The organism is Enterobacter sp. PP-008-ECC_S150 (assembly GCF_045257065.1).
GTDB lineage: Bacteria > Pseudomonadota > Gammaproteobacteria > Enterobacterales > Enterobacteriaceae > Enterobacter > Enterobacter chengduensis.
In genome coordinates this window covers 8079-120768 of sequence record NZ_JBJHHG010000013.1, presented here as the reverse complement: position 1 = coordinate 120768, position 112690 = coordinate 8079, and the positions used below count along the sequence as shown (strand labels likewise).

Below are 112690 nucleotides of genomic sequence, written 5' to 3'. Positions count from 1 at the left end.
AACGTGTTCCAGTTTCTATTTATTTGGTGAATGGTATTAAGCTGCAAGGTCAGATTGAGTCTTTCGATCAGTTCGTGATTCTGTTGAAAAACACGGTCAGCCAGATGGTCTATAAGCACGCTATTTCTACCGTTGTTCCGTCTCGTCCGGTATCTCATCACAGCAATAACGCTGGCGGCGGCACGGGTAGTAACTACCATCATGGCAGCAACGCGCAGGGTTCTTCAACGCCAGCGCAGGACAGCGACGAGACCGAATAAGGTTTCGCACTGTTATCCACACGGGGAGCCAGGGATCCTGCGTTCCCCGCTGATCTTTTTAGAGAGGTTTACGCTTGTTTGACCGTTATGATGCCGGTGAGCAGGCGGTGCTGGTACACATCTATTTTTCGCAAGACAAAGATATGGAAGACCTCCAGGAGTTTGAATCTCTGGTCTCTTCCGCCGGTGTCGAAGCAATGCAGGTGATTACCGGTAGCCGTAAAGCGCCGCACCCAAAGTATTTTGTTGGTGAAGGTAAAGCAGTCGAAATTGCGGATGCCGTAAAAGCAACCGGCGCGTCAGTCGTGTTGTTTGATCATGCGCTGTCTCCAGCCCAGGAGCGCAACCTGGAAGCCCTTTGCGAATGCCGTGTTATCGATCGCACGGGTTTGATTTTAGATATTTTTGCTCAGCGTGCCCGCACCCACGAGGGGAAACTGCAGGTTGAGCTGGCGCAGCTGCGCCATCTGGCAACGCGTCTGGTGCGTGGCTGGACACACCTTGAAAGACAAAAAGGCGGGATTGGTTTGCGCGGCCCGGGTGAAACCCAGCTCGAAACCGACCGTCGTTTGCTGCGTGGCCGAATTACCCAGATCCTCTCGCGTCTGGAACGCGTAGAGAAACAGCGTGAACAGGGGCGTCGGGCGCGTACTAAAGCCGACATCCCGACGGTGTCGCTGGTGGGCTATACCAACGCCGGTAAATCCACCCTGTTTAACCAGATAACCGAGGCCCAGGTTTATGCCGCAGACCAGCTGTTTGCGACCCTGGACCCTACGCTGCGCCGTATTGACGTTGCTGACGTCGGTGAAACGGTGCTGGCGGATACCGTAGGGTTTATTCGCCATCTGCCGCATGACCTGGTGGCGGCGTTTAAGGCCACCCTGCAGGAGACGCGTCAGGCGACGCTGCTGCTGCACGTGATAGATGCGGCAGACGTGCGCGTGCAGGAGAACATCGACGCGGTGAACGTGGTGCTCGAAGAGATTGACGCCCACGAGATCCCAACGCTGTTGGTCATGAACAAGATCGATATGCTGGACGATTTCGAACCGCGTATTGACCGAGATGAAGAAAACAAACCGATTCGGGTCTGGCTTTCTGCCCAGACCGGTATTGGTGTGCCACTGCTTTTCCAGGCTTTGACAGAACGTCTTTCCGGTGAGGTAGCTCAGCACACGCTGCGACTGCCGCCACAGGAAGGCAGGCTGCGCAGCCGGTTTTATCAGCTTCAGGCGATAGAAAAAGAGTGGATGGAGGATGACGGCAGCGTGGGGATGCAGGTGCGTATGCCGATCGTTGACTGGCGTCGCCTCTGTAAACAAGAACCTGCCCTGGTCGACTATATCGTCTGATCAGAAAGGGGATGCCTGAATAATTCGCCCTTGCATAACAAATATGGAGCATATACATGGCGTGGAATCAGCCCGGTAATAACGGACAAGACCGCGACCCGTGGGGAAGCAGCAAACCTGGCGGCAACTCTGAGGGAAATGGCAACAAAGGTGGTCGCGAGCAGGGGCCGCCGGATCTGGATGATATCTTCCGCAAGCTGAGCAAGAAGCTTGGTGGCCTTGGCGGAGGAAAAGGTTCTGGCTCGGGTGGCAATTCCACTCAGACTCCGCGCCCGCCAATGGGAGGCCGCGTTGTAGGTATCGTGGCCGCTGCGGTGGTCATCATCTGGGCAGCCAGCGGGTTCTACACCATTAAAGAAGCGGAACGCGGCGTGGTCACCCGTTTCGGCAAGTTCAGCCATCTGGTTGAGCCGGGCCTGAACTGGAAACCGACCTTCATTGACGACGTGACCGCGGTAAACGTGGAGTCCGTCCGTGAGCTGGCGGCTTCTGGCGTAATGCTGACCTCTGATGAAAACGTGGTGCGCGTCGAGATGAACGTGCAGTACCGCGTGACCGATCCTGAGCGTTATCTGTTTAGCGTGACCAGCGCCGATGACAGCCTGCGTCAGGCGACCGACAGCGCCCTGCGCGGCGTAATCGGTAAATACACCATGGACCGCATCCTGACCGAAGGGCGTACCGTTATTCGTAGCGATACCCAGCGCGAGCTGGAAGAGACTATTCGTCCGTACAACATGGGTATTACCCTGCTGGACGTTAACTTCCAGGCTGCGCGTCCGCCGGAAGAGGTGAAAGCCGCCTTTGACGATGCGATTGCCGCACGTGAAAACGAACAGCAGTACATCCGTGAAGCGGAAGCGTACACCAACGAAGTTCAGCCACGCGCTAACGGCCAGGCGCAGCGTATTCTGGAAGAAGCGCGCGCGTATAAGACGCAGACCATCCTGGAAGCGCAGGGTGAAGTGGCTCGCTTCGCGAAGATCCTGCCGGAATATAAAGCGGCACCGGAAATTACCCGTGAGCGTCTTTACATCGAGACCATGGAAAAAGTGCTGAGCCACACCCGCAAAGTGTTGGTTAACGACAACAAAGGTGGAAACCTGATGGTTCTGCCGCTGGATCAGATGCTGAAAGGCAATGCTGCACCAGCCGCGAAAGGCGACACCAGCGGCGCGAACAACCTGCTGCGTCTGCCGTCTGCCTCAACGGGCAGCGCCAGCACGAACACAACGCCTTCTTCGAACGATGGTGACATTATGGACCAACGCCGTGCTAACGCGCAGCGTAACGACTACCAGCGTCAGGGGGAATAAGGATGCGTAAGTCAGTTATTGCGATCATCGTCATCGTACTGGTCGCGCTTTATACCTCGATCTTTGTGGTGAAAGAGGGCGAGCGTGGAATTAAGTTCCAGTTCAGCAGCGTCGTGCGTGACGGCGACAAACGCCCGGTGATTTACGAGCCGGGCCTGCACTTCAAGGTGCCGTTCATTCAGTCGGTGAAAACGCTTGATGCGCGTATCCAGACCATGGATAACCAGGCCGACCGTTTCGTGACCAAAGAGAAAAAAGACCTGATCGTTGATTCCTATATCAAATGGCGCATCAGCGATTTCAGCCGTTACTTCCTGGCGACGGGCGGCGGTGACGTTTCTCAGGCAGAAGTGCTGCTGAAGCGTAAGTTCTCTGACCGTCTGCGTTCTGAGATTGGTCGTCTGGACGTGAAGGACATCGTGACCGACTCCCGCGGTCGTCTGACTCTGGAAGTGCGCGATGCCCTGAACTCCGGTACAGCGGGCACTGAAGACGAAGTTTCAACGCCGGCAGCAGATGATGCGATTGCCAAAGCGGCTGAACGCGTTCAGGCGGAGACCAACGGTAAAGTGCCGGTGATCAACCCGAACAGTATGGCTGCGCTGGGTATCGAAGTGGTTGACGTGCGTATCAAGCAGATCAACCTGCCGGTAGAAGTGTCCGAGGCGATTTACAACCGTATGCGCGCCGAGCGTGAAGCGGTAGCCCGTCGTCACCGTTCACAGGGCCAGGAAGAGGCTGAGAAGCTGCGCGCCGCAGCGGACTATGAAGTCACCAAGACGCTGGCGGAATCTGAGCGTCAGGGCCGTATCCTGCGCGGTGAAGGCGATGCCGAAGCGGCGAAGCTCTTCGCAGACGCCTTCAGCCAGGATCCTGACTTCTACGCCTTTATCCGTAGCCTGCGCGCTTACGAGAATAGCTTCCAGAGCAACCAGGATGTGATGGTGCTCAGCCCGGACAGCGATTTCTTCCGTTATATGAAGACGCCGACTAACGCTACGCGATAAACTCAGGCTCGTTTGAGTATTCAAACCACCGCTCTCAACGGAGCGGTGGTTTTCTTTTATAAGGAATAAAAATGAATTCAACGATCTGGCTCGCACTGGCCCTCGTCCTGGTGCTGGAAGGTCTCGGACCAATGCTCTATCCGCGCGCCTGGCGTCGAATGATCGCCACGATGAGCCAATTGCCGGATAATATTTTGCGTCGTTTTGGCGGCGGTCTTGTGGTTGCGGGCATCGTGATCTACTACATGTTGAGGAAAACGATTGGCTGATCAAAAAGTAGGCGCAATCGGCGTATTTTGAGGTCAAAAAGTGCTGTATATCTGAAAAAGCGATGGTAGAATCCATTTTTAAGCAAACGGTGATTTTGAAAAAAATGGGTAACAACGTCGTCGTACTGGGCACCCAATGGGGTGACGAAGGTAAAGGGAAGATTGTTGATCTTCTGACTGAACGGGCTAAATATGTTGTACGCTACCAGGGCGGTCACAACGCAGGCCATACTCTCGTAATCAACGGTGAAAAAACCGTCCTCCATCTTATTCCATCAGGCATTCTTCGTGATAACGTCACCAGCATCATCGGTAACGGCGTTGTGCTGTCTCCTGCTGCGCTGATGAAAGAGATGAAAGGTCTGGAAGACCGTGGTATCCCTGTTCGTGAGCGTCTGCTGCTCTCCGAAGCCTGCCCGCTGATCCTGGATTATCACGTGGCGCTGGACGTGGCGCGTGAAAAAGCGCGCGGTGCGAAAGCCATCGGTACCACCGGTCGTGGTATCGGCCCGGCTTACGAAGATAAAGTTGCGCGTCGCGGTCTGCGCGTGGGCGACCTCTTCGACAAAGCCACCTTCGCTGAAAAACTGAAAGAAGTGATGGAATATCACAACTTCCAGCTGGTGAACTTCTACAAAGCTGACGCTGTTGACTACCAGAAAGTGCTGGATGACGTCATGGCGATTGCAGACATTCTGACCGGTATGGTTGTTGATGTGTCCGATCTGCTGGACCAGGCGCGCAAGCGTGGCGATTTCGTCATGTTTGAAGGTGCGCAGGGTACGCTGCTGGACATCGACCACGGTACCTATCCGTACGTGACCTCCTCGAACACCACCGCAGGTGGCGTGGCGACCGGCTCTGGCCTGGGTCCGCGCTATGTGGATTATGTTCTGGGCATCATCAAAGCGTACTCCACTCGCGTGGGTGCGGGTCCATTCCCGACCGAGCTGTTTGATGAAACCGGCGAGTTCCTGTGCAAGCAGGGTAACGAGTTTGGCGCGACCACCGGTCGTCGTCGTCGTACCGGCTGGCTGGATGCGGTTGCCGTGCGTCGTGCTGTGCAGATCAACTCCCTGTCTGGCTTCTGCCTGACCAAGCTGGACGTACTGGACGGCCTGAAAGAAGTAAAAATCTGCGTCGGCTACCGTATGCCAGATGGCCGCGAAGTGACCACCACGCCGCTGGCTGCTGACGACTGGGAAGGCATTGAGCCAATCTACGAAACCATGCCGGGCTGGTCTGAGACCACTTTCGGTGTGAAAGAGCGTAGCGGCCTGCCTCAGGCGGCGCTGGATTACATCAAGCGTATTGAAGAACTGACCGAAGTGCCGATCGATATTATTTCTACCGGCCCGGATCGTACCGAAACGATGATCCTGCGCGACCCGTTCGACGCATAATGATGGTTTCGCCCGGCGGCGCTGCGCTTGCCGGGCCTACAAAACCCATCGTAGGCCGGATAAGCAACGCGCATCCGGCTTTTTTATCCTCCGTTCTCCTTTCAGTTCAAATAAATTAGCCGCTATCTATCTGGCTGGTTTATCATCATTATTGAATATCTCTGCGGTTTGTCCGCGATTTCCCTTTTTCCTGAGGTTGATGTGCAGTTAACAAGTTTCACCGATTACGGCTTACGTGCGCTGATTTACATGGCGTCGTTACCCGATGGGAAGATGACCAGCATCTCTGAAGTCACAGAGGTCTACGGCGTATCCCGTAATCATATGGTCAAAATAATCAATCAACTTAGTCGTGCCGGATACGTTGCTGCCGTCCGCGGGAAGAATGGTGGGATCCGTCTCGGTAAACCGGCGCAGAGTATTCGTGTTGGCGATGTGGTACGTGAACTGGAGCCGCTGTCTCTGGTCAACTGCAGCAGCGAGTTCTGCCACATTACGCCCGCTTGCCGCCTGAAAAAGGCGCTTTCAAAGGCCGTGCAAAGTTTTCTCATGGAGCTGGATAACTACACGCTGGCCGATTTGGTTGAAGAGAATCAACCGCTTTATAAATTATTGCTGGTGGAATGAAGAAAACGTCCACCGGAGCTGACAACGGAGGAACCGACATGTCACATGATCCTTTCCAGGAACGCGAAGCCGAAAAATACGCGAATCCTATTCCCAGCCGCGAGTTCATCATTGAACACTTAACAAAACGCGAAAAACCCGCCAATCGTGAAGAACTTGCCGTTGAATTAAACATTGAAGGTGAAGAGCAAATTGAAGCCCTTCGCCGCCGCCTGCGCGCGATGGAGCGTGACGGGCAGCTGGTCTTTACCCGCCGCCAGTGCTACGCGCTGCCAGAACGCCTCGATCTGCTGAAAGGGACCGTCATTGGTCACCGCGATGGCTTCGGCTTCCTGCGCGTGGAAGGCCGTAAAGACGATCTCTACCTCTCATCTGAACAGATGAAAATGTGCATCCACGGCGACCAGATCCTGGCGCAGCCGCTGGGCGCTGACCGTAAAGGCCGCCGCGAAGCGCGCGTGGTCCGCGTGCTGGTGCCAAAAACCAGCCAGATTGTGGGCCGCTATTTTACCGACGCGGGCGTGGGCTTCGTGGTGCCGGACGACAGCCGTCTGAGCTTCGATATCCTCATCCCGCCTGAAGAGGTAATGGGCGCGCGCATGGGCTTTGTGGTGGTGGTTGAGCTCACCCAGCGCCCAACCCGTCGTACCAAAGCGGTTGGTAAAATTGTGGAAGTCTTAGGCGATAACATGGGTACCGGCATGGCCGTGGATATGGCGCTGCGCACCCATGAGATTCCGTACATCTGGCCGAAAGCGGTAGAAGAGCAGATCGAAAGCCTGCGCGAAGAAGTCCCGGAAGAGTCTAAAGCGGGCCGCGTGGATCTGCGCTCCCTGCCGCTGGTCACGATCGACGGTGAAGACGCCCGCGACTTCGATGACGCCGTTTACTGCGAGAAAAAACGCGGCGGCGGCTGGCGTCTGTGGGTGGCGATTGCAGACGTCAGCTACTACGTTCGTCCACACACCCCGCTGGATAACGAAGCCCGCAGCCGCGGTACGTCGGTCTATTTCCCGTCGCAGGTTGTACCGATGCTGCCGGAAGTGCTGTCTAACGGCCTGTGCTCCCTGAACCCGCAGGTTGACCGCCTCTGTATGGTTTGCGAGATGACCATCTCCAACAAAGGGCGCTTAACCGGCTACAGGTTCTACGAAGCGGTGATGAGCTCGCACGCGCGTCTGACCTACACCAAGGTCTGGCATATGCTGCAGGGCGACCAGGATCTGCGCGAACAGTACGCGCCGCTGGTCAAACACATCGAAGAGCTGCATAACCTTTATAAAACGCTGGAGCAGGCGCGCGAAGAGCGCGGCGGGATCTCGTTCGAGAGCGAAGAAGCGAAGTTTATCTTCAACGCCGAGCGCCGCATCGAGCGTATCGAGCAGACCCAGCGTAACGATGCGCACAAGCTGATTGAAGAGTGTATGATTCTGGCGAATATCTCGGCGGCACGCTTCGTTGAGAAAGCCAAAGAGCCTGCGCTGTTCCGTATTCACGATAAGCCGACCACGGAAGCCATCACGTCGTTCCGCTCCGTGCTGGCCGAGCTGGGCCTTGAGCTGCCTGGCGGCAACAAGCCGGAGCCGCGCGATTACGCCGAACTGCTGGAATCCATAAGCGACCGTCCTGACGCAGAAATGCTGCAGACGATGCTGCTGCGCTCTATGAAGCAGGCGATTTACGATCCGGAAAACCGGGGGCACTTCGGCCTCGCGCTGCAGTCTTACGCCCACTTTACGTCGCCGATCCGTCGTTATCCTGACCTCTCTCTGCACCGTGCGATCAAGTATCTGCTGGCGCAGGAGCAGGGCCATAAAGGGAACACGACCGAAACCGGTGGCTACCACTATTCAATGGACGAGATGCTGCAGCTGGGTCAGCACTGCTCCATGACCGAACGCCGTGCCGATGAAGCCACGCGCGACGTGGCGGACTGGCTGAAGTGTGACTTTATGCTGGATCAGGTGGGTAACGTCTTTAAAGGCGTGATTGCCAGCGTGACCGGCTTTGGTTTCTTCGTGCGTCTGGACGAGTTGTTTATCGACGGTCTGGTGCACGTCTCCAGCCTCGATAACGACTACTACCGCTTCGACCAGGTCGGCCAGCGTCTGATTGGCGAGTCTGGCGGCCAGACCTATCGTCTGGGCGACCGTGTGGAAGTTAAGGTTGAGGCCGTGAATATGGACGACCGTAAAATCGACTTCAGCCTGATCTCCAGCGAGCGCGCGCCGCGTAACGTCGGTAAAACCGAGCGTGAACGGGCGAAAAAAACCGGTAACGGTAAGCCGGGCGGCGGTAAGCGTCGTCAGGCGGGCAAGAAGGTCAACTTCGAGCCGGATAGCGCGTTCCGCGGCGAGAAGAAGCAGAAGCCGAAGGCGGCGAAGAAAGAAGCCCGTTCCGCGAAGAAACCTTCCGCGAAGACACAGAAAATAGCGGCCGCCACCAAAGCGAAGCGCGCGGCGAAGAAAAAGCAGGCGGAGTAATTTTCCCCTCACCCTGACCCTCTCCCCAGTGGGGAGAGGGGTAATATTTATTACGAGAACCATCAATGAGTGAAATGATTTACGGCATCCACGCGGTGCAGGCCCTTCTCGAGCGCGCACCGGAGCGTTTTCAGGAAGTCTTTATTCTGAAAGGGCGTGAAGATAAGCGTCTGATGCCGCTAATCCACGCGCTGGAAGCGCAGGGCGTGGTGATCCAACTGGCAAACCGCCAGTTCCTGGATGAGAAAAGCGACGGTGCGGTGCACCAGGGCATTATTGCCCGCGTGAAGCCGGGTCGTCAGTATCAGGAAAACGATCTGCCGGATCTGATCGCTGAACTGGATAATCCGTTCTTCCTGATCCTCGATGGCGTTACCGATCCGCACAATCTCGGCGCGTGCCTGCGCAGCGCCGATGCGGCGGGCGTGCATGCGGTGATCGTGCCGAAAGATCGCTCTGCGCAGCTGAACGCCACGGCGAAGAAAGTGGCCTGCGGCGCGGCGGAAAACGTTCCGCTGATCCGCGTGACCAACCTGGCGCGCACCATGCGTCTGCTGCAGGAAGAGAACATCTGGATCGTCGGCACTGCCGGTGAAGCGGATCATACCCTGTACCAGAGCAAAATGACCGGCCGTCTGGCGCTGGTGATGGGTGCGGAAGGCGAAGGCATGCGCCGCCTGACGCGCGAGCACTGCGACGAGCTGATTAGCATCCCGATGGCGGGCAGCGTGTCGTCCCTGAACGTGTCCGTTGCAACAGGCATCTGCCTGTTTGAAGCGGTGCGTCAGCGCGGGTAGCCTGTTGTGCCGGGTGGCGGCTTCGCCTTACCCGGCCTACAAAGGCACGGTACCGTAGGCCCGGTAAGCGCAGCGCCACCGGGCATGAACCTCACTCCTCTAACGACCGCAAATGGTCATCCTTCCTCAGCGTCAACAGTGCAACAATGCTCACGACCGCCGTCGCCATCACGTAATACGCCGGAATATCCAGATTGCCCGTCTCTTTAATCAGCCCGGTAATGATCAGCCCCGCACAGCCCGAAAAAATCGCGTTCGATAACGAATAGGCCAGCCCCAGCCCGGTATAGCGCACGCGCGTCGGGAACATTTCGGATAGCATCGCCGGGCCCGGCCCCGCCAGCATGCCCACCAGACCACCCGCAATGAGCACCACAATCGCTTTGACCGCCAGCGTGCTTGACTCCGCCTGCAAAATTTTGAGCAGCGGCAGAGCGAGGATCAGCAGCAGCGCGGTGGCGATAATCATCACCGTGCGGCGCCCGATCCGGTCGCTCAGGATCCCCGAAGGAATGATGGTCAGTGCAAAACCAATATTCGAAATCACCGCAATCAGCAGGGCCTGATTAAACCCCGTGTGCAGCGCCGACTGCAGATAGGTTGGCATAATCACCAGATAGGTATACCCCGCCGCAGACCAGACCATCACGCGCCCAATCCCCATCACGATGGCCCGAAGCGTGGCGGCCGTATCCGCCTGTGCGACAGCCGGTTTATCCTGCTGCTGCACAAAGCTGGGGGTCTCCTCCATGCTGACACGAAGCCACAGCGCAACAACGCCCATCGGCAGCGCCAGGAAGAAAGGAATGCGCCAGCCCCAGTCGTGCAGGGCCTCAGGCGTGAGGAGGGCGGAGAGCAGCGCCACGATGCCTGCCCCCGCTAGCAGCCCCAGCGCCACGGTGAAGGACTGCCACGCGCCATAAAGCCCGCGTTTGCCGCGCGGAGCGAACTCCGTCATCAGCGAGACCGCGCCGCCGTATTCGCCGCCCGCGAACAGCCCCTGCAGGATGCGCAGCAGCGTGATAATGAGCGGCGCGGCAATCCCGATGCTGGCGTAGACCGGCACCATGCCGATGGCGGCCGTCGCGAGCGTCATCAGCACCAGCACGATGATGAGCGTCGGCTTACGGCCTATCCGGTCGCCGATGCGGCCAAACACCACCGCACCCAGCGTGCGGAAGAAAAAGGCGATGGCGAAGGAGGCGTAGGTGAGGATCAGGCTGGTGAGCCCGGCTTCTCCTTCAAGCTGGAAGAAGTTCTTCGCAATCACGGTCGCCAGAAAACCGTAGACCGCAAACTCATACCACTCGATAAAGTTACCAATGGAGCCTGCAATTAATGCTCGCTTGTGCGCATCCGGTTGCATAACGATCCTCACTGAAAGGGGTAAGAATAAATTATTCAACAAAAGCGAAGTCATGAAATAGTTTATTCTTATGTTCTGTGAGCTATTTCACGAATGATATCAGCGGGATCGCGAACGTGTGACTCCCCTCCCATGCAGCGTGCGCGCGGTCTGTCCATACTTATCGTCATTGCCACTGAAGGAGGGAGACAGCATGCACTGGCAGACCCATACCGTTTTCAATCAACCCGCGCCGCTTTCCAACAGCAACCTTTTCCTCTCGGACTGCGCCCTGCGTGACGCGGTTTCCCGCGAGGGGGCCGAGTGGGATGTTGAGCTGCTTGCCAGCATCGGGCAGCAGTTAGGTACCGCGGAATCGCTGGAGCTGGGCAGGCTGGCGAACGTCAATCCGCCGGAGCTGCTACGCTATGACGCCACCGGGGAGCGACTGGATGACGTCCGTTTTCACCCGGCATGGCACCTGCTGATGCAGGGGCTGTGTGCCAACCGCGTACATAACCTGGCGTGGGAAGAGGAGGCGCGTAAAGGGTCGTTTGTCGCGCGGGCTGCACGCTTTGTGCTTCATGCTCAGGTAGAGGCGGGCACGCTTTGCCCAATCACGATGACGTTTGCCGCAACGCCGCTGCTGCAGCAGGCGCTTCCCACGCTCTTTCACAACTGGCTCACGCCGCTGCTCAGCGACCGCTACGATCCTCATCTGGCCCCCGGTGCGCAAAAGCGCGGCCTGCTGATCGGCATGGGGATGACGGAAAAGCAGGGCGGCTCGGACGTGCTGAGCAACACCACCAGAGCGGAAAAATGCGGCGACGGCAGCTACCGGCTGGTGGGGCATAAATGGTTTTTCTCCGTCCCGCAAAGCGATGCGCACCTGGTGCTGGCCCAGGCGAAGGGCGGGCTGTCCTGCTTTTTTGTGCCGCGCTTTTTGCCTGACGGGCAGCGCAACGCCGTCCGGCTGGAGCGCCTGAAGGACAAGCTCGGGAACCGCTCCAACGCCAGCAGCGAGGTGGAGTTTCTTGATGCCGCCGGCTGGCTGCTGGGAGAAGAAGGCGAAGGGGTAAGGCAGATCCTCAAAATGGGCGGGCTGACGCGCTTTGACTGCGCGCTGGGCAGCCACGGGCTGATGCGGCGGGCGCTCTCGGTAGCGCTATACCATGCGCACCAGCGCCAGACCTTCGGTAAAAATCTCATCGATCAGCCGCTCATGCGCGAAGTGCTAAGCCGGATGGCGCTGGTGCTGGAAGGGCAAACGGCGCTGCTGTTCCGCCTGGCCCGGGCGTGGGATAAGCGTGCGGATCCGCATGAGGCCGCCTGGGCGCGGCTGTTTACCCCGGTCGTGAAATTTAGCGTGTGCAAAGCGGGCATTCCGTTTGTGGCAGAAGCGATGGAGGTGCTCGGCGGGGCAGGGTACTGCGAGGAGAGTGAGCTTCCTCGCCTGTATCGCGAGATGCCGGTGAACAGTATCTGGGAAGGATCCGGCAACATCATGTGCCTGGACGTGCTGCGCGTGCTGGCGAAGCAGCCCGGCATTCACGATCTGCTTGCCGACGAGTTTGCGCAGGTGAAAGGGCAGGACAGACATTTCGACCGCAGCTGGCGACAGCTTCAGCAAAAACTGCGTAAGCCGCAGGAGGCTCAGGGGCGGGAGATCGCGCAGCAGCTTTTCTTGCTCGGTACCGGAAGCCAGATGCTACGGCACGCATCGCCTCCGGTGGCGCAGGCGTGGTGCCGCATGATGCTGGACACCCGTGGCGGGACGCTGATGAGCGCGCAGGTGCAAAACGACCTGCTGCTGCGCGCCACTGGCAGAGTCGGCTAGCCTTTTAGCTGGAACAGGCTCACCAGCTGGGTCAGGTGTGAGCCCTTCTCGCGCAGCGTTTGAGCGGTTTGTTCGCTGCGCGAGACGCGATCGGCATTGATATGCGACGCTTCGCCAATATGGGTCATGGCGAGATTCACCTGGCCGATCCCGGCCGACTGCTCGCGTGAGGCATGGTTAATCTCGGTGACCAGCTGGCTGATGTTGTCAATATGAATGATGATCTCATCCATCGCCAGGCGCGTCTTTTCAGACAGCGCATGACCTTCACCCACTTTTCTGAGCGTATCGCCAATCAGCTGTTCAATCTCCTTCACAGCATTCGCGCTGCGTCCTGCCAGGGCGCGAACTTCCTGCGCCACGACCGCAAACCCTTTGCCGTGCTCGCCCGCGCGGGCCGCTTCCACCGCCGCATTCAGCGCCAGAATATTGGTCTGGAACGCGATGGACTCGATCACGCGCGTGATGTCTTCGATGCGTTTTGACGCTTCGCGAATGTCGTCCATGGTCGACACCGCGTGGGTGACCGTCTCACCGCCCTGATGAACCGCGAGCGAGGTTTCCCCCACCAGCTGCTGGGTTTGCTCCATATTGGCGGCATTTTGCTGCACGGTGGCGGCCAGCTGCTCCATGCTGGCGGAGGTCTCTTCCACGCTGCTGGCCTGCTTGTTGATCTGCTCTGAAATCTCGCCAGTGTCGGCGGCCAGCGCGTTGGTGCCCAAATGGATTTCGCCCGCGGCCTCGCGGACCTGCAGGACAATTTGCTGCAGCCCGCCGCCGATGCCGTTAATGGCATCGATCAGCTGGCCGACTTCGTCCTGGCGCGTTACCGGCAGGCTGGAACGAAGATCCCCTGCGGCATATTGCCGGGCAAGGTGGATCACGCTGCGCAGCGGTCGGGTCAGCACGCGGCGAATAATGACCACGAACAGGCCAGCAAACAGGATGGATAAGACCACGCCGGCCAGCAGGAAACGATCGCGCATGGCGGTAACGCTTGAGAGCAGCACCGATTTATCCACTTCGCCGACGATAGTCCAGTTCCAGCCTGGCAGCGGCGTATAGGCCATTTTCAGCGTGCGCCCGTCGTCGCTTATGCGTTCCAGCGTGCCGGGTTTGTCGCCCAGTAGCTGCTGCTGCGTCGCGCTGTCCCACTTCGGCAGCTTGCCCTCTTCGCTCGCATGGAAAAGGTATTGCCCGCGCGTTTTGCCGCTGCTGCGATCCAGCACGAAGAAGTGACCGCTTTCGCCCAGGCGGCGGTTGAGGATTTTCTCGCGCATGACGTTCCAGGAGTGGGTGATGTCCACCCCGACAAAGACGATCGCAATGACCTGTCCTTCGGCGTTTTTCACGGGCTGGTACTGGGTGATGTAGCGCTTGCCAAACAGCAGCGCCAGGCCGCGGTAGACTTCACCTTTGTTGACGGCGGCAAAGGCCGGGCTTGCGGCATCCAGTACGGTTCCCATGGCGCGGTCGCCGTTCTCTTTGCGCAGGGAGGTGGCGACGCGGACAAAGTCGTTACCGCTGCGAACAAACAGCGTGGAGATTGCTCCCGTACGATTCAGGAAGTCATCAGAAAAAGTCGTGTTTTCATGCAGTTCAGTGTCGCCCCCTTTCAGCAGCGGAACGGTGAGCCCGTTTATGGTCCGGGTCTGCTGAGTATCGACGCTAAACGGCTGGGGCAGAAATGTCGTAAACAGCCGGGTATAGCTTTCGACTTCCTCGCTCAGGCTGGTATTAAACATCTGCACCATGTCGACCATGCCGGTGGACTGATTATGCAGGTCTTCGACCGCGAGGGCTTCAAGCTGCTGGCTGGCTTTTTGACCGAGCAGAAAGGTGAAAAGCAGAAACAGCGTGGCGACACTGACGCCCGTCAGCAGAGACAGCTTCGCCCCCAGGCCTGCACGGCGGAAAACGTTGATCATAAATTGCTCATCATTGAAAAGGTATGGTTCTTCAACGGCAGAGCAGGGATTACGTTTACCATTTTAATGTAACAAAGTGTTATTTAATTGTTTTAGATTGGTTTTATATAGGATAAAAAATTTGCAAAAGCGAAAAGCCACTAAAAATAAGTGGCTTTTATCAGGAGGCGTATTACACGTAGAGAATAGCCTGTACCCGCCAGTGGTCGATGTGGTTATCTTCCTGCATCTGAATGATGCGATACCATGAAGCACCCTGCTCATCGGCCTTTAATGCCACGAGGCGTTCAACGTCTTGCGGGCTCCCCGAGATATTGTTCACGGAGATCTGGCCGATTTCATTCAGGCCAGTCACACAGTCAGCACTGGCGAATTCTGCTGACTGCGCGGTGGTGCTCACCAGGCCTGCTGAGAGCAACAGAGAGGTCAAAGCAAGAGTTCGTTTCATCGTCAGCTCCATTTCACATATCTCCGGTATCCGCCGGGCAATCCTTCGCGAATAAACTCCCTTCCATTGACGCGGGCATGGAGTTTATTGTGGACAGGAAAATGTCTATGGACGCAAAGCAGTGTAAATCTCGTTCAAAGGAAAACCATTATTTACGGTACAAAATGGCCTGTGAATACCACTGTCCCGTTATGATGGTTTCGTCGATCATAATGATGACGTAATAATCTGCTTTGGCGGCGACGGCTTGTGCTTTGATTGCCGCTTCTGCGTCATCCGGGGAGCCGCGAACCAGCGCGGAGACGGTGCCCATTCGTTGTAATCCTTCCGTCTGATTACGACGAATCTCCTGTGGATGATCGGCGACCGGTGGAGTGGGTTGCGGCGTTCCCTGCAGCGCGCTACAGCCACTGAGCAGAAACACCAGCACTAGAGCAGCAAACCTGCGCATAACCATATCTCGTTTCCTGATAGCCATAGTGTAGTTGTCTGTGAATTTAGTTTTGGGGGAATGTTCCCGAAGTGTTATCTGGGACGTATATTTCGAATGAAAATGATGTGAAAGCGTAACCCAGTTCTCAACATTATGAATCATACATTCGTACAGGGTCGACAATGATTGAAATTGAAATACGCCACCTCGGCGACCATGAAATTTTACACGCTATGCCAGCGGGTAAACGCGATAAACCGCTGCCTGTTGTGGTTTTTTATCATGGGTTTACCTCATCGAAGCTGGTTTACAGTTATTTTGCGGTCGCGCTGGCGCAGGCGGGTTTTCGCGTGGTGATGCCCGATGCGCCTGACCACGGCGGGCGCTTTATGGGTAATGAGCAGGCGCGCCTTGGGCAGTTCTGGCACATTTTGCACGGCAGCCTGACCGAGTTTGCCGGACTGCGCGACGCGCTTTATGAGGCTGGGCTGGTGGCCGACAATCGTCTGGCGGTTGCCGGGGCATCGATGGGCGGTATGACGGCGCTGGGGATCATGACGCATCACCCTGAAGTGACGTCGGTCGCCTGCCTGATGGGCTCGGGCTACTTTACGTCGCTGGCGCAGACGCTTTTCCCGCCGCAGGATTTAACGGAAATCACCGCGATGCTGGCAGAGTGGGACGTGTCCCGGGCATTGCCGCGCGTGGCCGATCGCCCGCTGCTGCTGTGGCACGGTGACGCGGATGACGTGGTTCCGCCGGAGGGAACCTTTCGTCTGCAGCAGGCGTTAATGAATGAAGGTCTGGACGGTAATCTGACCTGTCTGTGGGAGCCGGGCGTTCGCCACCGCATTACGCCAACGGCGCTGGACGCCACGGTGGCGTTTTTCCGCCAGCACCTTTAAACGCGAAGGACCTTCACGCCCTGATCTTCCAGCTTCTGGAGGATCTCAGGGTTGGCCCCTTTACCGGTGATCACCATGTCGATCTGTTCGGCACGGCTGAATAACATCCCTGCGCGCTCGCCCACTTTGCTGCTGTCGACCAGCACAACGAGCTTGCCCACGACGTTGAGCATGTTTTGCTCCGCCATTGCGGTCAGCATATCGGTTTTATACAGGCCGTCCGCCGTCAGGCCTTTGCCGCTGGTAAACATCCAGTGCCCGGCATAGAGACTGTTTTCGCTATCCTGCGGGCTAAGGGTGATTGACTGGCTTTTGTTGTACTGCCCACCCATGATCACGACGCTCTCGTGCTCCTGATCGATCAGATAGTTGGCCAGCGGTAAATAGTTGGTGATGATCTGCACCGGCTTGCCGCACATTTCACGGCCCAGCAGAAAGGCGGTGGAGCCGCAGTTAATGACCACGCTCTCACCGGGATTCACCAGCTGCGACGCGGCTCTGGCGATCCGCACTTTTTCATCATGATTCTGCGCCTGATGAATATTCATCGGCGTCCAGCGGGGGCGCTGCTGGCTAATCGCTTCCGCGCCGTTGCGGACCTTTTTCAGCTTGCCGCTTTCATCCAGCTTGTTGATGTCTCGCCGCGCGGTGGCGGGGGAGATCCCTAAACGTTCGATCGCTTTCTCGACGGTGATAAACCCGGTTTGCGCCAGGAGTTCGAGGAGAATTTGATGCCGTTGCGCTTCCGTCATGAGCTATTCCGATAAGAATTGATTTAAAAAGATGATATTTGAAATAGCCTGAAATTACTAAAAGAAATATGGCATCGCCAGACATGACGTCTGGCGATGTGGCTGCTCAATCAGAGGAAGGACTTGAACGGCAGGTCTGGCTCAATGGTGAAGCAATCGTCGAAACCACGTGGATAGTGATATTCCAGATTATCTTTGTCCAGTGGCCAGGTGAACTTGCCGCCGACCTGCCAGATGAACGGCTTGAAGCCATACTTCAGGCGATCTTTTTTCATCTCCCACAGCACGCGGATCTCCTGCGGATCGGCCTGGAAGTTTGACCAGATATCGTGGTGGAACGGAATCACGACCTTGGTGTTCAGCGCTTCGGCCATACGCAGCATATCGGCGCTGGTCATTTTGTCGGTTATGCCGCGCGGGTTCTCGCCATACGACCCGAGCGCCACGTCGATCTGGTGTTCGTTACCGTGCTTCGCATAGTAGTTCGAGTAGTGGGAGTCACCGCTGTGGTATAGGGAACCGCCAGGGGTTTTAAACAGGTAGTTCACCGCACGCTCGTCCATGCCGTCCGGCAGCACGCCTGCAGCCTTCCGATCGGCCGGCAGCGTAATCAGCGCGGTACGGTCAAAGGCATCCAGCGCGTGGATTTCAATGTCTTTGATTTTCACCACGTCGCCAGGCTTCATCACGATGCAGCGCTCTTTTGGCACACCCCAGCCAATCCAGAGATCCACGCAGGTCTGAGGTCCGATAAACGGCACGTCGTCCGCACAGTTTTGCATCACCGCTGCCGCCACGTTCACGTCGATGTGATCGTTGTGATCGTGAGTGGAAAGCACGGCGTCGATCTGGCGAATGGCAAACGGATCGAGCACAAACGGCGTGGTACGCAGGTTCGGCTGCAGTTTTTCCACGCCCGCCATGCGCTGCATCTGATGGCCTTTTTTCATCAGCGGGTTGCCGTGGCTCTGCTTGCCGGTACCGCACCAGAAATCGACGCAGATATTGGCACCGCCCTCAGATTTCAGCCAGATACCGGTACAGCCCAGCCACCACATTGCAAACGTGCCAGGAGCAACCTGTTCCTGCTCGATCTCTTCATTCAGCCAGCTGCCCCACTCCGGGAAGGTGCTCAGAATCCATGATTCACGGGTGATGGTGTTCACTTTACTCATCGTTTTGACTCCTGGGTTTAATCAAAAGTAATCACATGGTGATTTGTTGTGATTAACTCTGGCACCATTTGATGGGCTTTGCAATGACAAAAGTGCGTAATTTTAACTGCCTGACATCACAGATCCTTCGTTTTATTCTTGTTAGACTATCCTCTAACAATCATTAATTGCATGAATTATAAAGAGTAATTCATTTTTTATGTGCGGTATTGAAAATCATTACTAACACCATGGAAATAATTTGCGTGATGCGTCACAAATAATCAAATTCAATCTTGTGGTGATTATTTGTGATTACTAGAGTGATGGCACCAACCACACAGGGATTGCCCCTCGTGTTCTCATTTCTGGAGAGAGTTATGGAGATCCTCTACAACGTCTTTACCGTGTTCTTTAATCAGGTAATGACCAACGCCCCGCTGCTGCTGGGTATCGTGACGTGCCTGGGTTACATCCTGTTGCGTAAAAGCGTCAGCGTGATCATCAAAGGTACGATTAAGACCATTATCGGTTTTATGCTGTTGCAGGCAGGCTCAGGTATTCTGACCAGCACGTTTAAGCCGGTTGTCGCCAAAATGGCGGAAGTTTACGGCATAAATGGGGCGATTTCTGACACTTACGCCTCTATGATGGCAACGATTGACCGCATGGGTGACGCCTACAGTTGGGTGGGGTACGCGGTTCTGCTCGCCCTGGCGCTGAATATTATCTACGTGCTGCTGCGCCGCATTACCGGCATTCGCACCATCATGCTCACCGGGCACATCATGTTCCAGCAGGCGGGGCTGATCGCGGTTTCTCTCTATATCTTCGGCTACCCCATGTGGACCACGGTTATTTGCACCGCGGTGCTGGTCTCGCTCTACTGGGGCATTACCTCCAACATGATGTACAAGCCAACCCAGGAAGTGACCGACGGCTGTGGCTTCTCCATCGGCCACCAGCAGCAGTTTGCTTCCTGGATTGCCTATAAAGTTGCGCCGTACCTGGGCAAAAAAGAGGAGAGCGTTGAAGACCTTAAGATGCCCGGCTGGCTGAATATCTTCCATGACAACATCGTCTCAACCGCCATTGTCATGACTATCTTCTTCGGCGCTATTCTGCTCTCCTTCGGCATTGACGTTGTTCAGGCGATGGCAGGCAAAACGCACTGGACGGTGTATATCCTGCAGACCGGCTTCTCCTTTGCAGTAGCTATTTTCATCATCACTCAGGGCGTGCGCATGTTCGTCGCCGAACTCTCTGAAGCCTTCAACGGTATCTCCCAACGCCTGATCCCCGGTGCCGTGCTGGCGATTGACTGTGCCGCTATCTACAGCTTTGCGCCAAACGCCGTCGTCTGGGGCTTTATGTGGGGCACCATCGGTCAGCTGATTGCGGTGGGCATCCTGGTCGGCTGCGGCTCCTCCATCCTGATTATTCCTGGCTTTATCCCGATGTTCTTCTCCAACGCCACCATCGGCGTCTTTGCTAACCACTTCGGCGGCTGGCGCGCAGCGCTCAAGATCTGCCTGGTGATGGGCATGGTGGAAATCTTCGGTTGCGTGTGGGCGGTCAAGCTCACCGGCATGAGCGCCTGGATGGGCATGGCGGACTGGTCAATTCTGGCACCGCCGATGATGCAGGGCTTTGCCTCCGTCGGGCTGGTCTTTATGGCCGTCATCATCCTGATTGCTCTGGCTTATATGTTCTTCGCTGGCCGTTCGCTGCGAGCTGAAGAAGATGCGGAAAAACAAACAGCAGAAGTGTCTGCTCATTAAGGAGTTTCGATTATGACCGTACGTATCCTGGCTGTGTGTGGCAATGGGCAAGGCAGCTCCATGATCATGAAGATGAAAGTGGACCAGTTTTTAACCCAGTCCAACATCGACCACACGGTAAACAGCTGCGCAGTGGGTGAATACAAAAGTGAACTGAACGGCGCGGATATCATCATCGCCTCTACCCATATCGCCGGTGAAATCAGCGTGTCGGGCAATAAATATGTGGTAGGCGTGCGCAACATGCTGTCGCCTGCGGATTTCGGGCCAAAACTGCTGGAAGTGATCAAAGAGCACTTCCCACAAGACGTGAAGTAAGGACGCCACATGAAACTACGTGATTCGCTGGCAGAAAATAACTCCATCCTTTTACAGGCTGAGGCCAGCACCTGGCAGGAAGCGGTGAAGCTGAGCGTGGATCTGCTGGTTAAGGCTGACGTTGTCGAGCCGCGTTACTACCAGGCCATTCTGGATGGTGTGGCGCAGCACGGCCCTTACTTTGTGATTGCCCCGGGGCTGGCTATGCCGCACGGGCGTCCTGAAGAGGGGGTGAAGAAAACCGGCTTTGCGCTGGTGACGCTGAAAACGCCGCTGGTGTTTAACCACGAAGATAACGATCCGGTCGATATTCTGATCACCATGGCCGCCGTGGATGCGAACACCCACCAGGAGGTGGGCATCATGCAGATCGTCAATCTGTTTGATGATGAAGCCAATTTCGACCGTTTACGCGCCTGCCGTACCGAGCAGGACGTGCTGGATTTAATCGATCACGCCACTGCGGCGGCTGTTTAAGAGGGAATTGAAATGTCATTACCAATGTTGCAGGTCGCGCTGGATAACCAAACGTTGTCCCACGCTTACGAAACCACCCGCCTGATCGCGGAAGAAGTCGATATCATTGAAGTGGGCACCATTCTGTGCGTTGGCGAGGGCGTGCGTGCCGTTCGCGACCTGAAGGCGCTCTATCCGCACAAAATCGTGCTGGCAGATGCCAAAATCGCCGACGCGGGCAAAATCCTCTCCCGCATGTGCTTCGAAGCCAACGCCGACTGGGTCACCGTGATCTGCTGTGCGGATATCAACACCGCCAAAGGCGCGCTGGACGTGGCAAAAGAGTTTAACGGCGACGTGCAGATTGAGCTGACCGGTTTCTGGACCTGGGAGCAGGCTCAGGAGTGGCGCGATGCGGGCATTCAGCAGGTGGTGTATCACCGCAGCCGCGACGCGCAGGCCGCAGGCGTGGCGTGGGGCGAGGCGGATATCAGCGCGATCAAGCGTCTGGCCGATATGGGCTTCAAAGTCACCGTGACCGGTGGCCTGGCGCTGGAAGATCTGCCGCTGTTCCAGGGTATTCCCATTCACGTCTTTATCGCCGGTCGCAGCATTCGTGATGCCGCGTCTCCGGTGGAAGCGGCGCGTCAGTTCAAACGTTCAATCGCTCAGCTTTGGGGCTAAGGAGCGGGTATGTTGTCAAAACAGGTCCCGCTTGGCATCTATGAAAAGGCACTCCCTGCGGGGGAGTGCTGGCTGGAGCGGTTACGGCTGGCAAAACAGCTGGGTTTCGATTTTGTCGAAATGTCCGTGGATGAGACGGACGAGCGTCTCTCTCGCCTCGACTGGAGCCGCGAGCAGCGCCTGGCGCTGGTGAGCGCCATTGCCGAAACGGGCGTGCGCGTGCCGTCCATGTGCCTCAGCGCCCACCGCCGTTTTCCGCTCGGCAGCGAAGACGATGCCGTGCGTGCGCAGGGGCTGGAGATCATGCGTAAAGCCATCTGCTTTGCGCAGGATGTCGGTATCCGCGTGATTCAGCTGGCGGGGTATGACGTTTACTATCAGGACGCCAACGATGAAACGCGCCGTCGTTTCCGTGACGGTCTGAAAGAGAGCGTCGAGATGGCAAGCCGCGCGCAGGTCACGCTGGCGATGGAGATCATGGACTACCCGTTGATGAACTCCATCAGCAAGGCGCTGGGCTACGCGCACTATCTGAACAACCCGTGGTTCCAGCTTTATCCCGATATCGGCAACCTGTCGGCATGGGATAACGACGTGCAGATGGAGCTGCAGGCGGGCGTGGGGCATATCGTGGCGGTGCACGTCAAAGATACCCGTCCTGGCGTGTTTAAAAACGTACCGTTCGGCACCGGGGTGGTGGATTTCGAACGGTGCTTCGAGACGCTCAGGCAGACTGGCTATTGCGGGCCGTACCTGATTGAGATGTGGAGCGAGACGTCGGACGACCCGGCTGCGGAAGTGGCCAGGGCGCGGGACTGGGTGCGCGAGCGTATGGCGCGGGCAGGTTTGCTGGAGGCTGAACATGCTTAAGCTTAAACAGCAGGTCTTTGAAGCCAACATGGATCTGCCGCGCTATGGGCTGGTGACCTTCACCTGGGGTAACGTCAGCGCGATTGACCGTGAACGCGGCGTCATCGTCATCAAGCCCAGCGGGGTGGCGTATGAGACCATGAAGGTCGACGATATGGTTGTCGTGGACCTCGAAGGAAACGTTGTAGAGGGGCAGTGGCGTCCTTCTTCGGATACCGCCACCCATCTGGCGCTTTACCGACGCTATCCGTCCCTTGGCGGCGTGGTGCATACCCACTCAACCCATGCCACCGCCTGGGCGCAGGCGGGCCTGTCCATCCCCGCGCTGGGCACGACCCACGCGGACTACTTCTTTGGCGATATCCCCTGCACGCGCGCATTAACGCAGGAGGAAGTAGAAGGCGAGTACGAGCTCAACACCGGAAAGGTGATTATCGAGACGCTGGGAGAATGTGAACCGCTGCACACGCCGGGTATTGTGGTCTATCAGCACGGTCCGTTCTCCTGGGGAAAAGATGCTCACGATGCCGTCCATAATGCGGTCGTCATGGAGGAAGTGGCCCGCATGGCGTGGATTGCCCGCGGCATCAACCCACAGATTCAGGGTATTGATAACTACCTGATGAACAAGCATTTCATGCGCAAGCACGGCCCGAATGCCTACTACGGGCAGAAGTGAATAAGTGCTCTGGAATACCGAAAACAGTTGTAACCGGTGGTATTCCGGAGCCATTCACAAAAAAAAGCCCCCGGGCAGGGGGCAACGTCAACTATGGCTATGTTCTCGTTGTTGGCTTTCCTGGTGCTAGCGTTATCGGTAAATATCTGCACTGGCGTGCATATTGCCGTTGCTGCCGGGCTCACGGATTAACATCACGTGATAATAGGTTGCGCCCTGTGCATCGGTTTCTTTGTTTAGTGCCTGATCTGCTTCACTTTCCGTGGCGAAATTATGATTGATGTAAATGACGCCCAAGCTTTGCACATCATCCATGTTTCTGGCCTGTCGGCCGTCTATCTTGATGGCTGCCATCGCGTTTGCACTGAGCAAAAGCGCCGCCATTATGGCTAATGCGATTTTTTTCATGATATGCGCTCCACGACTGCGTGCGGTGTGAGGGGGGATGCTCCTCCTTTTATTCAGGTGATCTCTGATTAAAGTGTAATCACTCATCCGGTGGGGATGCGTGACCATTTCTGATGCAGTTGTTCAAAAAAACAACGCTTCCAGATGTGACCAATTTTAAATCACCCACTTAGACCCGCTTCGCGGTTTGTGCGAATTATTTGTGCAATCAGCTTGAGTTTCCAGGGGCGCGCAAGTATTATGACGCGTCAATTTTTCAGCCGACCTTTAACACGTTCCTTGCCTCCCCGGGCCTCGGCTGACCCAGACAGGAGGCTGAATAATCCGTAAGGAGCAATTCGATGCGTCATTACGAAATCGTTTTTATGGTCCATCCTGACCAGAGCGAACAGGTTCCGGGTATGATCGAGCGTTACTCTGCTGCCATCACTGGTGCAGAAGGTACGATCCACCGTCTGGAAGACTGGGGCCGCCGTCAGCTGGCTTACCCGATCAACAAACTGCACAAAGCACACTACGTTCTGATGAACGTTGAAGCGCCGCAGGAAGTGATCGATGAGCTGGAAACTACCTTCCGCTTCAACGATGCCGTTATCCGCAGCATGGTTATGCGTACCAAAAACGCAGTTACCGAAGCATCTCCGATGGTTAAAGCGAAAGACGAGCGCCGTGAGCGTCGCGATGATTTCGCAAACGAAACCGCAGATGATTCTGATGCTGGGGATTCTGAAGAGTAATTTCTGATGACCAACCGTCTGGCGTTGTCCGGCATCGTATGCAGGGCTCCCCTTCGAAAGGTCAGTCCATCAGGAATTCCGCATTGCCAGTTCGTGCTTGAGCATCGTTCTGTGCAAGAGGAAGCCGGGTTTCACCGGCAGGCGTGGTGCCAAATGCCCGTTATTATTAGCGGTCACGAAAACCAGGCCATTACTCACAGTTTAACGGTCGGTAGCGCAGTAATCGTTCAGGGGTTCATCTCTTGCCACAAGGCAAAGAACGGCCTGAGCAAAATGGTTCTGCATGCCGAGCAGATTGATTTGATAGATTCTGGAGACTAGCCATATGGCACGTTATTTCCGTCGTCGCAAGTTCTGCCGTTTCACCGCGGAAGGCGTTCAAGAGATCGACTATAAAGATATCGCAACGCTGAAAAACTACATCACCGAAAGCGGTAAGATTGTCCCAAGCCGTATCACCGGTACTCGTGCAAAATACCAGCGTCAGCTGGCTCGCGCTATCAAACGCGCTCGCTACCTGTCCCTGCTGCCGTACACTGATCGTCATCAGTAATCGGGCACGGTCCATTAATACGACTTTAAGAGGATAAGGTAATGCAAGTTATTCTGCTTGATAAAGTAGCAAACCTGGGCAGCCTGGGTGATCAGGTTAACGTTAAAGCGGGTTACGCACGTAACTTCCTGGTTCCACAGGGTAAAGCTGTTCCAGCTACCAAGAAAAACGTAGAGTTTTTCGAAGCACGTCGCGCTGAACTGGAAGCCAAACTGGCTGACGTTCTGGCGGCTGCTAACGCTCGCGCTGAAGCAATCAACGCACTGGGCACCGTTACCATCGCGTCCAAATCTGGCGACGAAGGTAAACTGTTCGGTTCCATCGGTACCCGCGATATCGCTGATGCAGTAACTGCTGCAGGCGTTAAAGTGGCTAAGAGCGAAGTTCGTCTGCCGAACGGCGTTCTGCGTACCACTGGTGAGCACGAAGTTGACTTCCAGGTTCACAGCGAAGTGTTCGCTAAACTGGTTGTTAACGTTGTAGCTGAGTAATTTTTTACTCTGCTCACGTTGAAACGCCGGCCTTGTGCCGGCGTTTTGCTTTTTATCGATCCGGAAGCTTAACGCGCCCTGATGAAACTGCCGTCCGGCTGACGGGTAAACAGCACCTGCTGTCCATTCCCGGTATCAATCGTTAACCCCGTCACCACACCGCTGGCATTCTGGCGAATCTGTACCATCTGACCATTTTGCAGGTTACTGAGCGGCTTACCCGCACCTTCCACTTTCGCCATGGCATACACGTCGGTGGGCGGCAGGTTGTGATCGCGGAACAGCTGTGCCAGGGTTTTGCCCGGCTCTACGCGATAGGAACGCCACTGTTGCTCAATGCCGGTGGGCTGTTGCGCCTGAGGCTGAGAGGGGGCAGCGGCCTGATCCTGCGGCTGCTCATCCTGAATGGGTTCTGGCTCAACCGGCGCCACCTGACCCGGATCGTTAGACGGGGTGACAAGCTGCGTCTGCATCGGCTGGGCGTCAGGCTGCGGCCGCGTCTGCGACTGAATGTCCAGTTGGGCATTGCGGGAGACGGGGGCGGTATCGACATCGTCGCCCCCGGAAGGAAGCAGGAAGCCCACGATCACCATCAGCGCGCCAATGATGATCCCTCTGCGATGCAGAGGAGGCAGCGGGTCCATGATGCGAAAATTGTCCGGCGCCTGCCAGATTTTCGCCAGGGTAGGTTTCAGTTCAAATCGCCCGGGCATGGCACTCCTCCTGCTCCGCGTATTTTTTATCCTGTGCCCCGAAGTATAGTTTGCTAACTGCCTGAACGGCGTAGTAAACCCGACATCCGTGACATCAGTTCGGGATTAATCCTGGTTATCTCTATTGTTTCTGTTTCGTCGCGGTTTGTCACCTTAACTTCAGACAAAGTTTTACCCATAAGGGCATGGCTGATATGCTGCCCGCTACTTTAAATGTGATGGAAGGAAAACCCATGACCACCCCGACTTTTGACACTATCGAAGCGCAGGCAAGTTACGGTATCGGCTTGCAGGTAGGACAGCAGCTGAGCGAATCCGGCCTGGAAGGTCTGTTACCCGAAGCGCTGGTGGCGGGTATCGCTGACGCGCTGGAAGGCAAACAGCCTGCCGTGCCGGTTGACGTCGTGCACCGCGCGCTGCGTGAAATCCACGAACGTGCTGACGCCGTGCGTCGTGCGCGCTTTGAAGAGATGGCCGCCGAAGGTGTGAAATATCTGGAAGAGAACCGTGAGCGTGAAGGCGTGAACAGCACCGAATCCGGCCTGCAGTTCCGCGTGATCAATCAGGGCGACGGCGCTATCCCGGCGCGTACCGACCACGTTCGCGTACACTATACCGGTAAGCTGATCGACGGCACCGTGTTCGACAGCTCCGTAGCGCGCGGCGAACCGGCTGAATTCCCGGTCAACGGCGTTATCGCAGGCTGGATCGAAGCGCTGACCCTGATGCCGGTGGGTTCCAAATGGGAACTGACTATCCCACACAACCTGGCCTACGGCGAGCGCGGCGCTGGCGCGTCCATCCCGCCATTCAGCACCCTGGTCTTTGAAGTCGAGCTGCTGGAAATTCTGTAATCGATTTTTCTTATTTCCTCTCCCCGTTTCGGGAGAGGAAAATAGCGTTAAAACCTATAGTTACGGTGCTATCAACATTTTATCTTGCAAACGAAACTGTTGCGTGTATTTTTGTGAGCTGTTTCGCGCTGTATGAGTGATATGACACTCACTTTCAACATATTATTAACATAATATCTAAATCATAGTATTCATCCCGCCGATTCTTACCTAATATCGATTAGCCCTTACAGGGGAACGTCATCTTTTGACGTATTTAAAGGCCAGAAGAGCCTTAACAACACAGACAGGCATAAACAGGAAAATATCACATGGTAGATCAGGTCAAAGTCGTCGCCGACGAAGAGGCGTCGTCTGAACAGTCGCTACGGCGCAATCTCACAAACCGTCATATTCAGCTTATTGCGATTGGGGGTGCCATCGGTACCGGGCTGTTTATGGGGTCAGGCAAAACCATCAGTCTCGCCGGGCCGTCAATCATATTCGTTTATATGATTATCGGTTTTATGCTGTTCTTCGTGATGCGTGCAATGGGCGAACTGCTGCTCTCGAACCTCGAATACAAATCCTTCAGCGACTTCGCGTCTGACCTGCTCGGGCCGTGGGCGGGCTATTTCACCGGCTGGACCTACTGGTTCTGCTGGGTCGTGACCGGCATGGCGGACGTCGTGGCGATTACCGCCTACGCGCAGTTCTGGTTCCCGGGGCTCTCGGACTGGGTTGCCTCGCTGGCGGTCATTGTTCTGCTGCTGAGCCTTAACCTCGCCACCGTTAAAATGTTCGGCGAGATGGAGTTCTGGTTCGCGATGATCAAAATCGTGGCCATTGTCGGTCTCATCGTTGTGGGCCTGGTGATGGTACTGACGCACTTCCAGTCACCAACCGGCGTTCAGGCGTCGTTTACCCATCTGTGGAATGACGGCGGCTGGTTCCCGAAAGGCATCAGCGGCTTCTTTGCCGGCTTCCAGATTGCGGTGTTCGCGTTTGTGGGGATTGAGCTTGTCGGCACGACCGCTGCGGAAACCAAAGATCCGGAGAAGTCCCTGCCGCGCGCCATCAACTCCATTCCGGTGCGTATCATCATGTTCTACGTCTTCGCGCTGATCATCATCATGTCCGTGACGCCGTGGAGCTCGGTGGTGCCAAGCAAGAGCCCGTTCGTTGAGCTGTTCGTACTGGTAGGCCTGCCTGCCGCCGCGAGCCTGATTAACTTCGTGGTGCTGACCTCTGCTGCCTCGTCCGCCAACAGCGGCGTGTTCTCAACGAGCCGCATGCTGTTTGGTCTGGCGCAGGAAGGCGTGGCGCCTAGCGCGTTCGCCAAGCTCTCTAAGCGTGCGGTACCGGCGAAAGGATTGACCTTCTCCTGCATGTGCCTGCTGGGCGGCGTGGTGATGCTCTACGTGAACCCAAGCGTGATTGGCGCCTTCACCATGATTACCACGGTCTCTGCGATCCTGTTTATGTTCGTCTGGACCATCATCCTCTGTTCATACCTGGTGTACCGCAAGCAGCGTCCACACCTGCATGAGAAGTCGATCTACAAGATGCCGCTGGGCAAGCTGATGTGCTGGGTTTGCATGGCGTTCTTCGTCTTCGTGCTGGTTCTGCTGACGCTGGAAGATGATACCCGTCAGGCGCTGACCGTCACGCCGCTGTGGTTTATTGCGCTGGGGCTGGGCTGGATGTTTATCGGTAAGAAACGCATGGCTGGCATGCGTTAAGCATGATGCCGGGTGGCGCTGACGCTTACCCGGCCTACGTTCGAGGACGTTGCAGGCCCGGTGAGCGCTAGCGCCACCGGGCTTTTTTATTCCCCCGCTAATGCCCGCGGGAACAGAACGTTATTCTCCAGACTGATGTGCTCCATCAGATCGTCAATCATCTCGTTAATGCCGTTGTACATCGCTTTCCACGTTGTGCAGGCCTCTGGCGGCGGCGTGACGTTGTGGGTGGTGTGTTTGATTACCTCCAGCAGTTCGCCCGCGTCATCGTGCTCGCGTTCCATCACGCTAATCGGCCCCATCGCCTGGCTGCCCATTCCCTGTTTAATCATCGGGAAGAGGATCTGCTCTTCCTTCATCATGTGGCTCGAAAGCTCTTCGTGCAGCAGGGTCAGGTACTTCGCCAGACCGCGCGGTACGGAAGGTTTGTCGGCATGGACGCGCTCGACCTTGGTTGCCTGCAGGATCAGTTCCGGGAGCTGTTCACGGTGGCGGTCATGGTACCGCACGATGATATGGTCGATGATTTCCGCGAGCGCAGCGGTTCGCCAGTCTTTGTCGACAGGCTGCCCGACAAGCTGCGCCAGCTCGGCTTCAATTACCTCAACGTCCAGTTCTTTGCGTGAGGCCGCACGCGCCAGGGTTTGCTTACCGCCGCAACAGTAATCCATATCGTACTTACGGAACAGCGCAGAAGCGCGAGGAATGGAGAGCGCCAGCTCGCCAAGGGGTTGGTCGCGAAAGGCCATAGCAGTTACCTCGTCATCAAGAATATAAGGTGTATATTAAATACATCTTTATGGCGGCGCTATAACCCTTTAGAGGGAAGGGAAAAATGTGAGGCAGATCACGTAAAAATTATTCTGTTTAACGCTCTGAATGGCCTCAGGAAAGTGGTTTAGAAACTTTTTAAAGGTGGAGAAACAGTAAACAACCCGCTGCGCCTGCCGATATATCCAGGTCAGACAAACCTGCATAAAACAAAGGCAACGCATGTTTAAACGTATAAAAGTCATTACCCTTCTGATTTCGGTGCTGCTTGCGCTTGGCATCATGCAAGCGATTTCCGCCGGTATCTTTATCAACGCGCTGAATAACGATAAAAACAACTTCACCGTGTCACAGGTCTCCAGCCAGAACGTGGCGGAGTTTACCGATGCGTGGATCAGCCTGAACCAGGCGCGCGTCACCCTGAACCGCGGCATGCTGCGCCTGCAAAGCAGCATGGCCTCGCAAATTAACGGCGGTCAGCTGAACGAGCTGGTGACCACGGCGAAAAACCTGCTGGCTGAAGCCCAGGTCCATTACGATAAATACTATGCCTTACCGGACACGCCGGGGTTGGATGAGAACCTGACGAATCAGCTTGAAGAGCAGTACCGCATTTACTCTGCAACGCTGACGCAAATGAACGTTCTGCTGAGCCAGGGCAATCTGGAAGATATGTTCAAGCAGAATGCCGAACAAAAGCAAAACGCGATGCAGAAGGTTTATCGTGAATGGCGTGAAGCGCAGGCCGCGCTCACCGATAAAGGCATTCGGGATAACGAAAGTGATTACAAGCACATCCTGTGGATCCTCTCTGCGGTCATGCTGCTGGTGATTGTGGTGATTATCTCCAGCTGGGTCGCCATGCGCCGCGTGCTGCTGCTGCCGCTGGAAGAGGTGATTAACCATATTCGCGCCATTGCGGCAGGGGATTTAACCCAGCCGATTCAGGCAGAAGGTAAAAATGAAATGGCTGTCCTGGCGCGTAACGTGCAGGAGATGCAAACCTCGCTGGCGAACACCGTGGGCGTGGTGCGTGAAGGGGCAGATACCATTTACACCGGCGCAGGAGAAATCTCCGCGGGCAGCAACGATCTCTCTTCCCGTACCGAGCAGCAGGCCGCCTCTCTGGAAGAGACGGCAGCCAGCATGGAGCAGCTGACGGCCACCGTGAAGCAAAACGCCGATAACGCGCGTCAGGCTTCGCGTCTGGCGCTGGACGCCTCCTCAACGGCGAAGAAGGGCGGTAACGTGGTGGAAGGCGTGGTGCGTACAATGGACGAAATCGCCACCAGCTCCAGTAAAATCGCGCAAATTACTAACGTGATCGACGGCATTGCCTTCCAGACTAACATTCTGGCGCTGAACGCGGCGGTAGAAGCGGCGCGCGCGGGCGAGCAGGGGCGTGGCTTTGCGGTGGTGGCAGGGGAAGTGCGTACCCTCGCCCAGCGCAGCGCCCAGGCGGCGAAAGAGATCAAAGCGCTGATCGACGATTCCGGCGAACGCGTGAACGCGGGCTCGCAGCTGGTTAACGAAGCCGGGGCGACGATGGCAGAGATCGTCAATGCGGTCACGCGCGTCACCGACATCATGGGCGAAATTGCCTCGGCCTCTGACGAGCAGAGCCGCGGTATCGACCAGGTGGGCCAGGCGGTAGCCGAGATGGATCGCGTGACCCAGCAGAACGCCTCGCTGGTGGAGGAGTCTGCCGCGGCGGCGGCGGCGCTGGAAGATCAGGCTGCACGCCTGAACGACGCGGTGGCGGTGTTCAAAATTACCCGCAATCAGGCGGTTAAAGCCGCGCCGGTGAAAACCTATGTGCCAAAAGCGCAGCCCGCAGCGGCGCCGTCTGAAGGGAACTGGGAGACGTTTTAAGGGCTTGCCCGGTGGCGGCTACGCCTTACCGGGCCTACGGTTTTGTAGGCCGGGCAAGCGCAGCGCCACCCGGCAAAAATCACCTCTCCGATGCCGGAACAACCCTCGGTTTTTCCGGCTTCGCTCTCACCGCCATCGCCACCCCCACGACCAGCAGCGCGATCCCGCAGGCCGTAAAGAGCGGCGGCACGCTCTGGCGCATCAGGAAGGTATACAGCAGCCCGGCCAGGGTTTCGAAGACAATCAGCGGCCCTAAAATCACCGTCGGCAACTTCTGGCTGGCCACGTTCCAGCACAGCGCGCCCACCCATGAACACAGCACCGCAATCGCCACCATCAGGCCAATAAACACCCACGGTCTCGGCCCAAAGGGCTGGGCGAAGTCCGGCTGCTGATGGCCAAGCCAGAGGCATGCACCGAGATAGCCCACGATGGAAACGGGCAGCGTGACCAGCGCCTGCGCCGTTGCCCACATCATTGGATGCTTGTCCGGGTTCTCCCGCAGCCAGCGGGCATTACGCAGGGCATACCATGCCCAGCACGCCACGGAAATGAACGCCAGCAGAATGCCGGAACCGTAACGCCACAGGTCAACGTCCGCCTGCCCATGACGCAGTTCGTCAATATTGACGCATACCAGCCCCACGGCGGTGCAGATCAGCGCTGGGGCCATTTTTGACCACGCCAGTTTGCCATCCCGGTGGCTGTAGAGCAGATTAGCAAAGACGGGGATGATGACCGGCAGCGTGCCGATAATCATGGTAGAGACCGGCGCGCCGGTACGCTGAATGGCACTCGCGAGGCAAACGTAGTAAATAAGATTGCCCATCATGGTCAGCGCCAGCGCGGTCACCCAGTCCTGACGGCTGAGCTGACGCAGGCGCGCGCGCCCCAGCCATGCCAGAGGCAGGGCAATCAGCCCCAGCGCCAGATAACGTCCGGTCGACTGCAGTATTGCAGGATACTCGGGTACGATCAGCGGGCCGACAAAAATCAGCCCCCACATCATCCCGGCCAGCAGGGCATACAACACACCACTAATCATTTTTCCACCTACAGATATTTATGCTGTATGCAGTGTAGGAGGGGGAATTGCGCGCGTATTGTATGAGGTTGCGCATCAGCGCCGGATGACCTGCTTCTGGTAGCGCACGGGGGTAATGCCGTAGCGGCGGGTAAACGCGCGGGTTAAATGGGACTGGTCGGTCAGCCCGGTCGCGGCAGCCACTTCGGCAGCGGGCATGCCGTGGGTGAGGAACGCTTTGGCGCGCCACAGGCGAATGGCCATCAGCATCTGGTGCGGCGTCACGTGAAAATGGGCTTTGAACTGGCGCTGGAAATGGTACGGGCTGAGCGAAACGACGCGGGCCAGCTCGTCCAGCGTCAGGGCGTGCATATAGTTGTCGTGCAGATACTCACGTGCCCGCTCGAAGCGGTGCGCGCCTTCCAGAACCACCGGCGCGTGATGGGCAAACGGCCGGAAGGTCTCGATCAGATCCAGCAGTAATCCCTTTTGCGCAAGCGGATCGTCCGTGTGCCACAGGCCGTAAATGAGCCTGCCGATTTGCTGCGAGCGCAGCGGGTCATGACGGGTTACCTCGCTGAACCACCAGTCCCGGAGGCCGGTCACCTCTTCCAGCAGATCGGGTTCGATATAGACCATCCGGTAGCGCCAGCCGCCTTCGGTGGCGGATTCGCCGGTATGGATCTCGTCCGGGTTCATGGTGACGACGGATTTTTCTGCCGCAAGATGCTGGGTACCGCGATAGCGAAAGCGTTCTGCACCGGTTTCAATCGTGCCGATCCCGAAGGCTTCATGGGTATGGGGCTCAAAGGCGTAGTCAGAAATATGCGCGTGATAAAGCTCCAGGCCCGGCAGCTGCGCCAGATGGCGAAAGCGCGCGCTATCTCTCTCATCAATAAACTGTTCCGGTACGCCTTGCACGGTGAGCCTCCTTACGGGTCATCGCTTCATTATCAGAGATGACCCGCAGGGACGCCACAAAAAATAACCAATCCGTAACAATTACAGGATGGCGTTGACGCTCTCCGCCAGCGGGGTGGTCGGACGGCCAATCAGCCTGCTCAGGGTACGACTGTCGTCAAAGAGTCCTCCTTTGGACGCCCCGACGTCGGAGTTCGCCAGCATATCTGCCAGCCCGGCAGGCAAGCCGACGCTTTTCAGCGCGGCGGCAAAATCCGCTTCGCTGAGATTCTGGTAGCTCACCGGCTTCCCGCTCTGTTTGCTGAGTTCAGCCGCCAGTTCGCTCAGCGTCCAGCCGCGATCGCCCGCCAGTTCATACACCTTGCCCGCATGGCCCTCTTCAGCAATCACCTTAGCTGCCGCTGCGGCATAGTCTGCACGGGTTGCAGAGGCAATTTTGCCTTCGCCTGCCGCACCTATGAACACGCCGTGCTCAATCGCCGGTGGCGCGCTCGCCAGGTAGTTTTCGGTATACCAGCCGTTGCGCAGCAGGGCATACGGAATGCCGGACGCCGCCAGCGCTTTTTCAGTGGCTACGTGTTCAACGTGCAGACCAAGCGGTGAGGTATCCGCATGCAGCAGGCTGGTGTAGGCGATAAATTTCACGCCTGCCGCTTTGGCGGCGTTAATCACGTTCTGGTGCTGGGTTGCACGCTGGCCGACTTCGCTGGAGGAGATCAGCAGCAGCTTATCCACACCGCTCAGCGCGGCGGTGAAGGCGGCTTCATCCGTGTAGTCCGCCTGACGAACCACAAGCCCCTGCTGGCTCAGGGCCTGCGCTTTCGCCGGGTTACGAACGATGGCCACAATCTGGCTGGCCGGAACGGTTTTTAACAGCTGTTCAATAACAAGATGGCCAAGCTGGCCGGTAGCGCCGGTAATCGCGATCATGATGAATCTCCTTCGTGTTTGTCTGGTGTTGTGGCACACTAGCACCATAGCTAACTTTTAGTAAGTACGTACAAAAAGGTAAGTATGAAAACAACGATACCGACGCTCAGCGAGCAAATGCGCGATGGCAATCTTTTTGCGGAGCAGTGCCCTTCACGCGAGGTGCTCAAGCACGTTACCAGCCGCTGGGGCGTCCTGATTCTGCTGGCCCTGCGTCAGGGAACGCATCGCTTTAGCGATCTGCGCCGTAAAATGGGCGGGGTGAGCGAAAAGATGCTTTCCCAGTCGCTTCAGGCGCTGGAGCAGGACGGGTTTGTCGATCGCGTGTCGTACCCGGTGGTGCCGCCGCACGTAGAGTATAGCCTGACGCCGATGGACATGGAGGTCAGCGAGAAGGTCGCCGCGCTGGCGGACTGGATTGAGGTGAATACGCCAAAAGTGATGGCGAATCGGGACGATCGCGCGGCGTAAAAGCCGGGTGGCGGCTTCGCCTTACCCGGCCTACCAAACGCGTAGGTCGGGTAAGCGAAGCGCCACCCGACATAATCACCGCTACCTGCTCAGGTCTACCTGATAAATCGCGAAGCCAATATCATCCGTCGCGACCTGCTTCATCGGATACTGCGCCTTCTCCTTGATAAACGCCGCGGCCTTATCGGACGGTGACGTTTCGAAACGGATATCCAGCGGCGTATCGCTGTGGATCGGCGCCAGACGCCAGTTGTTGTCCACTGCCGGACGTATTTCGCCCGCCTTCTTCGACTCCGCGCTGATCCACGCCGCCAGCACCGAGCGGTTCTCGTCCGGCGAGGCAAAGGCGATGTGGCCATCACCCGTGCCGGCAAACTTACCGCCGTAGGCGCGATAGTTGTTGGTCGCCACCAGGAAGGTCGCATTCGGATCGATCGCCTTGCCGTTGAAGGTCAGGTTCTTGATGCGCTCCGCCTGCGGGTTGATCGTCTGACACTCGCCGTCATATTTCGCCGGCTGGGTGACGTCAATCTGGTAGTTGACGCCGTCGATCACGTCGAAGTTATAGGTGCGGAAGCCGTCCCAGTTAATCAGCGGCTGCGGCTTGCTGCTGTGCGGGTCAATCTGGTTAAACTGCCCGGCAGAGCACTCCAGCCACTCCTTCACCTCTTTACCCGTCGCTTTTACCACTACCAGCGTGTTCGGGTAGAGGTAGAGATCGGCGGCATTACGGAAGGTAAGCTGACCCTTTTCGACTTCGACATAGCTAGCCGGATCGTTCTTACGCCCGCCTACCTTGAATGGCGCTGCGGCGGAGAGCACCGGCAGCTTGGCCAGATCCGGATCGCCCTGCACAAAGTGCTCGGCATAGGCCTTCTGCGCCATGTTGACCACCTGAACGGTCGGGTCGTCCTGCACCAGCGCCAGGAAGCTATACATATTATCGGCAGATTTGCCGATCGGCTTGCTGACGAATTCGCGGGTGGCGTCGTGATCGTGCTTCAGCACGTCGACCAGCTTTTTATCTTCCGCCGCCAGCGATGTTTTCGCCGCAGCGTCGTAAATCGGTCGCGCTTCGGCTTTTGACTGGGTGACCTTCCAGTTGCCGCCGTCGTTATTGAGTACCAGATCCACCACCCCAAGGTGGTCGCCCCACATGCCCGGCATGACCGACGGTATGCCGTTGAGCGTCCCTTTCTCAATGTCCGCCCCTTTAATGCTGGCAAAATCTTTGCCCGGGAAGACCGCGTGGGCGTGGCCGAAGAGGATCGCGTCAACGCCGGGAACGTCACTCAGATAGTAAACGGAGTTTTCTGCCATGGCCTGGTACGGATCGGCGGAGAGCCCCGAGTGGGCGACAACGACCACCAGATCGGCGCCTTTTTCGCGCATTTCCGGCACGTACTTGCGCGCGGTTTCGGTGATGTCGTTAACGGTCACCTTACCGTCGAGGTTGGCCTTATCCCACGTCATGATCTGCGGCGGGACAAAACCGATATAGCCGATTTTCAGCGTCTGCTTTTTACCGTCCCGATCGACGACCTCGGTCTCTTTAATCAGATAAGGGGTAAAGAGCGGCTTTTGGGTCTTAACGTCGATGATATTGGCGTTAACATACGGGAATTTTGCACCGGCCAGGGCGTCATGCAGATATTTCAGGCCGTAGTTGAATTCGTGGTTGCCGAGGTTGCCGACGGTATAGTCCAGGGTGTTCATCGCTTTATACACCGGATGGATCTCGCCTTTTTTCAGGCCCCGGGTTGCCATGTAATCCCCAAGCGGACTGCCCTGAATGAGATCGCCATTGTCGACCAGCACGCTGTTTTTTGCTTCGCCACGCGCCGCGTTGATCAAACTTGCCGTACGTACCAGTCCGAATTTTTCCGTTGGGGTATCTTTGTAGTAATCGAAGTCCATCATGTTGCTGTGCAGATCGGTCGTTTCCAGAATACGCAGATCTACCGTCGCCGCCTGCACGCTCGCTGCAATCAGCGTCGCCAGAAGCGTTGCACTAAACTTAATCATCAGAGGAGTCCTTTTTCGATGAAGACCACAAAAGAGTATGTATCTATAGCGTGTTGCTTACAGAAACGTGAATCCTGACAGAAAAAAGGAACCTGAAACCGGAATTGCTTCACAGATAGCGGAATTGTTCACATTACGATATAACTAAAACAAAGAGTTAACCTCACTGCGTTAACAAAGAGGTGGAAAATGCTAGATAAAATTTGTCAGCTCGCACGGGATGCGGGGGATGCCATCATGCAGGTCTATGACGGTATAAAGCCTATGGAGGTTGTCAGCAAAGCGGACGACTCTCCGGTCACGGCGGCGGATATTGCGGCGCATAAGGTGATTCTGAAAGGGCTTCAGGACTTAACGCCGGACATCCCTGTTCTGTCAGAAGAAGCGCCGCAAAGTTGGGACGAGCGCCAGCACTGGCAGCGCTACTGGCTGGTCGATCCGCTGGACGGCACAAAAGAGTTCATCAAGCGCAACGGTGAATTTACCGTTAATATCGCCCTGATTGAGAAGGGCAAAGCGGTGCTGGGCGTGGTTTACGCCCCGGTCATGAAGGTGATGTATAGCGCCGCAGAAGGGAAGGCGTGGAAGGAAGAGTGCGGCGTGCGCAAGCAGATCCAGGTGCGTGATGCCCGTCCGCCGCTGGTGGTGATTAGCCGCTCGCACAGCGACAGCGAGCTACAGGAGTACCTGCAACAGCTGGGCGAACACCAGACTACCTCGATTGGCTCATCGCTGAAATTCTGCCTGGTGGCGGAAGGCCATGCGCAGCTTTACCCTCGCTTTGGGCCAACCAACGTCTGGGATACCGCGGCAGGTCATGCCGTTGCCGCGGCCGCCGGGGCGCATGTTCATGACTGGCAGGGCAAGCCGCTCGACTATACCCCGCGCGAATCCTTCCTCAACCCCGGCTTCCGCGTCTCCATTTACTGAGCCAGCAGCTTATGCAGCAGGTCGACAACCTGCTGCACCTCTTCCTGAGTTAACGCGCCGTCTTTTGCCCACTGTACGCGACCGTCCTTATCCAGCACGATAATCGCGGAGCTCTCTTCCTCCAGCTGCCAGGCCTTACGGGTCACGCCGTTACTGTCGACGATAAACTGCGACCACGGGTAGAGCTTTTTATTGCTCTCAAGGCTTGAGCGCACGAACATTCCGGAGCCCGGAATGGCGTCATCGGTATTAACGATCGTGGTGGTCTGATAGCGGTCGTGAGGGAGTTTTGCGGCCTTGATCGCTTCCACCAGGCTGGCATTTTTCTCTTTTGCAGATGTACGACCGGCAATATGTTGTACAACTCTCACTTTGCCCGCAAGCTGCGCGCTATTCCAGGGTTTATAGCTAAACTTATCATTGTCGAGAATCAATTCTCCCCGGTCCGCAATGCCGACTGGCGGTACACGTTGTCCTTTTTCAATGTTGTGAGCGGAAGCCCACAGGGGCAGCAGCAGGCAGGCTGCTGCAAGGATATTACGTAGGGTCATGGCGTTTCCTTATTGTTTGCAGGTGATCCGACCACTTGGTCTTGCGCTTTTAATCATAAGTGCGATCAATGTGGTTTTCCCGCAATCCCGATGCCAGTTTGCGGGCGAACGCACATATCCATGAAAAAACGACGGCTTATACTGCGCCCAGTCACGCTTTGCAAAGATTATTCTGAATAATTGTAATCAAACGGTAAATAAACTTATGCACACTGGGTAACACCGTAGTTCTGGTCTATAGTCATTGGGCATCAAAATTTGCGCTCAGAACAGTCGGGCCGATTGTGGCACCGCAAGAGCGTATGATTCGCAGGAGATACAAGAATGAAAATTTTCCAACGCTACAACCCGCTTCAGGTGGCGAAGTACGTGAAGATCCTGTTCCGTGGACGGTTGTACATCAAGGATGTTGGCGCTTTTGAGTTTGATAAGGGCAAAATCCTTGTCCCAAAAGTGAAGGACAAACAGCACCTGTCTGTGATGTCCGAAGTCAACCGTCAGGTTATGCGTCTGCAAACTGAGATGGCTTAACCAACGTGCTATGCAGTAGTAGTAGATAAAAAGACGGCTCCCGATGGGAGCCGTTGATGTTTGTGGGGGCAGAAACCTTACGCTGAGACCTTCTCTTCCGCATCCGGCAGCTTAGGTACCAGCACGGTCGGTTTATTGTCGATGCGCGTCACCAGCAGCTGGTCGATGCGGTAGTTATCAATATCCACCACCTCAAACTTATAGCCGGAGAACTTCACCGAGTCGGTACGTTTCGGGATCTTACGCAGCATAAACATCATGAAGCCGCCGATGGTCTCGTAGTTCCCCGACTGCGGGAACTCGTCGATATCCAGCACGCGCATCACGTCTTCAATCGGCGTGCCGCCGTCAATCAGCCATGAGTTATCGTCACGCTGAACAATCTGCTCTTCCAGCCCCTGGCCCACCAGGTCGCCCATCAGCGTGGTCATCACGTCGTTGAGGGTGATAATACCGACCACCAGCGCGTATTCGTTCATGATCACCGCGAAGTCTTCCCCGGCGGTTTTGAAACTTTCCAGCGCTTCGGAGAGCGTCAGGGTGTCCGGCACTATCAGGGTATTGCGGATCTGCACGCCGCTGTTCAGCGCCAGGCTCTGGTTTGCCAGCACGCGGTTCAGCAGGTCTTTTGAGTCGACGTAACCGATGATGTGGTCGATATCTTCATTACAGACCAGGAACTTAGAGTGCGGATGCTGCGCCACTTTGTTCTTCAGGCTCTGCTCATCTTCATGTAAATCGAACCAGATAATGCTTTCACGGCCCGTCATGGAAGACGGCACGGTACGGGATTCCAGTTCGAATACGTTCTCAATCAGCTCGTGTTCCTGCTTACGCAGCACCCCGGCCAGCGCACCGGCTTCCACCACCGCATAGATGTCGTCAGAGGTGATGTCGTCTTTACGCACCATAGGCAATTTAAAGATGCGGAAAATGACGTTTGCCAGACCGTTGAAGAACCACACCAGCGGACGGAATACGTACAGACAGAAGCGCATCGGGTTGATGATACGCAAAGCCACAGCTTCTGGCGCAATCATACCGATGCGTTTCGGGGTCAGGTCTGCAAAGAGGATAAACAGGCCAGTCACCAGCGAGAAGGAGAGGATAAAGCTCAGCTGTTCGGCCAGTTCAACGGACATGTACTTCACAAACAGGCTATAAAACGCCGGGGAAAACGCCGCATCACCCACGATACCGCCAAGAATGGCGACCGCGTTGAGGCCAATCTGCACTACGGTAAAGAACATGCCCGGGTTTTCCTGCATTTTCAGGATGCGGGTGGCATTGATGTTGCCCTCGTCGGCAAGCAGCTTCAGTTTGATTTTACGGGACGCGGCCAGCGAGATCTCAGATATCGAGAAAAATGCACTGACGGCAATCAGACAAAGTATTACTAAAATACTGTTTAACATAGTTTATCCGGCTTCTCGCCAGATCCTCAGAAGGGGAATTGATACCATTTGTGTGGAAACACATTGAACGTCAGCTCGTAGCGTTGAGCCGATTATTTCAGCGGGTAGTATAGCGTAAAGAGATGTAAATCTGCCAGAGGTCACATTTTGGCGAAGATGCCCGGAGGAGGCGCTAGCGGGGGGCTTTATGTGAAGAGAGAACCATGAGCGCCACGCGGCACGCGCGGCGCTGGATCGGTAATCAGGCCAGCTGTGGCGGCAGGCAGACGCCGATGCCCCCGATACCGCAGTAGCCGTACGGGTTTTTATGCAGGTACTGCTGATGATCGTCCTCGGCGTAGTAGAACGGTTTTGCCGTCGCGATTTCCGTGGTCACCTCGCGCGTGTCGCCCGCTTCACGCATGGCCTGCTGGAAGCGCTCAAGGCTGGCGCGCGCGGCGGCATCCTGCTCGGGCGTGAGCGGATAAATGGCCGAGCGGTACTGCGTGCCGTGGTCGTTGCCCTGACGCATGCCCTGCGCCGGGTCGTGATTCTCCCAGAAAACCTGCAGGAGCTGCTCGTAGCGGATTACTGTTGGGTCATACACCACGCGTACCGCTTCCGCATGCCCGGTTTCGCCGGAGCAGACTTCGCGGTAGGTTGGGTTCGGCGTGTAGCCGCCGGTGTAACCCGCCGCCGTGCTGTAAACGCCGGGCAGCTGCCAGAAGAGGCGCTCAACGCCCCAGAAGCAGCCCATGGCGAACAGGGCGATTTCCATGCCATCCGGCACGTTGGTCATAGAGTGGCCATTAACGGCGTGTAAGGTTGCCACAGGCATAGGGGTGTTGCGTCCCGGTAATGCATCTGCTTGTGAAACCAGATGCTTTTTGTCGAATAAACTCACGATGGGGCCTCCCGGGGTGCGATGTTTCAGTTAAGGTTGTCACGACGCGTTTAATTGAACACAATAAATGCGCTGAATCAGTCTAGATTTAATCATAAGAAATATTTGGGTGTTACACCCATTTTCAACCCGCGATTCGGGTTTTTGGCCATCAGGCCGTATTTTGCCGCGGAGCGGCACTGCATTTGCTTCCAGGGTGGAAACAGGGATATTCAGGAGAAAACGTGACAAAAATCCGCCAGTTATGTTTAGTCAGTGTATTGCTGACAAGCGGGATTGCCAGCGCGGCGAATGTCCGTTTGCAGGTTGAGGGGTTATCCGGGGCGCTGGAAAAAAACGTGCGTGCGCAGCTATCTACCATCCAGAGTGATGAGGTAACGCCGGACCGGCGTTTTCGCGCGCGCGTCGACGATGCGATCCGGGAAGGGCTAAAAGCGCTGGGTTATTACGAACCCACCATTGATTTCGATCTCCGCCCGCCGCCAAAGAAGGGGCGTCAGGTGCTTATTGCCCGCGTTTCGCCGGGTGAGCCGGTACTGATTGGCGGCACGAACGTCATCCTGCGCGGCGGGGCGCGTACCGACCGGGATTACCTGGACCTGCTCAGCACGCGTCCGAAAATCGGTACCGTGCTGAACCACGGCGACTACGACCATTTCAAAAAAGAGCTGACGAGCGTCTCCCTGCGCAAGGGCTACTTTGACAGCCAGTTCGATAAAAGCCAGCTGGGTATTGCGCTGGATCGGCGTCAGGCCTTCTGGGATATCGACTACGACAGCGGGGAACGCTACCGCTTTGGCGATGTGACCTTTGAAGGTTCACAAATCCGTGAAGAGTACCTGCAAAACCTCGTGCCGTTCAAAAAAGGCGATTACTACCAGTCGAAGGACCTGGCGGAACTGAACCGCCGTCTTTCCGCGACCGGCTGGTTTAACTCCGTGATTGTCGCACCGGAATTTGATAAGTCTCGCAAAACCAAGGTGTTGCCGCTGCATGGCGTTGTTTCGCCGCGCACCGAGAACACCATTGAGACCGGTGTTGGCTATTCGACGGACGTCGGCCCGCGCGTGAAGGCCACCTGGAAAAAACCGTGGATGAACTCCTACGGCCACAGCCTGACCACCAGCGCCAGTATCTCCGCCCCGGAACAGCAGCTTGATTTCAGCTATAAAATGCCGCTGCTGAAAAATCCGCTTGAGCAGTATTACCTGGTTCAGGGGGGCTTTAAGCGCACCGATCTTAACGATACCGAGTCCGACTCCACCACCCTTGCCGTATCGCGTTACTGGGATCTCTCCAGCGGCTGGCAGCGCGCCATCAACCTGCGCTGGAGCCTGGACCACTTTACCCAGGCCAACGTCACCAACACCACCATGCTGCTCTATCCTGGGGTGATGATCAGCCGGACCCGCTCGCGCGGTGGCCTGATGCCGACCTGGGGCGATTCCCAGCGTTACTCCATCGATTACTCCAACACCCTGTGGGGTTCCGACGTGGACTTCTCGGTCATTCAGGCGCAAAACGTCTGGATCCGGACGCTGTATGACAAGCACCGCTTTGTAATGCGCGGCAACCTCGGCTGGATTGAAACCGGCGACTTCGACAAAGTGCCGCCTGACCTGCGCTTCTTTGCCGGGGGCGATCGCAGCATCCGCGGCTACAAATACAAATCTATCGCGCCTAAAGACGATGACGGCAAGCTGATCGGGGCCTCCAAGCTGGCGACCGGCTCGCTGGAGTATCAGTACAACGTCAGCGGAAAATGGTGGGGCGCCATGTTTGTCGACGGCGGCGAGGCGGTGAGCGACATCCGCAAGAGCGATTTCAAAACCGGCGCGGGCGTGGGCGTGCGCTGGCAGTCGCCCGTCGGGCCCATCAAGCTCGATTTCGCCGTACCGGTCGGCGATAAAGAAGAACACGGATTACAGTTTTACATCGGTCTGGGGCCTGAATTATGAGTTTATGGAAGAAGATAAGCCTCGGGGTGCTGATTTTTATCGTGCTGCTGCTCGGTACGGTGGCGTTTCTGGTGGGAACGACGACCGGGCTGCATCTGCTGTTTAACGCCGCGAACCGCTGGGTGCCGGGGCTGGAGATTGGTCAGGTGACGGGCGGCTGGCGCGACCTGCGCCTGAAGAACATCCGCTATACGCAGCCGGGCGTGGCGGTGAACGCCGGGGAGTTTCACCTGGCGGTGAAGCTGGGCTGCCTGCGGGACAGCAAACTCTGCGTCAACGATCTGTCGCTAAAAGACGTCAACGTAGCGATCGATTCGAAGAAAATGCCGAAGTCCGCGCCGGTCGAGGAAGAGGACAGCGGCCCGCTCAATCTCTCCACGCCGTACCCGATCGCGCTTTATCGGGTGGCGCTCAATAACGTTAATATTAACATCGACGACACCACCGTATCGGTGATGGATTTCACCTCCGGCCTGCGCTGGCAGGAGAAAAACCTCACCCTCACGCCAACCTCGCTGCAGGGCCTGCTTATCGCGCTGCCGAAAGTGGCCGACGTGGCGCAGGAAGAGATCGTCGAGCCGAAGATCCAGAACCCGCAGCCGGAAGAAAAGCCGCTGGGTGAAACGCTGAAGGATCTTTTCTCGAAGCCTGTCCTGCCGGAAATGACCGACGTCCATCTGCCGCTGAACCTCAATATTGAGGAGTTCAAAGGCGAGCAGCTGCGCCTGACCGGCGATACCGACCTGACCGTCTACACCATGCTGCTGAAGGTCAGCAGCATCGACGGCAATATGAAGCTCGACGCGCTGGATATAGACACCAATCAGGGCTCGGTTAACGCGTCAGGGAACGCCCTGCTGCGCGACAGCTGGCCGGTGGATATTACGCTGAACAGCGCGCTCAACATCGACCCGCTCAAAGGCGAAAAGGTGAAGGTTAAAGTGGGCGGGGCGCTGCGCGATAGGCTGGATGTAGGCGTGAATCTCTCCGGTCCGGTGGACATGGTTCTGCGCGCGCAAACCCAGCTGGCGGAAGCCGGGCTGCCGCTCAATGTTGAGGTCGTCAGCAAGCAGCTTTCCTGGCCGTTCACCGGCGAAAAGCAGTTCCAGGCCGATGATCTGAAGCTGAAGCTGAGCGGCAAGATGACCGACTATACGCTCTCGTTCCGCACCGCGGTGAAGGGGCAGGGCGTACCGCCCGCAAACATCACGCTGGATGCGAAGGGCAACGAGCGGCAGGTCAACCTCGACAAGCTGACCGTCGCGGCGCTGGAAGGCAAAACCGAGCTGACCGCACTGCTCGACTGGCAGCAGGCGATCAGCTGGCGCGGCGAGCTGAAGCTGACGGACATTAACACCGCCAAAGAGGTGCCGGACTGGCCGTCGAAGCTGGATGGCCTGATCAAAACGCGCGGCAGCCTGTACGGCGGCACGTGGCAGATGGACGTGCCGGAAATCAAGCTCTCCGGGAACGTGAAGCAGAATAAGGTTAACGTTGAAGGCTCGGTGAAAGGCAACAGCTACCTGCAGTGGGTGATCCCGGGCCTGCACGTGGCGCTGGGCCGCAACACGGCGGACATCAAAGGCGAGCTGGGGGTGAAAGATCTCAATCTGGACGCCACCATCGACGCGCCGAATCTCGACAACGCCCTGCCGGGTCTGGGCGGGACGGCGAAAGGACTCGTGAAGGTGCGCGGCACGGTAGACGCGCCGCAGCTGCTGGCGGATATCACCGCCAATAACCTGCGCTGGCAAGAACTGAGCGTTGCTCGCGTCCGGGTGGAAGGGGATGTGAAATCCACTGACCAGATCGGCGGTAACCTGAACCTGCGCGTGGAGCGCATTTCGCAGCCGGACGTGAACATCAGCCTGGTCACCCTGGACGCGAAAGGGAGCGAGAAGCAGCACGACCTCCAGCTGCGGGTGCAGGGCGAGCCGGTCTCCGGCCAGCTTCACCTGACCGGCAGCTTCGACCGCAAGGAAGAGCGCTGGAAAGGGACGCTGGACAACACGCGATTCAATACCCCGGTCGGGCCGCTGGCGCTGTCGCGATCCATCGCGCTGGACTACCGCAACGCCGAGCAGAAGATCAGCATTGGGCCGCACTGCTGGACTAACCCGAATGCGGAACTGTGCGTTCCGCAGACCATCGATGCGGGCGCGGAAGGGCGCGCGCAGATCAACCTTAACCGCTTCGATTTGGCGATGCTGAAGCCGTTTATGCCGGACACTACCCAGGCCAGCGGCGTCTTCAGCGGGAAAGCCGACGTGGCCTGGGACACCACCAAAGAGGGGCTACCGCAGGGCAGCGTCACGCTGTCCGGGCGTAACGTGAAGGTGACGCAGGAGGTCAACGACGCGCCGCTGCCGGTGGCGTTCGATACGCTCAACCTGAGCGCGGACCTGCATAACAACCGTGCGGAGCTGGGGTGGCTGATCCGCCTCACCAACAACGGACAGCTTGACGGTCAGGTCCAGATTACCGACCCGCAGGGACGGCGTAATCTGGGCGGCAACGTCAATATCCGCAACTTCAACCTGGCGATGGTGAACCCGATTTTCGCCCGCGGGGAAAAGGCCGAGGGCATGCTGAACGCTAACCTGCGCCTGGGCGGCAACGCGCAAAGCCCGCAGCTGTTCGGTCAGATGCGGCTCAGCGGCGTGGACATCGACGGCAACTTTATGCCGTTTGACATGCAGCCCAGCCAGATTGCGATGAACTTCAACGGCATGAGCTCGACGCTGAGCGGATCGGTGCTGACGCAACAAGGTCAAATCAACCTGAGCGGCGACGCAGACTGGAGCCAGCTCGACAACTGGCGCGCCCGTATTGCCGCGAAGGGCAGCAAGGTGCGTATCACCGTGCCGCCAATGGTGCGCCTGGACGTCTCGCCTGATGTGGTCTTTGAGGCCACGCCAAGCCTCTTCACGCTTGACGGTCGCGTCGACGTGCCGTGGGCGCGCATCGTGGTTCACGACGTGCCGGAAAGCGCGGTCGGCGTCTCAAGTGATGAAGTTATGCTCAATGAAAATCTGAAACCTGTCGAACAGAAGAGCGCTGGCATACCGATTAATAGTAACCTTATCGTGCACGTGGGGAATAACGTGCGGTTGGATGCGTTTGGGCTGAAGGCGAGGCTTACGGGCGACCTGAAGGTGGCGCAGGATAAACAAGGGCTTGGCCTCAACGGGCAGATCAATATTCCTGAAGGGCGCTTCCACGCCTATGGTCAGGATCTGATTGTCCGTAAAGGCGAGCTGCTGTTCTCTGGTCCACCGGATCAGCCCCTGTTGAATATCGAAGCGATTCGTAACCCGGAAGCGACGGAAAACGACGTCATTGCCGGCGTACGCGTCACCGGTTCCGCCGACGAACCGAAGGCGGAGATCTTCTCTGACCCGACAATGTCCCAGCAGGAAGCGCTCTCTTACCTGCTGCGCGGACAGGGTCTCGACAGCGGTCAGAGCGACAGCGCGGCAATGACCTCGATGCTCGTGGGGCTGGGGGTTGCACAAAGTGGGCAGGTTGTGGGTAAAATCGGCGAGACGTTCGGCGTAAGTAATCTGGCGCTGGACACCCAGGGCGTGGGTGACTCCTCGCAGGTGGTGGTCAGCGGCTATGTACTGCCGGGTCTGCAGGTAAAATATGGTGTGGGGATCTTTGACTCACTGGCAACACTCACGTTACGCTATCGCCTGATGCCTAAGCTATATCTGGAAGCAGTGTCCGGCGTAGACCAGGCACTTGATCTGCTCTATCAGTTTGAGTTTTAGCAATGCGAATATTTGTCTACGGCAGTTTACGAACCAAGCAAGGCAACAGTCACTGGATGACCAATGCCCTGCTGCTGGGGAATTACAATATCGAGAACTACCAGTTGTACAGCCTGGGCCACTATCCAGGCGCGGTTCCGGGCGAAGGAACAGTACAGGGTGAAGTGTATCGTATTGATAACGCGACGCTTGCCGAACTTGATGCCTTGCGCACCAGGGGCGGTGAATACGCGCGCCAGTTGATCCAGACGCCGTACGGAAGCGCGTGGATGTACGTCTACCAGCGTCCGGTCGAAGGGTTAACGCGGATCGTAAGCGGTAACTGGTTAGACAGAGACCAGTACTGAAAAACGACAACGCCACCGTAAGGTGGCGTTGTTTTTTTGCAACGTTCTTCACGCTCTGCTGCGCCTTTTTCTCATCAATTTCTTTTTTTCGTCGAGCAGGTTTCTGCTTTCTTCATCACTGCGCTTTTTTTGCTGGTCTCCACACTTTTGAGGGTGTAAAACCTTGTCGTCGCCAAAAGAGTTATACTCTGTATAACTTCGGAGGTGCAGATGCGTATAACCATTAAGAAATGGGGAAATAGCGCAGGTATGGTCATTCCTGGCGTGGTGATGAAAGCGCTCGGCTTGAAGCCGGGCCAGAGTATGGAGGCTCGTGTGACGAATAATCAGTTAGTGCTCACTCCGGTAACAAAGCAGTATTCACTGGAAGAGTTGCTCGCTCAGTGCGATATGTCCGCGCCTGAAATAAGCGAGCAGGAGGTGTGGGGGAACGCCAAGCCGGCGGGTGATGAGGTATGGTAAAGCGGCCCTGTTTTGAACGAGGCGACATCGTTCTTGTTGGGTTCGATCCTGCCAGCGGCCACGAGCAGCAGGGATCAGGACGGCCCGCTTTGGTGCTTTCCGTGAGCGCGTTCAATCAGCTGGGCATGACGCTGGTGGCGCCCGTCACTCAGGGCGGCAATTTTGCCCGCTACGCGGGGTTCAGCCTGGCGCTTTCTTGCGAAGACGGTGACATTCAGGGCGTGATTCTCGTCAACCAGATCCGCATGATGGATTTAGGCGCGCGGCAGGCCAAACGCATTGGCGTTGCGTCCGATGAAACGGTAGAAGATGCTCTTTTGCGGCTGCAGGCGATAGTGAGCTAACTGCCGGAAACCGCCCACAAAAAAGCCCCGACTCGCGGGGCTTCATTAACAGCAGTAAGAATTACTTCTTAGCAGCGCGTTCGAAGGAGGCGATGATTTCTGCTTTCGCCGCTTCCGCGTTGTCCCAGCCGTCAACTTTAACCCACTTGCCTTTTTCGAGGTCTTTGTAGTGCTCGAAGAAGTGAGTGATCTGCGCTTTCAGCAGCTCTGGCAGGTCGTTCACATCTTTGATGTGATCGTATTCTTTGCTCAGCTTGGTGTGCGGTACCGCAACGAGCTTGGCATCTTCACCGGATTCGTCGGTCATTTTCAGCACGCCAACTGGACGGCAGCGAATGACGGAGCCTGGCTCCAGCGGGTATGGCGTTGGGACCAGCACGTCAACCGGGTCACCGTCCAGAGACAGGGTGTGGTTGATGTAGCCGTAGTTGCACGGATAGAACATCGCGGTAGACATGAAACGGTCTACGAACAGGGCGCCGCTCTCTTTGTCCACTTCGTATTTGATCGGATCTGCGTTAGCCGGGATTTCGATAACAACGTAGATGTCTTCTGGCAGTTCTTTACCCGCTGGGACGTTGAGTAAGCTCATGTCGGTGTCCTTTAAAATGGATGGTAAATTCGTGGCAGGTATTATAGCCAACTCGCGCTGAATGTCTCCGCCTGTTTTCGCTTTCTCTCCCCGCTTTCTCCACTTTTCAGACCGATTCCATGACAGGAAAATCCATAAACATAGCCGCATTTTTCATGATGAAATGAAAGCGATTACAAACTTGTGATTAACGTTTTATTCACTTTTCTGAAGTGTGATGTAACGCAATTCGTTACCTATTTCATGGGCTATAGTCATTCCGCAGAACATCTTTTAACCAACAATAACTCACCCTACGAGGACGTTCATATGTGGAAGCGCTTACTCCTGGTCACAGCCGTTTCGGCAGCCATGTCGTCTATGGCGATGGCCGCTCCCTTAACCGTAGGTTTTTCGCAGGTCGGCTCTGAATCTGGCTGGCGAGCGGCAGAAACCAACGTGGCGAAAAGCGAAGCTCAGAAACGCGGCATCACCCTGAAAATCGCCGATGGTCAGCAAAAACAAGAGAATCAGATCAAAGCCGTGCGCTCCTTTATCGCCCAGGGCGTGGATGCCATCTTTATTGCCCCCGTCGTGGCGACCGGCTGGGAACCCGTCCTGAAGGAAGCGAAAGACGCTGAGATCCCGGTCTTCCTGCTCGACCGTTCCATCGACGTCAAAGACAAATCCCTCTATATGACCACCGTCACCGCCAACAACGTGCTTGAAGGGCAATTGATTGGCGACTGGCTGGTGAAACAGGTCGACGGCAAGCCGTGTAACGTCGTTGAGCTGCAGGGCACCGTGGGTGCGAGCGTGGCTATCGACCGTAAAAAAGGCTTTGCTGAGGCCATCGCGAAAGCGCCAAACATCAAGATTATCCGCTCTCAGTCCGGCGACTTTACCCGCAGTAAAGGCAAAGAGGTCATGGAGAGCTTCATTAAGGCGGAAAACAACGGCAAAAACATCTGCATGGTTTACGCCCACAACGATGACATGGTGATTGGTGCCATTCAGGCGATCAAAGAAGCGGGCCTGAAGCCGGGCAAAGATATCCTCACCGGCTCTATCGACGGCGTACCTGACATCTACAAAGCGATGATCGACGGCGAAGCCAACGCCAGCGTTGAGCTGACGCCAAACATGGCGGGCCCGGCATTCGACGCGCTGGAGAAATTCAAGAAAGACGGCACCCTGCCTGAGAAGGTGACGGTCACCAAGTCCACGCTCTACCTGCCGGACACGGCGAAAGAAGAGTTAGAGAAGAAGAAAAATATGGGCTATTAAGCCCGTCTGAACATGCCGGGTGGCGCTACGCTTACCCGGCCTACGATACGCTCTTTTGTAGGCCGGATAAGCGTAGCGCCATCCGGCTTGATGCAGGGGGAAACCATGACCACTGAACAACACCAGGAAATCCTCCGCACAGAGGGCTTGAGTAAATTCTTCCCCGGCGTGAAGGCGCTGGATAACGTCGATTTCAGCCTGCGGCGCGGCGAAATTATGGCGCTGCTGGGCGAGAACGGCGCGGGAAAATCGACGCTGATTAAAACCCTGACCGGCGTTTATCACGCCGACCGCGGCACCATCTGGCTGGAAGGCAGCGCCATTGCGCCGAAAAATACCGCCCATGCCCAACAGCTGGGGATCGGGACGGTCTACCAGGAAGTGAACCTGCTGCCGAATATGTCGGTGGCGGATAACCTGTTTATTGGCCGCGAACCTCGGCGTTTTGGCCTGCTGCGCCGTAAAGAGATGGAGGCGCGAGCGACGAACCTGATGGAATCGTACGGCTTCTCCCTCGACGTTCGCGAGCCGCTGAACCGCTTTTCCGTGGCGATGCAGCAGATCGTCGCCATTTGCCGCGCGATCGACCTCTCGGCGAAAGTTCTGATCCTCGATGAACCCACCGCCAGTCTCGATACCCAGGAAGTCGAGATGCTTTTTACCCTGATGCGCCAGCTGCGCGACCGGGGCGTCAGCCTGATATTCGTCACCCATTTCCTCGATCAGGTCTACGAGGTGAGCGATCGCATTACGGTGCTGCGCAACGGCAGCTTTGTCGGCTGCCGCGAAACCCGCGAGCTGCCGCAGATCGAGCTGGTGAAAATGATGCTGGGCCGCGAGCTGGAAACCAACGCCCTTCAGCGCGCAGGGCGCACGCTGCTGAGCGAGAAGCCGGTCGCCGCCTTCAGCAACTACGGCAAAAAAGGGACGATCGCGCCGTTTAACCTTGAGGTGCGGCCAGGCGAGATTGTCGGGCTGGCGGGCCTGCTAGGGTCAGGCCGGACCGAAACCGCCGAGGTGATCTTTGGCATCAAGCCGGCCGACAGCGGCAGCGCGCTGATTAAAGGCAAACCGCAAACCCTGCGGTCGCCGCATCAGGCCTCCTGCCTGGGCGTGGGGTTCTGCCCGGAAGACCGGAAAACGGACGGTATTATCGCCGCAGCCTCGGTGCGGGAAAATATCATTCTGGCGCTACAGGCGCAGCGCGGCTGGCTGCGTCCGATCCCTAAGCGCGAGCAAAACGCCATTGCCGAGCGCTTTATCCGCCAGCTCGGTATCCGCACGCCGAGCGCGGAACAGCCGATTGAATTTCTCTCCGGCGGTAACCAGCAAAAAGTCCTGCTTTCGCGCTGGCTGCTGACCAAACCCCAGTTCCTGATCCTCGACGAGCCGACGCGCGGCATTGACGTCGGCGCGCACGCCGAAATTATCCGGCTTATCGAAACCCTGTGCGCGGACGGGCTGGCGCTGCTGGTTATCTCGTCCGAGCTGGAAGAGCTGGTGGGCTATGCCGATCGCGTCATCATCATGCGCGATCGCAAACAGGTGGCTGAGATCCCGCTGGATAAGCTGTCCGTTCCGGCGATCATGAATGCCATCGCGGCATAAGGAGTGAATCGTGATGCCCCGTTCGCTTTCGCAAACCGGTGAGTCAAAGCGCCGCTTCAGCTGGCCAACCGGCACGCCGCAAATCGCGGCGCTGCTGGTGATATTGCTGGTGGATAGCCTGGTCGCGCCGCATTTTTTCCAGATTATTGTCCAGGATGGCCGCCTGTTTGGCAGCCCGATTGATATTTTAAACCGTGCCGCCCCCGTGGCGCTGCTGGCCATCGGGATGACGCTGGTCATCGCTACCGGCGGGATTGACCTCTCCGTTGGCGCGGTGATGGCTATCGCCGGGGCCACGGCAGCCTCCATGACCGTGGCCGGACACAGCCTGCCGGTTGTTTTACTGGCGGCCTTAGGCACCGGCGTGCTGGCAGGACTATGGAACGGCATTCTGGTCGCGGTGCTGAAAATTCAGCCCTTTGTCGCCACCCTCATTCTAATGGTGGCCGGGCGCGGCGTCGCGCAGCTCATCACCTCCGGACAGATTGTCACCTTTAACTCCCCGAGCCTGGCGTGGCTCGGCAGCGGCAACCTTCTGTTCTTCCCGACGCCGGTGATGATTGCCCTGGTGACGTTAGTGGTGTTCTGGCTCTTTACCCGCAAAACGGCGCTGGGAATGTTCATTGAGGCCGTTGGGATCAACATCCGCGCCGCGCGCAACGCCGGGGTCAACACGCAGCTGATGGTGATGCTGACCTACGTGCTGAGCGGTATTTGCGCCGCCATCGCCGGGATCATCGTTGCGGCGGATATTCGCGGGGCCGATGCCAACAACGCCGGGCTCTGGCTGGAGCTGGACGCGATCCTCGCGGTGGTGATCGGCGGCGGGTCGCTGATGGGCGGACGCTTTAACCTGCTGCTCTCGGCGATCGGCGCCCTGATCATTCAGGGCATGAACACCGGGATCCTGCTTTCGGGATTCCAGCCGGAGCTTAACCAGGTGGTGAAAGCGGTAGTCGTGCTCTGCGTGCTTGTCGTCCAGTCGCCGCGCTTTGTCAGCATCATTAAGGGGATCCGTGGCCATGATAAAACGTAATTTACCGCTAACGATCACGCTGGGCGTGTTTGTGCTGGGCTATCTCTACTGTCTGACCCAGTTCCCCGGCTTTGCCTCGACGCGCGTGATCTGCAATATCCTGACCGATAACGCCTTTTTAGGCATCATCGCCGTCGGCATGACGTTTGTGATCCTCTCTGGCGGGATCGACCTCTCCGTCGGCTCGGTGATCGCCTTTACGGGCGTGTTCCTCGCGAAGGCGATCGGCTTCTGGGGGATCTCCCCGCTGGTGGCGTTTCCGCTGGTGCTGGTGATGGGCTGCGCGTTTGGCGCCTTTATGGGGCTGCTGATCGACGCGTTAAAAATTCCGGCGTTTATCATTACCCTCGCGGGCATGTTCTTTCTGCGCGGCGTGAGTTACCTGGTGTCGGAGGAGTCGATTCCGATTAACCATCCGGTATACGACACGCTCTCCAGCCTGGCGTGGAAAATTCCCGGCGGCGGACGGCTGAGCGCGATGGGGCTGCTGATGCTGGGCGTGGTAGTCGTTGGCATCTTCCTTGCCCACCGTACCCGGTTTGGCAATCAGGTTTACGCGATTGGCGGTAACGCCACGTCGGCCAACCTGATGGGGATCTCGACCCGCAGCACCACCATCCGCATCTATATGCTCTCAACCGGCCTGGCGACGCTGGCGGGTATCGTCTTCTCGGTGTATACCCAGGCGGGCTACGCCCTTGCAGGCGTGGGCGTGGAGCTGGACGCGATTGCCTCCGTGGTGATTGGCGGCACGCTGCTCAGCGGCGGGGTGGGGACGGTGCTGGGAACGCTGTTCGGCGTGGCGATCCAGGGGCTGATACAAACCTATATCAACTTTGACGGCACGCTCAGCTCGTGGTGGACGAAGATCGCCATCGGCATTCTGCTGTTTATTTTTATTGGCCTGCAGCGGGGGCTGACGGTGCTCTGGGAGAAGCGTCAAAGCTCACCTGTTACCCGCGTAAACACATCGGTAACAGAGCGATAACACGCTGAATTTGCTTAAAGTCTAAACATTTTCCGGTAGCGGCCGATAACCTTTTTTTCTGTCCAGAAATATCTCGCTACCGGAAATAATATCATGCTTAAAACGCTATCGATTCGTACCGGCTTGCTCTCTTTACTGGCCGTTATGACCCTTCTGCTGCTGATTGTCAGCGGCATCGGCATTTATGCCCTCACGCAGAGTTCTTCTTCACTGCAGCGCATCAATCACCTACAGGGTGAGCAGATGGTGCAGCTAAATTCAGGCTATACGCTGATCCTGCGCGCGCGCAATGAGGCGGGCCAGGCCGTTCGCATGATGGAAATCGGCCTGCTGGACGATGCGGCCAACGCGGTAAAAAACATCAATCAGGAAGTTGCCCTGGCCCAGAAAACGCTGAAAGGCGTGATCGACGGCGGCGTGGCTGACGAGGAGGGGCAGCGGCTGCTCGATAAGGTGGCGGCCAGCCTGGCGACCTATAACCAGCAGGGGATCAACCCGATGCTGAAAACCCTGAATGACCAGAGCGCGGACGGGTATTACGATCTCCTGGAGAAGACGCTGATTCCGGTGGCGAAGCAGTTTGATAACGACATGCAGGCGTTTCAGAAGTGGAGCGAAGCGCGTGGTCAGGCGGAAGTGACCGCCGTTCAGGCAAGCAAAACCCGCGTTCTGATCCTGATTATCGTCGCCGCGCTGCTGACGGCGGGCATCATCGTCCTCGCCTGGCTGGCGCTGCGCCATATGCTGCTCAAGCCGCTCTCGGCCTCGATTGTTCAGCTGGAAAATGTGGCGGCAGGCGATTTAACCCATACGCTGACGGCACCCGCGAGCCAGGAGTTTAACCGCCTCAACGCGGTGATAGAGGAGATGCGGCACTCGCTGATGAACTCGGTTCTGCGGGTACGCGATGCCAGCGCGCAAATCGACACCGGCAGCCGCGAGCTGACGCTGGGAAACCGCGATCTTGCCGAGCGTACGGAATCCACCGCCACGTCGCTGGAGCAGACGGCGGCCAGCATGGAGCAGATCACCGCCACGGTGAAACTCAATGCCGATAACGCCGAGCAGGCGCACCAGCTGGCGAAGTCGGTGTCCGACACGGCCGATCACGGCAGCGAAATGGTCTGCTACGTGATTGAAAAAATGCGCGATATCTCCGGCAGCTCGGCGCGCATCGCCGATATCCTGAGCGTGATCGACGGCATTGCCTTCCAGACCAATATTCTGGCGCTTAATGCCTCCGTGGAAGCGGCGCGCGCGGGCGAGCAGGGGCGCGGGTTTGCCGTCGTCGCGGGTGAAGTGCGCAACCTGGCCAGCCGCAGCGCCGACGCGGCGAAAGAGATCCGCTCCCTTATCAGCGATTCGCAGACCCACGTTAACGAGGGCAGCGAGCTGGCCCAGCAGGCTGGCGAAACGATGGATGAGATCGCAACCGAAGTGCTGCGCATGACCAAACTGATGCGTGAAATTGCCACTGCGTCTCAGGAGCAGAGCCGCGGCATTGAGCAGGTGAATATTGCGGTGAATCAGATGGACGAAACCGCGCAGCAGAATGCGGCGCTGGTGCAGGAATCCTCCGCCGCGACCCGCTCCCTTGAGGAGCAGTCGCGCCAGCTGATGGAAGCCATGTCATCCTTCAAAGTGTCGGCTCAGACCGCGGCATAATATTCTCGCGCCCCGGCACGTTCTGTGTCGGGGTTTTATTTCGTGCTGAATTAACGCCAGCTATATTATCGTGAATTTCACCCATTAATATTTCCAGCGAGCGGGTCAAATCTAACGCTTTTTCCGTCGGCTCAAGATATAAACCTTTGCGGTAAAATAATGGTTCATCAAAGAGTTGGTTAAAGCGCTTTAATGCCAGACTCACCGCCGGGCGGGACATCTCCAGGCGCAGCGAGGCCTTCGCCATGCTGCCGCAGCGGACGATTTCAATAAATACGGGGATAAGATTTAAATCTATACCGGTAGTCGCACGGGAATAATTTTTCATTGCGATTCTGCTCCACGAAATATCTGGCAAACTGTTATGGAAATAATGCAGGAGCAGTGGTGAATATTAAAGCATGTTTTTTATAAACACTTATACGGTAAAATATATAAATGTGTTGGGGAGCCTGACAGGCTCCCCGGGAGAGAGATTACGCGTCCGGGAACTCACGGATAAAACGTTCAACGTCTTCAACCATGTGGTTGTTGCCGACGAAGAATGAACGGCGCTGGTGAAGGCTTTCCGGCACGATCTCCAGAATACGCTCTTTACCGTCGCTGGCCTTGCCGCCCGCCTGTTCGGCGAGGAACGCCATCGGGTTGCATTCGTACAGCAGGCGCAGCTTTCCGTCCGGGTGGCTGGCGGTGCTTGGGTAGAGGTAGATGCCGCCTTTCAGCAGGTTACGGTGGAAATCCGCAACCAGCGATCCAATATAGCGGGAGGTGTACGGGCGCTGCGTCGCTTTATCTTCTTCCTGGCAGAATTTGATGTACTTCTTCACGCCGTTCGGGAAGCGGATGTAGTTGCCTTCGTTGATGGAGTAGGTGTTGCCCTTCTCCGGGAAGCGCATGCGTTCCTGGCTCAGACAGAAAACGCCCAGTGACGGATCGTACGTAAAGGCGTGCACCCCGCAGCCGGTGGTGTAAACCAGCATGGTGGAGGAGCCATAAACGACGTAACCCGCAGCAACCTGGTTAATGCCCGGCTGCAGGAAATCTTCTTCGGTCACCGGCGTGCCAACAGGCGTGACGCGGCGGTAGATGGAGAAAATGGTACCGACAGAAACGTTGACGTCGATGTTTGAGGAGCCGTCGAGCGGATCCATCAGAACAACGTATTTCGCGTGTTCACACCCTTCGAAAACAACAATTTCATCTTCTTCTTCAGAGGCGATACCCGCAACGATGTCGCGCGCGCGCAGTGCAGCTTTCAATTTTTCATTTGCGAACAGATCGAGCTTCTGTTGAACCTCGCCCTGAACGTTCTCGGCACCGCTGGCACCCAGGATATCGACCAGACCGGCCTTGTTGATATCGCGGTGGATGATCTTAGCGCCCAGCTTTATTGCCGACAGCAAAGCAGTGAGTTCACCGGTAGCATGAGAGAACTCGTGCTGCTTTTCGACAATAAATTCACCTAACGTTTTCATAACACTTTCCCTGCATCTTTGTGAGTAGAGCGATTGTATGTTCACTAAAACGACTAAAGCCCAACAATCTTAACAAATATTCAAATAGTAGCGCAGAGGTGAATCGCGCCAGCAGGATACGGATTTACCTGAAATGCGTTTCACAGCCGCTAACATGTGAGTAAAATGTGCGCCACATTGAAGAAGGATAGTGACGTATGCGCATTCATATATTGGGGATTTGTGGCACTTTCATGGGCGGACTGGCAATGCTGGCGCGCTCGCTGGGCCATGAAGTGACAGGTTCGGACGCCAATGTGTATCCGCCAATGAGCACACTTCTGGAGAAGCAGGGCATCTCTTTAATTCAGGGCTACGATGCCGGCCAGCTGGATCCCGAGCCGGACCTGGTGATCATTGGCAACGCCATGACCCGCGGCAATCCGTGCGTTGAGGCGGTACTGGAACGCAATATTCCGTTCATGTCCGGCCCGCAGTGGCTGCACGATTTCGTCCTGCGTGACCGCTGGGTGGTTGCCGTTGCCGGTACCCACGGCAAAACGACCACCGCGGGGATGGCGACCTGGATCCTCGAAGCCTGCGGCTACAAGCCGGGCTTCGTGATCGGCGGCGTGCCGGGTAATTTCGACGTTTCTGCACGTCTGGGCGACAGCCCGTTCTTTGTGATCGAAGCCGACGAGTATGACTGCGCGTTCTTCGACAAGCGCTCCAAGTTCGTGCACTACTGCCCGCGCACGCTGATCCTCAACAACCTTGAGTTTGACCACGCGGATATTTTCGACGACCTGAAAGCGATCCAGAAACAGTTCCACCACCTGGTGCGCATTGTTCCGGGCCAGGGCCGCATCATCCTGCCGGAAAACGACATCAACCTGAAGCAGACCCTGGCAATGGGCTGCTGGAGCGAGCAGGAGCTGGTGGGTGAGCAGGGCCACTGGCAGGCGAAGAAGCTCAACGCCGATGCCTCCGAGTGGGAAGTGCTGCTCGACGGTGAAAAAGTGGGTGAGGTGAAGTGGGGCCTGGTGGGCGAACACAATATGCACAACGGCCTGATGGCCATTGCTGCGGCGCGTCACGTCGGCGTACTGCCTGCGGATGCGGCGAATGCGCTGGGCTCGTTTATCAACGCCCGCCGCCGTCTGGAACTGCGCGGTGAAGCCCACGGCGTCACCGTGTATGACGATTTTGCGCACCACCCAACGGCGATCCTGGCAACGCTTGCCGCCCTGCGCGGCAAGGTCGGCGGCACGGCCCGCATTCTGGCGGTGCTGGAACCGCGCTCGAACACCATGAAGATGGGCATCTGCAAAGACGACCTGGCGCCGTCGTTGGGACGCGCCGATGAGGTCTTCCTGCTGCAGCCGCAGCATATTCCGTGGCAGGTGGCGGAAGTGGCCGATGCCTGCATTCAGCCTGCGCACTGGAGTGCGGATGTGGATGCGCTCGCGGATATGGTGGTGAAAGCCGCTCAGCCCGGTGACCACATTCTGGTGATGAGCAACGGCGGTTTTGGTGGGATCCATCAGAAGCTGCTGGACGGTCTGGCGAAGAAAGCGGAAGCGGCCGCCGACGCGTAAAAAAAAGCCCGGTGGCGCTTGCGCTTACCGGGCCTACATTTTGCACGACCTTGTAGGCCGGATAAGGCGTTTACGCCGCCATCCGGCGCAAAACCGCACGGATTACTCGTCGTTCTCAGACAGCTCGCGCAGATACTGGAAAATCAGGCGCGCAGACTTCGGTGGCTTATTCCCTTCTTTCTCTTTCTTCGCGTTGCGGATCAACGAACGCAGCTGCTGGCGGTCGGCATCCGGCCACAGGTTCAGCACTTCCGGTACGGCATCATCACCCTGTTCAATCAGGCGATCGCGGATCTGCTCAAGCTTATGGAAAAAGGCAACCTGCTGGTTATGGCGGTTTTTCAGCTTGTCCAGCGCCTGGCGGATCGGATCGACGTCGCGCTGACGCAGCATTTTCCCGATAAGCTGAAGCTGGCGACGACGGCCTTCTTTTTTGATTTTCTGTGCCAGTTCAATGGCATCACGCAGATCCTGGTCGAGCGGGATCTTGTCCAGCGCGTTTTTACCCAGTTCTACCATTTCTGCGCCAAGCTGTTTTAACTCTTCGGCGTCACGTTTAATTTCACTTTTACTGACCCAGATGATCTCATCATCTTCGTCTTCGATGTCATCACCGGGAACGTCGTCGAGCCAGTCTTCGGGCTGCTTAGTCATGTCAGGCTCCTTAAAAAAAGAGGCTAATGTTACCAGTTAAGACGCGCACTGAAAAACGGTTCTCTGTTAGACTTCAGTTAACTCTCTCTTACAGTATGGCATTTGCGATGAAAGTAACCTCACAAGTTGAAGCGCAGCGTAAGATTCTGGAAGAAGCCGTCTCCACCGCGCTGATGCTTGCTTCAGAAAAATCAGATGGCGCCGAAGTGGCGGTCAGTAAAACCACCGGCATCAGCGTGAGCACCCGCTATGGTGAAGTGGAGAACGTAGAATTCAACAGCGACGGCGCGCTGGGGATCACGGTCTATCACCAGAATCGCAAAGGCAGCGCGTCATCCACCGATCTCAGCCCGGACGCCATTGCCCGTACGGTGCAGGCGGCGCTGGATATTGCCCGCTATACCTCGCCGGATCCTTACGCCGGCGTGGCGGATAAAGATCTGCTGGCCTTTGACGCGCCGGATCTCGATCTTTTCCACCCGGCGGAGGTGACCCCGGACGAAGCCATCGAGCTGGCCGCGCGCGCCGAGCAGGCTTCCCTGCAGGCCGATAAGCGCATCACCAATACCGAAGGCGGCAGCTTCAACAGCCACTACGGCATCAAGGTATTCGGCAACAGCCACGGCATGCTCCAGGGCTACTGCTCTACCCGTCATTCGCTCTCCAGCTGCGTCATCGCCGAAGAGAACGGCGACATGGAGCGCGACTACGCCTACACCATTGGCCGCGCGCTGGGAGATTTGCAGTCTCCGGAGTGGGTCGGAAAAGAGTGCGCCGAGCGCACGCTGTCCCGCCTGTCGCCGCGCAAGCTCTCCACCATGAAGGCCCCGGTGATTTTTGCCAACGAAGTGGCAACCGGCCTGTTTGGCCATCTGGTGGGCGCTATCGCAGGCGGATCCGTTTACCGTAAATCGACCTTCCTGCTCGACTCGCTGGGCAAGCAGATCCTGCCGGAATGGCTGACCATCGAAGAGCATCCGCACCTGCTGAAAGGGCTGGCCTCCACGCCGTTCGACAGCGAAGGCGTGCGTACCGAGCGTCGCGATATCGTCAAAGATGGCGTGCTGACCCAGTGGCTGCTGACCAACTACTCCGCGCGCAAGCTGGGGCTGAAAAGCACCGGCCACGCGGGCGGCATCCACAACTGGCGCATTGCCGGACAGGGCCTCAACTTTGAGCAAATGCTGAAAGAGATGGGCACCGGCCTGGTAGTGACCGAGCTGATGGGCCAGGGCGTAAGCGGCATCACCGGCGACTACTCGCGCGGCGCGGCGGGCTTCTGGGTGGAAAACGGCGAAATTCAGTATCCGGTGAGCGAAATTACGATTGCCGGCAACCTGAAGGACATGTGGCGCAACATCGTTACGGTCGGTAACGATATTGAAACACGTAGCAATATACAGTGTGGTTCTGTGTTACTGCCGGAAATGAAAATCGCCGGTCAGTAATACCCGTAATGGCGTGTTAATAATAAAAAAGGAAGTGAGCAATGCGTAAACACCTGTTAGCGATCGTCGCAGCTTCAACGCTGGTTCTTGGCTCTTCTGCGTTTGCTGCCGATCTTGAAGAAGACATGGGCATCCTCGGGCAAAACCTGAAGGTGGTGCAAAAGACCGACAATGCGGCGGAAATGAAAGACGCCCTGACCAAAATGCGTGAAGCCGCGCTGGACGCGCAAAAAGCGACGCCACCGAAGCTGGAAAGCAAAGCGGCAGACAGTGCAGAGATGAAGGACTATCGTCACGGCTTTGACGTGCTGGTCGGCCAGATCGACGGCGCGCTGAAGCTGGCAAACGAAGGCAAAGTGAAAGAAGCCCAGGCGGCGGCCGAGCAGTTTGTGACCACGCGCAACACGTACCATAAAAAGTATCGTTAATTGGGTGCCTGAGCTGTACGTCCTTTCTCCGTATGCGGAGGCGCATTACGCGCCTCCGCATCTTTGCTCCCTACTGGCCGGAGCGACAATCCATCCGCGCTGTCACTTCAAGCGAGCCGTTTCGAAAACGGATCTCACACAGTGTTTTCCTCGTCACCAGCGTTAAGATGATTATCGTCAAAGAAATAATCATCAAAACCCCGATACTTGGGGATTGGCGTTTCATGGATGCCTCCTTGCTTTAAAGCGGGCGAGGTAGCAAACATCACGTGGCTAGACGTGTCGTTTACAGCCCCGTCCTGATTTAAATTCAGGTAGGGGCTTTCCACTTTCCGTCCCATGCCTGAGACGGTCAGTCTCAAGCACCCGCCGCCACTCTACCCAATCCCCATAAGAAAACCTTATCCACGTCACATTTCTACGAGCCTGCTCGGAATCTTTTCCACTCTGATTACCCATTCGTTGCCGCTTAATAGCGTGATATTCATCACGTAAATACAGTGGTTTATCCAGATTCACCGCATTTATGTGGCACAGATCACTGCTGCGGCTCGCCTTTCCACTTCGAAGTGGAAAACAACTCGCTACAAACAATTCCCCCCCAACGTTAGTTTTATTCCAGAGCCATTAACGGGGTAAGACCAGTGATTAACGGAGCGGTAATGAACGACGTTGGGGAACAGAAGGTGCAAACAGAACAACTCGCAAACACCATGCTGCAGCAGGTCTATGCCCTGCTGGCCCGGAACAACATCATCCCCAACGCGGTACAGGAGCAGATGCTCACCTCCCACGTCCGCGCCATGGCGCACCGGTCCGTGACCGGCGAGCCGCTGCCGGAGGTCGAAGCGGAGCTGTTCGACGAAATTTCACCCGATTCAATGCGGCTCGCCCGTGAAGTGGTCGCGCAGTTTGGCAATCTTCCTGATGAAGAAGCCTGGCTGCTCTCCGTTCACTTTGAAGTCGCGAAAGACAACCTTTAAGGAGCAACACATGGAACAGATTACAGTCGTGATTGGCGATCGCCTGGGTAAAGGTCAGAAAGTGGCGGCCGGTGTGGAAAAAGCCGGTGGACGCGCGGTGGTTGTGCCGGGCATGGCGGCGGATATGAAGCTCGGCGACGTGATGAAGGCGGAAAACGCCACCTTCGGCATCTCCTTCTGCGGCAGCGGCGGCGCGGGTGCCATCACCGCGCAAACTAAGTATGGCTACAAGGCTAAATACGGCATGCGTTCCGTGGACGAGGGCGTCACCGCCATCAACGAAGGCTGCAACGTGCTGGGCTTTGGCTTTATGGATAAAGAAGAGCTGGGCGAGCGTCTGGTGCAGGCGTGGCAGAAGAAATACGGCGCATAAGCATGAAAGAACAGTTCACAACCACGGTGAGAGTGAAGGGGAAAGGCGACGCTAAAGCGCGCGCCTTTGCCGACGCGCTCAACCACGTTCAGGCCGCGGTGATGAAAGCCTCACCGCATATCTTACTGCGTATTGAGCCACAGGATGTGCAGGTCGTTCAGGCGCAAGAAGCGGTGCGTAAAGAAGCGTTTCTGTTCTTCTTTCTGCGCCGGGAAAGACGCACCTACAGCGTGGAGCTGGATGTGACCGTCAACGTGACCGCCATCAATCTCGATCGGGTGGATTTCGTCACGCAACGCTGATTATTCATAAAAGGGCAGACTGATGTTCTTAATTATATTAATAAAATCGCTCATCATCGGCGGCCTGGTAGGCGTCGGTGTCGGAGCCGGGGCTGCACGCATGTTTCATGCGCCTACCACTCAGGGTATGGGCGCGTTTCGTACGTTGGGAGAACTGAACTCCTGCGAAGGGGATCCGGCGTCCCACTTCTCCTTTGGGTTAGGTTTCTTCTTTAACGCCTGGGCCTCTTCCGTGGCCGCAGGGGCTTTCACACAGGACGTCGACCACCGCATCATCCCAAACTGGGGCGCGGCGGCACTGATGATCAAAAACCGTAACGTCGGCGAAACGCTGCACGACCCGCGCAAAATGGCGATTGCCTGCGGCGTGATCGGCATGATCGTCGTCACCTTCCTTAACCTGACCGCCTCCTCCGTTCCCGCTGCGCTTCAGGTCACCGCCGTGAAGGTGCTGGTGCCTGCGGCAAACCTGCTGGTCAATACCGTGATGCCGGTGATCTTCTGGCTGGCGGCCATCGACGCGGGTAAAAAATCGGGCTTCTGGGCGACTATTTTCGGCGGCGCGGCGCAGCTGATCATGGGCAACGCCGTACCGGGCCTGGTGCTGGGGATCCTGATCGGTAAAGGCGTGGAAGAGAGCGGCTGGAACCACGTCACCAAAGTGATGATGGCGGCGATCGTTCTGCTCTTCGTGCTGAGCGGCTTCTTCCGCGGCTTCGACATGAAGATGATCGAATCCTTCCACCTGACCGTGCCGAACTGGCTCGACATGATCCACAACTCGCTCAGCGGTAAATAACAGGAGCCTCGACATGGAACAGAATAAAGGTTTTTGGTATGCCGACTGGTCGTTCCCGATCTTCGTTGGCCTGCTCTCCTCCTGCGTCTTCGCCGGGACGCACATGTACTACCTCTACGGCATCGGCGCGTTTAACGAAGTGGCCTTCGTGGCGATGCTGAAAGCGGGCATTGATACCGGCGTTTACGGCGCGGTGGCGGCGTTCGGCGCAAGCTTCCTGTTTGCGCGCATCATTGAAGGGTCGCTGGTCGGCATTCTCGATATTGGCGGGGCGATTCAGACCGGCGTGGGCCTCGGCGTTCCGGCGCTGCTGCTGGGGGCGGGCATCATGTTCCCGGTGACCAACTTCATTGCCGCGCTGATTACCGGCCTGGTGATTGGCCTGGCGATTGGCTACGTCATTATCCTGGCGCGTAAGTTCACCATCAACCAGAGCAACTCCACCTACGGCGCGGACGTGATGATGGGCGCGGGTAACGCCTCCGGCCGCTTCCTCGGGCCGTTGATTATCCTCAGCGCCATGACCGCCTCCATTCCTATCGGCGTCGGCTCCCTGCTGGGGGCGCTGGTGTTCTACATCTGGCAGAAGCCGATCACCGGTGGCGCCATTCTTGGTGCAATGCTGCTGGGCTGGCTGTTCCCGGTCGCCCTTTAATACCTGCGGGCGCTGCGGCGCCCGCCTTACCAGGAGATCCTCATGTTTGATTTACTCCTGCGCCGTGCGCGCCTCGCCGACGATACCCTGACCGATATCGCCATTCAGGACGGGAAGATCGCCGCGACGGGCGACATTATCGCCCCCGCGCGTAAAACGGTTGAGCTGAACGGCGACGTGTTCGTCAGCGCAGGCTGGATTGACTCCCACGTTCACTGCTACCCGAACTCGCCGATTTACCACGACGAGCCGGACAGCGTGGGCATTGCCACCGGCGTCACTACCGTGGTGGACGCGGGCAGTACCGGTGCCGACGACGTGGATGATTTCTATAACATTACCCGCAAAGCCTCCACCGAGGTGTTTGCCCTGCTCAACATCTCCCGCGTGGGGCTGATTGCCCAGAACGAGCTGGCCAATATGGCGAATATTGCCGCCGACGCGGTGAAGCAGGCGGTGACGCGCCACCCGGATTTTATCGTCGGCCTGAAGGCGCGCATGAGCAGCAGCGTGGTCGGTGAAAACGGCATTACGCCGCTGGAACGCGCGAAAGCCATTCAGAAAGAGAACGGCGACCTGCCGCTGATGGTGCACATCGGCAACAACCCGCCGAACCTCGACGAGATTGCCGAACTGCTCAGTTCCGGCGACATCATTACCCACTGCTACAACGGCAAACCCAACCGCATTCTGACGCCGTCCGGCGAGCTGCGCGCCTCCATCACCTCCGCCCTGAAGCGCGGCGTGCGTCTGGACGTGGGCCACGGTACGGCGAGCTTCAGCTTTGAGGTGGCGAAACGCGCCATCGCGATGGGCATTCTGCCGCACACCATCAGCTCGGATATCTACTGCCGCAACCGCATTAACGGCCCGGTAGGAAGCCTGGCGAGCGTGATGTCGAAGTTTCTCGCCATCGGCATGACCCTGCCGCAGGTGATTGACTGCGTCACCGCCAACGCCGCAGACGGCCTGCGCCTGACGCGCAAGGGCCGCATCCAGCCGGGTCTTGACGCCGACCTGACGCTGTTCACGCTCAAACGCCAGCCGACGGTGCTGACGGATGCTGAAAACGACAGCCTGCAGGCTGAACACATTCTGGTGCCGCTTGCCGCGATCCGCGCGGGCAAGGGCTACATGACCGAACAAGGGAGCACGGAACATGCCTTCGATTTATGAGAAGTACCATTTAAAGCAGGTTATCAACACCTCTGGCCGCATGACGGCGCTGGGCGTCTCCACGCCGCGCCCGGAGGTGGTGCAGGCGGCGATGGACGGCATGAATCACTATTTCGAGATGAAGGACCTGGTCAATAAAACCGGGGAGTACATCGCGAAGCTGCTGGACGTGGAGGGGGCGACGGTGGTCTCCTGCGCGTCGGCGGGCATTGCCCAGTCCGTGGCGGCGGTGCTGGTGAAAGACAGCGACTGGCTGCTGGAAAACCTGCACGTGACCCCGATTGAGAACAACGAGATCGTCCTGCCGAAAGGCCACAACGTGAACTTTGGCGCGCCGGTGGGCACCATGGTGGCGCTGGGCGGCGGCAGGCTGGTGGAAGCGGGCTACGCCAACGAATGCTCCGCCGATCAGCTGGCGGCGGCGATCACCCCGCGCACGGCAGCGATCATGTACATTAAATCGCACCACTGCGTGCAGAAAAGCATGCTCAGCGTCGAGCAGGCGGTGGTTGTGGCGCGCAAGCACGATCTGCCACTGATCGTTGACGCGGCGGCGGAAGAAGATCTCCATACCTATTACCGTTCCGGCGCGGACCTGGTGATTTACAGCGGCGCGAAGGCAATTGAAGGGCCGACCAGCGGGCTGGTGATCGGCAAGACCCAGTACGTTGAGTGGGTGAAGCGGCAGACGGCGGGCATTGGCCGCGCGATGAAGGTGGGCAAAGAGGGCATTCTCGGCCTGACCTGCGCCATCGAACACTACCTGACGGCGACCAAAGAGAGCGGCGCCGAGATGGTGGCGAAGATGACGCCGTTTATCGACGCGCTTAACACCCTGAACGGCGTCACCGCGCGCGTAGTCTGGGACAGCGCCGGGCGCGACATTGCGCGAGCGGAAATTAAGTTTGACGAAGCCGCAACCGGCGTCGGCACGGGCGACCTGGTGGCGAAGCTGAAGCAGGGGGAATACGCCATTTATTTCCGCGGCTACAAGGCTAACGAAGGGATTATCGAAGCGGACGTGCGCAGCGTAAACGCTGACCAGCTGAACGTTGTGTACCGCCGCATTAGCGAAGTATTAGGACAGGAGAAAAACGCATGAAACTGACCCCCAACTTTTACCGTGACCGCGTCTGCCTGAACGTGCTGGCGGGCTCAAAAGCCAACGCCAGCGCCATCTACGAGGCGGCGGAAGGCCATGTGCTGGTGGGCGTGCTCTCCAAAAATTACCCGGACGTGGCCAGCGCGGTGGCGGATATGCGCGACTATGCCGCGCTGATTGATAATGCGCTCTCGGTTGGTCTTGGCGCGGGGGATCCGAACCAGTCCGCGATGGTGAGCGAGATCTCCCGCCAGGTGCAGCCGCAGCACGTGAATCAGGTCTTTACCGGCGTCGCCACCAGCCGCGCGCTGCTGGGGCAGAATGACTCCGTGGTCAACGGTCTGGTCTCGCCGACCGGTACCGTCGGGATGGTAAAAATCTCCACCGGCCCGCTGAGCAGCGCGGCACCAGACGGTATCGTGCCGGTTGAAACCGCGATTGCCCTGCTGAAAGACTTCGGCGGCAGCTCGATCAAATACTTCCCGATGGGCGGCCTGAAGTGCCGTGACGAATACCAGGCGGTGGCGGAAGCCTGCGCCCGCCACGACTTCTGGCTGGAGCCGACGGGCGGTATCGATCTGGAAAACTATGAAGAGATCCTGCAGATCGCCCTCGACGCGGGCGTGAGCAAAATCATCCCGCATATCTACAGCTCGATTATCGACAAGGCCAGCGGCGACACGCGCCCGGAAGACGTGCGTACGCTGCTGGCGATGACGAAGAAGCTGGTTAAGTAATAACACCCAAAGGAGCCACCATGCACACCCGTAACCTGCTCGTCGCTTCACTCTCTTTGCTCGCCACCACGGCCATCGCCCAGCCGCAGTACGCCTGGGTCGGTACCTACAACCCCAACGGCGAAGGGCTGTACCGCTTTACCGTCGACCCGCAAACCGGTGCGCTCGGCAATAAAACGCTGGTGAGCAAGCTGCCGAACGCCGCGCAGCTTACCCTCGCGAAAGATGGCAAAACGCTCTATCTGGCAAGCGAAGTGGAGCAGGGCGTGGTGCAGGCGCTGCGCGTCGGCGATAACGGGGAACTGAACGAGCTGAATCAGGTGGCGTCCGGCGGCGCGGGGCCGGTCTATCTTGCCCTGACGCCGAACGGCCAGCACCTGCTGGTGGCAAACTACGTCAGCGGATCGATTGCCGTTTTGCCGATCAACGCAGACGGCAGCCTGGGGGAGGCCACGGACACGCATCAGGATCGGGGTGAACCGGGCGCGGCGAAGCCGGAAGCGGCTGCGGAGGGCAGTTTTGCCATCAGCGATCACAATGGCCCCCACGCGCACATGATCGCCGCCGATCCGAGCGGAAAGTACGTGTTTTCCACCGATCTGGGGTTAGATCGCATCTATCAGTACCGGTTTGACGATCGAACAGGGAAGCTGACCCCGAACGATCCGCCGTTTATCAGCGCCTCCTCGAAAGGGGCCGGGCCGCGCCACTTTGTCTTTACGCCGAAAGGCGATGCCCTGTGGCTGATTAACGAAGAGGCGTCCACGCTGACCCATTATACCGTGAACGCCAACGGCACCCTGAAAGAGGGCAAAACGCTTTCCGCCCTGCCGGAAAGGTACAAAGGCACCAGCTTTGCTGCCGGGCTCGCATTAAGCGCCGATGGCAAGCAGCTGTATGTGGCTAACCGTTTGCATAACAGCATCGGGCACTTTACCGTAACGGCAGAGGGCACGCTGACGCATCAGGACGACGTGTGGACGCGCGGCGACTACCCGCGCACCCTGACGCTCGACAAGCAGGGGCGCTGGCTGTACGTCATGAACCAGCGCAGCGACAACATTACCCGTTTCCGCGTCGGTCAGGACGGCAAGCTAGGCTTTGAGCCAGACTATACCCCGGTCGGCAGCCCATCCCAGATGGTCATTTCACCTTAAGCTGTAAGAGGACAAACTCGTGCGATTTCCGAACCAACGTTTAGCGCAACTTTTCGACCTGCTGCAAAACGAGACGCTGCCGCAGGACGAGCTGGCGCAGCGGCTGTCGGTCTCCACGCGAACCGTCCGTGCCGATATCACCGCCCTGAATGCGCTGCTGGCGAGCCACGGGGCGCAGTTTATCCTGAGCCGGGGCAACGGCTATCAGCTTAAAATTGACGATGCTGCGCGTTATCAGCAGCTACAGGCCTCCCACCCGCGCGCGCTGCGTATTCCCCGGACCGGGCCGGAGCGCGTGCATTATCTGGTGGTGCGTTTTCTGACCTCTGCGTTTTCACTCAAGCTTGAGGACCTGGCGGACGAGTGGTTCGTCAGCCGCGCCACGCTGCAAAGCGACATGGCGGAGGTGCGCGAGTGGTTTCATCGCTACAACCTGACGCTGGAAACGCGCCCGCGTCACGGCATGAAGCTGTTTGGCAGCGAGATGTCGACCCGCGCCTGCCTGACCGATCTGCTTTGGGAGCTGGCGCAGCAGGACAGCCTGAACCCGCTGGTGACCGACGTGGCGCTCAACGCGGGCGTGGCGGAGCAGATGGTGCCCGTGCTGCACGACGCCTTAACGCGTCACCATATCCGCCTCACCGACGAAGGCGAGCTGTTCCTGCGCCTCTACTGCGCGGTGTCGGTGCGCCGCATCAGCGAAGGTTACCCGCTGCCGGAATTCCACGCCGAAGACGTGGAAGAGAACGTGCGCGAGGCGGCGAAGGATATCGCGGTGACCATCCAGCGACTGGCGGGCAAGGCGCTTTCACCGTCGGAGGAGAGCTGGCTGTGCGTGCACATTGCGGCGCGGCAGATTCAGGAGATTGCCCCGAGCGCGATTAACGCGGATGACGACGAAGCGCTGGTTAACTACATCCTGCGCTACATTAACACCCACTATAACTACAACCTGCTCAGCGACGCGCAGCTGCACGCGGACCTGCTCACGCACATCAAAACCATGATCACCCGCGTGCGGTATCAAATCATGATCCCCAATCCGCTGCTGGATAACATTAAGCAGCACTACCCGATGGCGTGGGATATGACGCTCGCGGCGGTGTCGAGCTGGGGCAAATACACGCCGTATGCGATCAGCGAAAACGAGATTGGCTTCCTGGTACTGCATATTGGCGTCGGGCTGGAGCGTCACTACAACATCGGCTACCAGCGCCAGCCGCGCGTGCTGCTGGTCTGCGACGCCGGTAATGCCATGGTCCGCATGATTGAGGCGGTGCTGCAGCGTAAATATCCCCAAATTGAGGTCACGCGCACGCTCACCCTGCGCGAGTACGAGCAGGTGGAATCGCTGAGCGAGGACTTTGTCATCGCCACCGCCCGCGTCAGCGAAAAGTCGAAACCGGTGGTGACGATCGCCCCGTTCCCGACCGACTATCAGCTGGAGCAGATCGGCAAGCTGGTGCTGGTGGACCGTACCCGCCCGTGGATGCTGGATAAATACTTCGACGCGGCCCATTTCCGCATTATTGATAAGCCTGTCGATCAGCAGACGCTGTTCCGGGAACTGTGCGCGCAGCTTGAAGGCGAGGGGTTTGTCGGCGCGGAGTTTCTGGACTCGGTCATTGAGCGTGAAGCCATCGTCAGCACCATGCTCGGCGACGGCATCGCGCTGCCGCACTCCCTCGGCCTGCTGGCGCAGAAAACGGTGGTCTATACCGTGCTCGCCCCGCACGGCGTCCAGTGGGGCGACGAAACCGCGCACGTCATCTTCCTGCTCGCCATCAGCAAAAGCGAGTATGAAGAGGCGATGGCGATTTACGATATCTTTGTCACTTTCCTGCGCGAACGGGCCATGTCGCGGCTCTGCAGCTGCGGTGATTTTGCCGAGTTTAAGGCGGTGGCGATGGAGAGTTTGAGTCGGTTTTGAGAAAAAGGCGGATAAATAATATCCGCTTTTCATTAACGCAAATGATGCACAACCTGGTTGCTGCTGCCGCGCCAGATGAGCGCAGGGTCTTTTAAATCCTGAACGAACTTGCCGTCGACCAGCACGTTAATCAGATCTACCACTTCCATTTGCTGCGCGTTCAGCTCTTCCAGCCTGTAGCCCGTCCAGACCCAGATATCCTTTCCTGCACACTCGCGGCGAATGCGTTTTACCAGATTCAGGATCTCCGGCACGTTTTGCGGGTGCAGCGGATCGCCGCCGGAGAGCGAAATCCCCTGGCGTTTGATGCGCGTGTCGTTCAGGTCGTTAATGATTCGGTCTGCCATGTCAGCAGTAAACGGCATGCCGGAATTTAAGCGCCAGGTGCTTTTGTTGTAGCAGCCGGGGCATTCGTGGACGCAGCCTGATACAAACAGGGTGCAGCGGGTGCCGGGGCCGTTGACGATGTCGACGGGGTAGTACTGGTGATAGTTCATTGCGAATAACCACGCCGGGTAAGCGCAGCGCCACCGGGCATGAACGTGGCAGCGGATTACCCGATCTGCCCATTCCCCAGATGCTTCACGCGGCGCTTCACCTCTTCCTGCTTGCCGGCGTTAAACGGACGCGCGTCCGGGCTGCCGAGATAGCCGCACACGCGGCGGGTTACCGAGACGCGGGCCGCGTCGTGGTTGCCGCATTTCGGGCAGGTAAAGCCTTTGCTGGTACACTCGAACTCACCGGTAAAGCCGCACTCGTAGCACTCGTCGATGGGCGTGTTGGTCCCGTAATACGGCACGTGCTGGTAGCTATAGTCCCACACGTCTTCCAGCGCCTTCAGGTTGTGCTGGATGTTCGGGTACTCGCCGTAGCAGATGAAGCCGCCGCTGGCGATCGGCGGATAGGCCGCTTCAAAGTCGATCTTGTCGTACGGGTTCACCTTTTTCTCTACGTCCAGGTGGAAGCTGTTGGTGTAATACCCTTTGTCGGTCACGCCTTCCACAATCCCGAACTCGGCGGTGTCCAGACGGCAGAAGCGGTCGCACAGGTTCTCGCTCGGCGTGCTGTAGAGGCTAAAGCCGTAGCCGGTCTCTTCTTTCCACTGGTCTACCGCGTCGCGCAGGCGCTGCACGATGGCGATGCCTTTCTCACGCAGGGCTTCGCTGTCGTACATGTGCTGGTCGCCAAACAGCGCGTTGATGGTTTCGTGGATGCCGATATAGCCCAGCGAAATGGACGCGCGGCCGTTTTTGAAGATCTCGGACACGTCATCGTCGGCTTTCAGACGCACGCCGCAGGCCCCTTCCATATAGAGGATTGGCGCCACGCGGGCTTTGACGCCTTCAAGCCGGGCGATACGGGTCATCAGCGCCTTACGCGCCAGCTGTAGACGTTCGTCCAGCAGTTTCCAGAATTCAGCTTCATTGCCTTTGGCCTCCAGCGCGATGCGCGGCAGGTTAAGGCTGATCACGCCCAGGTTGTTACGCCCGTCGTGGATCTGCTCGCCGTTTTCATCCTCGTACACGCCAAGGAAGCTGCGGCAGCCCATCGGCGTTTTAAACGAGCCGGTGACTTTCACCACCTGATCGTAGTTCAGGATGTCCGGGTACATGCGCTTGCTCGCGCACTCCAGCGCCAGCTGCTTGATGTCGTAGTTCGGATCGCCAAACTTGTGGTTCAGGCCGTCGCGAATGGCGAACACCAGTTTTGGGAACACCGCCGTTTTGCGGTTTTTGCCGAGGCCGGAAATGCGGTTGCGCAGGATGGACTGCTGAATCAGGCGCGATTCCCAGCTGGTGCCCAGGCCAAAGCCGAAAGTGACAAACGGCGTCTGGCCGTTGGCGGTGTGCAGCGTATTCACCTCATACTCCAGCGACTGGAAGGCGTCGTAGCACTCTTTCTCGGTGCGGGAGTGGGCGTAGCCGTCAGCGTCCGGAATCTGCCACTCTTCGGCCGTTTTACGGTGCTTGTTGAAGCTTGCCGTCACGAACGGGGCCAGCACTTCGTCAATGCGGTTAATGGTGGTGCCGCCATAGATGTGGCTGGCGACCTGGGCAATGATCTGCGCCGTGACCGCGGTGGCCGTGGAGATGGACTTAGGCGGTTCAATCTCGGCGTTACCCATTTTAAAGCCGTGGGTGAGCATGCCTTTCAGGTCGATCAGCATGCAGTTGAACATCGGGAAGAAGGGAGAGTAGTCGAGATCGTGGTAGTGGATCTCACCGCGCTCGTGCGCCGAGACCACGTCGCGCGGCAGCAGGTGCTGACGGGCGTAGTGTTTGGCGACGATACCGGCCAGCAGGTCGCGCTGGGTCGGGATCACCTTACTGTCTTTGTTGGCGTTTTCATTGAGCAGGGCCGAGTTGGTCTGCTCCACCAGGCCACGGATCTCCTGGTTCAGACGACCGCGCTTCTCACGCTGCACGTCACGATCGTGGCGGTACTCAATGTAGGCGCGCGCCAGCTGCTTGTAGGGCCCCGCCATCAGCTGATTCTCAACCGCGGTCTGGATCTCATTGATATCGACCTGGCTACGTTCGTTCATCTGGCTGCTAACGACGTCTGCGACGGTGGCGCAGTAATCTGCGTCATCGACTCCCGCTGCTTTAGCTGCACGCAGAATGGCTTCCTGGATGCGCTCTGATTTAAACGGCACTTTACAGCCATCACGTTTCATCACATGCGGTGTCATGATCACTCCATTTTTTAAAAACAGGTTATCCACAGAGGTGGAGAAGACTTCACCGGGCGTATTCCCCGCCGGGCCAAAGACTTCCCGCGTTCCCAGTTCGTGTTATCCACAATTCCGGCCAGCGTAAGCGCCGTCTTGTTGTTGGAATAGTAGACGATAAATACAATATGTTGGGTCGGCGTGCATTTTAAGTGCTACATATAGTGATTTGCATCAAACATGTTTGCGTTTTATTTGATGCAGAACAAAGTAAAAAGGCGAGAGTACAAACGGCGGGCTCTACAGGCTTTGTAAAGTAGGGGGAGAAAAATCTGATTAATTATTCAACAAAAACAAGCGCTCAGCACGGTAGGGGCTGAGCGCAACGGAATTAATGTCCCCCGCAGACCCAGCTTAACCCGGCCTGTAAAAAGGCGGCGCTAGCGATGGTGCCCAGCACCAGCGGGATGAGAAGGGAACGAGCGGGAACCGCATGTTCAACAGGGGGGCTTCCGTACTCAGGGCGGACATGGCCTCTTCCCGGGTGCGCGCCGCCAGAAGCTGCTCACGCACCCGGTCTTCCGTCAACAGGCTGGTCAGCGTCGTCAGCAGCTGCATATGCGTGCTGCCTGCTTCAGCAGGAGGAATAGCGAGCAGGAAGACCATGCTCACCTCTTCCTCCCCCTCCAGTCCCGGCCAGCGTATCGGGTCGTCAAAGAGCGCCAGGCAAAACGCCGCCTGATGCACCGTCTCCGATTTACCGTGCGGAACGGCGAGCGCTTCGCCCAGGGCGGTAGGTCCTTCACTTTCACGCTGTAAAACGCTGCGGATAAACGCCTCTTGATCGCTGATGATTTTCCGCTTTGCGAGCGGTTCGGTGAGCCAGCGGATCAGCGCTTCAGGCGTACGGCATGGCGGGTTGATAAAAACCAGATCGGGGTGCGTCAATGCAAGCAAGTTCATGTTAAGCCTCAATCAAAAAATCGCAGGTCGCGGAAGGGAGGATCGCCGTGACCGGCGGCACGGGTTCTTCCAGATAGTTGATCTGACGAAGCCCAGCCAGCGCCGCAGGAACGCGAACCGGCTGAGTACCGGCGTTAAACACGCGGACGACCGTACCAGGCGACCGTTGGGCATGGGGCAAGGCAGAAAGAATGAGCGGCTCCGGTAGGGTTAGCAGCGAAAATTGTGCCGGAAGGCGGCGTTCAAACAGACGTAACGAAAAGCGCTCAAGGCGGTGATCGAGCGTATGCAGCGTTTGCCGCTGATAGGTATAAGGCTCTCCAGCCACCTGATTTTCCAGCTGGCGAAGCGTGAGATGGTCAGCGTTATCAGCCAGCGCGACGGTGAATGAAAAGTGCAGCGGTTTCAGCAACTGGGCATCGGGGGTTTCAACGACCGTATTATTGATGCCGGAGGCCCGGCCCGGTCGCCAGTCAAGGTCGTTTCGCCCGAGCACCCCCGTCGATTTGAACAATGTCAGAGCTATAGCCGCCGGTTCGCTGCCGATAATCTGAAATTCCTTCATGCCGCGGCTATTCACCACCAGCGCTTTTCCTGCTTCCGCGATAGCGATAATGCCATCGCTGGTTTCGATATCCACGGGCTTCTCCCGATAGCGTTCCTGCCAGTTTTCATCGTCATAACCCGTTTTACGGCGGATGACCGCAAAGGGCTGTGAGGCGATGGAGTGATGAGTCTGGATATCGCTATTGATCAGCACGCGCAGCCGGTGATCGCAGTGGCTATTTTCCAGCGAACTGTCGACATACAGGTTCGGATCGTCATGGCGCAATTCGCACGCCACACGCAGGGTTAACGGTTTTCGGGCCGCATCCTGACGTCCGGCGAGATCCTGCGGCAGAAGCAGCGTCGCCTCAATAACCAGCTTTTCGACAAGAGGTGTTTTCAGGCAGTCAATAAGCGTGAAATGAGAACAGCGAGTCGGCGTATTGCCCGCGAGCGGTGAGAAATCGTAGCTGTCGCCCGCATCCGCGCAGTCTTCGAAGGTGAAGAGAGAGGGGATACATCTGCCGTTGCGTTTGTCCTTCAGGGTTAACGTTCCGGCGTCCAGCGTCAGCCGATAATGTGCATTCTCTATTTCGCCTCCCTTTATCTGTTCAGGCTGCCGGAAAGGCGTGGGGCTATCTTCAACGTTTACGGTCAGATAGCCGACCGGCGGCAGAAGCGGGGTTTGCACTGCAACCTGCCAGCGATAATAAGGAGGAAGGGGCGTCTCGCATTCCCCTTCGGCGGTAAGGGAAATTGCCGTTCCGCCGGGCAGACTATCCCTTTTCAGAACATCAAAGGAGATGGGCCGCCCCTGACAGGACAGAGTGATATTTTCAGCGCGGCTGTACAGCGTGGTTTTAATCACGCGCCGCGCTGGGGTCGCCAGCGGGTTAAACAGCAGCAGGTCGCCTTCCTGAGCGCAGGCGCTAGCCAGGGTTTTCACCACCACATTCCACAGGCTGTGGCACAGCTGCTCGGTTTGCGCCAGTCGATGCAGAATGTCGCGGTTAGTCGTATCGCTATTACAGCCGCCGATGGAGTCGTGGGCATGGCTTCGCAACAGCTTCTTCCAGAGCGTATCGACCACTGAGAGGTTGACCGGGATCCCCTGATGCCGCGCCATGGCGATCGTCGGCTCCAGCTGTCGCAGGATAAACCGCTCAATTTCATCATTTTTCTTTTTGATGTCGTAGCGCACGGAGCCGATAGTTTTGTGGATACGGGTGTAGCGCGGCGATTTCAGCTCGCCTTCCCAGCATTCAAATTGGTCACGCTGTTCGCGCAGGATGTCGACGTAGCGCTCCAGCGAGCTGATGACGTACTGGTCCTGGTGCGGGGAGTGTGTGCTCGCGACCTGCAGAACTGTCGGCAGCGTCGGGTCAATGCTGACCTGATCCCCACCGCAGGGCAGGAGCAGGTCATGTATACCGGCCCGCGATCGCAGCAGATCGACCATCGGATAGATTTTCCCCTGCAGATGGCTGGCTTCTGCGGAGATATTTTTAGCCGCACCATACCCGAGCGCCATCACGCAGGCGATGACGCTCGCACCTGACGGCGCGCGCCAGATAAACTGGCTGTTTTTGGCCTGCCGGTCGTGATCGATACCTCGCCAGAAGACGATGTTGTCGATATTGCAGCCCTGCAAAATCGTGGGCATCTGCGCATTGTGACCGAAGGTATCCGGCAGATACCCGACCTGCATCGCATGCCCCAGCGTCCGGGCGGCGAAGATACCGTACTTGAGATTGCGGATAATGGATTCGCCATGCACGTTGTAGGTATCCGTCTGGGTATACCACGGCCCCACAAAAACCCTTTTCTCGGTGACCAGTTTTTCCAGCCTGGCGCGATAATCCGGGTTGATGGCGAGAAAGTCATCCACCACCGCCATCTGTCCGTCAAGGTGATAGCAGCGGTAAGCCGGGTTTTGCTCCAGCGTGTCGATGACGTCGGCAAAGTTATATGACGCCAGCACCATGCTGTCCTGACGGGTGAAGTACCACTCCTGATCCCAGTGGGTGTGGGCAATAACGTGGATCTGATTCATGGCGTTCCCCTTACCTGCCGTGCTTTGGGCTGACATAAAGCACGCCCAGGGCGCAAATCAGTGCGCCGATAAAGACGCTCACCAGGTAACCCGCCACGTTGGTGGCCAGCGGCCAGCCCCAGATGGCGGGCAGAGGCAGCGTTTGTTTCACGCCAAGGGCAACGGCGACCAGCGCGCCGACGACGGCACCGGTCATGAACACCGGGATCAGACGTGGGTTTTTCAGGATGAAGGGGATAGCGCCTTCCGAGATCCCGATAACACCCAGTAACAGCGAGGTGCTGCCAACGGTTTTCTCTTCCTGGTTGAAGACATTCGGCAGACCAAAGCGGCCGTTGAGGAATGCAGCAAAGCCAACGCCAATGGAGGGGATCACGATGGAGAGTTCACGGGCGGTTAAGTCAAAGGTCTCGCTCATGCCATTCAGACCGAGCGCGACAGAACCTGCCGCCTTGTTGACCGGACCGCCCAGGTCAAAAGCGGTGCCTGCAGCAATCATCGCGGAATAGAAACCGCGTCCGGTATCACCTGCCGAGGTAAAAAAGACCACCATCAGTTGGTTAAGCGAGCCAAAAATCGGGTTGATCAGATACTCCATGACCATCACCTGCGTAATGCCGGTGATCAGCGGGACGATCAGCATGGTCTTAATGGTGGTGAGCTGCTGGCGGACGTGAATAGAATCATTAAGCCAGCGCACCAGATAGCCCACAAAAAAGCCAATGCCGATGGCGCCAAAAAAACCGGACGGCATAAAGCCCTCAATATCAAAGAAGCGTTTGTAGACATCGTCGGACATGATGCCGCCGATAAGCCCGGGGATCAGCGCGGGTTTACCGGCAATCGCAAAGGCCAGATACATGGCGAAGACGGGATACATGAACTTGATGGTCATAAAGCCCACTTTATCCAGCACGCTGAACGGCGAATGTTCAATATTAATAAACTGGCCGGTAATTTTTGCCGTCGCCATCATTAGCCCGCCCATGACCACGACCGGTAACATATAGCTGATGGCCGCCATGATATGGCCAATAAAAATCTGGTAAGCCGAACGCCGGATATCGTCCTCGTCTTCATCTGCCACGGTGGTGGCATTTTTTTCCATTGCCAGCGCCTGACGCAGATAGCGATCGGTGTGCTTGATCAGTTCCTGAGTGCGGGTCTGAAGGTGGGGAATGTTTTCAAAGCGCTCGGCATCCTGAATGGGAACGTCGGTAGCCAATATAATGGCGGTGGCGGAGGCAATATCCTGCTTTGTTAAGCGATTTTTAACGCCGTCGCTGCCCTGCGTTTCGACCTTTACCTCCATGTTATGCGCTTTAGCCCATGCAATAATTTTATTTGCCGCCATAAAGGTGTGGGCAATGCCTGTTGGGCAGGCCGTTACCGCGACAACTTTTTGTTTCGTCATTGTCATAATTCCCTGGATGTGAAAACAGGGAAAGTATAAAGAGAAGCCAAAGTAGTTTTTAACGTTTGCTAATACTTATTACGTATCGTGATACGCGAGCACGCAATATGTGAAGCGCCTTCCAGAGGCTATTTTGCCATTATGGTAATGTCATGTCGGGATTAAACAGGGTGTAATATATGAATTCATTTCAGGGAAGTGAACGTTTGATATTTGAATACATTCAACATCATGCGTCGAATATTTCTAATATATCGGCAAAAGAGATTGCCCGTGATACTTTTACGACGACGACTTCCGTAAATCGCGTGTGTAAAAAAATGGGGTATAAAAGCTATACCGAGCTTCGGTATCGTTTTTTACGCGATCGTTCTACCCCTGCGCCTGCAAACCCTGACGTGGGGCAGCAGGGGGACGATGTTGTGGCCGAGGTGTCCAGGCTGCTGATCCATTCCAGCCCTATTTTTCTCTACGCACGGGGCGCATCGCTCACCAGCCTTAACTATCTGTCACGTTTTTTATCCCTGGCGAGCCTGCCGCATCTCATTCTTAATGATATGCATCAGCTGACGCGAGTATCGAAGGGAACGCTGGTGTTGATCAGTAAATCCGGAGAGACACAGTCTTTAATTGAAATGGCGCGTAACGCGCTGCGCAAAGGGTTAAAAATTATCGCGATCACCCGCGAGGGGTCTACGCTGGCCGCGCTCTCTTCATTGTGCTGGCCGCTGTTGATTGATATCAATGCGGTTTCGCTGTATCAGCGGGAAGGACAGCTTGAACTGCTGACCGCCGTGGATCGTATCGGCTGCAGGCTGCTGCAGCACGATACGGTGTAGTCAGGCCGTTAGAGTTTTTTCACTACGCCAAGACGGATGGCGTAATCATTTTTATGATCGCCATTATCGGTAATGTATGTTTTATCCAGTGAGACCAGTTCGACGTAAGGTGTCCAGCCATCGTCGAGCTTATAGTTGAATGCGACGGTATGTTCCCAGTAGGTGTCATCTCCGGTACCCTGATCGACACCATCCTGCCAGCGGAAACGTGGGTTGTAGGACATCCCGAACTTGCCAATGTTATAAGCGAACCAGATGTCGAACTGGTGTGACTGGCGGCGGGTATAACCGCTCCCGTCTAATTCTCTGTCACTGTGCGCATCATTGACGGTGTTATAGCGATAACGGGCAGAGAGGTTTAAACCGTTATCGAACGCTTTCCAGCCCTGAATGAAGGGGCGGTAATGGGTATTGCTGGCGGTGAAAACCGTTACCATGCCGGGTGCGACGGCGAAGCCGTTTCCAAGATCGAAGCGCCAGCGCGTTTCGATCTCCTGGGCCGCCTCCGTGACTCCCTTGTCGTCCGGGTTATATCGGTCGGTATCGCCAAAAAAGGTATCGTTGTGGTTTTGTGCGGCTTCAACGGAGAAATAAAAACCGTTATCCGCCTGATGCATAACCTTAATACGTGAATCATTTACGTCTGAGCGCGTGTTATGACCAAATCGAAGGTCAACGGACGTATTTCCGCACCATCCCTGCGCGCTCAATAATAATGCACTAATACACGTTGTCTTAATAATTGTCTTTTTCATAATGTCCTGCCGAGGTTATTTTATTGGCAGGGGTATTTTTATTTTCGGTACGCCGCGATGTAAAAGTTATCGTCGTACATTTAGCGTATCGCTAAACATAAAATGTGTTTCGCCCGGCGGCGCTACGATGTCTAGCCAAACGTAGGCCGGGTCAGCGCAGCGCCGCCCGGCAAAACAGACGGCTTAGTCCTGCACCCACCAGATAGCTTCAAACGGGCGCAATTGCAGCGTATCGGGACGGGAGGAAGCCTCTTCATAGTTGCTGAGTGCGACCCGCCATGCTCCCTGCACCGGCGCCGGTTGCCACTGCTGGCGCTCGCGGCTCAGGTTCGCCACCACTATCAGCGTCTGCCCCTGCCACTGACGGCGGTAACACCACAGAGCAGGGTGTTCCGGCAGGAGATCCTCATAATCTCCCCACGTCAGTACCGGCAGCGATTTGCGCAGGCTAATCAGCGACTGATAGGTGTAGAACACCGAATCCGGGTCGTCCAGCGCGGCACGGGCGTTCACCGTCTCGTAGTTGTCGCAAACCCCAATCCACGGTTCGCCCCCGGTAAAGCCCGCGTTGTGCGACGCGTCCCACTGCATTGGCGTGCGGCCATTATCGCGGGATTTGCTCGCCAGAATCGCCAGCAGTTCCTCCGGATCGCGACCGTTTGCCCGCATTTCGGCGAACATGTTCAGGCTTTCCACGTCGCGGTAATCGGTGATGCGGCTGAAGTGCGGGTTGGTCATCCCCAGCTCTTCGCCCTGATAGATGTACGGCGTGCCCTGCATGCCGTGCAGCACCATGCCGAGCATTTTTGCAGCGTGAACGCGGTGTTCGCCTTCATCGCCAAAGCGGGACACGATGCGCGGCTGATCGTGATTACACCAGAACAGCGCGTTCCAGGCCCTGCTGTGCATCCCCTGCTGCCAGTGGCGGAAGAGGGTTTTCAGCGCGACGAAGTCCGGCTTCGCCTTCGTCCACTTCTCGCCGCCGGGGTAATCCACCTTCAGGTGGTGGAAGTTAAAGGTCATCGACAGCTCGCTGCCGTCGAGCGACGCGTACTGCTGGCAGTTTTCCAGCGAGGTCGAGGACATCTCGCCCACCGTCATCAGGCTGCGAGGGGTAAAGACGTCGCGGCTCATCTCCTGCAGATATTCGTGGATGCGCGGCCCGTCCGTGTAGAAGCGGCGACCGTCGCCATGCTCGTCGTCCGGGAAATCCTGATCTTTTGAAATCAGGTTAATCACGTCCAGGCGCAGGCCGTCCACGCCGCGATCGGCCCAGAACTCGCACACCTTTTTCAGCTCGGCGCGCACCGCCGGGTTTTCCCAGTTGAGATCCGCCTGCTCCGGCGCGAACAGGTGCAGGTAATACTGCTCGCTCTCGGGGTGCCAGCGCCAGGCGTTGCCGCCAAACTTGGAGCGCCAGTTGTTAGGCTGCTGCTCCGGGGTGCCGTCGCGCCAGATGTAAAACTGGCGGTACGGGCTCTCTTTGTTCAGCGACTCGCGGAACCAGGGGTGCTGCGTCGAGGTGTGGTTGAACACCATATCCAGCACGATGCGGATGCCGCGCGCGCGCGCTTGGGCGACCAGCTCGTCAAAGTCATCCAGCGTGCCATAGGACGGATCGATGGCGGTGTAATTCGCCACGTCGTAGCCGTTATCCACCTGCGGGGAGATATAAAACGGCGTCAGCCAGATGGCGTCAATGCCGAGGGTTTTCAGGTAGTCCAGACGCTGCGTCACGCCGCGCAAATCGCCGGTGCCGCTGCCGGTGGTGTCCTGGAAACTCTTTGGGTAAATCTGATAGATGACGCCGTTCTGCCACCAGTGAGGAAGGGTATTCATAGTGTGTTCCTGCAAATGCGAAGGGGCGCAACTGCGCCCCGAAAGAGAAGAATTAAACAATCTGCAGCGAGCCCTGACGGAACTTGCGCTGGTAAACCACGGTGGTGAGCGCCATTGGGACGATAATCGCGATGGCCATCGCCAGGGCAAACACCTGCCAGAAAGCGGGCTGGATGGAGAGAATGCCCGGCAGCCCGCCCACGCCAATCCCGTTTGCCATTACGCCGTTCAGTCCGCACACCAGGCCCGCCAGACCGGAACCGATCATCGCGCAGAGCATCGGGAAGCGGTATTTCAGGTTGATACCGTACATCGCTGGTTCGGTGACGCCGAGGTAGGCGGAGATAGCCGCCGGAACGGAGATCTCGCGTTCGTTGTGCTTGCGGCTGACGATGATGATGCCGGTCACCGCGGACGCCTGAGCAATGTTAGACAGGGCGATAATCGGCCAGACCGGCGTGCCGCCGAGGCTCTGGATCATCTGCATATCAATGGCCAGCGTGGTCTGATGCACGCCGGTGATCACCAGCGGGGCGTACAGGAAGCCAAACAGCGCGGCACCAATCGGCGCGAAGCTGCCGGTCATCAGGTGACGCACCGCGAAGGCCACGCCGTCGCCGATCATGCGGCCAAACGGACCGATAAAGGCGTGCGCCAGGAACACCGCCAGAATCAGCGAGCAAACCGGCACCACCACCAGATAGAGGTAATCCGGCACGATGCGCTTCAGGCGCGTTTCGATAAAGCCCAGCGTCAGGCCCGCCAGCAGGGCCGGAATAACCTGCGCCTGATAGCCCACTTTGGCGATGGTAAACAGGCCGAAGTTCCACACCTCAGGCACCTGCTGACCAAGTAAGTAAGCGTTCATTAACTGCGGAGAGACCAGCGTGACGCCCAGCACGATACCGAGGATCGGCGTACCGCCCATCTTGCGCACCGCGGACCAGCAGATCCCAACCGGCAGATAGAAGAAGATCGCCTCGCCAATCAGCCACAGGAAGTCGTACACGGTTTTCAGCGCCGGATAGATCTGCGCCAGGGTTTTGCCGTCGCTCATCGGCACGTCGCCGATGACGTTACGGAAGCCTAAAATTAAGCCCCCGCTGATCAGCGCGGGCAGGAGCGGGAAGAAAATTTCCGCGAAGTGGGAGATCAGCTGCTCGTGCCACTTCATATTCTGGCGCGCGGCCTTCTTGGCCTGCTCTTTATCCGCCGCGCTATGCCCGGTGGTTGCCAGCAGAGCCTGATAGTAATCGCCCACTTCGGTACCAATGACCACCTGGAACTGACCGGCGTTGGTGAAGCAGCCTTTAACCATGGAAAGTTCTTCAATGGCCTTCGGATCCGCTTTGGCCGGATCGTTCAGCACGAACCGCAGGCGGGTAATGCAATGGCTGACGGTGGCGATGTTTTCGCGGCCGCCGACCAGGACGATCAGCCGATCGATATCTGCTTGTTTGACTTTACTCATCATGAAACCTCATGACAGATGGAAGGGGTGTAATGACCTGAGCGCAAGCCTACTCCTTCAGCGTGACGGCGAAAATGGGAACGTTCCCGAAATCGGGCGAAGATCACAATAATCCGTTGGGCGGGGGTTAAGAAAGGTGGGCAGGAATGACGATTCGGCGCGGTTCGCTCCGCCCGTTGATCTGCTCGATCAGCTGCGCGGCGGCCTGCCTGCCAGACTCGGCGTAGCCGGGGTCGACGGTAATAATTTCCGGGTGCAAAAACTTCATCAGCGGCGTGCTGCCGACGCTCGCCACCTGCAGGCCGTCGATGCGCTGCTCCTGCAGATATTTACTCGCCCCCAGCGCCAGGGTGTCCGTGGCGCACACCAGCGCGGTGGTTTGCGGGGTCAGAACGCTGGCGACCTGCTCGTACCCCTGCTTCATGCCCAGCCCCGGCAGGGAGGCGACGGCGGAGAGGTTGTGCTTTTTGCAAAACGCCAGGTAGGCCTCATGGCGACGCTTGCCGGTGGTGACGTCCGCGTGGGGCACGCCGAGGAAGCTGATGTGGCGATGGCCTTCGTCAAACAGGCGCTGCATAAGAGTGATAATCGCCCCCTCGTCGTCATAGCAGACGGAGGCAAAGCCGTGGGCGTCGCGCGCCATCATGACCAGCGAAGGCTGCCAGGGTTTCAGCATCTCGTCCTTAATGCCGGTAAACCCGAACAGCACCACGCCGTCAATGTTGCGCCGCTGGAGCATGCCCAGATGCTCTTCCACCAGCTGCGGCGAGAACTGGCTCTCCATCATGATCGGGTCATACCCCTGCTCATAGAAGGCGGGCAGCATGGTCTGCACGGCGAGGTTTTCAGACAGAGAGTCCAGACGCGAGACAATAATGGCGACGACTTTGTCACTCTGCCCGCGCATGGCGCGCGCGGAGCGGGAAGGGGAAAAGCCGTGCTGATTCATGACCGCCTCAACGCGCTCGCGGGTGCGTTCGCTGACGCCGCTTTCGTTGTTAAGCACGCGTGAGACGGTCGATTTCCCCACGCCGCTTAAACGCGCGATGTCTTTAATGGTAAGGCGGTTCTGCATGCTGTATTCCCTGTAACAACGACAAAGTGGTCAATTGAGCCTAATGCTATAGCGCGATTTCGCTATGGGCAAAGTCTGGTTTACGTTCGGTTTATTTGCAGGGGGTTATAATACCGCCCGAATGGTCACAAAGGGTACGCTAAAATCCGTATACTGCGCGGCGACACCCTACTTTTTACTTACCGGAGGCTTCATGGATCCCGATCCCACACCTCTCCTGAGCGAGAGCATACGTTCTTTCCGGTAAGCCAGCCCGTTGCTGACTCACCGGTGATGTGAGGCAGCAACGTCCCAAACGTTCCTGCTTGAAAAATTGAGTGCCTCTCAGGTACGGCCTTGCCACGCCTGAAGGAAATGCTGCGTCCGCATTCGCGGATGCGGAGGAATGATTATGTTTAAAAATATCACCCGGCAGCTGCAGGCCCTGCTGAGCCGCCACCTGCCACACCGCCTTGTTCAGCGCGACCCGCTGCCAAACGCCAAAAACATGGCGGGCACCGCGATCCCCGCGTCCCTGACCGAGCGCTGCCTCAACGTGGCGGCGATGGATGAAAACGAAGTCTGGCGCGCCTTTGGCGGACACCCGGAAGGGCTGAACGCGGCCGAAGTGGAAAAAATCCGCGCCGTGCATGGCGATAACCAGATCCCGGCGCAAAAGCCGTCTCCGTGGTGGGTACACCTGTGGCTCTGCTACCGCAACCCGTTCAACCTGCTGCTGACGGTACTCGGCCTTATCTCCTACGCGACGGAAGATCTGTTTGCCGCAGGGGTGATTGCCCTGATGGTGGGGATTTCCACGCTGCTGAACTTCATTCAGGAAGCCCGCTCTACTAAAGCGGCGGACGCCCTGAAGGCAATGGTCAGCAACACCGCGACCGTCTCGCGCGTGATTAACGATCTCGGCGAAAACGCCTGGGTGGAGCTGCCAATCGACCAGCTGGTGCCGGGCGATCTGGTGAAGCTGGCCGCGGGGGACATGATCCCGGCGGATTTACGCATCATCCAGGCGCGCGATCTGTTCGTGGCCCAGGCCTCGCTGACCGGGGAATCCCTGCCCGTTGAAAAGGTGGCGCGCAGCCGCGACCCGCAGCAGATGAACCCGCTCGAGTGCGACACCCTGTGCTTTATGGGCACCACGGTGGTCAGCGGCACCGCGCAGGCGATTGTCACCGCCACCGGGGGCAACACCTGGTTTGGCCAGCTTGCCGGGCGCGTCAGCGAGCAGGAGAGCGAGCCGAACGCCTTCCAGAAAGGGATTGGCCGCGTCAGCATGCTGCTGATCCGCTTTATGATGGTGATGACGCCCATCGTGCTGCTGATTAATGGCTACACCAAAGGCGACTGGTGGGAAGCGGCGCTGTTTGCGCTCTCCGTGGCCGTCGGCTTAACGCCGGAAATGCTGCCGATGATTGTCACCTCCACGCTGGCGCGCGGGGCGGTGAAGCTCTCTAAACAGAAGGTGATCGTCAAACACCTCGACGCCATTCAAAACTTTGGCGCGATGGACATTCTCTGCACCGATAAAACCGGCACCCTGACTCAGGACAAAATCGTGCTGGAGAACCACACCGATATCTCCGGCAAAACCAGCGAGCGCGTGCTGCACAGCGCGTGGCTGAACAGCCACTACCAGACCGGGCTGAAAAACCTGCTCGACGTCGCGGTGCTGGAAGGGGTAGATGAAGAGTCCGCCCGCACGCTCTCCGGCCGCTGGCAGAAGGTGGACGAAATCCCGTTCGACTTCGAGCGCCGCCGCATGTCGGTGGTGGTGAGCGAGCAGCAGGATGTTCACCAGCTGATCTGCAAAGGCGCGCTGCAGGAGATCCTCAACGTGTCGACGCAGGTGCGCTATAACGGCGACATCGTGCCGCTGGACGACACCATGCTGCGCCGCATCAAGCGCGTCACCGACAACCTGAACCGTCAGGGGCTGCGCGTGGTGGCGGTGGCGAGCAAGTTCCTGCCCGCGCGGGAGGGGGACTATCAGCGTATCGACGAGTCCGATCTGATCCTCGAGGGCTACATTGCCTTCCTCGATCCGCCGAAAGAGACCACCGCACCGGCGCTGAAGGCGCTGAAGGCGAGCGGTATCACCGTCAAAATTCTCACCGGCGACAGCGAGCTGGTGGCCGCGAAGGTGTGCCACGAAGTGGGGCTGGACGCGGGCGACGTGGTGGTGGGGAGCGACATTGAGCACCTGTCCGACGACGAGCTGGCGAAACTGGCGCAGCGCACCACGCTGTTTGCCCGCCTGACGCCGATGCACAAAGAGCGCATCGTCACCCTGCTTAAGCGCGAAGGGCACGTGGTGGGCTTTATGGGTGACGGCATCAACGACGCGCCCGCGCTGCGTGCGGCGGACATCGGTATCTCCGTCGATGGCGCGGTCGATATTGCCCGCGAGGCGGCGGATATCATTCTGCTGGAAAAGAGCCTGATGGTGCTGGAGGAGGGCGTGATCGAAGGGCGTCGCACCTTCGCCAACATGCTCAAGTACATCAAGATGACCGCCAGCTCCAACTTCGGCAACGTCTTCAGCGTGCTGGTGGCGAGCGCGTTCCTGCCGTTCCTGCCGATGCTGCCGCTGCACCTGCTGATCCAGAACCTGATGTACGACGTGTCTCAGGTGGCGATCCCGTTTGATAACGTGGACGATGAGCAGATCCAGAAGCCGCAGCACTGGAACCCGGCGGATCTCGGGCGCTTTATGCTGTTCTTTGGCCCGATCAGCTCCATCTTCGACATCCTGACCTTCTGCCTGATGTGGTTTGTGTTCCACGCCAACACACCGGAACATCAGACGCTGTTCCAGTCCGGCTGGTTCGTGGTGGGGCTGCTGTCGCAGACGCTGATTGTGCATATGATCCGCACCCGCCGCATTCCGTTCATCCAGAGCCGCGCCGCGTGGCCGCTGATTGTGATGACGGGGATTGTGATGGTGCTCGGCATCGCGCTGCCGTTCTCACCGCTGGCAAGCTATCTGCAGCTGCAGGCGCTGCCGCTGAGCTACTTCCCGTGGCTGGTGGCGATCCTCGCGGGCTACATGGTGCTGACGCAGATGGTTAAAGGGTTCTATGCGCGTCGGTATGGGTGGCAGTGATTTTTTTTGCCGGGTGGCGGCTTCGCCTTACCCGGCCTACTCTCGATACGTAGGCCCGGTAAGCGAAGCGCCACCGGGCAATAGCTTTCCTCCCAAATTCAACAACCTGTGATCTCCGTCGGCGCATTCGCTTGACGACAATTTGAGCGCATGTTAACAGAATGTTTTGCCTTTATTTGGCCCGTCAGATAAGGAACATTCATGTTACGGTACAGTCTCTTAACCGCCGGGCTGATGCTCGGCGCCTCTGCCTTTGCCGCCCCGGCAGGGGATCTCCCTTTAATGCCCTGGCCTGCAAAGGTCGAACGCCCGACGACCCAGGGCGCGCTGGTGCTCGGCAACGACCTATCCATCAGCGTCAGCGGGGACGATCTCGGTGACGCCGCCAGCCGCCTGCGCCAGCGCATCGCCCTGCAAACCGGCTGGACGCTGCAGCCGCAGGCTGAAAAGCCCGACAAACCGACGATCCGCATCGCCATCGCGAAAAAGGTAAAACCGCAGCCGCTGCCGGACAGCGATGAAAGCTACAGGCTTACGGTGGATGCCAACGGTGTGAACATCTCCGCCAACACCCGCTTCGGCGCACTGCGCGCCATGGAAACCCTGCTCCAGCTGGTGCAGAACGGCGCGGAAAACACCTCGCTGCCGTGGGTGACCATTGAAGATTCGCCGCGCTTCCCGTGGCGCGGGCTGCTGCTGGACTCGGCGCGCCACTTCATTCCGCTGCCGGATATCAAACGGCAGATCGACGGCATGGCCGCCGCCAAGCTCAACGTCCTGCACTGGCACTTAACCGACGATCAGGGCTGGCGCTTCGGCTCGACGCGCTACCCAAAGCTGACGCAGCTTGCCAGCGACGGGCTGTTCTACACGCCGGAACAGATGCGTGAGGTTGTGCGCTACGCCGCCGAGCGCGGCATTCGCGTGGTGCCGGAGATCGACATGCCGGGCCACGCCTCGGCGATTGCCGTGGCCTACCCGGAGCTGATGAGCGCGCCGGGGCCGTACGCCATGGAGCGCCACTGGGGCGTGCTGAAGCCGGTTCTGGATCCCACCAAAGAGGCAGCTTACGCCTTTGCCGACGCGATGGTCAGCGAACTGGCGGCGATCTTCCCCGATCCGTATCTGCACATCGGCGGCGACGAGGTGGATGACAGCCAGTGGAAAGCGAACCCGGCCATCCAGCAGTTTATGCGCGACAAAAAGCTGGCGGACAGCCACGCGCTGCAGGCCTATTTCAACCGCAGGCTGGAGACGATCCTCGAAAAACATCATCGGCAGATGGTCGGCTGGGACGAGATCTACCATCCCGATCTGCCGAAAAGCATTCTGATCCAGTCCTGGCAGGGGCAGGACGCGCTGGGGCAGGTGGCGCAGAACGGCTATAAGGGCATTCTCTCGACGGGCTTCTATCTCGACCAGCCCCAGTCCACCGCCTATCACTACCGCAACGAGATCGTCCCGCAGGGGCTGAACGGCGTGGACGTCGTAGCCGACACCGACAGCGCCCAGAGCTGGGCCTTTTCCATGCCGCGCCTGAAGGGCAAGCCGGTGGAGGGGAGCTTTACCCTGGTGAAAGGGGATGCGGGCTGGCGCGGGTTCATTGATTTTGCCGGGAAATCCCGTCGTGCGGTGCAGAACATCGAATGGCGCGACGACAGCCAGGTGACGTTTACCGTTGATACGTGGATGGGCGAAACGCGCCCGGTTGTGACCGTCGACAACGACACGCTTACCGGCTATTTCCTTGTCGGGAATACCCGCTACCCGATTAGCGGCACGCGTCTGGACGACGTGCCGAAAGGCACGCCCCCCGTCGTGCCGGACGCGGCGAATCAGGCCAACCTGCTCGGCGGAGAGGCCGCGCTGTGGGCAGAACACGTGGTGGCGCCGGTGCTGGATATCCGCCTGTGGCCGCGCACCTTTGCGGTGGCGGAGCGGCTGTGGTCCGCCCAGGACGTCAACGATGTCGACAACATGTACACCCGCCTGCAGGCGATGGACAGCTGGTCGACGGTGTCGGTCGGGCTGCAGCAGCATACCCAGCAGCAGGTGCAGTTCACGCGCCTTGCGAATAATGCCGACACCCTGCCGCTGCAGATCCTCGCTCAGGCGATTGAGCCGGCGCAGTACTACACCCGCCAGCACCTGAAGTTCCAGGCCGGAAACTATCACCAGTTCGAGCCGCTCAACCGCTTCGCCGATGCGCTGAACGCCGAAAGCGCCACCGTGCGCCAGATGCACAGGTGGGCGGACCGGCTGGTGAGCGACGCGGAAGATACGGAAAGCGCCGAGGCGCTGCGCCACGTCTTTAACCGCTGGCAGAGCAACACCAGCGATGCGCTGGCGCTAAGCGAAAACAGCTATCAGCTGAAGGCAATGAAGCCGGTGATCCAGGAGGTGGATAAGCTGGCCTCCATTGGCCTTCGCCTGACGGATCTGGTGGCGCGTCAGGGCACGCTGGACGATAAGGAGATTGCGTCGATTCAGCGCGAGCTGGATAACGCGGCAAGGGTGCAGGACGAAGTGGTCATCGCGGCGGTCTATCCGCTGGAGACGCTGCTCAGGGCGACGCGAAACCAGTAACATAAGCGCCCGGTGGCGCTACGCTTACCGGGCCTACACGTCACGCAGGCCCGGCAAACGAAGTGCCGCCGGGCGTAAAGGCAACTCAGTTCTTCAATATCCACGCCTCTTTCCAGTGTGAACCCACGCCGGGTTCGAACTGGGTGGCGGTCGTGCTGTACTGCTTGCAGTACCCGCTGTACGGGAACGGCTTGCACTCATAGGTCTTACCGTCTTTAGGCTGCAACACCACGGTGCCCGCCTTATAAGAGGCAACGTTATCCGGGAAGATAAAATCAGATTTACCGGTATTGCCGGAGGCGGCTTCACCTTCGAGCATCATATCCAGCACGTCCTGCGCGAACAGGGTGCCGGCTTTATTGGTGGCGTAGTATTTCAGCATGTGGTGTCCTGGCGTGACGTTTGTCAGGTTCATGGTCACGTCCTGGCTGCTGTTATTCATATCCTGCTTAAGGTAGCCTTTTTCCGCCCCGGGATGGTTTAACACGTGCGCTTCAACGTTCACGTCACCCTGCGTATTGACGTGGAATGTCACCGTCGCGGCACCGTTAATCACTTTGCTGTAATGCAGGTCAGTCACGGCGATGGACTCATTCACCACTGCTTTTTGCTCTTCATAAGAAATCGCCACCGACTTCAGCGTGCTGCCCTCTTTTACGAAAACGCTGTTTGCGCCGTGAACCGGGTTAACGTCTCCGCTTTCATCCTTCACGCCGACGCGCACGTCGCTGTGGGCGCTGTTAATTTTTTGCGCCAGATCGTAAGCCCACTGGTTGGCATCGCCCTGTTGAGGCGAGGCGATGGTTAGCCCGGTCGCCATGGAGGCGATTTCGCCATTGGCATCGAAGAAGCGGGCAATCACCTTATCGCCCACGTTGAGGTTGTTACCCGCGACCTGGCCGCTCAGCGTTTTGCGCCAGACGGAGGCGGCGGCCGGGGTTTCATCCGGCGTGACGCTGCCGCCGTTGCCGAAATCCACGTCGATGGCCTGATAGAAGCTGTTGGCGGTATCGGCAATTTCCCACACGCCGTAAATTACCTGATAACCGGTACGTTCCGGCACGTTACAGTTCATCGACTGGGTCATTGCGGGCGCCTGGCCATTGCCGTTCACCGTGCAAAACGGCGTTAAGTCGAACTGATCGCGGGTCAGCGGCTTGTTCGGATTCCAGTTTTGTTTGGTGATGTAATAACGCCAGTTGGTGGTTTTGTGCGGCGCGGTGTGGTGCCAGACAAACTGATGCACCCCGGCGGTCATCGGCGTTTTGGTCCAGGCATTCTGGCTTTGCTTATCAAGCTGGGAGTAGTTGGCAATCCCGGCGCTGGCGAGTTCGCCATCCGGCGGCAGGTTCCCTGACGGGAAACCGGAGGCCCGTTCTACGCTCTGGGGTTCATATTCCACCAGACCGCAGTCAATATTTTGTCCCTGTTTGCACATATAAGCGCGGCTGGCGGGAGATTCGATATAGCCGTGCGCCAGCGCAGAAGAGGCTACCGTGAAGGTTGCTACAGCCAACGCAATGCTGGAGATTTTCATTTTTAGTCCGAAGCGGGAATTGATAAAGGTGTGCGAGTGTATTTATTCCCGGACCGCGCCGTCATCGTCTTGCGAAGGTAAAAATAGCCAATAAAAAAGGCAGCCGAAGCTGCCCTGTATAAACTGAAGTGAATTAGCGGCGTATGGCAATCGCTTCGATTTCAATTTTCACGTCTTTTGGCAGACGCGCGACTTCCACGCAGGAGCGCGCCGGGAAGGTGGCGTTGTGCTCGGTGAAGAAGGCTTCGTAAGTAGCGTTAACGGTCGCGAAGTCGTTCAGATCTTTCACGAAAACGGTGGTTTTCACGATGTCGCCCACTTTCAGTCCGGCAGATTCAACGATAGCCTGCACGTTTTCCAGCGACTGGCGCGCCTGCGCCGCAACGTCGGCTGGCACTTCGCCGGTTTTTGGGTTCACCGGGATCTGACCTGAGGTAATGATCATGCTGCCCAGATCAACGCCCTGAACGTAAGGGCCGATAGCGGCTGGTGCATTTTCCGTCGCGAGTACTTTGCTCATGTTTTCTCCAGAATGACAGCGTTAAGAATGTTCCCGGCCATTATAACAGCCGGGATTTCATTACCAACCTCAATTAGTTGGCCAGCACCACATAATGAGAAAACTCTTTTTCGCAGTATTTGCATTTGAGCGCGATGTCATCGGCGCGTTTTTTCACTGCAAAGCTGGAGGAAACCGGCTCGGCATGACTGATGCAGTTGCTGTTCGGGCAGACCAGCACGCGCTCGATGCGATCCGGCAGGCTCGGGCGGGATTTGCCGACCACTTCATACTCGTCGATGCGGTTGACGGTAGCGTCCGGCGCGTACAGCGACAGCTGGTTTACCTGCTCGTCGGTCAGGAAGGTGTTCTCGATTTTAATCAGGTCCTTGCGGCCCATCTCGCCCGACGGCAGGTTCAGGCCGATGGTGATGCGCTGGTCGGTTTCGGTCAGCTTGAACAGCGTCAGCAGCTTAAAGCCCACCCGGGCAGGGATATGGTCAATCACGGTGCCACGCTTGATGGCTTCAACCTGGAGTTTGTTATCGTGCGTCATGGTCGTCTCCCCTTACAGAGCTAAGTCGCGATTCAGAACCAGTGCCAGTAACGCCTGGCGGGCGAAAATGCCGTTCCCGGCCTGCTGGAAATACCAGGCGTGCGGCGTTTTATCCACGTCTGTGGTGATCTCATCGATGCGCGGCAGCGGGTGCAGCACCTTCATGTTGTCGCGCGCGCCCTCGAGGTCGCTGGCGCGCAGCACGAACTGCGCCTTCACGTTGGCGTATTCGGACGGGTCCAGACGCTCTTTCTGCACGCGGGTCATGTAGAGAATATCCACGTGGCTCATCACCTCTTCGATGCTGGCGTGCAGGCTCCACTGGATGCCTTTCTCGTCCAGCATGTCGAGAATGTACTGCGGCATCGCCAGCGCGTCCGGGGCGATGAAGAAGAAGCGGTTGCCGTTAAATTTCGCCAGCGCCTGGGTGAGGGAGTGAACGGTGCGGCCGTATTTCAGGTCGCCGACCATCGCGATATTCAGGTTCTCGAGCGTGCCCTGGGTCTCCTGAATGGTGAACAGATCCAGCAGGGTCTGCGTCGGGTGCTGGTTAGCACCGTCACCGGCGTTCAGCACCGGAATGCCGCCGGAGAATTCGGTTGCCAGACGCGCCGCGCCCTCCTGCGGGTGACGCATCACAATCGCGTCGACGTAGGTGCTAATCACTGAAATGGTATCCGCCAGGGTTTCGCCTTTTTTACCCAGCGACGTGTTGCTGCTGTCCGAGAAGCCCACCACGCTCGCGCCCAGGCGGTGCATGGAGGTCTCGAAGGAGAGGCGGGTGCGGGTCGAGGCTTCAAAGAAGCAGCTCGCAATCACCTTGTGCTTCAGCAGCTCCGGTTGCGGATTGGCCTTCAGTTTTGCCGCGGTTTCCAGAACCAGTTCCAGCTCTTCGCGGCTGAGGTCGTTTATGGAAATGATGTGTTTTTGATAAAGCGGATTCATGTTTATCTCCTGACGCCGGGCAAAAAAAAGCCCCTCAAATGAGGGGCTCTGGGAATAGGTTTAGCAACGGGAAGAAAAACGGCAGGCCAGCGTCTGATTTCAGACGCGGTAAGACGTTATGTCGTACACGCTTGACCATGCTTCCTCCCGGCAAATTGTCGGGCATTATACGCAGCTCGCTTTTCGGATCAAGCGATTTAATGCACGCTTTACTCAGTGCAAACGGTTCTTTGTGAATATTAATGCGTTCTGAGTAAATAATTAATTTGCTTGTGCACCAGCGCGGTGCGCTTCACCACCCGGGGCGCGACCCAGACGATACTGCTGCCCGCCACCACGCCTAAAATCTCCGGGAGCTGGTGATAATCCAGAATACGCGCCACCGCGCGGCCATATCCGGCGACGGTATGCACAAGGATAAACTCGCTATTGTGCTCGACGCTGACCACCATTTCGGACACGGTACGCGCGGCGTCGGGAGCCGGGCGCAGCTGGGGATTCAGCGAATAAATCTTTAGCCCTTTGGCATTTCGAATTTTTATGACGCCGAGCAATTTAAGCAGACGTGAAACGGTGGACTGGCTGATGGTTTCAAAACCACGCTCCTGCAAATCCCGGCGGATCTCCTCCTGAGAGAGATAACTCTTTTCTGCGATCAGGCGCTGGCAGACCGTCAGCTGTAACTGTTCTTTTGGAGAGTAATCACCATATTCCGTCATAACTATTTCTCATGTAAGTGGCTGAAACAAAACGCCCGGTGGCGCTACGCTTACCGGGCCTACAACTTCAAAACATCACATCATTGCCCCCAGGCTTAACGCCACCATGATCACCACCGTCAGGATCCCCAGCAGCGGCGCCACCCATTTCAGATAACGCACGTAGGGCACGCGGGCGATAGCCAGCCCGCCCATGACCACCGCCGAGGTCGGCGTGACCAGGTTAACGATGCCGGAAGCGGACTGGTAAGCGGTTACCACCAGGTCGCGGTTGACGTTAGCGAAATCGGCAAGCGGTGCCATGATCGGCATCGTCAGAACGGCCAGGCCGGATGAAGAAGGCACAAGAAACGACAGCACGACCTCCAGCCAGTACATCACGTTGATAAACGCCACCGTGGACAACCCGCTGACCAGACCTTCCGCGCTGTGCAAAATGGTGTGGGTAATCATGCCCTTATCCATAATGACTACGATACCGCGCGCGATGCCGATAATCAGCGCGACGCCCAGCAAATCTCGCGCGCCGTTGATAAACGTCGACGTCAGCTCCTCTTCGCTCATCCGCGCAATCAGCCCGACGATAATCGCGCTGGCGAGAAACACCGCCGAGATCTCCGCCATCCACCACCCGAGCACCGCCACGCCGTAGATCATGACCGCGAAGGCGAGGGCGAAAATCACCAGGATGAGTTTGCGCACCGGGGTGAATTCCAGCGACTGTTCGCCCTTGTTGCCGAGGAAGTGGGCGCGGTTCTCCTCCTGCTTATCCGCGACGATAGAGAGTGAAGGATCCTTGCGAACCTTGCGGGCGTAACGCATGACCCACGCCACGCAGATGATCCAGCCGATGACCAGCAGCGCCACGCGCAGGGCGATGCCGTTGGTGAAGGGGATCCCGGCGGCGTTGGCGGCGATCACCGTCGCGAACGGGTTGATGGTGGAGCCGAGCGTGCCGATCCCCGCCCCGAGCAGCACGGTAGAGGCGGCGACCACCGGATCGAACCGGGCGGCCAGCATTACCGGCACCAGCAGGGTATAGAACGGCAGGGATTCTTCGGCCATGCCGTAAATCGTGCCGCCCGCGGCAAACAGCGCCATCAGGATCGGGATCATCCACTCCTCGCGCCCGCGCAGCCGGGTGGTAACGCGCTCGATCCCGGCGTCAATCGCGCCGGTTTTGGTGACGATCCCGAGAAATCCCCCGATGATCAGGATAAACAGCGCCACGTCGATCGCCCCGGCCTGGCCGGAAACCGGATCGTACAGCCCGGCAATGGGCGCCATCAGGACGGAAACCAGCCCCTGCGGATGGGCCGCCACGTGCGCGTAGGTGCCGGCAATCGGGACCTCTTTGCCGAGGGTCTCGTTCATTGCCATCTGGTACTGACCGGCGGGGACGACCCAGCTCAGCACCGCCACAACGGCAATCAGAAAAAAGAGAATGGTGTAAGCGGAGGGAAACTTAAACTTGCCCATGATGTTCTCCTTAAACCCGGCGCACCCCGCGGCGCGCCGGGCGGTGATTAGTCGCCGAGTGTCGCCACCATGACCGCTTTAATGGTGTGCATGCGGTTCTCCGCTTCGTCGAAGACGATGGAGTTTGGCGATTCGAAGACCTCTTCCGTCACCTCAAGCCCCTTCAGTCCATAGGCCATCTCGATCTCGCGGCCCACTTTGGTGTGCTCGTTGTGGAATGCGGGCAGGCAGTGCATGAACTTGACGTTCGGGTTGCCGGTGGCCTTCATCACGTCCGCATTGATCTGATACGGCTTCATCAGGCTGACGCGCTCGGCCCAGGCCTCCTTCGGCTCGCCCATGGAGACCCACACGTCGGTGTAGAGGAAATCGGCCCCGCGAACGCCTTCTTCCACGTCGTCGGTGAGGGTGATGCGCGCGCCCGTCTCTTTGGCGATGGCGCGGCACTGCTCAACCAGCCCGGCTTCCGGCCAGAAGGATTTCGGTGCCACCAGGCGAATATCCATTCCCATCTTGGCCGCACCGACCATCAGGGAATTCCCCATGTTGTTGCGGGCGTCGCCGAGATAGGCAAAGCTCAGCTCCGGCAGGGTTTTGCCCGGCGCGTGCTCCAGCATGGTCATCAGGTCAGCCAGGATCTGCGTCGGGTGGAACTCGTCGGTCAGGCCGTTCCACACCGGCACGCCCGCGTACTCGCCCAGCTCCTCGACGATGGCCTGGCCGTAGCCGCGGTATTCGATGCCGTCGTACATTCGGCCCAGCACGCGGGCAGTGTCCTTCATCGACTCTTTATGGCCGATCTGCGAGCCGCTTGGGCCGAGGTAGGTCACCTGTGCGCCCTGGTCGAACGCGCCCACTTCGAAGGCGCAGCGGGTGCGGGTGGAGGTTTTTTCAAAGATCAGGGCGATGTTTTTCCCGACCAGAGTCTGCTTTTCGCGCCCGGCTTTTTTGGCCGCCTTCAGCTCGATGGCGAGGTCGATCAGGTACTGGATCGCCGCCGGGGTGTAGTCCAGCAGTTTCAGGAAGTTGCGGTTTTTCAGGTTGATGGTCATGGCTAAATCCTTTTTAAAATGAGTGCTCAGTTACGAATCAACGTGCCTTTCTCGCCCGCCAGGATCTCCGCGCCGTCATTCAGCGCGCCGATCCCGGCTATGCCGTTGCAGGCTTCAACGAACTCGCGGCAGGCGGCCACTTTCGGCCCCATCGATCCAGCGTCGAACTGCATGTCTCTGAGCAGCTCCGGCGTGACCTGCGCCAGCGGGCGCTGGGTCGGCTTGCCCCAGTCGAGGTACACCGCGTCGGCATCGGTCAGGATCAGCAGGGCGTCGGCCTCTATCTGGCGGGCCAGCAGGGCGGCGGAAAGGTCTTTGTCGATCACCGCCTCAATCCCGCGATAGCCGTTGGCGTTCTCCACCACCGGCACGCCGCCGCCGCCGTTGCAGATCACCAGGTGGTCGCGCTGGATCAGCGCCGTGATGGCGTCGCTCTCGACGATGCGCTTCGGCTGCGGTGACGGCACCACGCGACGGACGTAGCTGCCGTCGGCCTTAAACACCCAGCCTTTTTCCGCGGCCAGCGCCTTCGCCTGGGCTTCGCTGTACACCGGCCCGATGTACTTGGTCGGATTGCTAAAGGCAGGGTCGGCGGGGTCCACTTCCACCTGCGTGAGCAGGACGCTTACCTCCCGCTGCGGCAGGCTGTTTTTCAGCGCCTGCTGGAGCATGTAGCCGATCATTCCCTGGCTTTCGGCACCGAGAACGTCCAGCGGATAGGGCGTCACTTTGTCGTAGGCGCTGTTCTGCAGGGCCAGCAGCCCGACCTGCGGGCCGTTGCCGTGCACCAGCACCACGCGCCACTGCGCCGTCAGCCCGGCGATGGTGCGGGCGGCCTGCTCGATGTTCTGGCGCTGGATCTCCGCTTCCAGCGGCTCGCCGCGCTTCAGCAGCGCGTTGCCGCCCAGGGCCACAACCAGAGTGGGTTTTCGTTCCATGATGGCTCCTTTAAATTCCGTCGCGTTCCAGTGGGCAGCTCATGCAGCGCGCGCCGCCGCGGCCGCGTCCAAGCTCGTCGCCCGGGATGGGCAGCACGGTAATGCCCGCTTTGTCGTACTTCTCGTTGGTCCAGACGTTGCGCTCGTAGCCGATCACCACGCCCGGGCGGATGGTCAGCACGTTGTTGGCGTCGTTCCACTGCTCGCGTTCCGCTTCAAAAGCGTCGCCGCCGGTGGTGATCAGGCGCACCTGGTTAATGCCGAGCGCCTTCTCGATGGCGTGCAGCAGGTCGGTTTCCTGGGTGCGCAGCAGCCCGCCGCGTCCGTCCGGGGTGAGCGTCCAGCACTGGGCGTCCTTGCGCACCACTTCCGGGTAGACGGAGAAGGTATCCACGTCGATGTGGGTCATCACGGTATCGAGGTGCATGCAGGAGCGGTGTTTTGGCAGCTCAACGGCGATCACGCGCTCGGCCTGACGGTGTTTGAACAGGCTGTTGGCGAGGAACTCCACGCCCTGCGGCGTCGTGCGCTCGGACATGCCGATCAGCACCGCCCCGCGGCCAATGACCAATACGTCGCCGCCTTCCAGGGTGGCGTGGTCGTAATTAATATTCTCGTCGCCGAAATACTTAATAAAATCGCCGTCGGCAAACGCCGGGTGCCAGCGATATATTGCCCGCAGGTTATTGGTTTCACGCTGGCGGGCCGGTTTGGCCATCGGGTTAATAGAGACGCCGTTATATATCCAGCATGAGGTATCGCGGGTGAATAAATGGTTCGGCAGCGGCTTCATAATAAAGTCATTCGCCGTGTGGGTATCCACCACCATATTTTTAAAGGCCGCCGGAATTTCGCCGTAGGTTAATCCGCCGCTTAATCTGCGCGCCAGTTCCCGGTGCGGCATATCTGCCAGCCAGCCGCGCACGTCGCCGGCAAAGGTTGGGCCGAGGCGGTAGTCAGAGATTTGCGTCTCCAGCAGCCAGGCTTTGGCTTCTGTAATATCAAGGGTTTGAGTGAGAAGGTCGGTCAACAGCAGGACTTCCACACCCTGCTCGCGCAGCGTGTTTGCGAAGATGTCATGCTCTTCACCCGCCCGTTCAACCGAGAGCACGTCATCGAAAAGCAGCTCCTGACAGTTTGATGGCGTTAAGCGTTTCAGGCTTAAATTTGGGCGGTGCAGCATAACGCTACGCAATTGACCAATTTCAGAACCGACGTAATGCTTTTCCATAATTATTCCTTTAACTGTTTTTCAGAATAAAAAGGGCATGCGCCATGTCATGTATTAATTTCATGGCGGCTAAGCTCAATTGATTTCGTGATTCATACTAGGCAGTTAAATAATCCGTATTGTGATATCGCTCACGCGAAAACGGATATTAAGGGGTTTGTTTTCATTTGCATGATTCGCATCAGATAATGATTAATTTCATATTATTGCAGGGTGAATAGCTAAGCAGGATCCGGCGGCATTATTTGAGGTTGTTATTATTTTGTAGATTTTAATCCTTTGAAATATATTGTTATGTGTCTGATTTTAAATGATAAAAATGACGAGTAGGAATGGCTATGCAATTAACGTAATTAACTATTTTTGACTTAAGAAAAATCAATAAATAATTATGGTTTTGTAGAGCAAATTATCAAAATAGTAAAGTGTGAGACGGCAAGGAGTTTTGTTAATTAAAGCGAATGATCAACAGGTTAGAGCGGTCGCGTGGCAAGCGTTTATCAAGGTTATGCATAACCCCTGCATAATTGCCCGGGCAGGATTAACAGAGAATTAACACCTTTTCCGATAAACATGCGCTCGCGCAAACCTCTTCCAAAAAGGGCTGGTATGGCAGCCTGGATTCTCGTATAAGGGATAAAAATGAAACGTTGTTTTATATCGAGGGTTTTCGCATGATCATCGGCAACATCCACCATCTCCAGCCCTGGCTGCCGGACGCGCTGCGCCAGGCCATTGAGCACGTCAAAAGTCACGTCACCGACGCGACGCCGCTCGGGAAACATGACATCAACGGCAACAGCCTGTTTTATCTGGTTTCGGAGGACATGACTCAGCCGTTTGCCGAGCGCCGCGCCGAGTACCATGCGCGCTATCTGGATATCCAGATCGTAATGAAGGGCCAGGAGGGGATGACCTTCAGCACCCTGCCGCACGGCACGCCGGACACCGACTGGCTGGCGGACAAAGACATCGCGTTCCTGCCGGAAGGCGAGCAGGAGAAAACCGTGGTGCTAAGCGAAGGGGATTTCGTGGTGTTCTGGCCGGGCGAAGTGCACAAGCCGCTGTGCGCGGTAGGAGCACCGGCGAAAGTGCGTAAGGTTGTGGTGAAGATGCTGGTGGCCTGAAACGGGGTCCTGCGGGAGAGGGCAGCATCGGTGCCTGATTTGCCCGGTGGCGCTGCATCATTGCTCTTGTCAGTACTTTGTTTGGCTCAATTCGCGACAGCCAGATTTCTTGTAAATTCCGCATTAGAAACTGACTGTACCTTCCATAAGTTGTTTTCTTTAACCATGCAGTCTATGACTACGTGATCCTGCTTTTTACCAAATGCAATGTATACGTTGACACAGACTGGATCGGTATCCCCGGCTACGGCTGTGATATTCTGCGCCCAGTCATCTCCAACGTATTGGGCTTTTAAAAACATATCGGCGTCGTAAAATTCTTCTTCTGCATAACGCGGATCCTGCGCGTGACGAAGTTTTTTCATTGTTGATGCTGTGACATATTTATCTATTTCATTGCTATCAGTGATGGGAAACGCATCTTTGTTGATTTGATTAACGTACCAACTGTTAAATGCAACCGCACGCTCAATCGGGTCAGAATAGCCTGCCATCGTAGAGGAGGAAAACAGAAAGAGAAGTAGTAAGATATTTTTCATATCAGTAGTGCCTGTAAAGGGTGATTCTGGGCTGTAGCTTCCGATATGTCTGGCCGGGATATAGGCTATTCTGTTTAAAATCAGAATACCAGGTACCCGAACCGTCGTAGATGCATGCATGCCCGTTCTGATGAGCACCTGGTAATGCGTCAATTACTGCGACATCGCCTTCAATGGGGGTGCCGTACACCTTACTGAATCCCGCCTTCTCAAGGGAGCGCCAGAAGTTTTTTGCATCAGCACCGTCAATTTTCAAACCTCCGGCTCGAATAGCTGCAGCAACGGCGCGAGCGCAGTAACCCGTGCTGTTATGATGCGCGTGGCTGCGGGCATATGACACAGCTTCATGCTTATTCCATGACATAAAATAATCCTTATTAACGAAACGTAGTAATAAGGAAACATTACACCGAATATATAAAGTATTTTGTAACTGATAATGATCTAATATTAACCATTATCCATCCGATAAATAATGGTTGATAGAATCATAAGTACATATCATGGTTGCTGCCGACCTAAGGTAACATCCATGATATGTATTTTTACTACCCGTTATCAAACAGTGAAAACTTTCCTGTCAGTAAACAGGAAATGATTATCTCCTGAAAAATAATTCAGCAGATAATCACCATTTCAACGCGGAAGAGGGACTCACTCCCCAAGCGTCGCCACCATCACCGCCTTGATCGTATGCATCCGGTTTTCCGCCTGGTCGAACACGATGCTCGCCGCCGACTCGAACACCTCGTCCGTCACCTCCATCCCGCCGTGCAGGTCGAACTCCTTCGCCATCTGCTTGCCGAGCGTGGTCTGGTCGTCATGGAACGCCGGCAGACAGTGCAGGAACTTCACGTTCGGGTTGCCGGTCAGCGCCATCATCTGCGCGTTCACCTGATACCCGCGCAGCAGCGCAATCCGCTCCGCCCACTTCTCTTTGGCTTCGCCCATCGACACCCACACGTCGGTATAGATAAAGTCCGCGCCCTTTACGCCCGCCTCCACGTCTTCTGTCAGGGTGATTTTGCCGCCGTGCTTCTCCGCCAGCGCGCTGCACTCCGCCACCAGGCTCTCTTCCGGCCAGCAGGCTTTTGGTGCCACCAGGCGCAGATCCAGCCCGGTCAGCGCCGCCGCTTCCAGCATCGAGTTGCCCATGTTGTTGCGCGCGTCGCCCGCGTAGACCAGCGTCATCTCGTTAAACGCCTTGCCCGGCAGGTGCTCCTGCATGGTCAGCAGGTCCGCCAGCAGCTGGGTTGGGTGAAACTCGTTGGTCAGGCCGTTCCACACCGGCACGCCCGCGTACTGCGCCAGCGTTTCGACCACTTCCTGGCCGTGGCCGCGATACTGAATGCCGTCGTACATCCGCCCGAGCACGCGCGCGGTGTCCTTAATTGACTCTTTATGCCCAATCTGGCTGCCGCTCGGCCCTAAATACGTGACGCGCGCGCCCTGGTCAAATGCGGCAACTTCGAAAGAGCAACGGGTACGGGTCGAGTCTTTTTCGAAGATGAGCGCGATGTTTTTACCGGTAAGCTTTTGTACTTCCTTGCCCTTTTTCTTATCGGCTTTGAGCTGTGCGGCAAGGGTCAGCAGAGAAGTGAACTGTGCTGGGGTAAAGTCGAGCAATTTCAGAAAGTGTTTCTTATACAGATCAGACATTTTATCCTCACATGGCGAACGCCACTTATTGAATTAAAATTCACTTTATATGTGTAATTATTCATTTGCAACCCCGTTTCACAATTCTTTCTTACAAAGGTGGAGGCAAACCCTTCCGTGTGTGAAAATAGAAGTATCTGCCGCACTTTAAAGAGGATTGAGCCATGGCAAACCCGGAACACCTGGAAGAGCAACGCGAAGAGACGCGTCTGATTATTGAAGAACTGCTGGAAGACGGTAGCGATCCGGACGCGCTGTACACCATCGAGCACCATTTCTCTGCGGATGATTTCGACGCGCTGGAAAAAATGGCCGTGGAAGCCTTCAAGCTGGGTTACGAAGTGACCGAGCCGGAAGAGCTGGAAGTGGAAGAGGGCGACACCGTCATCTGCTGCGACATTCTGAGCGAAGGCGCGCTGAAGGCGGAGCTGATCGATGCGCAGGTCGAACAGCTGATGAACCTGGCCGAGAAGTTTGACGTGGAGTACGACGGCTGGGGAACCTACTTCGAAGATCCGAACGGTGAAGACGGCGAAGAAGGCGACGACGAAGATTACGTCGACGAAGACGACGACGGCGTGCGTCACTAAGCGTTTCAGGCGGTGGCCCGCGCCACCGCTTTTTCAAGGCAGAACCATGGATTACCCGCAGATACTCGCCCCCGTACTCAACTTCCTCCAGTGCCCGACCCCGCAAGCATGGATTGATAAAGCCCGCGACCCGGCGAACCTGCCGCTGCTGCTCACCGACCACATGGTGTGCGAGCTCAAGGCCGCCCAGACCGCGCTATTACTCGTGCGTAAATACGTTGCCGACGAAAGCGGTGCCGACGCGCTGCTCGACTGGCTCAGGCCCTACGAACAGTTCACCTTCCGCGACGGCCCGGAGCCGGACTTCATCGCCCTGCACAAGCAGATTGGCAAAAGCGTGATGCCCAAAACCGACGACCCGTGGGGCCAGGCGCTGATCGACAGCATGGTGCTGCTGATTAAAGAGGAGCTGCACCACTTCTGGCAGGTGCGCGAGGCGATGCTGGCCCGCGACATTCCGTACGTCAAAATCACCGCCAGCCGCTACGCCAAAGGGATGCTGAAGGAAGTGCGCACCCACGAGCCGCTGACGCTGATCGACAAGCTCATCTGCGGCGCCTACATCGAAGCCCGCTCCTGCGAACGCTTCGCCGCGCTGGCCCCGTTCCTCGACGACGACCTGCAGAAGTTTTATCTCTCGCTGCTGCGCTCGGAAGCGCGCCACTATCAGGACTACCTGGCGCTGGCCCAACAGGTGAGCGACGACGATATCTCACCGCGCATACGGCATTTTGGCGAAATTGAAGCCACACTTATCTCGACACCGGACAACGAGTTTCGCTTCCACAGCGGCGCGCCGGTGTAAACCGGCATAATTCAAGGATAAGGATGCGAGATGAATAAAACGTGGACCCGTAGCGTAATCGTTGTTGTGGTGGCCGCCGCCGTGGCGTTCTGGGTGTTCTTCGACAGGCAGCGCGCGCCGGAACAGCAGATGGATGCTGCCCTTAACGCGATGCCTGCCTGGCAGGTGATTAAGGAGCAGGAACCCGCGCTGCACCAGCGCATCCTCGACCAGATGGCCGCCCTGCAAAAGGCGGGCGAGCCGGAGCAGCAGATTATCGACACCATCCAGCCGCAGATCCTGCATCTGCAGATGTCGCGCCTGCAAAACGCCCCGGACGCCAACGTGGTGAACTACATGACCATCAACATGGAGCAGACCGCCGCCATCCAGAAGGTGAGCGACGACGCCTGCTTCCGCTTCCTCTACCCGGCGGTGAAGGGCGGCGTGAACCCGATGCGCATGCTGGATAAAGACCTGATGGCGCGGCGCATGCAGGCCGACGCCGACATGATGCGCGCGGCCTACGGCAAAAACCGCCACACCGTGACCCCGGCCGAACGCGAGGCGGCCGTCGAGGATGTGCGGCCGATTATGAAGCAACTGGCCGATAAGTACGGCGAGGACATCCAGCTGCTGCAGACGCCGGAGAAGGCGGCGGGTAAGGAGAAGCTCTCCTGCGATATGGTGCAGGAGATGTGGGCGAAGGTGCTGGCGCTGCCGGAGCAGAAGGCGGCGGGGGTGATTCGTCTGGCGGTGTCTGAGCTGGAGTGAAAGGGCGCTGGTTTTTTGGGCACTTAGCGCGGGTTTAGCGCGTCGTCGCTTGCATGGCGGCGCGCGACAGGTATAATCCACAACGTTTCCGCATCCCCTTCAGTGCCGAAGTGGCGAAATCGGTAGACGCAGTTGATTCAAAATCAACCGTAGAAATACGTGCCGGTTCGAGTCCGGCCTTCGGCACCATTAGTACTTCCAAGACCATCCGAGAAAGTCCAATTATCCCTTTAAAATCAATGTGCAAAGTGATTTTTACGTCCTGAGTCGTCCGAGGTTGTCCGTTGAAATCCGGATGTCATTGGGGGCATAATTGGGGGCATCTTAACTTCGATTAGAAATGTGCCCCCAAATGAAGCTCAACGCCAGACAGGTCGAGACCGCAAAGCCAAAAGACAAAACCTACAAAATGGCCGATGGCGGCGGTTTGTATCTCGAGGTTTCGGCCAAGGGTTCTAAATACTGGCGCATGAAATACCGACGCCCCTCTGACAAAAAAGAGGATCGCCTCGCTTTTGGTGTTTGGCCAACTGTGACGCTTGCTCAGGCTAGAGCAAAGCGCGACGACGCTAAAAAGCTCCTAGTGCAGGGCATTGATCCTAAAGCCGAACAGAAAGAAGCTCAGGCCGAGAATTCGGGGGCATATACTTTCGAAACCATCGCTCGTGAATGGCATGCCAGTAACAAGCGCTGGAGTGAAGACCATAGAGCGCGCGTTCTTCGATATCTTGAGCTTTATATCTTCCCTCATATCGGCTCGTCCGACATTCGCCAGCTCAAAACTAGCCACCTGTTAGCCCCTATTAAAAAAGTTGATGCCAGTGGTAAGCATGATGTTGCGCAGCGTCTTCAGCAGCGTGTTACGGCTATTATGCGTTATGCCGTACAGAACGATTACATCGACTCAAATCCAGCCAGTGATATGGCCGGTGCGCTATCAACAACCAAAGCGCGGCATTACCCCGCTTTACCCTCCAGCCGGTTCCCTGATTTTCTTGCACGTCTTGCTGCATATCGTGGCCGCGTAATGACACGGATCGCGGTCAAGCTTTCCTTACTAACTTTTGTGCGTTCCAGTGAGTTACGTTTCGCGCGTTGGGATGAGTTCGACTTCGATAAATCTCTCTGGCGAGTACCTGCAAAACGAGAAGAAATTAAAGGCGTGCGTTACTCGTACCGTGGCATGAAGATGAAAGAGGAGCATATCGTTCCGCTTAGTCGTCAGGCGATGAATTTGTTAGAGCAGCTTAAGCAAATTAGTGGTGATAAAGAGTTACTGTTCCCGGGGGATCACGACGCAACTAAGGTAATGAGTGAAAACACGGTAAACAGCGCATTGCGTGCAATGGGATATGACACGAAAACCGAGGTCTGCGGGCATGGGTTTAGGACGATGGCGCGTGGTGCTTTGGGTGAGTCAGGGTTATGGAGTGATGACGCTATAGAACGACAGTTGAGCCACTCAGAGCGTAATAATGTGCGTGCGGCTTACATACATACATCTGAGCATTTGGATGAACGGCGATTGATGGTTCAATGGTGGGCGGATTATCTTGATATTATTCAGTATGAGCATATTACACCTTATGAATATGCAAGAGTCTGCAACATCAAATGAATAATATTTATAGATGATAACTTAATGGATTAAAATAGGCACAATTACTTGTGCCTATTCATTCAATCTTTCCACAGAATTACAGGGTGTGCTCTAGGCCATGGATGTCCATCAAAAGTGGAATAACAAACAGTATTTCTTGTTGAGGTGTTTGGGGTCCTCGAACCGTATACACTTTCCATACTAAAAAAGGAGTTAGAAGGTGTCCCATCAATAAATCCACTTATCCCTCCTTGAATAATATTATTGACGCGACCAACATGACGTTCTTCGGATAAATAACAAAGGGTTTCACATGCCTTAACAAGCGTTTCAGCTGTAGGCCTTTTGTCCGGGTCATAACTTAAGCACTTATCTACAATTTTTTGTAGATCTTGTGATAAACTTTGATATTGTGGATTGGCAGTCATGAAGGTTGGCCATTCCATTCTATTTTTTGTTTTAACATTAACAGCAGCATCCAGATAAACGCCAAATGGATAGTCTCCTGTTAATAGTTTAAACATCATTGCACCTAATGACCAAATATCAGTTGATGCTTCTATAGGTTTACCTTTTTTACCAAACATTAATTCAGGAGACATGAAGGGTAAAGCACCTTTTATCGTACCAGAAGTCGATCTTGTTAGGTCACCACTGGCAGCAGCTTCATCAAAAAGTTCTTGTGTTAGCGTAGCTATTCCAAAATCTGTGATTTTTAGATTCGAAATTTGTACACCACCAGACACCATTACATTACTAGGTTTTAAATCTCTATGAATAACACCTGCTTTATGAGATGCCATTATTCCTTTAGCAAGGTTATGTAGTATACAAGCGCCATAATGTGGGTCTAGAAAATCAAAGTGACGCAATTTTTCCTCAAGGTTTTCACCTTCAACAAATTCCTCCGCTAAAAATATATTGCCATTATCTTCGACATAGTCAAAGGTTTTGGCTATATTGTGATGGTTTATCTTTGCAGCGATTTTGGCACTTTTAAGAAATCTTTTGCTTTCCAAGCCAGGAAGTGGAGTCTTTAACGCTAAATCTAAATCCAGCTTTAAATCTAAAACTTTATATACGTCTTGCATCCCACCTTTACCAACGTAAGATAAAATCTTATAGCGATCTGCAATGATTCTTCCGACTTCAATCATGATATTACCTCCGGTCTAGATATATCAAAGGTGACAAAGCTTCTAGATTTTCCATTTATAAGAGTAATCACGCTGCAGCTAGGAAATACTTTGTTTGTCATCACTTGTTGATTATTAATTGTCGCACTTCCTGAAAAACTACCCACTTTAAAATCGAAACCATCATATATTATTTGCATACTCCCACCCGTACCCCAAGTGATCGTGACGCTTTTATTTTTTGCGTTAACTTCATATTTCTTTCCATTCAAGACGAAGAGGGCACGGTGTCTATCTTTTAATAGGTATTTAGCTATTTGATCTCTAACCAAAGACATTGCCGGTCGAGCATCTTTGTCATGGCATAAGCAACTAATGAAAGTTCTTGCTAAATCCTTTGGAAGTATCTTTCCTAGTTCAGGTATATTGGTTATCGCGGCCGGGGGATGTTCGTATAATTCATCTGGTTTTTCTATGCCAAATAAATCTAAAACGAGGACACCATATGCATAAACATCAATTTTTTGATCGAAACTAATGTTTTTTCTCTTCCATAGTTCAGGAGCCATATATCCTAAGGTTCCAATGACAGAATGAGTGAATGCTTCTGTTCCTGAGGACCTTGCTAAACCAAAATCCAATATTTTAACAATTTTATTCTCATCTACTCTAATATTATTGGGCTTTATATCTCTGTGAATTACTTTAGCAGAGTGGATGTCACTTAACCCGCATGCTATCTGCCATAATTTCTTTAGTTTTTCGGGGTGACTTTCTGACGGGTTGTAATTTAAATCTACTCCGTTAATATACTCCAGAACTATTCCTTTTTTAGTTTTTCCAGAGACTGTTATGTCAATTAAATCATAAAGTTGTACTACATGTTTAGAACGAAGTTTTAGTAGCGCTTTCTGTTCATCTAGTAAACGTCTCTCTTCTTCTCCATCCTTTAACAACTTTACAATTACATCTCTATCTAAATGATTATCTTTACATATTAAAATGTCCCCCATGCCACCACCGAATCCAGTGCTCTTTAATGAATATCTTTCTGGTAGGACGTGATTAATCTTCATTTTTGTTTTCCTCATCCTTGATATTTATCATTACGGATTGGTCTTTTTTGTTCTTTTCAATAGCTTTCTTTCTTTCTTTGCTTTTTCTTTGTTTGATGGCTTTGGTTGTAATAGGGGGATCTTGAGGTTTTTCTGGGGTTTCGTTTAAGAATAGCTCTCTTTGTGGTGTTTCAGAATCTAAATCTAGATTTTTTGTCGAAGCATTGTTTAGTGTTTGTTTATTTTCAAAGCTATCATTGTCTATAATAGACGAAGGTTCTTTATCTTGATCGTCCACTATATTTTGAGAGAAGTAATTCTGCGCGGCAGGATAATTTTTCATCCACATGATATGTAGATTCCCATGAGGGTCCCATAACTCTACACCAATATCTCTATGGGAGTTGAGGTTGTTTTCAATATCACTGCAATTAATCATTCCAAATGAAGCGTTATCTTTCGCACCGCACCATTGAACATATTGAGCTATTCTCTGCGCTGATGTAGAAAAATCAGATGAATGACTTAATAACTCTTCGAATGCTGAATGAGAAATGAAGTGGGTTCCATCGGATGTCAATATTATATTTTTATGGTTTTTATCTAAGGTATTGATATGAGGTTTTATAGATTCCCCCATTCCTATAAACTGGAGTAATCCACGCCCTCTGCCACCCAATGCTTCTAGAGAGTCATCACTGCTAATAGCTGTAAGTCCACATTCCAGAGAAAAGCTATATATTCGACTGTCGCCAACGTTGGCAATTACAGGGGCAGACCCATTTTCAATAATTACAGCGGATAATGTTGAACCGCCATGTCCTTTTGCATAGCCGTATACAACGGAGTTTGCTTCTAAAGTAGCTTTTAATAACCGAGACTCGGGAGGATCACTTCTAAACTTAATCAAAGAATAGAATAAAGTTGATAAAGCAATTGTTGCACATTGCTTTCCATCTTTCATTCCACCCATGCCATCTAATAACGCCATTGCAAAAAAAGGACTGCCAACGTTTGACGGAGTGTTAACTCTAATCGCGGCGATTAGATCCTGATTCTCAGCTCTAACCAGTCCTATATCCGTGCTAAGGACAGCGTTGAGGTCTTCTGGCCGGTTAATGCCGCTTTTGGCCGAAGAACGAGCTAACCAGCGAGCAAGTCGTTCTGTAAACATAGTAATTCCGTTTTATTGTGGGGGAGTTTACTTTCGCAATGAGCTAATCAATTGTCAATTAATACGAAATAGCTCGCGCGCAATGCTCTCCCCGCCACGCCTGCCCGCTTAAGGGGGCGCTTTTAATGCAGGTGCATGACCGGCCTCAGGGCGCGCCAGCGCTGGCGCTGGCGGGGAATTCAGTGTCTTTAAAACGCATGCAAACCCATGCACCTATGCATGCATGGCTTTTATACGTAAAAATGGCGGGATTTTCGGGGATTTTTAAGCGGACTGTTGCACGGCCAGTTCTGCACGGCGGCGGGTGTAATTCAGGTTCTGTGCAGGCGTGAATTTTTCACGATTATCATCGCGCGAAGCCGCGTCAGGCCTGAATCCGATGGCCGTTAAAATGTCATTATCCTGCGCCGAATAATTAATTTTTTCACCGGCGACCAGCCAGAGCTGTAGCGCCTCACGCAGACAGTCGAGTGAGTGCTGCATGGCGCTGCGCTGAACGGCGGAGTGTTGCCCGGAATAATTCATCAGCTCCGGGGCAAGGGCGGCGGCCAGCTCCGCGCCGTGTACCTGCATAAAATCATTTAAACGGTCGCGGATACTGATGCGCTGCACCTCCTCATGCGAACGGATATAGCGACCGGCAGCCTGATTAATTTCCCACTTTTTCACGTCGATAATCTCGCGCAGCGTTTGCAGGCTCCGGCCGCTACCGGCAAGCTGTTCGCGGTATGCCTGCTCGGCCTGCGTCAGTTCTTCCCTGCGTTGCAGCCAGGCGGATTTGTTTGCCTGACAGGCCTCAAAGGCTTTCTGTAGCGTCAGTGTGGTCACGTGTGTTTCTCCTGATGACTGGCCGTGCTTACGCACCGGCACGGTTAACGATGGCCGCCGGTGCGGGTAGCGGGATAACCGGCTCTGTCACCGGTGAACGAATAACCCCGTCGATGGATTCAAGCGTGCGGAACGTGGCCGAGCACTCGATGTTCATGCACTGGTGATAGCGCTGCTTGACGTTATCGGACAGATAACGACTGGTGCGGGAATGCGCGCTGGTTTTGCAGAACGGGCAGTGAAACATGCTTACCCCTCCGCTTCTGTCTCGCCATTTTCAGCCAGCTTTCTGGCGAGCATCATTCTCTTCGCAGGGCTGCGTAACAGCTCCGTATCCACGCCTGTAATCTGCGGCCGGTGCATGCCCGTCACGGACAACACCGGCTCCTGCGTCATATCGAAGTGATACAGGCTGCCCTGACGGCTCAGCGCATCGCGCAGCTCACTGATGGCCACGGACTGCGGGGCGCTTTCTCCCTTCATTTCGAGGGCACGAACACGCAGCAGGAAAGCGCGGATAAGGGCGACAGGAACCGCATTGACAGCCTGAGCCCATTCAGCACCGGCGTAAGCGGTAAAGGCATCGTCATGCGCTGACAGGTATTTATTAGCGCTGGAGCAGGCATTCAGCATGGCGCGTGTCCGGTCGGCCTCCAGCTCCGCAATCAGGCCGGTGAACTCGTCGGCCAGCTCGCGACTGGCGATACGCCTGCTGTGCTCAGCTTTCATTTCAGGGGTGAGACTGCCGCGCAGGGTGCGAAAGCGGCTGCGCCAGTCCTGCTCCGCCTCTGCGCTCTCATCGAGGGCGGTCTGCCGCTCCTGCTTACAGCGTTCAATGGACGTATCAATCTCTTTGAGTACTTGCATGCTGGCCGCGTGGGTGTCTCTGGCCGCAGTGAATGCGCTCAGCTTGTCGGTGATGCGCTGGCTGTTCTCTGCGGACTGCCTGGCGGCAACATTTTGCAGGGCGGTAATGACTGTTTCGGGTTTCATGTTCAGGCTCTCCGTGTATTCAACCTGAAATGATTCTGCCCTTCATCACACAACATCTCGATTCATTGCAGTTGTGGCAGATCTGGCACAAACACCACTCAAAACCCGGCTTGCCAGAGAAAGGTCTCAGCAAAACCTTGCTCATCGTTTGTTTTTTTACATATAACTGTTCACTACTGTTCACCTTAAATAAAAATATAAGTAATACAGTAAGATAAAGGGTGAACAGTTGAGGGTATGACTGTTCACCGTCTGTTCACCACTGTTCACCCATCTTCTGAACTCTCCTGGAGGTGTATATACTTTTTATTAATGAAAAGTAATAAATCAACCACTTTTGGTTATATGCGGGTGTGCCAGAATGTGCCAAAGGATACCCACGATATACCAGAACATTGTCAGAGATTGTCGCTGTATAAAAAACAGTCTGTTGTGTGGTGAAGTACTGCAAAATGACTTGTTGCCCTGAGGGAAAATATTCACAAAATAGAGAGCTACCCGAGGCCGGACGGACACGACCGGCACTGTATGGACTTTGTGAGGTAGCCCGATGCAAACCGCTGTTTCTTCCCCGTCTTCTGCCCCTGCCGCGCCACTGATGCCGGTTTCTGATGCCGTTCAGGAGCGCTTTATCCGCCTGCCCGAAGTGATGCATCTGTGTGGCCTGTCCCGGTCGACCATTTATGACCTCATCAGCCGGGAAGCCTTCCCGAAACAAATCAGCCTGGGCGGCAAAAACGTGGCGTGGGCGCAGTCTGAAATCACCGCATGGATGGCAGATCGCATTGCCGAACGCAACCGGGGCTGTGACGCATGATGATGACCGTTCAGCATTCAGCCCCTCTTTCTGGCTTGCTTCTTTTCGTCGTTTCCAGGTATAGTTTTCCCGCTGTCGCAAAATCGGCAGCCGGGCGTGAGAACCCGAGTTACTTCAAGGCGACACCAGACGCGCCATGCGTCTTTTTTTGTTTCACGATGACTCCAGCCCGGTAGTTCGCTGGACTGCGACGTAGCCCGATACAACAGGTTTATCAATAGCTTACGCGCGTCCATCATATGCCGGTGCTTTCTGAAACTTGACCCGGTTCTCCCTCGCGCCGCTCCTATCTGGCTCCTGGAATCCGGGTCGTTCCAAGGAGTCATCATGGCAAAGATCAAGCTCACCAAGACCGCCGTAGAGTCGGCGCAACCCCAGGCGAAGGACATCGAACTACGGGATACCGTCGTGCCCGGCTTCCTTTGCAAGATTACCCCGACGGGACGCCGGGTGTTCATGCTCCAGTACCGCACGAACTCTGGCCAGCCCCGCAAGCCCTCGCTGGGACTCTACGGGGAGCTAACCGTCGAACAGGCGCGGGTCAAAGCGCAGGACTGGCTGGCCGAGGTTCGCCGGGGTGGTGATCCCGGCGGTGCCAAGGCCGAGGCGCGCAAGGCGCCCACGATGGCCGAGTTGTGCAAAAAGTTCATGGAGGACTACTCCAAGAAGCGCAACAAGGTCAGCACGCAGGACGGCTACCAGGGCGTCATCGACCGCAACATCATCCCGCTGCTGGGCCGCAAGAAGGTGCATGACGTGAAGCGGCCCGACATTGCGGGGCTCATGGAAAAGCTGGCCTACAAGCCGACCGAGGCCAACAAGACCTTCGGCGTGCTGCGCAAGATGTTCAACTTGGCCGAAGTCTGGGGCTTCCGCCCGGACGGTACGAATCCGTGCCGCCACGTCCCGATGTACCCGCCGGGCAAGGAAACCCGGCTCATCGTGGACGAGGAAATGGTGCGGATCTTCCGCCAGTTGGAGAAACTGGAGGCGGAGGGGCTGGAGAACTACGTCATCCCGTTGGCGATCCGGCTGCAATTCGAGTTTGCGGCGCGGCGCTCCGAAATCTGCCCGCTCGAATGGAGCTGGCTGGACTTCGAGAACCGGCGCGTGGTGTGGCCCGACAGCAAGGTTGGCGGCATTTCCAAGCCCATGAGCGAGGAAGCCTATCGGCTGCTTTCGACGGCGCCGCGTCTGGAAGGCTGCCCTTACGTCCTGCCGTCGCCGAACGACCCGGCCAAGCACCTGACCTTTGGCGAGCACTATGGCGGCTGGTGCCGGACGCTCAAGGCCGCCAGCGTGCCGCACGTAGGCACGCACGGCATCCGTCATCGCTCGACCACCGACATTGCCAATTCCGGTGTGCCGACCAAAGTGGGAATGAAGCTGACGGGCCACAAGACCGTGGCGATGTTCATGCACTACGTCCACACCGAGGACAAGCCGGTGCGCGAGGCGGCCGAGCTGGTGGCCAGCCGCCGCCAAGCCATCACGGGCGCGCGGCAGCTTGCGGAGGCGGTGGCATGAACGGGCGCCGGCCATCAGCAGCATCGCTCGCAGCGCCCGCGGCGCTGCTGGGCGACATTCGGGCACTGATCGAGGC

General features: G+C 56.8%; 110 protein-coding genes, 1 tRNA gene and 3 pseudogenes (1 of these 114 running past the window's edge). 63 read left to right on the top strand and 51 right to left on the bottom strand.

The features are described 5' to 3' along the window. From hfq to rlmB, 9 genes are all read left to right on the top strand, one after another. On the top strand, positions 1 to 260 hold the 3' portion of the coding sequence (hfq, locus tag ACJBF3_RS15450) for an RNA chaperone Hfq (RefSeq protein ID WP_008502919.1). The gene continues 52 nt to the left of window position 1, outside the view; only the last 260 of its 312 coding nucleotides appear in the window; its start codon lies beyond the left edge, outside the window; it ends in the stop codon at positions 258 to 260. Positions 261 to 334: 74 nt separating this feature from the next. Continuing rightward, positions 335 to 1615 carry a ribosome rescue GTPase HflX gene (gene hflX / locus ACJBF3_RS15445; RefSeq protein ID WP_023310136.1) on the top strand — a complete coding sequence of 427 codons (1281 nt, stop codon included), beginning with the start codon at positions 335 to 337 and terminating at the stop codon, positions 1613 to 1615. A gap of 56 nt (positions 1616 to 1671) precedes the next feature. Then, entirely contained in the window at positions 1672 to 2931 is a 1260-nt protein-coding gene (gene hflK, locus ACJBF3_RS15440; protein WP_045329889.1) for an FtsH protease activity modulator HflK, read from the top strand. A gap of 2 nt (positions 2932 to 2933) precedes the next feature. Continuing rightward, positions 2934 to 3938 carry a protease modulator HflC gene (hflC, locus tag ACJBF3_RS15435; RefSeq protein WP_023334250.1) on the top strand — a complete coding sequence of 335 codons (1005 nt, stop codon included), beginning with the start codon at positions 2934 to 2936 and terminating at the stop codon, positions 3936 to 3938. A 71-nt stretch (positions 3939 to 4009) separates the two neighbouring features. Next, positions 4010 to 4207 (top strand): DUF2065 domain-containing protein, encoded by a 198-nt coding sequence (locus ACJBF3_RS15430; protein ID WP_003855996.1) that lies wholly within the window; start codon positions 4010 to 4012, stop codon positions 4205 to 4207. Between the two features lie 104 nt (positions 4208 to 4311). Further along, positions 4312 to 5610 carry an adenylosuccinate synthase gene (locus tag ACJBF3_RS15425; protein ID WP_024907332.1) on the top strand — a complete coding sequence of 433 codons (1299 nt, stop codon included), beginning with the start codon at positions 4312 to 4314 and terminating at the stop codon, positions 5608 to 5610. A gap of 201 nt (positions 5611 to 5811) precedes the next feature. After that, positions 5812 to 6237 carry a nitric oxide-sensing transcriptional repressor NsrR gene (gene nsrR, locus ACJBF3_RS15420; protein WP_023310139.1) on the top strand — a complete coding sequence of 142 codons (426 nt, stop codon included), beginning with the start codon at positions 5812 to 5814 and terminating at the stop codon, positions 6235 to 6237. 38 nt (positions 6238 to 6275) lie between these two features. Next, on the top strand, positions 6276 to 8720 hold the full coding sequence (gene rnr / locus ACJBF3_RS15415) for a ribonuclease R (RefSeq protein WP_045329887.1): 2445 nt from the start codon (positions 6276 to 6278) through the stop codon (positions 8718 to 8720). Positions 8721 to 8785: 65 nt separating this feature from the next. Further along, on the top strand, positions 8786 to 9517 hold the full coding sequence (gene rlmB, locus ACJBF3_RS15410) for a 23S rRNA (guanosine(2251)-2'-O)-methyltransferase RlmB (RefSeq protein WP_028016444.1): 732 nt from the start codon (positions 8786 to 8788) through the stop codon (positions 9515 to 9517). A gap of 91 nt (positions 9518 to 9608) precedes the next feature. Here rlmB and ACJBF3_RS15405 read toward each other — a convergent pair whose 3' ends face one another. After that, positions 9609 to 10883 (bottom strand): MFS transporter, encoded by a 1275-nt coding sequence (locus ACJBF3_RS15405; protein WP_045329885.1) that lies wholly within the window; start codon positions 10881 to 10883, stop codon positions 9609 to 9611. A gap of 193 nt (positions 10884 to 11076) precedes the next feature. Between ACJBF3_RS15405 and ACJBF3_RS15400 the strand changes: the two genes are divergently transcribed. Next, positions 11077 to 12699, top strand: a complete 1623-nt coding sequence (locus tag ACJBF3_RS15400; RefSeq protein ID WP_045329883.1) for an isovaleryl-CoA dehydrogenase — start codon at positions 11077 to 11079, stop codon at positions 12697 to 12699. Here the strand turns inward: ACJBF3_RS15400 and ACJBF3_RS15395 are convergent. The 3 genes from ACJBF3_RS15395 to bsmA form a co-directional block, all read right to left on the bottom strand. After that, positions 12696 to 14627, bottom strand: coding sequence for a methyl-accepting chemotaxis protein (locus ACJBF3_RS15395; protein WP_045329881.1), 1932 nt, complete (start codon positions 14625 to 14627; stop codon positions 12696 to 12698). The two genes, ACJBF3_RS15400 and ACJBF3_RS15395, sit on opposite strands and share 4 nt — an antisense overlap. 172 nt (positions 14628 to 14799) lie before the next feature. Beyond that, positions 14800 to 15087: a DUF1471 family protease activator YjfN gene (gene yjfN, locus ACJBF3_RS15390; protein WP_045329878.1), complete on the bottom strand. Its 288-nt coding sequence runs from the start codon at positions 15085 to 15087 to the stop codon at positions 14800 to 14802. Positions 15088 to 15223: 136 nt separating this feature from the next. After that, positions 15224 to 15553 (bottom strand): biofilm peroxide resistance protein BsmA, encoded by a 330-nt coding sequence (gene bsmA / locus ACJBF3_RS15385; protein ID WP_045329876.1) that lies wholly within the window; start codon positions 15551 to 15553, stop codon positions 15224 to 15226. Between the two features lie 137 nt (positions 15554 to 15690). Here bsmA and yjfP point away from each other — a divergent pair, with 137 nt between their 5' ends. After that, positions 15691 to 16413, top strand: a complete 723-nt coding sequence (gene yjfP / locus ACJBF3_RS15380; RefSeq protein WP_045329874.1) for an esterase — start codon at positions 15691 to 15693, stop codon at positions 16411 to 16413. Here yjfP and ulaR read toward each other — a convergent pair. Together ulaR and ulaG are read right to left on the bottom strand one after the other, a co-directional pair. Next, on the bottom strand, positions 16410 to 17165 hold the full coding sequence (gene ulaR, locus ACJBF3_RS15375) for an HTH-type transcriptional regulator UlaR (RefSeq protein ID WP_032643819.1): 756 nt from the start codon (positions 17163 to 17165) through the stop codon (positions 16410 to 16412). The genes yjfP and ulaR overlap by 4 nt on opposite strands. Before the next feature lie 110 nt (positions 17166 to 17275). Continuing rightward, entirely contained in the window at positions 17276 to 18340 is a 1065-nt protein-coding gene (gene ulaG, locus ACJBF3_RS15370) for an L-ascorbate 6-phosphate lactonase (protein ID WP_032643820.1), read from the bottom strand. A gap of 359 nt (positions 18341 to 18699) precedes the next feature. Here ulaG and ulaA point away from each other — a divergent pair, with 359 nt between their 5' ends. Genes ulaA through ACJBF3_RS15340 form a run of 6 tightly spaced genes read left to right on the top strand, consistent with a single transcriptional unit; the run spans position 18700 to position 23107 of the window. After that, positions 18700 to 20100 (top strand): PTS ascorbate transporter subunit IIC, encoded by a 1401-nt coding sequence (gene ulaA / locus ACJBF3_RS15365; RefSeq protein ID WP_045329871.1) that lies wholly within the window; start codon positions 18700 to 18702, stop codon positions 20098 to 20100. Between the two features lie 12 nt (positions 20101 to 20112). Beyond that, a complete protein-coding gene (gene ulaB / locus ACJBF3_RS15360) occupies positions 20113 to 20418 on the top strand; it encodes a PTS ascorbate transporter subunit IIB (RefSeq protein WP_003856022.1) in 306 nt (101 codons plus the stop codon). Positions 20419 to 20427: 9 nt separating this feature from the next. After that, positions 20428 to 20895 carry a PTS ascorbate transporter subunit IIA gene (ulaC, locus tag ACJBF3_RS15355; protein ID WP_032643822.1) on the top strand — a complete coding sequence of 156 codons (468 nt, stop codon included), beginning with the start codon at positions 20428 to 20430 and terminating at the stop codon, positions 20893 to 20895. 12 nt (positions 20896 to 20907) lie between these two features. Continuing rightward, on the top strand, positions 20908 to 21558 hold the full coding sequence (gene ulaD, locus ACJBF3_RS15350; protein WP_023334265.1) for a 3-keto-L-gulonate-6-phosphate decarboxylase UlaD: 651 nt from the start codon (positions 20908 to 20910) through the stop codon (positions 21556 to 21558). Between the two features lie 9 nt (positions 21559 to 21567). Beyond that, complete coding sequence (locus ACJBF3_RS15345) at positions 21568 to 22428, top strand: L-ribulose-5-phosphate 3-epimerase (RefSeq protein ID WP_045329868.1); 861 nt, start codon at positions 21568 to 21570, stop codon at positions 22426 to 22428. After that, the gene (locus tag ACJBF3_RS15340) at positions 22421 to 23107 is read left to right on the top strand and encodes an L-ribulose-5-phosphate 4-epimerase (protein ID WP_045329865.1); all 687 of its coding nucleotides are present in this window, start codon (positions 22421 to 22423) and stop codon (positions 23105 to 23107) included. Before ACJBF3_RS15345 ends, ACJBF3_RS15340 begins: the two co-directional genes overlap by 8 nt. A gap of 132 nt (positions 23108 to 23239) precedes the next feature. On the opposite strand, the gene yjfY is transcribed toward ACJBF3_RS15340, so the two are convergent. Next, positions 23240 to 23515: a DUF1471 family protein YjfY gene (gene yjfY, locus ACJBF3_RS15335; RefSeq protein WP_045329864.1), complete on the bottom strand. Its 276-nt coding sequence runs from the start codon at positions 23513 to 23515 to the stop codon at positions 23240 to 23242. Between the two features lie 341 nt (positions 23516 to 23856). On the opposite strand from yjfY, the gene rpsF reads away from it, so the two are divergent. From rpsF to rplI, 4 genes are read left to right on the top strand one after another with little or no spacing between them, the layout of a single operon-like run. Beyond that, on the top strand, positions 23857 to 24252 hold the full coding sequence (rpsF, locus tag ACJBF3_RS15330; protein WP_014068637.1) for a 30S ribosomal protein S6: 396 nt from the start codon (positions 23857 to 23859) through the stop codon (positions 24250 to 24252). 6 nt (positions 24253 to 24258) lie between these two features. Continuing rightward, positions 24259 to 24573, top strand: coding sequence for a primosomal replication protein N (gene priB, locus ACJBF3_RS15325; RefSeq protein WP_008502895.1), 315 nt, complete (start codon positions 24259 to 24261; stop codon positions 24571 to 24573). A 4-nt stretch (positions 24574 to 24577) separates the two neighbouring features. After that, complete coding sequence (gene rpsR, locus ACJBF3_RS15320) at positions 24578 to 24805, top strand: 30S ribosomal protein S18 (protein ID WP_000135199.1); 228 nt, start codon at positions 24578 to 24580, stop codon at positions 24803 to 24805. 41 nt (positions 24806 to 24846) lie between these two features. Continuing rightward, positions 24847 to 25296 carry a 50S ribosomal protein L9 gene (gene rplI / locus ACJBF3_RS15315; protein WP_024907318.1) on the top strand — a complete coding sequence of 150 codons (450 nt, stop codon included), beginning with the start codon at positions 24847 to 24849 and terminating at the stop codon, positions 25294 to 25296. A 68-nt stretch (positions 25297 to 25364) separates the two neighbouring features. Here the strand turns inward: rplI and ACJBF3_RS15310 are convergent, their stop codons facing one another. Next, positions 25365 to 26009, bottom strand: a complete 645-nt coding sequence (locus ACJBF3_RS15310; RefSeq protein WP_045329859.1) for an OapA family protein — start codon at positions 26007 to 26009, stop codon at positions 25365 to 25367. 233 nt (positions 26010 to 26242) lie between these two features. On the opposite strand from ACJBF3_RS15310, the gene fklB reads away from it, so the two are divergent. Both fklB and cycA read left to right on the top strand, forming a co-directional pair. Continuing rightward, positions 26243 to 26863 carry an FKBP-type peptidyl-prolyl cis-trans isomerase gene (gene fklB, locus ACJBF3_RS15305; RefSeq protein ID WP_008502892.1) on the top strand — a complete coding sequence of 207 codons (621 nt, stop codon included), beginning with the start codon at positions 26243 to 26245 and terminating at the stop codon, positions 26861 to 26863. A 311-nt stretch (positions 26864 to 27174) separates the two neighbouring features. Then, entirely contained in the window at positions 27175 to 28584 is a 1410-nt protein-coding gene (gene cycA / locus ACJBF3_RS15300; RefSeq protein WP_045329857.1) for a D-serine/D-alanine/glycine transporter, read from the top strand. Positions 28585 to 28670: 86 nt separating this feature from the next. Here cycA and ytfE read toward each other — a convergent pair whose 3' ends face one another. After that, positions 28671 to 29333 carry an iron-sulfur cluster repair protein YtfE gene (gene ytfE, locus ACJBF3_RS15295; RefSeq protein WP_045329854.1) on the bottom strand — a complete coding sequence of 221 codons (663 nt, stop codon included), beginning with the start codon at positions 29331 to 29333 and terminating at the stop codon, positions 28671 to 28673. Positions 29334 to 29577: 244 nt separating this feature from the next. Between ytfE and ACJBF3_RS15290 the strand changes: the two genes are divergently transcribed. Beyond that, positions 29578 to 31227 (top strand): methyl-accepting chemotaxis protein, encoded by a 1650-nt coding sequence (locus ACJBF3_RS15290; protein ID WP_045329853.1) that lies wholly within the window; start codon positions 29578 to 29580, stop codon positions 31225 to 31227. Between the two features lie 79 nt (positions 31228 to 31306). On the opposite strand, the gene ACJBF3_RS15285 is transcribed toward ACJBF3_RS15290, so the two are convergent. The 3 genes from ACJBF3_RS15285 to ACJBF3_RS15275 all read right to left on the bottom strand — a co-directional run bounded on the left by ACJBF3_RS15285 (position 31307) and on the right by ACJBF3_RS15275 (position 34102). Then, entirely contained in the window at positions 31307 to 32272 is a 966-nt protein-coding gene (locus tag ACJBF3_RS15285; RefSeq protein ID WP_045329850.1) for a DMT family transporter, read from the bottom strand. Between the two features lie 75 nt (positions 32273 to 32347). After that, positions 32348 to 33172 carry an AraC family transcriptional regulator gene (locus ACJBF3_RS15280; protein WP_045329848.1) on the bottom strand — a complete coding sequence of 275 codons (825 nt, stop codon included), beginning with the start codon at positions 33170 to 33172 and terminating at the stop codon, positions 32348 to 32350. A gap of 81 nt (positions 33173 to 33253) precedes the next feature. Further along, positions 33254 to 34102 (bottom strand): SDR family oxidoreductase, encoded by an 849-nt coding sequence (locus ACJBF3_RS15275; protein ID WP_045329846.1) that lies wholly within the window; start codon positions 34100 to 34102, stop codon positions 33254 to 33256. Positions 34103 to 34186: 84 nt separating this feature from the next. Between ACJBF3_RS15275 and ACJBF3_RS15270 the strand changes: the two genes are divergently transcribed. Beyond that, positions 34187 to 34573: a helix-turn-helix domain-containing protein gene (locus ACJBF3_RS15270; RefSeq protein WP_045329845.1), complete on the top strand. Its 387-nt coding sequence runs from the start codon at positions 34187 to 34189 to the stop codon at positions 34571 to 34573. A gap of 81 nt (positions 34574 to 34654) precedes the next feature. On the opposite strand, the gene ACJBF3_RS15265 is transcribed toward ACJBF3_RS15270, so the two are convergent. Further along, positions 34655 to 36598, bottom strand: a complete 1944-nt coding sequence (locus ACJBF3_RS15265) for a bifunctional 2',3'-cyclic-nucleotide 2'-phosphodiesterase/3'-nucleotidase (protein WP_045329842.1) — start codon at positions 36596 to 36598, stop codon at positions 34655 to 34657. A 189-nt stretch (positions 36599 to 36787) separates the two neighbouring features. Here ACJBF3_RS15265 and cysQ point away from each other — a divergent pair, with 189 nt between their 5' ends. Further along, entirely contained in the window at positions 36788 to 37528 is a 741-nt protein-coding gene (gene cysQ / locus ACJBF3_RS15260; protein ID WP_045329840.1) for a 3'(2'),5'-bisphosphate nucleotidase CysQ, read from the top strand. Here cysQ and ACJBF3_RS15255 read toward each other — a convergent pair. After that, positions 37522 to 38079, bottom strand: a complete 558-nt coding sequence (locus tag ACJBF3_RS15255) for a YtfJ family protein (RefSeq protein WP_045329839.1) — start codon at positions 38077 to 38079, stop codon at positions 37522 to 37524. The genes cysQ and ACJBF3_RS15255 overlap by 7 nt on opposite strands. A gap of 324 nt (positions 38080 to 38403) precedes the next feature. On the opposite strand from ACJBF3_RS15255, the gene ACJBF3_RS15250 reads away from it, so the two are divergent. Further along, the gene (locus ACJBF3_RS15250; RefSeq protein ID WP_008501430.1) at positions 38404 to 38610 is read left to right on the top strand and encodes a DUF1107 domain-containing protein; all 207 of its coding nucleotides are present in this window, start codon (positions 38404 to 38406) and stop codon (positions 38608 to 38610) included. 77 nt (positions 38611 to 38687) lie between these two features. On the opposite strand, the gene ACJBF3_RS15245 is transcribed toward ACJBF3_RS15250, so the two are convergent. After that, positions 38688 to 40025: a hemolysin family protein gene (locus ACJBF3_RS15245; RefSeq protein WP_023310162.1), complete on the bottom strand. Its 1338-nt coding sequence runs from the start codon at positions 40023 to 40025 to the stop codon at positions 38688 to 38690. 241 nt (positions 40026 to 40266) lie between these two features. Beyond that, positions 40267 to 40908, bottom strand: a complete 642-nt coding sequence (gene msrA / locus ACJBF3_RS15240; protein WP_045329837.1) for a peptide-methionine (S)-S-oxide reductase MsrA — start codon at positions 40906 to 40908, stop codon at positions 40267 to 40269. 224 nt (positions 40909 to 41132) lie between these two features. Here msrA and tamA point away from each other — a divergent pair, with 224 nt between their 5' ends. The 5 genes from tamA (at position 41133) to ACJBF3_RS15215 (ending at position 47792) form a co-directional block, all read left to right on the top strand. Continuing rightward, positions 41133 to 42866, top strand: coding sequence for an autotransporter assembly complex protein TamA (gene tamA / locus ACJBF3_RS15235; protein ID WP_045329834.1), 1734 nt, complete (start codon positions 41133 to 41135; stop codon positions 42864 to 42866). After that, the gene (gene tamB / locus ACJBF3_RS15230; RefSeq protein WP_045329831.1) at positions 42863 to 46639 is read left to right on the top strand and encodes an autotransporter assembly complex protein TamB; all 3777 of its coding nucleotides are present in this window, start codon (positions 42863 to 42865) and stop codon (positions 46637 to 46639) included. The genes tamA and tamB overlap by 4 nt, the downstream gene beginning before the upstream one ends. 2 nt (positions 46640 to 46641) lie before the next feature. Continuing rightward, the gene (locus tag ACJBF3_RS15225; protein ID WP_014830431.1) at positions 46642 to 46986 is read left to right on the top strand and encodes a gamma-glutamylcyclotransferase; all 345 of its coding nucleotides are present in this window, start codon (positions 46642 to 46644) and stop codon (positions 46984 to 46986) included. Between the two features lie 210 nt (positions 46987 to 47196). Next, a complete protein-coding gene (locus ACJBF3_RS15220) occupies positions 47197 to 47448 on the top strand; it encodes an AbrB/MazE/SpoVT family DNA-binding domain-containing protein (RefSeq protein WP_045329829.1) in 252 nt (83 codons plus the stop codon). Continuing rightward, a complete protein-coding gene (locus ACJBF3_RS15215) occupies positions 47442 to 47792 on the top strand; it encodes a type II toxin-antitoxin system ChpB family toxin (protein ID WP_045329826.1) in 351 nt (116 codons plus the stop codon). The genes ACJBF3_RS15220 and ACJBF3_RS15215 overlap by 7 nt, the downstream gene beginning before the upstream one ends. Positions 47793 to 47853: 61 nt before the next feature. Here ACJBF3_RS15215 and ppa read toward each other — a convergent pair whose 3' ends face one another. After that, positions 47854 to 48384, bottom strand: a complete 531-nt coding sequence (gene ppa, locus ACJBF3_RS15210; RefSeq protein ID WP_010427397.1) for an inorganic diphosphatase — start codon at positions 48382 to 48384, stop codon at positions 47854 to 47856. A gap of 309 nt (positions 48385 to 48693) precedes the next feature. Between ppa and ytfQ the strand changes: the two genes are divergently transcribed. From ytfQ to ACJBF3_RS15185, 5 genes are all read left to right on the top strand, one after another. Further along, positions 48694 to 49650, top strand: coding sequence for a galactofuranose ABC transporter substrate-binding protein YtfQ (ytfQ, locus tag ACJBF3_RS15205; RefSeq protein WP_014830433.1), 957 nt, complete (start codon positions 48694 to 48696; stop codon positions 49648 to 49650). Positions 49651 to 49755: 105 nt separating this feature from the next. Beyond that, on the top strand, positions 49756 to 51258 hold the full coding sequence (ytfR, locus tag ACJBF3_RS15200; RefSeq protein ID WP_045329824.1) for a galactofuranose ABC transporter, ATP-binding protein YtfR: 1503 nt from the start codon (positions 49756 to 49758) through the stop codon (positions 51256 to 51258). A gap of 10 nt (positions 51259 to 51268) precedes the next feature. Further along, a complete protein-coding gene (gene ytfT, locus ACJBF3_RS15195) occupies positions 51269 to 52294 on the top strand; it encodes a galactofuranose ABC transporter, ATP-binding protein YtfT (protein ID WP_161799253.1) in 1026 nt (341 codons plus the stop codon). Further along, positions 52281 to 53282, top strand: coding sequence for a galactofuranose ABC transporter, permease protein YjfF (gene yjfF, locus ACJBF3_RS15190; protein WP_045329819.1), 1002 nt, complete (start codon positions 52281 to 52283; stop codon positions 53280 to 53282). Before ytfT ends, yjfF begins: the two co-directional genes overlap by 14 nt. Positions 53283 to 53375: 93 nt before the next feature. After that, positions 53376 to 54947, top strand: coding sequence for a methyl-accepting chemotaxis protein (locus ACJBF3_RS15185; protein ID WP_045329818.1), 1572 nt, complete (start codon positions 53376 to 53378; stop codon positions 54945 to 54947). On the opposite strand, the gene ACJBF3_RS15180 is transcribed toward ACJBF3_RS15185, so the two are convergent. Beyond that, positions 54919 to 55275, bottom strand: a complete 357-nt coding sequence (locus ACJBF3_RS15180) for a LysR family transcriptional regulator (RefSeq protein WP_045329817.1) — start codon at positions 55273 to 55275, stop codon at positions 54919 to 54921. The two genes, ACJBF3_RS15185 and ACJBF3_RS15180, sit on opposite strands and share 29 nt — an antisense overlap. A 148-nt stretch (positions 55276 to 55423) precedes the next feature. Further along, positions 55424 to 56422: a class 1 fructose-bisphosphatase gene (fbp, locus tag ACJBF3_RS15175; RefSeq protein WP_032643851.1), complete on the bottom strand. Its 999-nt coding sequence runs from the start codon at positions 56420 to 56422 to the stop codon at positions 55424 to 55426. Positions 56423 to 56619: 197 nt separating this feature from the next. Here fbp and mpl point away from each other — a divergent pair, with 197 nt between their 5' ends. Then, positions 56620 to 57999 carry a UDP-N-acetylmuramate:L-alanyl-gamma-D-glutamyl-meso-diaminopimelate ligase gene (gene mpl / locus ACJBF3_RS15170; protein ID WP_045329815.1) on the top strand — a complete coding sequence of 460 codons (1380 nt, stop codon included), beginning with the start codon at positions 56620 to 56622 and terminating at the stop codon, positions 57997 to 57999. A gap of 102 nt (positions 58000 to 58101) precedes the next feature. Here the strand turns inward: mpl and yjgA are convergent, their stop codons facing one another. Further along, on the bottom strand, positions 58102 to 58653 hold the full coding sequence (gene yjgA, locus ACJBF3_RS15165; protein WP_042713463.1) for a ribosome biogenesis factor YjgA: 552 nt from the start codon (positions 58651 to 58653) through the stop codon (positions 58102 to 58104). 95 nt (positions 58654 to 58748) lie between these two features. Between yjgA and pmbA the strand changes: the two genes are divergently transcribed. Continuing rightward, a complete protein-coding gene (pmbA, locus tag ACJBF3_RS15160; protein WP_032643854.1) occupies positions 58749 to 60101 on the top strand; it encodes a metalloprotease PmbA in 1353 nt (450 codons plus the stop codon). 41 nt (positions 60102 to 60142) lie between these two features. Then, positions 60143 to 60529, top strand: coding sequence for a cytochrome b562 (cybC, locus tag ACJBF3_RS15155; RefSeq protein WP_014882281.1), 387 nt, complete (start codon positions 60143 to 60145; stop codon positions 60527 to 60529). 70 nt (positions 60530 to 60599) lie between these two features. On the opposite strand, the gene ACJBF3_RS15150 is transcribed toward cybC, so the two are convergent. Both ACJBF3_RS15150 and ACJBF3_RS15145 read right to left on the bottom strand, forming a co-directional pair. Then, complete coding sequence (locus ACJBF3_RS15150; protein ID WP_223239959.1) at positions 60600 to 60722, bottom strand: Hok/Gef family protein; 123 nt, start codon at positions 60720 to 60722, stop codon at positions 60600 to 60602. Further along, positions 60664 to 60858 (bottom strand): hypothetical protein, encoded by a 195-nt coding sequence (locus ACJBF3_RS15145; RefSeq protein ID WP_045329808.1) that lies wholly within the window; start codon positions 60856 to 60858, stop codon positions 60664 to 60666. The genes ACJBF3_RS15150 and ACJBF3_RS15145 overlap by 59 nt, the downstream gene beginning before the upstream one ends. Positions 60859 to 61173: 315 nt before the next feature. Here ACJBF3_RS15145 and ACJBF3_RS15140 point away from each other — a divergent pair, with 315 nt between their 5' ends. Genes ACJBF3_RS15140 through ACJBF3_RS15095 form a run of 10 tightly spaced genes read left to right on the top strand, consistent with a single transcriptional unit; the run spans position 61174 to position 69743 of the window. Next, complete coding sequence (locus ACJBF3_RS15140) at positions 61174 to 61512, top strand: glycine dehydrogenase (protein WP_088475267.1); 339 nt, start codon at positions 61174 to 61176, stop codon at positions 61510 to 61512. Between the two features lie 10 nt (positions 61513 to 61522). Then, the gene (locus ACJBF3_RS15135; protein WP_006810339.1) at positions 61523 to 61885 is read left to right on the top strand and encodes an SFCGS family glycine-rich protein; all 363 of its coding nucleotides are present in this window, start codon (positions 61523 to 61525) and stop codon (positions 61883 to 61885) included. Between the two features lie 2 nt (positions 61886 to 61887). Further along, positions 61888 to 62187, top strand: a complete 300-nt coding sequence (locus ACJBF3_RS15130) for a DUF4312 family protein (RefSeq protein ID WP_008501409.1) — start codon at positions 61888 to 61890, stop codon at positions 62185 to 62187. A gap of 22 nt (positions 62188 to 62209) precedes the next feature. Next, on the top strand, positions 62210 to 62986 hold the full coding sequence (locus ACJBF3_RS15125) for a DUF4311 domain-containing protein (RefSeq protein ID WP_008501408.1): 777 nt from the start codon (positions 62210 to 62212) through the stop codon (positions 62984 to 62986). A 13-nt stretch (positions 62987 to 62999) separates the two neighbouring features. Beyond that, positions 63000 to 63641 (top strand): DUF4310 family protein, encoded by a 642-nt coding sequence (locus ACJBF3_RS15120; protein WP_045329802.1) that lies wholly within the window; start codon positions 63000 to 63002, stop codon positions 63639 to 63641. A gap of 42 nt (positions 63642 to 63683) precedes the next feature. After that, positions 63684 to 64817 carry an amidohydrolase/deacetylase family metallohydrolase gene (locus ACJBF3_RS15115; RefSeq protein WP_045329799.1) on the top strand — a complete coding sequence of 378 codons (1134 nt, stop codon included), beginning with the start codon at positions 63684 to 63686 and terminating at the stop codon, positions 64815 to 64817. After that, entirely contained in the window at positions 64801 to 65919 is a 1119-nt protein-coding gene (locus ACJBF3_RS15110) for a DgaE family pyridoxal phosphate-dependent ammonia lyase (protein WP_045329797.1), read from the top strand. Before ACJBF3_RS15115 ends, ACJBF3_RS15110 begins: the two co-directional genes overlap by 17 nt. Next, positions 65916 to 66656, top strand: coding sequence for a 2-dehydro-3-deoxy-phosphogluconate aldolase (locus ACJBF3_RS15105; RefSeq protein WP_045329795.1), 741 nt, complete (start codon positions 65916 to 65918; stop codon positions 66654 to 66656). Before ACJBF3_RS15110 ends, ACJBF3_RS15105 begins: the two co-directional genes overlap by 4 nt. 20 nt (positions 66657 to 66676) lie before the next feature. Then, positions 66677 to 67813 carry a lactonase family protein gene (locus tag ACJBF3_RS15100; protein WP_045329794.1) on the top strand — a complete coding sequence of 379 codons (1137 nt, stop codon included), beginning with the start codon at positions 66677 to 66679 and terminating at the stop codon, positions 67811 to 67813. A gap of 19 nt (positions 67814 to 67832) precedes the next feature. After that, entirely contained in the window at positions 67833 to 69743 is a 1911-nt protein-coding gene (locus ACJBF3_RS15095) for a transcription antiterminator (RefSeq protein ID WP_045329792.1), read from the top strand. Between the two features lie 32 nt (positions 69744 to 69775). On the opposite strand, the gene nrdG is transcribed toward ACJBF3_RS15095, so the two are convergent. The 5 genes and pseudogenes from nrdG to ACJBF3_RS15070 all read right to left on the bottom strand — a co-directional run bounded on the left by nrdG (position 69776) and on the right by ACJBF3_RS15070 (position 77390). Further along, positions 69776 to 70240, bottom strand: a complete 465-nt coding sequence (gene nrdG, locus ACJBF3_RS15090; protein WP_045329790.1) for an anaerobic ribonucleoside-triphosphate reductase-activating protein — start codon at positions 70238 to 70240, stop codon at positions 69776 to 69778. A 56-nt stretch (positions 70241 to 70296) separates the two neighbouring features. Beyond that, positions 70297 to 72435: an anaerobic ribonucleoside-triphosphate reductase gene (gene nrdD, locus ACJBF3_RS15085; RefSeq protein WP_045329788.1), complete on the bottom strand. Its 2139-nt coding sequence runs from the start codon at positions 72433 to 72435 to the stop codon at positions 70297 to 70299. Between the two features lie 370 nt (positions 72436 to 72805). After that, a pseudogene (locus ACJBF3_RS15080) lies at positions 72806 to 73377 on the bottom strand (PTS sugar transporter subunit IIA). Position 73378: 1 nt separating this feature from the next. After that, positions 73379 to 75976: a glycoside hydrolase family 38 C-terminal domain-containing protein gene (locus ACJBF3_RS15075; protein ID WP_045329786.1), complete on the bottom strand. Its 2598-nt coding sequence runs from the start codon at positions 75974 to 75976 to the stop codon at positions 73379 to 73381. 10 nt (positions 75977 to 75986) lie between these two features. Continuing rightward, positions 75987 to 77390, bottom strand: coding sequence for a PTS fructose transporter subunit IIC (locus ACJBF3_RS15070; protein ID WP_072058178.1), 1404 nt, complete (start codon positions 77388 to 77390; stop codon positions 75987 to 75989). Between the two features lie 179 nt (positions 77391 to 77569). Here ACJBF3_RS15070 and ACJBF3_RS15065 point away from each other — a divergent pair, with 179 nt between their 5' ends. After that, positions 77570 to 78229: a MurR/RpiR family transcriptional regulator gene (locus ACJBF3_RS15065; protein ID WP_045331756.1), complete on the top strand. Its 660-nt coding sequence runs from the start codon at positions 77570 to 77572 to the stop codon at positions 78227 to 78229. Between the two features lie 8 nt (positions 78230 to 78237). On the opposite strand, the gene ACJBF3_RS15060 is transcribed toward ACJBF3_RS15065, so the two are convergent. From ACJBF3_RS15060 to treR, 4 genes are all read right to left on the bottom strand, one after another. Continuing rightward, positions 78238 to 78984 (bottom strand): oligogalacturonate-specific porin KdgM family protein, encoded by a 747-nt coding sequence (locus ACJBF3_RS15060; protein WP_045331753.1) that lies wholly within the window; start codon positions 78982 to 78984, stop codon positions 78238 to 78240. A 183-nt stretch (positions 78985 to 79167) separates the two neighbouring features. Continuing rightward, positions 79168 to 80823: an alpha,alpha-phosphotrehalase gene (treC, locus tag ACJBF3_RS15055; RefSeq protein WP_045331750.1), complete on the bottom strand. Its 1656-nt coding sequence runs from the start codon at positions 80821 to 80823 to the stop codon at positions 79168 to 79170. A 52-nt stretch (positions 80824 to 80875) separates the two neighbouring features. Then, a complete protein-coding gene (treB, locus tag ACJBF3_RS15050; RefSeq protein WP_045331760.1) occupies positions 80876 to 82294 on the bottom strand; it encodes a PTS trehalose transporter subunit IIBC in 1419 nt (472 codons plus the stop codon). 127 nt (positions 82295 to 82421) lie between these two features. Further along, a complete protein-coding gene (gene treR / locus ACJBF3_RS15045; protein ID WP_045331748.1) occupies positions 82422 to 83369 on the bottom strand; it encodes a trehalose operon repressor TreR in 948 nt (315 codons plus the stop codon). A 391-nt stretch (positions 83370 to 83760) separates the two neighbouring features. Between treR and mgtA the strand changes: the two genes are divergently transcribed. Together mgtA and ACJBF3_RS15035 are read left to right on the top strand one after the other, a co-directional pair. Then, positions 83761 to 86469: a magnesium-translocating P-type ATPase gene (mgtA, locus tag ACJBF3_RS15040; protein ID WP_047716746.1), complete on the top strand. Its 2709-nt coding sequence runs from the start codon at positions 83761 to 83763 to the stop codon at positions 86467 to 86469. A 201-nt stretch (positions 86470 to 86670) separates the two neighbouring features. Next, positions 86671 to 89055 (top strand): beta-N-acetylhexosaminidase, encoded by a 2385-nt coding sequence (locus ACJBF3_RS15035; RefSeq protein WP_047716745.1) that lies wholly within the window; start codon positions 86671 to 86673, stop codon positions 89053 to 89055. A gap of 85 nt (positions 89056 to 89140) precedes the next feature. On the opposite strand, the gene gbpA is transcribed toward ACJBF3_RS15035, so the two are convergent. From gbpA to ACJBF3_RS15010, 5 genes are all read right to left on the bottom strand, one after another. Beyond that, positions 89141 to 90592, bottom strand: coding sequence for an N-acetylglucosamine-binding protein GbpA (gbpA, locus tag ACJBF3_RS15030; protein WP_045331746.1), 1452 nt, complete (start codon positions 90590 to 90592; stop codon positions 89141 to 89143). A 133-nt stretch (positions 90593 to 90725) separates the two neighbouring features. Further along, the gene (gene ridA, locus ACJBF3_RS15025) at positions 90726 to 91112 is read right to left on the bottom strand and encodes a 2-iminobutanoate/2-iminopropanoate deaminase (protein WP_045331744.1); all 387 of its coding nucleotides are present in this window, start codon (positions 91110 to 91112) and stop codon (positions 90726 to 90728) included. A 73-nt stretch (positions 91113 to 91185) separates the two neighbouring features. Further along, the gene (gene pyrI / locus ACJBF3_RS15020; protein WP_032643868.1) at positions 91186 to 91647 is read right to left on the bottom strand and encodes an aspartate carbamoyltransferase regulatory subunit; all 462 of its coding nucleotides are present in this window, start codon (positions 91645 to 91647) and stop codon (positions 91186 to 91188) included. 12 nt (positions 91648 to 91659) lie between these two features. Beyond that, positions 91660 to 92592, bottom strand: coding sequence for an aspartate carbamoyltransferase (gene pyrB / locus ACJBF3_RS15015; RefSeq protein ID WP_045331742.1), 933 nt, complete (start codon positions 92590 to 92592; stop codon positions 91660 to 91662). Positions 92593 to 92626: 34 nt separating this feature from the next. Continuing rightward, a complete protein-coding gene (locus tag ACJBF3_RS15010; protein WP_022646880.1) occupies positions 92627 to 92731 on the bottom strand; it encodes a pyrBI operon leader peptide in 105 nt (34 codons plus the stop codon). Here ACJBF3_RS15010 and ACJBF3_RS15005 point away from each other — a divergent pair. Further along, positions 92711 to 92828, top strand: a pseudogene (locus tag ACJBF3_RS15005) (hypothetical protein). The gene ACJBF3_RS15010 and the pseudogene ACJBF3_RS15005 overlap by 21 nt on opposite strands. Before the next feature lie 3 nt (positions 92829 to 92831). Here the strand turns inward: ACJBF3_RS15005 and ACJBF3_RS15000 are convergent. The 5 genes from ACJBF3_RS15000 to arcA form a co-directional block, all read right to left on the bottom strand. Then, on the bottom strand, positions 92832 to 93311 hold the full coding sequence (locus ACJBF3_RS15000; protein ID WP_023334317.1) for an arginine repressor: 480 nt from the start codon (positions 93309 to 93311) through the stop codon (positions 92832 to 92834). A 75-nt stretch (positions 93312 to 93386) separates the two neighbouring features. Next, positions 93387 to 94790: a YfcC family protein gene (locus ACJBF3_RS14995; protein ID WP_045331740.1), complete on the bottom strand. Its 1404-nt coding sequence runs from the start codon at positions 94788 to 94790 to the stop codon at positions 93387 to 93389. 47 nt (positions 94791 to 94837) lie between these two features. Next, positions 94838 to 95842: an ornithine carbamoyltransferase gene (argF, locus tag ACJBF3_RS14990; protein WP_406545225.1), complete on the bottom strand. Its 1005-nt coding sequence runs from the start codon at positions 95840 to 95842 to the stop codon at positions 94838 to 94840. A gap of 26 nt (positions 95843 to 95868) precedes the next feature. Further along, the gene (gene arcC, locus ACJBF3_RS14985) at positions 95869 to 96780 is read right to left on the bottom strand and encodes a carbamate kinase (protein WP_045331736.1); all 912 of its coding nucleotides are present in this window, start codon (positions 96778 to 96780) and stop codon (positions 95869 to 95871) included. Between the two features lie 10 nt (positions 96781 to 96790). Then, on the bottom strand, positions 96791 to 98011 hold the full coding sequence (arcA, locus tag ACJBF3_RS14980; RefSeq protein WP_045331734.1) for an arginine deiminase: 1221 nt from the start codon (positions 98009 to 98011) through the stop codon (positions 96791 to 96793). Between the two features lie 674 nt (positions 98012 to 98685). On the opposite strand from arcA, the gene ACJBF3_RS14975 reads away from it, so the two are divergent. Next, entirely contained in the window at positions 98686 to 99138 is a 453-nt protein-coding gene (locus tag ACJBF3_RS14975) for a YhcH/YjgK/YiaL family protein (protein ID WP_045331733.1), read from the top strand. A gap of 86 nt (positions 99139 to 99224) precedes the next feature. On the opposite strand, the gene ACJBF3_RS14970 is transcribed toward ACJBF3_RS14975, so the two are convergent. From ACJBF3_RS14970 to argL, 4 genes are all read right to left on the bottom strand, one after another. Then, positions 99225 to 99677, bottom strand: a complete 453-nt coding sequence (locus tag ACJBF3_RS14970; RefSeq protein WP_045331731.1) for a DUF3828 domain-containing protein — start codon at positions 99675 to 99677, stop codon at positions 99225 to 99227. A 1-nt stretch (position 99678) separates the two neighbouring features. Next, entirely contained in the window at positions 99679 to 100041 is a 363-nt protein-coding gene (locus tag ACJBF3_RS14965; protein ID WP_045331729.1) for a hypothetical protein, read from the bottom strand. A 290-nt stretch (positions 100042 to 100331) separates the two neighbouring features. Continuing rightward, the gene (argF, locus tag ACJBF3_RS14960) at positions 100332 to 101336 is read right to left on the bottom strand and encodes an ornithine carbamoyltransferase (protein WP_045331728.1); all 1005 of its coding nucleotides are present in this window, start codon (positions 101334 to 101336) and stop codon (positions 100332 to 100334) included. Beyond that, positions 101306 to 101401, bottom strand: a complete 96-nt coding sequence (argL, locus tag ACJBF3_RS14955) for a putative translational regulatory protein ArgL (RefSeq protein WP_214442935.1) — start codon at positions 101399 to 101401, stop codon at positions 101306 to 101308. The genes argF (ACJBF3_RS14960) and argL overlap by 31 nt, the downstream gene beginning before the upstream one ends. Before the next feature lie 99 nt (positions 101402 to 101500). Between argL and rraB the strand changes: the two genes are divergently transcribed. From rraB to ACJBF3_RS14930, 5 genes are all read left to right on the top strand, one after another. Beyond that, positions 101501 to 101926: a ribonuclease E inhibitor RraB gene (gene rraB, locus ACJBF3_RS14950; RefSeq protein ID WP_006810300.1), complete on the top strand. Its 426-nt coding sequence runs from the start codon at positions 101501 to 101503 to the stop codon at positions 101924 to 101926. 46 nt (positions 101927 to 101972) lie between these two features. Next, entirely contained in the window at positions 101973 to 102731 is a 759-nt protein-coding gene (gene miaE, locus ACJBF3_RS14945) for a tRNA isopentenyl-2-thiomethyl-A-37 hydroxylase MiaE (protein WP_047716742.1), read from the top strand. Between the two features lie 30 nt (positions 102732 to 102761). Then, complete coding sequence (locus ACJBF3_RS14940; RefSeq protein ID WP_045331725.1) at positions 102762 to 103484, top strand: hypothetical protein; 723 nt, start codon at positions 102762 to 102764, stop codon at positions 103482 to 103484. Positions 103485 to 103588: 104 nt separating this feature from the next. Continuing rightward, positions 103589 to 103673, top strand: a tRNA-Leu gene (locus tag ACJBF3_RS14935). A gap of 163 nt (positions 103674 to 103836) precedes the next feature. Continuing rightward, positions 103837 to 105102 (top strand): phage integrase central domain-containing protein, encoded by a 1266-nt coding sequence (locus tag ACJBF3_RS14930; protein WP_047723430.1) that lies wholly within the window; start codon positions 103837 to 103839, stop codon positions 105100 to 105102. A gap of 62 nt (positions 105103 to 105164) precedes the next feature. On the opposite strand, the gene ACJBF3_RS14925 is transcribed toward ACJBF3_RS14930, so the two are convergent. The 6 genes from ACJBF3_RS14925 to ACJBF3_RS14900 form a co-directional block, all read right to left on the bottom strand. Continuing rightward, the gene (locus ACJBF3_RS14925; RefSeq protein ID WP_047723429.1) at positions 105165 to 106241 is read right to left on the bottom strand and encodes a serine/threonine-protein kinase; all 1077 of its coding nucleotides are present in this window, start codon (positions 106239 to 106241) and stop codon (positions 105165 to 105167) included. Continuing rightward, positions 106238 to 107296: a serine/threonine-protein kinase gene (locus ACJBF3_RS14920; protein WP_047723428.1), complete on the bottom strand. Its 1059-nt coding sequence runs from the start codon at positions 107294 to 107296 to the stop codon at positions 106238 to 106240. The genes ACJBF3_RS14925 and ACJBF3_RS14920 overlap by 4 nt, the downstream gene beginning before the upstream one ends. Continuing rightward, positions 107286 to 108449: a PP2C family serine/threonine-protein phosphatase gene (locus ACJBF3_RS14915; protein WP_047723426.1), complete on the bottom strand. Its 1164-nt coding sequence runs from the start codon at positions 108447 to 108449 to the stop codon at positions 107286 to 107288. Before ACJBF3_RS14915 ends, ACJBF3_RS14920 begins: the two co-directional genes overlap by 11 nt. Positions 108450 to 108713: 264 nt before the next feature. Beyond that, a complete protein-coding gene (locus ACJBF3_RS14910) occupies positions 108714 to 109277 on the bottom strand; it encodes a phage polarity suppression protein (RefSeq protein WP_047723423.1) in 564 nt (187 codons plus the stop codon). 28 nt (positions 109278 to 109305) lie between these two features. Then, positions 109306 to 109524: an ogr/Delta-like zinc finger family protein gene (locus ACJBF3_RS14905; protein ID WP_047723421.1), complete on the bottom strand. Its 219-nt coding sequence runs from the start codon at positions 109522 to 109524 to the stop codon at positions 109306 to 109308. A 2-nt stretch (positions 109525 to 109526) separates the two neighbouring features. Then, positions 109527 to 110270 carry a hypothetical protein gene (locus ACJBF3_RS14900; RefSeq protein ID WP_047723419.1) on the bottom strand — a complete coding sequence of 248 codons (744 nt, stop codon included), beginning with the start codon at positions 110268 to 110270 and terminating at the stop codon, positions 109527 to 109529. Between the two features lie 550 nt (positions 110271 to 110820). Here ACJBF3_RS14900 and ACJBF3_RS14895 point away from each other — a divergent pair. From ACJBF3_RS14895 to ACJBF3_RS14885, 3 genes and pseudogenes are all read left to right on the top strand, one after another. Further along, the gene (locus tag ACJBF3_RS14895; RefSeq protein ID WP_047723417.1) at positions 110821 to 111087 is read left to right on the top strand and encodes an AlpA family transcriptional regulator; all 267 of its coding nucleotides are present in this window, start codon (positions 110821 to 110823) and stop codon (positions 111085 to 111087) included. Then, positions 111084 to 111239 (top strand): annotated as a pseudogene (locus ACJBF3_RS14890) (ash family protein); the annotation flags it as partial. The gene ACJBF3_RS14895 and the pseudogene ACJBF3_RS14890, both read left to right, overlap by 4 nt. Before the next feature lie 175 nt (positions 111240 to 111414). Beyond that, positions 111415 to 112614 carry a site-specific integrase gene (locus ACJBF3_RS14885; protein ID WP_014603550.1) on the top strand — a complete coding sequence of 400 codons (1200 nt, stop codon included), beginning with the start codon at positions 111415 to 111417 and terminating at the stop codon, positions 112612 to 112614. Positions 112615 to 112690: the final 76 nt, after the last annotated feature.

Excerpts from the sequence above, each read along its gene's own strand:
- ACJBF3_RS15115 (WP_045329799.1), top strand. The coding sequence starts at position 63,684 with ATGTTTGATTTACTCCTGCGCCGTGCGCGCCTCGCCGACGATACCCTG.
- rlmB (WP_028016444.1), top strand. The coding sequence starts at position 8,786 with ATGAGTGAAATGATTTACGGCATCCACGCGGTGCAGGCCCTTCTCGAG.
- cybC (WP_014882281.1), top strand. The coding sequence starts at position 60,143 with ATGCGTAAACACCTGTTAGCGATCGTCGCAGCTTCAACGCTGGTTCTT.
- priB (WP_008502895.1), top strand. The coding sequence starts at position 24,259 with ATGACCAACCGTCTGGCGTTGTCCGGCATCGTATGCAGGGCTCCCCTT.
- ACJBF3_RS15270 (WP_045329845.1), top strand. The coding sequence starts at position 34,187 with ATGAAAACAACGATACCGACGCTCAGCGAGCAAATGCGCGATGGCAAT.
- ACJBF3_RS14895 (WP_047723417.1), top strand. The coding sequence starts at position 110,821 with ATGCAAACCGCTGTTTCTTCCCCGTCTTCTGCCCCTGCCGCGCCACTG.
- ACJBF3_RS14995 (WP_045331740.1), bottom strand. The coding sequence starts at position 94,790 with ATGGGCAAGTTTAAGTTTCCCTCCGCTTACACCATTCTCTTTTTTCTG.
- ytfE (WP_045329854.1), bottom strand. The coding sequence starts at position 29,333 with ATGGCCTTTCGCGACCAACCCCTTGGCGAGCTGGCGCTCTCCATTCCT.
- ACJBF3_RS15405 (WP_045329885.1), bottom strand. The coding sequence starts at position 10,883 with ATGCAACCGGATGCGCACAAGCGAGCATTAATTGCAGGCTCCATTGGT.
- ACJBF3_RS15070 (WP_072058178.1), bottom strand. The coding sequence starts at position 77,390 with ATGACGAAACAAAAAGTTGTCGCGGTAACGGCCTGCCCAACAGGCATT.
- arcC (WP_045331736.1), bottom strand. The coding sequence starts at position 96,780 with ATGGAACGAAAACCCACTCTGGTTGTGGCCCTGGGCGGCAACGCGCTG.
- ACJBF3_RS15150 (WP_223239959.1), bottom strand. The coding sequence starts at position 60,722 with ATGATTATTTCTTTGACGATAATCATCTTAACGCTGGTGACGAGGAAA.
- ACJBF3_RS15125 (WP_008501408.1), top strand. The coding sequence starts at position 62,210 with ATGTTCTTAATTATATTAATAAAATCGCTCATCATCGGCGGCCTGGTA.
- ulaG (WP_032643820.1), bottom strand. The coding sequence starts at position 18,340 with ATGAGTAAAGTGAACACCATCACCCGTGAATCATGGATTCTGAGCACC.
- ACJBF3_RS15000 (WP_023334317.1), bottom strand. The coding sequence starts at position 93,311 with ATGACGGAATATGGTGATTACTCTCCAAAAGAACAGTTACAGCTGACG.
- treB (WP_045331760.1), bottom strand. The coding sequence starts at position 82,294 with ATGAGTAAAGTCAAACAAGCAGATATCGATCGGCTGATCGTCCTGGTC.
- treC (WP_045331750.1), bottom strand. The coding sequence starts at position 80,823 with ATGAATACCCTTCCTCACTGGTGGCAGAACGGCGTCATCTATCAGATT.
- fklB (WP_008502892.1), top strand. The coding sequence starts at position 26,243 with ATGACCACCCCGACTTTTGACACTATCGAAGCGCAGGCAAGTTACGGT.
- pmbA (WP_032643854.1), top strand. The coding sequence starts at position 58,749 with ATGGCATTTGCGATGAAAGTAACCTCACAAGTTGAAGCGCAGCGTAAG.
- treR (WP_045331748.1), bottom strand. The coding sequence starts at position 83,369 with ATGCAGAACCGCCTTACCATTAAAGACATCGCGCGTTTAAGCGGCGTG.
- ACJBF3_RS15345 (WP_045329868.1), top strand. The coding sequence starts at position 21,568 with ATGTTGTCAAAACAGGTCCCGCTTGGCATCTATGAAAAGGCACTCCCT.
- rraB (WP_006810300.1), top strand. The coding sequence starts at position 101,501 with ATGGCAAACCCGGAACACCTGGAAGAGCAACGCGAAGAGACGCGTCTG.
- ACJBF3_RS14915 (WP_047723426.1), bottom strand. The coding sequence starts at position 108,449 with ATGTTTACAGAACGACTTGCTCGCTGGTTAGCTCGTTCTTCGGCCAAA.
- miaE (WP_047716742.1), top strand. The coding sequence starts at position 101,973 with ATGGATTACCCGCAGATACTCGCCCCCGTACTCAACTTCCTCCAGTGC.
- ACJBF3_RS15395 (WP_045329881.1), bottom strand. The coding sequence starts at position 14,627 with ATGATCAACGTTTTCCGCCGTGCAGGCCTGGGGGCGAAGCTGTCTCTG.
- ACJBF3_RS15060 (WP_045331753.1), bottom strand. The coding sequence starts at position 78,984 with ATGAAAAAGACAATTATTAAGACAACGTGTATTAGTGCATTATTATTG.
- ACJBF3_RS14975 (WP_045331733.1), top strand. The coding sequence starts at position 98,686 with ATGATCATCGGCAACATCCACCATCTCCAGCCCTGGCTGCCGGACGCG.
- ACJBF3_RS15105 (WP_045329795.1), top strand. The coding sequence starts at position 65,916 with ATGAAACTGACCCCCAACTTTTACCGTGACCGCGTCTGCCTGAACGTG.
- ACJBF3_RS14885 (WP_014603550.1), top strand. The coding sequence starts at position 111,415 with ATGGCAAAGATCAAGCTCACCAAGACCGCCGTAGAGTCGGCGCAACCC.
- bsmA (WP_045329876.1), bottom strand. The coding sequence starts at position 15,553 with ATGGCTATCAGGAAACGAGATATGGTTATGCGCAGGTTTGCTGCTCTA.
- ACJBF3_RS15035 (WP_047716745.1), top strand. The coding sequence starts at position 86,671 with ATGTTACGGTACAGTCTCTTAACCGCCGGGCTGATGCTCGGCGCCTCT.
- yjfN (WP_045329878.1), bottom strand. The coding sequence starts at position 15,087 with ATGGAGCTGACGATGAAACGAACTCTTGCTTTGACCTCTCTGTTGCTC.
- yjfP (WP_045329874.1), top strand. The coding sequence starts at position 15,691 with ATGATTGAAATTGAAATACGCCACCTCGGCGACCATGAAATTTTACAC.
- ACJBF3_RS15250 (WP_008501430.1), top strand. The coding sequence starts at position 38,404 with ATGAAAATTTTCCAACGCTACAACCCGCTTCAGGTGGCGAAGTACGTG.
- cycA (WP_045329857.1), top strand. The coding sequence starts at position 27,175 with ATGGTAGATCAGGTCAAAGTCGTCGCCGACGAAGAGGCGTCGTCTGAA.
- ACJBF3_RS15075 (WP_045329786.1), bottom strand. The coding sequence starts at position 75,976 with ATGAATCAGATCCACGTTATTGCCCACACCCACTGGGATCAGGAGTGG.
- rplI (WP_024907318.1), top strand. The coding sequence starts at position 24,847 with ATGCAAGTTATTCTGCTTGATAAAGTAGCAAACCTGGGCAGCCTGGGT.
- ACJBF3_RS15285 (WP_045329850.1), bottom strand. The coding sequence starts at position 32,272 with ATGATTAGTGGTGTGTTGTATGCCCTGCTGGCCGGGATGATGTGGGGG.
- hflC (WP_023334250.1), top strand. The coding sequence starts at position 2,934 with ATGCGTAAGTCAGTTATTGCGATCATCGTCATCGTACTGGTCGCGCTT.
- nrdG (WP_045329790.1), bottom strand. The coding sequence starts at position 70,240 with ATGAACTATCACCAGTACTACCCCGTCGACATCGTCAACGGCCCCGGC.
- yjgA (WP_042713463.1), bottom strand. The coding sequence starts at position 58,653 with ATGACTAAGCAGCCCGAAGACTGGCTCGACGACGTTCCCGGTGATGAC.
- rpsR (WP_000135199.1), top strand. The coding sequence starts at position 24,578 with ATGGCACGTTATTTCCGTCGTCGCAAGTTCTGCCGTTTCACCGCGGAA.
- ACJBF3_RS15185 (WP_045329818.1), top strand. The coding sequence starts at position 53,376 with ATGCTTAAAACGCTATCGATTCGTACCGGCTTGCTCTCTTTACTGGCC.
- fbp (WP_032643851.1), bottom strand. The coding sequence starts at position 56,422 with ATGAAAACGTTAGGTGAATTTATTGTCGAAAAGCAGCACGAGTTCTCT.
- yjfF (WP_045329819.1), top strand. The coding sequence starts at position 52,281 with ATGATAAAACGTAATTTACCGCTAACGATCACGCTGGGCGTGTTTGTG.
- ACJBF3_RS15120 (WP_045329802.1), top strand. The coding sequence starts at position 63,000 with ATGGAACAGAATAAAGGTTTTTGGTATGCCGACTGGTCGTTCCCGATC.
- ACJBF3_RS15135 (WP_006810339.1), top strand. The coding sequence starts at position 61,523 with ATGGAACAGATTACAGTCGTGATTGGCGATCGCCTGGGTAAAGGTCAG.
- ACJBF3_RS14905 (WP_047723421.1), bottom strand. The coding sequence starts at position 109,524 with ATGTTTCACTGCCCGTTCTGCAAAACCAGCGCGCATTCCCGCACCAGT.
- ACJBF3_RS15340 (WP_045329865.1), top strand. The coding sequence starts at position 22,421 with ATGCTTAAGCTTAAACAGCAGGTCTTTGAAGCCAACATGGATCTGCCG.
- ACJBF3_RS15255 (WP_045329839.1), bottom strand. The coding sequence starts at position 38,079 with ATGACCCTACGTAATATCCTTGCAGCAGCCTGCCTGCTGCTGCCCCTG.
- ACJBF3_RS14900 (WP_047723419.1), bottom strand. The coding sequence starts at position 110,270 with ATGAAACCCGAAACAGTCATTACCGCCCTGCAAAATGTTGCCGCCAGG.
- ulaB (WP_003856022.1), top strand. The coding sequence starts at position 20,113 with ATGACCGTACGTATCCTGGCTGTGTGTGGCAATGGGCAAGGCAGCTCC.
- ACJBF3_RS14940 (WP_045331725.1), top strand. The coding sequence starts at position 102,762 with ATGAATAAAACGTGGACCCGTAGCGTAATCGTTGTTGTGGTGGCCGCC.
- ulaC (WP_032643822.1), top strand. The coding sequence starts at position 20,428 with ATGAAACTACGTGATTCGCTGGCAGAAAATAACTCCATCCTTTTACAG.
- rnr (WP_045329887.1), top strand. The coding sequence starts at position 6,276 with ATGTCACATGATCCTTTCCAGGAACGCGAAGCCGAAAAATACGCGAAT.
- ACJBF3_RS15180 (WP_045329817.1), bottom strand. The coding sequence starts at position 55,275 with ATGAAAAATTATTCCCGTGCGACTACCGGTATAGATTTAAATCTTATC.
- pyrI (WP_032643868.1), bottom strand. The coding sequence starts at position 91,647 with ATGACGCACGATAACAAACTCCAGGTTGAAGCCATCAAGCGTGGCACC.
- ACJBF3_RS15425 (WP_024907332.1), top strand. The coding sequence starts at position 4,312 with ATGGGTAACAACGTCGTCGTACTGGGCACCCAATGGGGTGACGAAGGT.
- ACJBF3_RS15430 (WP_003855996.1), top strand. The coding sequence starts at position 4,010 with ATGAATTCAACGATCTGGCTCGCACTGGCCCTCGTCCTGGTGCTGGAA.
- ulaA (WP_045329871.1), top strand. The coding sequence starts at position 18,700 with ATGGAGATCCTCTACAACGTCTTTACCGTGTTCTTTAATCAGGTAATG.
- ACJBF3_RS15225 (WP_014830431.1), top strand. The coding sequence starts at position 46,642 with ATGCGAATATTTGTCTACGGCAGTTTACGAACCAAGCAAGGCAACAGT.
- ACJBF3_RS14970 (WP_045331731.1), bottom strand. The coding sequence starts at position 99,677 with ATGAAAAATATCTTACTACTTCTCTTTCTGTTTTCCTCCTCTACGATG.
- ridA (WP_045331744.1), bottom strand. The coding sequence starts at position 91,112 with ATGAGCAAAGTACTCGCGACGGAAAATGCACCAGCCGCTATCGGCCCT.
- ytfR (WP_045329824.1), top strand. The coding sequence starts at position 49,756 with ATGACCACTGAACAACACCAGGAAATCCTCCGCACAGAGGGCTTGAGT.
- arcA (WP_045331734.1), bottom strand. The coding sequence starts at position 98,011 with ATGGAAAAGCATTACGTCGGTTCTGAAATTGGTCAATTGCGTAGCGTT.
- ACJBF3_RS15400 (WP_045329883.1), top strand. The coding sequence starts at position 11,077 with ATGCACTGGCAGACCCATACCGTTTTCAATCAACCCGCGCCGCTTTCC.
- ACJBF3_RS14920 (WP_047723428.1), bottom strand. The coding sequence starts at position 107,296 with ATGAAGATTAATCACGTCCTACCAGAAAGATATTCATTAAAGAGCACT.
- ACJBF3_RS15215 (WP_045329826.1), top strand. The coding sequence starts at position 47,442 with ATGGTAAAGCGGCCCTGTTTTGAACGAGGCGACATCGTTCTTGTTGGG.
- ACJBF3_RS15265 (WP_045329842.1), bottom strand. The coding sequence starts at position 36,598 with ATGATTAAGTTTAGTGCAACGCTTCTGGCGACGCTGATTGCAGCGAGC.
- ACJBF3_RS15245 (WP_023310162.1), bottom strand. The coding sequence starts at position 40,025 with ATGTTAAACAGTATTTTAGTAATACTTTGTCTGATTGCCGTCAGTGCA.
- nrdD (WP_045329788.1), bottom strand. The coding sequence starts at position 72,435 with ATGACACCGCATGTGATGAAACGTGATGGCTGTAAAGTGCCGTTTAAA.
- ulaD (WP_023334265.1), top strand. The coding sequence starts at position 20,908 with ATGTCATTACCAATGTTGCAGGTCGCGCTGGATAACCAAACGTTGTCC.
- ytfQ (WP_014830433.1), top strand. The coding sequence starts at position 48,694 with ATGTGGAAGCGCTTACTCCTGGTCACAGCCGTTTCGGCAGCCATGTCG.
- ulaR (WP_032643819.1), bottom strand. The coding sequence starts at position 17,165 with ATGACGGAAGCGCAACGGCATCAAATTCTCCTCGAACTCCTGGCGCAA.
- argF (WP_406545225.1), bottom strand. The coding sequence starts at position 95,842 with ATGACCATCAACCTGAAAAACCGCAACTTCCTGAAACTGCTGGACTAC.
- cysQ (WP_045329840.1), top strand. The coding sequence starts at position 36,788 with ATGCTAGATAAAATTTGTCAGCTCGCACGGGATGCGGGGGATGCCATC.
- ACJBF3_RS14930 (WP_047723430.1), top strand. The coding sequence starts at position 103,837 with ATGAAGCTCAACGCCAGACAGGTCGAGACCGCAAAGCCAAAAGACAAA.
- rpsF (WP_014068637.1), top strand. The coding sequence starts at position 23,857 with ATGCGTCATTACGAAATCGTTTTTATGGTCCATCCTGACCAGAGCGAA.
- yjfY (WP_045329864.1), bottom strand. The coding sequence starts at position 23,515 with ATGAAAAAAATCGCATTAGCCATAATGGCGGCGCTTTTGCTCAGTGCA.
- ACJBF3_RS15110 (WP_045329797.1), top strand. The coding sequence starts at position 64,801 with ATGCCTTCGATTTATGAGAAGTACCATTTAAAGCAGGTTATCAACACC.
- ACJBF3_RS14925 (WP_047723429.1), bottom strand. The coding sequence starts at position 106,241 with ATGATTGAAGTCGGAAGAATCATTGCAGATCGCTATAAGATTTTATCT.
- mgtA (WP_047716746.1), top strand. The coding sequence starts at position 83,761 with ATGTTTAAAAATATCACCCGGCAGCTGCAGGCCCTGCTGAGCCGCCAC.
- ACJBF3_RS14965 (WP_045331729.1), bottom strand. The coding sequence starts at position 100,041 with ATGTCATGGAATAAGCATGAAGCTGTGTCATATGCCCGCAGCCACGCG.
- ACJBF3_RS15130 (WP_008501409.1), top strand. The coding sequence starts at position 61,888 with ATGAAAGAACAGTTCACAACCACGGTGAGAGTGAAGGGGAAAGGCGAC.
- ACJBF3_RS15290 (WP_045329853.1), top strand. The coding sequence starts at position 29,578 with ATGTTTAAACGTATAAAAGTCATTACCCTTCTGATTTCGGTGCTGCTT.
- hflK (WP_045329889.1), top strand. The coding sequence starts at position 1,672 with ATGGCGTGGAATCAGCCCGGTAATAACGGACAAGACCGCGACCCGTGG.
- ACJBF3_RS15010 (WP_022646880.1), bottom strand. The coding sequence starts at position 92,731 with ATGGTCAAGCGTGTACGACATAACGTCTTACCGCGTCTGAAATCAGAC.
- ACJBF3_RS15100 (WP_045329794.1), top strand. The coding sequence starts at position 66,677 with ATGCACACCCGTAACCTGCTCGTCGCTTCACTCTCTTTGCTCGCCACC.
- ACJBF3_RS15310 (WP_045329859.1), bottom strand. The coding sequence starts at position 26,009 with ATGCCCGGGCGATTTGAACTGAAACCTACCCTGGCGAAAATCTGGCAG.
- gbpA (WP_045331746.1), bottom strand. The coding sequence starts at position 90,592 with ATGAAAATCTCCAGCATTGCGTTGGCTGTAGCAACCTTCACGGTAGCC.
- ACJBF3_RS15065 (WP_045331756.1), top strand. The coding sequence starts at position 77,570 with ATGAATTCATTTCAGGGAAGTGAACGTTTGATATTTGAATACATTCAA.
- mpl (WP_045329815.1), top strand. The coding sequence starts at position 56,620 with ATGCGCATTCATATATTGGGGATTTGTGGCACTTTCATGGGCGGACTG.
- ACJBF3_RS15220 (WP_045329829.1), top strand. The coding sequence starts at position 47,197 with ATGCGTATAACCATTAAGAAATGGGGAAATAGCGCAGGTATGGTCATT.
- argF (WP_045331728.1), bottom strand. The coding sequence starts at position 101,336 with ATGTCTGATCTGTATAAGAAACACTTTCTGAAATTGCTCGACTTTACC.
- ACJBF3_RS15275 (WP_045329846.1), bottom strand. The coding sequence starts at position 34,102 with ATGATCGCGATTACCGGCGCTACCGGCCAGCTTGGCCATCTTGTTATT.
- argL (WP_214442935.1), bottom strand. The coding sequence starts at position 101,401 with ATGAATAATTACACATATAAAGTGAATTTTAATTCAATAAGTGGCGTT.
- tamB (WP_045329831.1), top strand. The coding sequence starts at position 42,863 with ATGAGTTTATGGAAGAAGATAAGCCTCGGGGTGCTGATTTTTATCGTG.
- ppa (WP_010427397.1), bottom strand. The coding sequence starts at position 48,384 with ATGAGCTTACTCAACGTCCCAGCGGGTAAAGAACTGCCAGAAGACATC.
- pyrB (WP_045331742.1), bottom strand. The coding sequence starts at position 92,592 with ATGAATCCGCTTTATCAAAAACACATCATTTCCATAAACGACCTCAGC.